At 71.9% G+C, this 115056-nt stretch carries 101 protein-coding genes, 1 tRNA gene and 1 pseudogene; 57 read left to right on the top strand and 46 right to left on the bottom strand.

The features are described 5' to 3' along the window. The first annotated feature begins 59 nt into the window (after positions 1–59). Complete coding sequence (locus ABT008_RS11645) at positions 60–662, top strand: TetR/AcrR family transcriptional regulator (RefSeq protein ID WP_350695776.1); 603 nt, start codon at positions 60–62, stop codon at positions 660–662. A 14-nt stretch (positions 663–676) separates the two neighbouring features. Here ABT008_RS11645 and ABT008_RS11640 read toward each other — a convergent pair whose 3' ends face one another. Both ABT008_RS11640 and ABT008_RS11635 read right to left on the bottom strand, forming a co-directional pair. Beyond that, the gene (locus ABT008_RS11640) at positions 677–2116 is read right to left on the bottom strand and encodes a GuaB1 family IMP dehydrogenase-related protein (protein ID WP_350695774.1); all 1440 of its coding nucleotides are present in this window, start codon (positions 2114–2116) and stop codon (positions 677–679) included. Positions 2117–2131: 15 nt separating this feature from the next. Beyond that, positions 2132–2728, bottom strand: a complete 597-nt coding sequence (locus ABT008_RS11635; protein WP_350695772.1) for a LysE/ArgO family amino acid transporter — start codon at positions 2726–2728, stop codon at positions 2132–2134. Between the two features lie 71 nt (positions 2729–2799). On the opposite strand from ABT008_RS11635, the gene ABT008_RS11630 reads away from it, so the two are divergent. Next, positions 2800–3696: a LysR family transcriptional regulator ArgP gene (locus tag ABT008_RS11630; protein WP_350695770.1), complete on the top strand. Its 897-nt coding sequence runs from the start codon at positions 2800–2802 to the stop codon at positions 3694–3696. 70 nt (positions 3697–3766) lie between these two features. Here ABT008_RS11630 and ABT008_RS11625 read toward each other — a convergent pair whose 3' ends face one another. Continuing rightward, positions 3767–5518, bottom strand: a complete 1752-nt coding sequence (locus tag ABT008_RS11625) for an acetyl/propionyl/methylcrotonyl-CoA carboxylase subunit alpha (protein WP_350695768.1) — start codon at positions 5516–5518, stop codon at positions 3767–3769. Positions 5519–5701: 183 nt separating this feature from the next. Between ABT008_RS11625 and ABT008_RS11620 the strand changes: the two genes are divergently transcribed. Then, entirely contained in the window at positions 5702–6661 is a 960-nt protein-coding gene (locus ABT008_RS11620) for an ATP-binding cassette domain-containing protein (RefSeq protein ID WP_350695766.1), read from the top strand. Between the two features lie 20 nt (positions 6662–6681). Continuing rightward, positions 6682–7437, top strand: coding sequence for an ABC transporter permease (locus tag ABT008_RS11615; protein ID WP_176092558.1), 756 nt, complete (start codon positions 6682–6684; stop codon positions 7435–7437). Between the two features lie 187 nt (positions 7438–7624). Here ABT008_RS11615 and ABT008_RS11610 read toward each other — a convergent pair whose 3' ends face one another. The 5 genes from ABT008_RS11610 to ABT008_RS11590 form a co-directional block, all read right to left on the bottom strand. Next, positions 7625–8278 carry an O-methyltransferase gene (locus ABT008_RS11610; RefSeq protein WP_350695764.1) on the bottom strand — a complete coding sequence of 218 codons (654 nt, stop codon included), beginning with the start codon at positions 8276–8278 and terminating at the stop codon, positions 7625–7627. Positions 8279–8287: 9 nt separating this feature from the next. After that, positions 8288–8944: a Maf family protein gene (locus ABT008_RS11605; RefSeq protein ID WP_350695763.1), complete on the bottom strand. Its 657-nt coding sequence runs from the start codon at positions 8942–8944 to the stop codon at positions 8288–8290. A 37-nt stretch (positions 8945–8981) separates the two neighbouring features. Then, the gene (gene mycP, locus ABT008_RS11600) at positions 8982–10139 is read right to left on the bottom strand and encodes a type VII secretion-associated serine protease mycosin (RefSeq protein WP_350695761.1); all 1158 of its coding nucleotides are present in this window, start codon (positions 10137–10139) and stop codon (positions 8982–8984) included. 1339 nt (positions 10140–11478) lie between these two features. Further along, on the bottom strand, positions 11479–11940 hold the full coding sequence (locus ABT008_RS11595) for a hypothetical protein (RefSeq protein ID WP_350695759.1): 462 nt from the start codon (positions 11938–11940) through the stop codon (positions 11479–11481). A gap of 101 nt (positions 11941–12041) precedes the next feature. After that, a complete protein-coding gene (locus ABT008_RS11590) occupies positions 12042–12254 on the bottom strand; it encodes an acyl-CoA carboxylase subunit epsilon (protein WP_350695758.1) in 213 nt (70 codons plus the stop codon). A gap of 93 nt (positions 12255–12347) precedes the next feature. Here ABT008_RS11590 and ABT008_RS11585 point away from each other — a divergent pair, with 93 nt between their 5' ends. Both ABT008_RS11585 and ABT008_RS11580 read left to right on the top strand, forming a co-directional pair. Continuing rightward, on the top strand, positions 12348–14729 hold the full coding sequence (locus ABT008_RS11585; RefSeq protein WP_350695756.1) for a serine/threonine-protein kinase: 2382 nt from the start codon (positions 12348–12350) through the stop codon (positions 14727–14729). Between the two features lie 181 nt (positions 14730–14910). Next, positions 14911–15147, top strand: a complete 237-nt coding sequence (locus tag ABT008_RS11580; RefSeq protein ID WP_350695755.1) for a hypothetical protein — start codon at positions 14911–14913, stop codon at positions 15145–15147. A 77-nt stretch (positions 15148–15224) separates the two neighbouring features. Here the strand turns inward: ABT008_RS11580 and ABT008_RS11575 are convergent, their stop codons facing one another. Together ABT008_RS11575 and ABT008_RS11570 are read right to left on the bottom strand one after the other, a co-directional pair. Then, the gene (locus ABT008_RS11575) at positions 15225–15980 is read right to left on the bottom strand and encodes a GH25 family lysozyme (RefSeq protein WP_350695754.1); all 756 of its coding nucleotides are present in this window, start codon (positions 15978–15980) and stop codon (positions 15225–15227) included. 97 nt (positions 15981–16077) lie between these two features. Then, complete coding sequence (locus tag ABT008_RS11570) at positions 16078–16629, bottom strand: Uma2 family endonuclease (RefSeq protein ID WP_350695752.1); 552 nt, start codon at positions 16627–16629, stop codon at positions 16078–16080. A 131-nt stretch (positions 16630–16760) separates the two neighbouring features. Between ABT008_RS11570 and ABT008_RS11565 the strand changes: the two genes are divergently transcribed. Next, on the top strand, positions 16761–17507 hold the full coding sequence (locus tag ABT008_RS11565) for a M50 family metallopeptidase (RefSeq protein WP_350695750.1): 747 nt from the start codon (positions 16761–16763) through the stop codon (positions 17505–17507). 75 nt (positions 17508–17582) lie between these two features. Here ABT008_RS11565 and ABT008_RS11560 read toward each other — a convergent pair whose 3' ends face one another. Next, positions 17583–19166 (bottom strand): acyl-CoA carboxylase subunit beta, encoded by a 1584-nt coding sequence (locus ABT008_RS11560; RefSeq protein WP_350695749.1) that lies wholly within the window; start codon positions 19164–19166, stop codon positions 17583–17585. A 74-nt stretch (positions 19167–19240) separates the two neighbouring features. Here ABT008_RS11560 and ABT008_RS11555 point away from each other — a divergent pair, with 74 nt between their 5' ends. Together ABT008_RS11555 and ABT008_RS11550 are read left to right on the top strand one after the other, a co-directional pair. Further along, positions 19241–20116 carry a biotin--[acetyl-CoA-carboxylase] ligase gene (locus tag ABT008_RS11555; RefSeq protein ID WP_350695748.1) on the top strand — a complete coding sequence of 292 codons (876 nt, stop codon included), beginning with the start codon at positions 19241–19243 and terminating at the stop codon, positions 20114–20116. Between the two features lie 117 nt (positions 20117–20233). After that, the gene (locus tag ABT008_RS11550; RefSeq protein WP_350695747.1) at positions 20234–20794 is read left to right on the top strand and encodes a PH domain-containing protein; all 561 of its coding nucleotides are present in this window, start codon (positions 20234–20236) and stop codon (positions 20792–20794) included. Between the two features lie 72 nt (positions 20795–20866). Here ABT008_RS11550 and ABT008_RS11545 read toward each other — a convergent pair whose 3' ends face one another. Together ABT008_RS11545 and ABT008_RS30470 are read right to left on the bottom strand one after the other, a co-directional pair. Next, entirely contained in the window at positions 20867–21580 is a 714-nt protein-coding gene (locus ABT008_RS11545) for a GtrA family protein (protein WP_350695746.1), read from the bottom strand. 99 nt (positions 21581–21679) lie between these two features. Continuing rightward, positions 21680–22497 (bottom strand): annotated as a pseudogene (locus tag ABT008_RS30470) (GtrA family protein). A 136-nt stretch (positions 22498–22633) separates the two neighbouring features. Between ABT008_RS30470 and ABT008_RS11535 the strand changes: the two are divergent. The 3 genes from ABT008_RS11535 to ABT008_RS11525 all read left to right on the top strand — a co-directional run bounded on the left by ABT008_RS11535 (position 22634) and on the right by ABT008_RS11525 (position 26251). Next, positions 22634–24484 carry a phosphoenolpyruvate carboxykinase (GTP) gene (locus tag ABT008_RS11535; RefSeq protein ID WP_350695744.1) on the top strand — a complete coding sequence of 617 codons (1851 nt, stop codon included), beginning with the start codon at positions 22634–22636 and terminating at the stop codon, positions 24482–24484. A 31-nt stretch (positions 24485–24515) separates the two neighbouring features. Further along, the gene (locus tag ABT008_RS11530; protein WP_350695743.1) at positions 24516–25376 is read left to right on the top strand and encodes a hypothetical protein; all 861 of its coding nucleotides are present in this window, start codon (positions 24516–24518) and stop codon (positions 25374–25376) included. Positions 25377–25480: 104 nt separating this feature from the next. Then, positions 25481–26251: an isoprenyl transferase gene (locus ABT008_RS11525; protein WP_350695741.1), complete on the top strand. Its 771-nt coding sequence runs from the start codon at positions 25481–25483 to the stop codon at positions 26249–26251. 20 nt (positions 26252–26271) lie between these two features. On the opposite strand, the gene otsB is transcribed toward ABT008_RS11525, so the two are convergent. The 3 genes from otsB to ABT008_RS11510 all read right to left on the bottom strand — a co-directional run bounded on the left by otsB (position 26272) and on the right by ABT008_RS11510 (position 28118). Then, positions 26272–27096, bottom strand: coding sequence for a trehalose-phosphatase (otsB, locus tag ABT008_RS11520; RefSeq protein WP_350695739.1), 825 nt, complete (start codon positions 27094–27096; stop codon positions 26272–26274). 68 nt (positions 27097–27164) lie between these two features. After that, entirely contained in the window at positions 27165–27518 is a 354-nt protein-coding gene (locus ABT008_RS11515; RefSeq protein WP_350695737.1) for a hypothetical protein, read from the bottom strand. A 159-nt stretch (positions 27519–27677) separates the two neighbouring features. Further along, positions 27678–28118, bottom strand: a complete 441-nt coding sequence (locus tag ABT008_RS11510; protein WP_131053570.1) for a helix-turn-helix domain-containing protein — start codon at positions 28116–28118, stop codon at positions 27678–27680. Positions 28119–28382: 264 nt separating this feature from the next. On the opposite strand from ABT008_RS11510, the gene ABT008_RS11505 reads away from it, so the two are divergent. The 5 genes from ABT008_RS11505 (at position 28383) to ABT008_RS11485 (ending at position 32575) form a co-directional block, all read left to right on the top strand. Further along, positions 28383–28727 (top strand): hypothetical protein, encoded by a 345-nt coding sequence (locus ABT008_RS11505; protein ID WP_350695735.1) that lies wholly within the window; start codon positions 28383–28385, stop codon positions 28725–28727. Positions 28728–28755: 28 nt separating this feature from the next. Beyond that, complete coding sequence (locus ABT008_RS11500; RefSeq protein WP_350695733.1) at positions 28756–29088, top strand: hypothetical protein; 333 nt, start codon at positions 28756–28758, stop codon at positions 29086–29088. A 330-nt stretch (positions 29089–29418) separates the two neighbouring features. Next, positions 29419–30834 (top strand): RNA 5'-3' helicase PhoH2, encoded by a 1416-nt coding sequence (phoH2, locus tag ABT008_RS11495; protein WP_350695731.1) that lies wholly within the window; start codon positions 29419–29421, stop codon positions 30832–30834. A 292-nt stretch (positions 30835–31126) separates the two neighbouring features. Beyond that, a complete protein-coding gene (locus ABT008_RS11490) occupies positions 31127–31807 on the top strand; it encodes an aggregation-promoting factor C-terminal-like domain-containing protein (protein ID WP_350695729.1) in 681 nt (226 codons plus the stop codon). Between the two features lie 114 nt (positions 31808–31921). Beyond that, positions 31922–32575, top strand: a complete 654-nt coding sequence (locus tag ABT008_RS11485; protein ID WP_350695727.1) for a rhomboid family intramembrane serine protease — start codon at positions 31922–31924, stop codon at positions 32573–32575. Here the strand turns inward: ABT008_RS11485 and ABT008_RS11480 are convergent. Together ABT008_RS11480 and glpX are read right to left on the bottom strand one after the other, a co-directional pair. Continuing rightward, positions 32505–33545, bottom strand: coding sequence for a DMT family transporter (locus ABT008_RS11480; protein WP_350696170.1), 1041 nt, complete (start codon positions 33543–33545; stop codon positions 32505–32507). The two genes, ABT008_RS11485 and ABT008_RS11480, sit on opposite strands and share 71 nt — an antisense overlap. A gap of 29 nt (positions 33546–33574) precedes the next feature. Then, entirely contained in the window at positions 33575–34606 is a 1032-nt protein-coding gene (gene glpX / locus ABT008_RS11475; RefSeq protein WP_350695725.1) for a class II fructose-bisphosphatase, read from the bottom strand. A gap of 147 nt (positions 34607–34753) precedes the next feature. Here glpX and ABT008_RS11470 point away from each other — a divergent pair, with 147 nt between their 5' ends. Both ABT008_RS11470 and ABT008_RS11465 read left to right on the top strand, forming a co-directional pair. Further along, entirely contained in the window at positions 34754–35419 is a 666-nt protein-coding gene (locus ABT008_RS11470; protein ID WP_350695724.1) for a DUF4245 domain-containing protein, read from the top strand. 95 nt (positions 35420–35514) lie between these two features. Continuing rightward, positions 35515–36351 carry a hypothetical protein gene (locus ABT008_RS11465; RefSeq protein ID WP_350695723.1) on the top strand — a complete coding sequence of 279 codons (837 nt, stop codon included), beginning with the start codon at positions 35515–35517 and terminating at the stop codon, positions 36349–36351. Between the two features lie 193 nt (positions 36352–36544). On the opposite strand, the gene ABT008_RS11460 is transcribed toward ABT008_RS11465, so the two are convergent. Together ABT008_RS11460 and xseA are read right to left on the bottom strand one after the other, a co-directional pair. Further along, the gene (locus ABT008_RS11460) at positions 36545–36766 is read right to left on the bottom strand and encodes an exodeoxyribonuclease VII small subunit (RefSeq protein ID WP_350695721.1); all 222 of its coding nucleotides are present in this window, start codon (positions 36764–36766) and stop codon (positions 36545–36547) included. Positions 36767–36797: 31 nt separating this feature from the next. After that, positions 36798–38051, bottom strand: a complete 1254-nt coding sequence (xseA, locus tag ABT008_RS11455; RefSeq protein ID WP_350695720.1) for an exodeoxyribonuclease VII large subunit — start codon at positions 38049–38051, stop codon at positions 36798–36800. Between the two features lie 120 nt (positions 38052–38171). Here xseA and ABT008_RS11450 point away from each other — a divergent pair, with 120 nt between their 5' ends. The 3 genes from ABT008_RS11450 to ABT008_RS11440 all read left to right on the top strand — a co-directional run bounded on the left by ABT008_RS11450 (position 38172) and on the right by ABT008_RS11440 (position 40763). Then, positions 38172–39161 carry a 4-hydroxy-3-methylbut-2-enyl diphosphate reductase gene (locus ABT008_RS11450; RefSeq protein ID WP_350695719.1) on the top strand — a complete coding sequence of 330 codons (990 nt, stop codon included), beginning with the start codon at positions 38172–38174 and terminating at the stop codon, positions 39159–39161. A gap of 53 nt (positions 39162–39214) precedes the next feature. Further along, complete coding sequence (locus ABT008_RS11445; RefSeq protein WP_350695717.1) at positions 39215–39667, top strand: hypothetical protein; 453 nt, start codon at positions 39215–39217, stop codon at positions 39665–39667. Between the two features lie 238 nt (positions 39668–39905). Next, the gene (locus ABT008_RS11440) at positions 39906–40763 is read left to right on the top strand and encodes a hypothetical protein (RefSeq protein ID WP_350695715.1); all 858 of its coding nucleotides are present in this window, start codon (positions 39906–39908) and stop codon (positions 40761–40763) included. Positions 40764–40968: 205 nt separating this feature from the next. Here ABT008_RS11440 and ABT008_RS11435 read toward each other — a convergent pair whose 3' ends face one another. Next, positions 40969–44235: a S8 family serine peptidase gene (locus ABT008_RS11435; protein ID WP_350695714.1), complete on the bottom strand. Its 3267-nt coding sequence runs from the start codon at positions 44233–44235 to the stop codon at positions 40969–40971. 161 nt (positions 44236–44396) lie between these two features. After that, positions 44397–45569 carry a DNA recombination protein RmuC gene (locus tag ABT008_RS11430; RefSeq protein ID WP_350695713.1) on the bottom strand — a complete coding sequence of 391 codons (1173 nt, stop codon included), beginning with the start codon at positions 45567–45569 and terminating at the stop codon, positions 44397–44399. A gap of 109 nt (positions 45570–45678) precedes the next feature. Here ABT008_RS11430 and ABT008_RS11425 point away from each other — a divergent pair, with 109 nt between their 5' ends. Next, a complete protein-coding gene (locus tag ABT008_RS11425) occupies positions 45679–46452 on the top strand; it encodes a hypothetical protein (protein WP_350695712.1) in 774 nt (257 codons plus the stop codon). A gap of 135 nt (positions 46453–46587) precedes the next feature. On the opposite strand, the gene ppc is transcribed toward ABT008_RS11425, so the two are convergent. Then, entirely contained in the window at positions 46588–49374 is a 2787-nt protein-coding gene (gene ppc, locus ABT008_RS11420) for a phosphoenolpyruvate carboxylase (protein WP_350695711.1), read from the bottom strand. Positions 49375–49625: 251 nt separating this feature from the next. On the opposite strand from ppc, the gene ABT008_RS11415 reads away from it, so the two are divergent. Then, positions 49626–50666, top strand: a complete 1041-nt coding sequence (locus tag ABT008_RS11415; protein WP_350695710.1) for a S66 family peptidase — start codon at positions 49626–49628, stop codon at positions 50664–50666. A gap of 45 nt (positions 50667–50711) precedes the next feature. On the opposite strand, the gene ABT008_RS11410 is transcribed toward ABT008_RS11415, so the two are convergent. Continuing rightward, positions 50712–51281, bottom strand: a complete 570-nt coding sequence (locus ABT008_RS11410) for a hypothetical protein (protein ID WP_350695708.1) — start codon at positions 51279–51281, stop codon at positions 50712–50714. Positions 51282–51413: 132 nt separating this feature from the next. Next, complete coding sequence (locus tag ABT008_RS11405) at positions 51414–52325, bottom strand: cyclase family protein (RefSeq protein WP_350695706.1); 912 nt, start codon at positions 52323–52325, stop codon at positions 51414–51416. A 200-nt stretch (positions 52326–52525) separates the two neighbouring features. Between ABT008_RS11405 and mfd the strand changes: the two genes are divergently transcribed. The 4 genes from mfd to ABT008_RS11385 all read left to right on the top strand — a co-directional run bounded on the left by mfd (position 52526) and on the right by ABT008_RS11385 (position 60006). Beyond that, positions 52526–56254, top strand: a complete 3729-nt coding sequence (gene mfd / locus ABT008_RS11400; RefSeq protein WP_350695704.1) for a transcription-repair coupling factor — start codon at positions 52526–52528, stop codon at positions 56252–56254. Positions 56255–56276: 22 nt separating this feature from the next. Then, positions 56277–57017: a hypothetical protein gene (locus ABT008_RS11395; RefSeq protein ID WP_350695703.1), complete on the top strand. Its 741-nt coding sequence runs from the start codon at positions 56277–56279 to the stop codon at positions 57015–57017. Between the two features lie 2 nt (positions 57018–57019). Next, a complete protein-coding gene (locus tag ABT008_RS11390; RefSeq protein WP_350695701.1) occupies positions 57020–58003 on the top strand; it encodes a nucleoside triphosphate pyrophosphohydrolase in 984 nt (327 codons plus the stop codon). 383 nt (positions 58004–58386) lie between these two features. Beyond that, the gene (locus ABT008_RS11385) at positions 58387–60006 is read left to right on the top strand and encodes a DUF885 domain-containing protein (protein WP_350695700.1); all 1620 of its coding nucleotides are present in this window, start codon (positions 58387–58389) and stop codon (positions 60004–60006) included. A 3-nt stretch (positions 60007–60009) separates the two neighbouring features. Here the strand turns inward: ABT008_RS11385 and ABT008_RS11380 are convergent, their stop codons facing one another. Further along, the gene (locus ABT008_RS11380; RefSeq protein WP_350695698.1) at positions 60010–60699 is read right to left on the bottom strand and encodes a hypothetical protein; all 690 of its coding nucleotides are present in this window, start codon (positions 60697–60699) and stop codon (positions 60010–60012) included. 221 nt (positions 60700–60920) lie between these two features. On the opposite strand from ABT008_RS11380, the gene eno reads away from it, so the two are divergent. The 14 genes from eno to ABT008_RS11310 all read left to right on the top strand — a co-directional run bounded on the left by eno (position 60921) and on the right by ABT008_RS11310 (position 73018). Continuing rightward, positions 60921–62204, top strand: coding sequence for a phosphopyruvate hydratase (gene eno, locus ABT008_RS11375; RefSeq protein ID WP_350695696.1), 1284 nt, complete (start codon positions 60921–60923; stop codon positions 62202–62204). 29 nt (positions 62205–62233) lie between these two features. Continuing rightward, complete coding sequence (locus tag ABT008_RS11370; protein ID WP_350695695.1) at positions 62234–62863, top strand: FtsB family cell division protein; 630 nt, start codon at positions 62234–62236, stop codon at positions 62861–62863. Positions 62864–62899: 36 nt separating this feature from the next. Then, positions 62900–63457 carry a DUF501 domain-containing protein gene (locus tag ABT008_RS11365; protein WP_350695693.1) on the top strand — a complete coding sequence of 186 codons (558 nt, stop codon included), beginning with the start codon at positions 62900–62902 and terminating at the stop codon, positions 63455–63457. Continuing rightward, positions 63454–63987 (top strand): amino-acid N-acetyltransferase, encoded by a 534-nt coding sequence (locus tag ABT008_RS11360; RefSeq protein WP_350695691.1) that lies wholly within the window; start codon positions 63454–63456, stop codon positions 63985–63987. The genes ABT008_RS11365 and ABT008_RS11360 overlap by 4 nt, the downstream gene beginning before the upstream one ends. A gap of 53 nt (positions 63988–64040) precedes the next feature. Continuing rightward, positions 64041–64979, top strand: coding sequence for a Ppx/GppA phosphatase family protein (locus ABT008_RS11355; RefSeq protein ID WP_350696168.1), 939 nt, complete (start codon positions 64041–64043; stop codon positions 64977–64979). Between the two features lie 104 nt (positions 64980–65083). Next, positions 65084–65584 carry an LppU/SCO3897 family protein gene (locus ABT008_RS11350; RefSeq protein WP_350695689.1) on the top strand — a complete coding sequence of 167 codons (501 nt, stop codon included), beginning with the start codon at positions 65084–65086 and terminating at the stop codon, positions 65582–65584. Between the two features lie 199 nt (positions 65585–65783). Then, a complete protein-coding gene (locus ABT008_RS11345) occupies positions 65784–66470 on the top strand; it encodes a dienelactone hydrolase family protein (RefSeq protein ID WP_350695688.1) in 687 nt (228 codons plus the stop codon). Then, the gene (locus tag ABT008_RS11340) at positions 66463–67203 is read left to right on the top strand and encodes a uracil-DNA glycosylase (RefSeq protein ID WP_502890402.1); all 741 of its coding nucleotides are present in this window, start codon (positions 66463–66465) and stop codon (positions 67201–67203) included. Before ABT008_RS11345 ends, ABT008_RS11340 begins: the two co-directional genes overlap by 8 nt. 78 nt (positions 67204–67281) lie before the next feature. Beyond that, positions 67282–68016: a DUF4129 domain-containing protein gene (locus ABT008_RS11335; protein WP_350695687.1), complete on the top strand. Its 735-nt coding sequence runs from the start codon at positions 67282–67284 to the stop codon at positions 68014–68016. Continuing rightward, positions 68013–68603 (top strand): hypothetical protein, encoded by a 591-nt coding sequence (locus ABT008_RS11330; RefSeq protein ID WP_350695686.1) that lies wholly within the window; start codon positions 68013–68015, stop codon positions 68601–68603. The genes ABT008_RS11335 and ABT008_RS11330 overlap by 4 nt, the downstream gene beginning before the upstream one ends. Beyond that, positions 68603–69610 carry an AAA family ATPase gene (locus tag ABT008_RS11325; protein WP_350695684.1) on the top strand — a complete coding sequence of 336 codons (1008 nt, stop codon included), beginning with the start codon at positions 68603–68605 and terminating at the stop codon, positions 69608–69610. The genes ABT008_RS11330 and ABT008_RS11325 overlap by 1 nt, the downstream gene beginning before the upstream one ends. Before the next feature lie 6 nt (positions 69611–69616). Further along, positions 69617–70987: a DUF58 domain-containing protein gene (locus ABT008_RS11320; RefSeq protein WP_350695683.1), complete on the top strand. Its 1371-nt coding sequence runs from the start codon at positions 69617–69619 to the stop codon at positions 70985–70987. Then, on the top strand, positions 70984–71538 hold the full coding sequence (locus ABT008_RS11315) for a hypothetical protein (protein ID WP_350695681.1): 555 nt from the start codon (positions 70984–70986) through the stop codon (positions 71536–71538). Before ABT008_RS11320 ends, ABT008_RS11315 begins: the two co-directional genes overlap by 4 nt. Positions 71539–71692: 154 nt before the next feature. Then, complete coding sequence (locus tag ABT008_RS11310) at positions 71693–73018, top strand: NAD(P)/FAD-dependent oxidoreductase (RefSeq protein WP_350695679.1); 1326 nt, start codon at positions 71693–71695, stop codon at positions 73016–73018. Between the two features lie 36 nt (positions 73019–73054). On the opposite strand, the gene ABT008_RS11305 is transcribed toward ABT008_RS11310, so the two are convergent. Beyond that, entirely contained in the window at positions 73055–74884 is a 1830-nt protein-coding gene (locus ABT008_RS11305; RefSeq protein ID WP_350695678.1) for a hypothetical protein, read from the bottom strand. Positions 74885–74985: 101 nt separating this feature from the next. On the opposite strand from ABT008_RS11305, the gene ABT008_RS11300 reads away from it, so the two are divergent. The 3 genes from ABT008_RS11300 to ABT008_RS11290 all read left to right on the top strand — a co-directional run bounded on the left by ABT008_RS11300 (position 74986) and on the right by ABT008_RS11290 (position 76478). Beyond that, positions 74986–75066: transfer RNA gene (locus tag ABT008_RS11300), tRNA-Leu, on the top strand. A 103-nt stretch (positions 75067–75169) separates the two neighbouring features. Beyond that, complete coding sequence (locus tag ABT008_RS11295) at positions 75170–76006, top strand: Bax inhibitor-1/YccA family protein (protein ID WP_350695676.1); 837 nt, start codon at positions 75170–75172, stop codon at positions 76004–76006. A 139-nt stretch (positions 76007–76145) separates the two neighbouring features. Beyond that, positions 76146–76478, top strand: coding sequence for a hypothetical protein (locus ABT008_RS11290; RefSeq protein ID WP_350695674.1), 333 nt, complete (start codon positions 76146–76148; stop codon positions 76476–76478). Here the strand turns inward: ABT008_RS11290 and ABT008_RS11285 are convergent, their stop codons facing one another. The 3 genes from ABT008_RS11285 to ABT008_RS11275 form a co-directional block, all read right to left on the bottom strand. Continuing rightward, positions 76479–77738, bottom strand: coding sequence for an acetyl-CoA C-acetyltransferase (locus ABT008_RS11285; protein ID WP_350695673.1), 1260 nt, complete (start codon positions 77736–77738; stop codon positions 76479–76481). Between the two features lie 88 nt (positions 77739–77826). Continuing rightward, on the bottom strand, positions 77827–78618 hold the full coding sequence (locus ABT008_RS11280; protein ID WP_350695671.1) for an SGNH/GDSL hydrolase family protein: 792 nt from the start codon (positions 78616–78618) through the stop codon (positions 77827–77829). Positions 78619–78679: 61 nt separating this feature from the next. Continuing rightward, positions 78680–79732, bottom strand: a complete 1053-nt coding sequence (locus ABT008_RS11275; RefSeq protein ID WP_350695670.1) for an SGNH/GDSL hydrolase family protein — start codon at positions 79730–79732, stop codon at positions 78680–78682. A 162-nt stretch (positions 79733–79894) separates the two neighbouring features. Between ABT008_RS11275 and ABT008_RS11270 the strand changes: the two genes are divergently transcribed. After that, positions 79895–80251 (top strand): YkvA family protein, encoded by a 357-nt coding sequence (locus tag ABT008_RS11270; RefSeq protein ID WP_350695669.1) that lies wholly within the window; start codon positions 79895–79897, stop codon positions 80249–80251. 81 nt (positions 80252–80332) lie between these two features. Then, positions 80333–81703, top strand: coding sequence for a cystathionine beta-synthase (locus ABT008_RS11265; protein ID WP_350695667.1), 1371 nt, complete (start codon positions 80333–80335; stop codon positions 81701–81703). A gap of 120 nt (positions 81704–81823) precedes the next feature. On the opposite strand, the gene ABT008_RS11260 is transcribed toward ABT008_RS11265, so the two are convergent. The 10 genes from ABT008_RS11260 to ABT008_RS11215 form a co-directional block, all read right to left on the bottom strand. After that, the gene (locus ABT008_RS11260; RefSeq protein WP_350695665.1) at positions 81824–82150 is read right to left on the bottom strand and encodes a DUF6506 family protein; all 327 of its coding nucleotides are present in this window, start codon (positions 82148–82150) and stop codon (positions 81824–81826) included. 97 nt (positions 82151–82247) lie between these two features. Further along, entirely contained in the window at positions 82248–83078 is an 831-nt protein-coding gene (locus tag ABT008_RS11255) for an isocitrate lyase/PEP mutase family protein (protein WP_350695664.1), read from the bottom strand. A gap of 219 nt (positions 83079–83297) precedes the next feature. Further along, positions 83298–83807, bottom strand: coding sequence for a GNAT family N-acetyltransferase (locus ABT008_RS11250; RefSeq protein ID WP_350695662.1), 510 nt, complete (start codon positions 83805–83807; stop codon positions 83298–83300). After that, on the bottom strand, positions 83804–84733 hold the full coding sequence (locus tag ABT008_RS11245) for a ribonuclease Z (protein ID WP_350695661.1): 930 nt from the start codon (positions 84731–84733) through the stop codon (positions 83804–83806). Before ABT008_RS11245 ends, ABT008_RS11250 begins: the two co-directional genes overlap by 4 nt. A 334-nt stretch (positions 84734–85067) precedes the next feature. Continuing rightward, the gene (locus ABT008_RS11240) at positions 85068–86258 is read right to left on the bottom strand and encodes an osmoprotectant NAGGN system M42 family peptidase (RefSeq protein WP_350695659.1); all 1191 of its coding nucleotides are present in this window, start codon (positions 86256–86258) and stop codon (positions 85068–85070) included. Then, complete coding sequence (ngg, locus tag ABT008_RS11235; protein WP_350695658.1) at positions 86255–88150, bottom strand: N-acetylglutaminylglutamine synthetase; 1896 nt, start codon at positions 88148–88150, stop codon at positions 86255–86257. The genes ABT008_RS11240 and ngg overlap by 4 nt, the downstream gene beginning before the upstream one ends. A 2-nt stretch (positions 88151–88152) precedes the next feature. Then, positions 88153–89937 carry an N-acetylglutaminylglutamine amidotransferase gene (locus ABT008_RS11230; RefSeq protein ID WP_350695656.1) on the bottom strand — a complete coding sequence of 595 codons (1785 nt, stop codon included), beginning with the start codon at positions 89935–89937 and terminating at the stop codon, positions 88153–88155. Between the two features lie 251 nt (positions 89938–90188). Beyond that, on the bottom strand, positions 90189–90851 hold the full coding sequence (gene msrA, locus ABT008_RS11225; RefSeq protein ID WP_350695655.1) for a peptide-methionine (S)-S-oxide reductase MsrA: 663 nt from the start codon (positions 90849–90851) through the stop codon (positions 90189–90191). 73 nt (positions 90852–90924) lie between these two features. Then, a complete protein-coding gene (locus ABT008_RS11220) occupies positions 90925–91347 on the bottom strand; it encodes an HIT family protein (protein WP_350695653.1) in 423 nt (140 codons plus the stop codon). 126 nt (positions 91348–91473) lie between these two features. Then, entirely contained in the window at positions 91474–91800 is a 327-nt protein-coding gene (locus ABT008_RS11215) for a hypothetical protein (RefSeq protein ID WP_350695652.1), read from the bottom strand. A gap of 98 nt (positions 91801–91898) precedes the next feature. Between ABT008_RS11215 and ABT008_RS11210 the strand changes: the two genes are divergently transcribed. The 3 genes from ABT008_RS11210 (at position 91899) to ilvA (ending at position 95853) form a co-directional block, all read left to right on the top strand. Beyond that, on the top strand, positions 91899–93041 hold the full coding sequence (locus ABT008_RS11210) for a cystathionine gamma-synthase (protein ID WP_350695650.1): 1143 nt from the start codon (positions 91899–91901) through the stop codon (positions 93039–93041). A gap of 16 nt (positions 93042–93057) precedes the next feature. Next, entirely contained in the window at positions 93058–94467 is a 1410-nt protein-coding gene (locus ABT008_RS11205; RefSeq protein WP_350695648.1) for an amidase, read from the top strand. A 165-nt stretch (positions 94468–94632) separates the two neighbouring features. After that, a complete protein-coding gene (ilvA, locus tag ABT008_RS11200) occupies positions 94633–95853 on the top strand; it encodes a threonine ammonia-lyase (RefSeq protein WP_350695647.1) in 1221 nt (406 codons plus the stop codon). 64 nt (positions 95854–95917) lie between these two features. Here the strand turns inward: ilvA and greA are convergent, their stop codons facing one another. Both greA and ABT008_RS11190 read right to left on the bottom strand, forming a co-directional pair. After that, positions 95918–96415: a transcription elongation factor GreA gene (greA, locus tag ABT008_RS11195; protein WP_350695645.1), complete on the bottom strand. Its 498-nt coding sequence runs from the start codon at positions 96413–96415 to the stop codon at positions 95918–95920. Positions 96416–96685: 270 nt separating this feature from the next. Then, positions 96686–97120, bottom strand: coding sequence for a DUF4307 domain-containing protein (locus ABT008_RS11190; RefSeq protein WP_350695644.1), 435 nt, complete (start codon positions 97118–97120; stop codon positions 96686–96688). 202 nt (positions 97121–97322) lie between these two features. Between ABT008_RS11190 and mca the strand changes: the two genes are divergently transcribed. The 3 genes from mca (at position 97323) to ABT008_RS11175 (ending at position 101272) form a co-directional block, all read left to right on the top strand. Continuing rightward, positions 97323–98207, top strand: a complete 885-nt coding sequence (gene mca, locus ABT008_RS11185; RefSeq protein ID WP_350695642.1) for a mycothiol conjugate amidase Mca — start codon at positions 97323–97325, stop codon at positions 98205–98207. Positions 98208–98255: 48 nt separating this feature from the next. Continuing rightward, the gene (locus ABT008_RS11180; RefSeq protein ID WP_350695640.1) at positions 98256–98552 is read left to right on the top strand and encodes a hypothetical protein; all 297 of its coding nucleotides are present in this window, start codon (positions 98256–98258) and stop codon (positions 98550–98552) included. Positions 98553–98731: 179 nt separating this feature from the next. After that, on the top strand, positions 98732–101272 hold the full coding sequence (locus tag ABT008_RS11175) for a putative bifunctional diguanylate cyclase/phosphodiesterase (RefSeq protein WP_502890400.1): 2541 nt from the start codon (positions 98732–98734) through the stop codon (positions 101270–101272). 140 nt (positions 101273–101412) lie between these two features. Here the strand turns inward: ABT008_RS11175 and ABT008_RS11170 are convergent, their stop codons facing one another. Continuing rightward, positions 101413–102090, bottom strand: coding sequence for a hypothetical protein (locus tag ABT008_RS11170; protein ID WP_350695638.1), 678 nt, complete (start codon positions 102088–102090; stop codon positions 101413–101415). 195 nt (positions 102091–102285) lie between these two features. Continuing rightward, a complete protein-coding gene (locus tag ABT008_RS11165; protein WP_350695636.1) occupies positions 102286–102720 on the bottom strand; it encodes a restriction system modified-DNA reader domain-containing protein in 435 nt (144 codons plus the stop codon). A gap of 153 nt (positions 102721–102873) precedes the next feature. On the opposite strand from ABT008_RS11165, the gene ABT008_RS11160 reads away from it, so the two are divergent. The 3 genes from ABT008_RS11160 (at position 102874) to purE (ending at position 106755) form a co-directional block, all read left to right on the top strand. Continuing rightward, on the top strand, positions 102874–104913 hold the full coding sequence (locus ABT008_RS11160) for a thioredoxin domain-containing protein (protein WP_350695634.1): 2040 nt from the start codon (positions 102874–102876) through the stop codon (positions 104911–104913). A gap of 53 nt (positions 104914–104966) precedes the next feature. Beyond that, entirely contained in the window at positions 104967–106148 is a 1182-nt protein-coding gene (locus ABT008_RS11155; protein WP_350695633.1) for a 5-(carboxyamino)imidazole ribonucleotide synthase, read from the top strand. A 118-nt stretch (positions 106149–106266) separates the two neighbouring features. Beyond that, complete coding sequence (gene purE, locus ABT008_RS11150) at positions 106267–106755, top strand: 5-(carboxyamino)imidazole ribonucleotide mutase (RefSeq protein WP_350695631.1); 489 nt, start codon at positions 106267–106269, stop codon at positions 106753–106755. 78 nt (positions 106756–106833) lie between these two features. On the opposite strand, the gene ABT008_RS11145 is transcribed toward purE, so the two are convergent. Both ABT008_RS11145 and ABT008_RS11140 read right to left on the bottom strand, forming a co-directional pair. Then, entirely contained in the window at positions 106834–112134 is a 5301-nt protein-coding gene (locus ABT008_RS11145; protein ID WP_350695630.1) for an SCO7613 C-terminal domain-containing membrane protein, read from the bottom strand. Positions 112135–112478: 344 nt separating this feature from the next. Beyond that, a complete protein-coding gene (locus tag ABT008_RS11140) occupies positions 112479–113906 on the bottom strand; it encodes a UDP-glucose dehydrogenase family protein (protein WP_350695628.1) in 1428 nt (475 codons plus the stop codon). Between the two features lie 252 nt (positions 113907–114158). On the opposite strand from ABT008_RS11140, the gene ABT008_RS11135 reads away from it, so the two are divergent. Further along, on the top strand, positions 114159–115056 hold an 898-nt coding region (locus ABT008_RS11135), incomplete at its 3' end, for an acyl-CoA dehydrogenase family protein (protein WP_350695627.1).

Here is a 115056-nt window from a genome sequence, read left to right as displayed (position 1 = left end):
TCGCCGACAAGATTGGCTCGTGATGGCGCATCTTGTCAATGGCAAGATAGGATCGAGTGATGACCGGCACCCGCGGCTACCACCACGGCGACCTGCCTCGCGCCCTACTCGCCGCAGCGGAGGAGGCGATCAGGGAGTCGGGCCCGGCGGCGCTGAGCCTGCGGGACCTGGCCCGACGTGCCGGCGTTTCGCACGCCGCCCCGGCCCACCACTTCGGCGACCGGGCCGGCCTCTTCACCGCGCTCGCCGTGCAGGGCTTCGACCTGCTCGCCGAGGCGCTGGAATCGACCGGCGGCGAACTGCTGGACCTCGGCGTGGCGTACGTCGACTTCGCCGTGCGGCACCGCGCCCACTTCGAGGTGATGTTCCACCCCGATCTCTACCGATCCGATGCCGCCGAGGTCCGGGCCGCCCGGGACCGTGCCGGTGCCGCCCTGCATGCCGGGGTGACGGCACTGCCCGCCGCCTCGACGGACGTCGGCGACGGGCGGGGCGGCGTGCACGGGCCGCTTGGTGACGCCCTGGCCGCATGGTCGATCGTGCATGGCTTCGCCACGCTCTGGCTGGCCGACGCGCTACCACCCGGTGTGGGTGACGACCCGCGAGAGGTTGCCCGGACGGTGATCGGGCGCCTCTTCGCCCCGGCGGCGGACCCCGGCTGACCGAACGCCGGCCGTCACCAGCTCGTCGGCAGGGGCATCCCCTCGGTGTAGCCGGCGGTGCTCTGCACGCCGATCAGCACCCGCTCGTGGAACTCGTCCAGGTTCCGTGCCCCGGCGTAGGTGAAGGCGCTGCGTACGCCGGAGATGATCTCGTCGATCAGGTCCTCCACCCCGGGCCGCGTCGGGTCCAGGTACATCCGGGCCGACGAGATGCCCTCCTCGAAGATCGCCTTCCGGGCCCGGTCGTAGGGGCTGTCCTCGGCGGTGCGGGCGCTGACCGCGCGCGCCGAGGCCATCCCGAAGCTCTCCTTGTATCGCCGGCCGTCCTCGTCGGTGTAGAGGTCACCGGGCGACTCGTAGGTGCCGGCGAACCAGGAGCCGACCATCACGTTCGACGCCCCGGCGGCCAGCGCCAGCGCCACGTCACGCGGATGCCGTACCCCGCCGTCGGCCCAGACGTGCCGGCCCAGCTCACGGGCGGCCGCCGCACAGTCCAGCACCGCCGAGAACTGCGGCCGACCCACGCCGGTCATCATCCGGGTGGTGCACATCGCGCCCGGTCCGACCCCGACCTTGACGATGTCCGCACCGGCCGCGACCAGGTCGCGTACGCCGTCGGCAGTGACCACGTTGCCGGCCGCCACCGGTACGCCCGGGTCCAGACTCCGGACGGTCCGCAACGCGCTGATCATCCGCTCCTGGTGGCCGTGCGCGGTGTCCACGACCAGGGTGTCCACCCCGGCCTCCAGCAGCGCGGACGCCTTGCCCGCCACGTCGCCGTTGATGCCCACCGCAGCCGCGATGCGCAACCGGCCCAGGGCGTCCACCGCGGGCCGGTAGAGCGTCGCCCGCAGCGCGCCCGGCCGGGTGAGTACCCCGACCAGCCGCCCCTCGCCGTCCACCACCGGCGCCAACCGCCGCCGCGCGGTGCTGAGCCGGTCGAAGCCGGTACGCGGATCCGCGTCCACCGGCACCGTGTGCAGGTCGGCCGACATCACGTCGCGCAACTGGGCGAACCGGTCCACGCCGACCGTGTCCGCCTCGGTCACCACCCCCATCGGGCGGCCCTCCTCGTCGACCACGATCACCGCGCCGTACGCCCGCTTGGGCAACAGGTGGATCGCGTCACCGACGGTGTCGGTCGGGCCGAGCGCGATGGCCGTGTCGTGCATCAGGTGCCGCTGCTTGACCCAGGCGACGACCTCGGCCACCACCTCGATCGGGATGTCCTGGGGGATCACCGCGATGCCGCCGCGCCGGGCCACCGTCTCGGCCATCCGCCGGCCGGCGACCGCCGTCATGTTCGCCACCACCAGCGGGATCGTGGTGCCCGTGCCGTCGCCGGTGGACAGGTCGACGTCCAGTCGCGAGCCCACCTCCGACCGGGCCGGGGCCATGAAGACGTCGTTGTAGGTCAGGTCGTACGCGCCAGGCGCGCCATTGAGGAACCGCACCCGGCCATCATTCCCTCAGCTCAGCAGCAGCGCGACCGCTACCACCACCATCACCAGCGCGATCACGCCGTCGAGCACCTGCCAGACCCGGGCCCGGGCGAGCATCGGCGCGAGCCGGTACGCCCCCGCGCCGAGCGCGCTGAACCAGACGACACTGGCCACCGCCGCGCCGAGACCGAACAGCCACCGGTGCGGCTGCTGCTGCGCGATGCCACCGAGCAGCAGCACGGTGTCCAGGTAGACGTGCGGGTTGAGATAGGTGAAGGCGAGGCAGGCCAGCAGCGTCGCGCCGAGCCGCGTCGGGGGCCGCTGGGCCGGCGTGAGCGCGCTCGGACGCCACGCGCGGCGGGCGGCCAGGGCCGCGTACCCGAGCAGGAAGGCCGCCCCGCCCCAGCGGATCGCGGTGAGTAGGTCGGGTCGGGCCGCCACCACCGACCCCACTCCGGCGATGCCGACGCCGATCAGCAGGGCGTCGGAGATCGCGCAGGTCAGGACGACCGGCACCACGTGTTCCCGGCGGAGGCCCTGGCGGAGCACGAAGGCGTTCTGCGCGCCGATGGCGACGATGAGGGCGATGGACAGGGAGAAACCGGCGACGACAGAGGTGAGCACGGTGCCGACGGTAGGAGCACGGGCGTGGATCAGTCCAGCTAAAGATTCTTCATCCGGTTAAGCTCAGCTTCATGAGCGGTCTGGACTCCACCCAGCTCCGTACGCTCGCCGCAGTGGTCGCCGAGGGCAGCTTCGAGGCGGCGGCGCGGCTGCTGCACGTCACCCCCTCGGCGGTCAGCCAGCGCATCAAGGCCCTGGAGGAGACCGTCGGGCAGGTGCTCGTCCGGCGGCACCGCCCCTGCGACGCCACCGAGGCCGGGCGACCGCTGCTGCGCCTGGCCGGGCAGCTCGCCCTGCTCGAACGCGAGGCGCTGGCCGACGCCCGAGGACCGCTCGGCGGCGACCGGGCCCGTACCCGGGTCGCCATCGTGGTCAACGCCGACTCGCTCGCCACCTGGTTCCCCGCCGCCCTGGCCCGGCTGCCCGACCAGCCGGAACTCTCCTTCGACATCCGGCAGGACGACCAGGACCACACCGCCGTCCTGCTCCGCGACGGGGTGGTGACCGCTGCGGTGACCGCCCAACGCGAGGCGGTCCAGGGCTGCCGGGTACGCCGTCTCGGCGCGATGCGCTACCGGGCGCTGGCCGCGCCGTCGCTGGCCCGACGCTGGTTCGCCGACGGTCTCACCAGGGCTGCGGCCGCCGCCGCACCCGTGGTGGTCTTCGACCGCAAGGACCGGATCCAACACCGTTTCCTGCGTACGGTGACCGGGCACGCGCTCGACCCACCGGTGCACTACGTGCCGTCGGTCCCGGCGTTCAACGAGTCGATCCGGCTCGGCCTGGGCTGGGGGCTGGTCGCGGAGCAGATCGCCGACGCCGACGTGGCCGCCGGGCGATGCGTGGACATCGCGCCCGGCCGGGTGCTGGACACCCCGCTCTATTGGCAGCACTGGCGACTCGACTCACCGGTGCTGACCGCGCTGACCGCCGCCGTCTGCGCCGTCGCCGCCGAATCCCTGCACTGAGATGTAAGGAGGGGACCCCTGCTATACACGAGGCGTTAGCAGGGGACCCCTCCTTACACGCGGCAGTGCCTCAGGCGATGGTGCAGACGGCGGCACCGGCGGTGATCACCGCGCCGACCTCGGCGGCGAGGCCGCTGACCGTGCCCGCCTTGTGGGCGTGCAACGGCTGCTCCATCTTCATCGCCTCCAGCACCACGACCAGGTCGCCCTCGGCCACGGTGTCGCCGTCGGCGACCGCGATCTTGACGATGGTGCCCTGCATCGGCGAGGTGAGCGCGTCACCGCCCGCCGCCGCGCCGGCCGTGGCCCCGCCACCCCGACGGGTGGGCTTCTTCGCGGCCGGTGCGGCGCTCGCCGTACCCGCGCCCAGCCCGGCGGGGAGGCTGACCTCCAGCCGCTTGCCGCCCACCTCGACCACGATCGTCTCGCGCTCGGCCGGAGCGGCCGGACCGTCGGCCACTGCGGCGAACGGCGGAACCGTGTTGTCGAACTCGGTCTCGATCCAGCGGGTGTGCACCGCGAACGGCTCGGCGGTGAACGCCGGGTCGCGGACCACCAGGCGGTGGAACGGCAGCGCGGTGGCCATTCCCTCGATCACCATCTCGTCCAGCGCACGCCGGGCCCGCTCCAGCGCCTCGGTGCGGGTCTCCCCGGTGATGATGACCTTGGCGAGCAGGCTGTCGAAGTTGCCGCCGATCACGTCGCCGGCCGAGATCCCGGTGTCCACCCGTACGCCGGGACCGGTCGGCAGACGCAGGGCGGTCACCGTGCCGGGGGCGGGCAGGAAGCCCCGACCCGGGTCCTCGCCGTTGATCCGGAACTCGATGGAGTGCCCGCGCGGCGTCGGGTCCTCGGTGAGCCGCAACTTCTCCCCGTCGGCGATGCGGAACTGCTCGCGGACCAGGTCGATGCCGGCGGTCTCCTCGGTCACCGGATGCTCCACCTGGAGCCGGGTGTTGACCTCCAGGAAGGAGATGGTGCCGTCGTTGCCGACCAGGTACTCCACCGTCCCGGCACCGTGGTAGCCGGCCTCCCGGCAGATCGCCTTCGCGCTCTGGTGGATCTGCGTCCGCTGCTCGGCGGTGAGGAAGGGCGCCGGTGCCTCCTCGACCAGCTTCTGGTGGCGGCGCTGCAACGAGCAGTCCCGCGTGCCGGCGACGATCACGTTGCCGTGCTGGTCGGCCAGGACCTGCGCCTCGACGTGGCGCGGCTGGTCGAGGTACCGCTCGACGAAGCACTCGCCCCGACCGAAGGCCGCGACCGCCTCGCGGGTGGCCGACTCGAACAGGTGCGGGATCTCCTCCATGGTGCGGGCCACCTTCAGGCCGCGCCCGCCGCCACCGAAGGCGGCCTTGATCGCCACCGGCAGGCCGTGGTCGACGGCGAAGGCCATCACCTCGTCCGGGCTGCCCACCGGGTCCGGGGTGCCGGGCACCAGGGGAGCGCCGGCCCGCTGGGCGATGTGCCGGGCGGTGACCTTGTCACCGAGGTCGCGGATCGCCTGCGGGGTGGGACCGATCCAGGTCAGGCCCGCGTCGATGACGGCCTGGGCGAAATCGGCGTTCTCGGAGAGGAAGCCGTACCCGGGGTGGACCGCGTCGACACCGGCACGAGCGGCGACGTCGATGAGTTTGTCGATACGGAGGTAAGTACTCGCAGCGGTGTCGCCGTCCAGGGCGTACGCTTCGTCGGCGAGCGTGGCGTGCAGGGCATCCCGGTCGGAGTCCGCGTACACCGCGACACTGCCCAGGCCGGCGTCCTGGCAGGCGCGGATGACCCGGACGGCGATCTCGCCCCGGTTGGCGATGAGTACCTTGCGCACCTTGGTGGCTCCTCCCGGCGGGTTACTGACCGGGAGTTTATAGCTCACCGTGGTGCCCCGAACGATCGCTCAGTGTGGGATGACGCACTGTCTGGCCAGGTCGTGGGCGGCGTGGTGTCGTACCCATGTGGTGGAGTGCCGTGACGATGGTGGCCGGAGTCCGGCCATGAGCGGGGAGTGGAAATGATCGAGACCAGAGGGTTGCGGAAGTCGTTCCGCAGCCGGGCCGGTCGGGAGACGAAGACGGTCGAGGCGGTACGCGGCGTCGACCTGGACGTCCCGGCTGGTGAGATCTTCGGGTTCCTCGGCCCGAACGGCGCCGGCAAGACCACCACGTTGCGGATGCTCGCGACGCTGATCGAACCGGACGGCGGCCAGGCCACCATCGCCGGTGCCGACCTGCTGAAGAACCCGGGCGAGGTCCGCCGCCGGATCGGCTACGTCGCCCAGGGCGGCAGCACCTGGGACGAGTCGACCGCGCGTGAGGAACTGGTGCTCCAGGCCCGGATGTACGGCATCGGCAAGGCCGAGGCCCAGCGTCGGGCGGTACGCGCGCTGGAGGCGTTCCAGCTCACCGAGTTCGCCGACCGCAAGTGCAAGACGTACTCGGGCGGCCAACGGCGGCGGGTCGAGATCGCGCTCGGCATCATCCACGAGCCGAAGATCGTCTTCCTGGACGAGCCCACCACCGGCCTCGACCCGCAGAGCCGGGCGCACATGTGGGACGAGATCCGGCGGTTGCGGGCCGACGGGATGACCGTCTTCATCACCACCCACTACCTCGACGAGGCCGACGCGCTCTGCGACCGCATCGCGATCATGGATCACGGCGAGGTGGTCGCCGAGGGTACGCCGACCGACCTCAAGCGGGAGATCTCCGGCGACATCGTGTTGGTCGGCCTCGACATCGTCGCCACCGGCGAGGCGGAGAAGCTGCTCGACGGCGAGGAGTACGTCAACCGGCTGGAGAGCCTGGAGGAGGGCGGCCTGCGCCTCTTCGTCGACGACGGCGCGACCGCCATCCCGCGGATCCTGCGCCGGGTCGACGGTGCCGGTCTCGACCTCAGGTCGATCGAGCTGCACCGCCCGAGCCTCGACGACGTCTTCCTCACCAAGACCGGCCGCTCGCTGCGCGAGTCCTGAACCGACCAGGAGAAAGTCCCATGAAGCTCGCCCGCGACACCTGGCTGATCTTCCAGCGGCAGTTCCACCTGCTGCTGCGCAACCCCGTGTGGGTCTTCGTCGGCGTCTTCCAGCCGGTGATGTATCTGCTGCTGTTCGCCCCGCTGCTCAAGCCCGCGCTGAACGCACCGACCCAGGCCGAGGCGTACAAGATCTTCGTACCCGGCCTGCTGGTGCTGCTGGCCATCTTCGGCGGCCTGTTCCAGGGCTTCGGCCTGATCGCCGAGCTGCGCGCCGGAGTGATCGAACGCTCCCGGGTCACCCCGGTCAGCCGGCTCGCCCTGCTGCTCGGTCGCTCGCTGCGCGACGTGGTGTCGCTGATGGTCCAGGCGGTCATCATCACCCTGCTGGCGCTCCTGTTCGACCTGCGGGTCTTCATCGGCGACCTGCTGCTGGCATACCTGATGCTCGCCCTGATCGCGCTGATGACCTCGGCGGTCAGCTACGGAGTCGCGCTCAAGGTGAAGAGCGAGGACGCGCTGGCCCCGCTGATGAACACCGTCGCCCAGCCGGTGCTGCTGCTCTCCGGCATCCTGCTCCCGCTCGCCTTCGCGCCCGGCTGGTTGCAGGGCGTCGCCAAGTGGAACCCCTTCTCCTGGGCGGTGGACGGCACCCGCGCCCTGTTCAACGGCGACATCGGCAACGACCGGGTCTGGCAGGGGCTGACCATCATCGCGATCCTCGCCGCCGCCGGCGTCTACTGGGCGGCCCGCCAGTTCGCCCGCAGCGTCCGCTAATGGTTCCGGCGACGGGCCCGTCGCCGGACCGGTGAAAGGAAGGGCCCCTTATTAACGCCTGCGGTAGAGCAGGGGCCCCTTGTTAACGCCCCGCACTCGGGGCCCGGCCGACGCCGCCGAGCACCGGGCGCCGGCACCGGTCTGAGCAGCCTTACGACAGAGGCGGCGACCGGTGCCGGCGAGGCGGTCAGTGCACGTGGGCGAGGGTCAGTCCGTCGGCGATCGGCAACATGACCGCATCCACCCGCACGTCGGCGAGGACGTCGTCGTTGAACGCCGCGATCGCCCGGTCGGCCTCGCTCTCCGGCGCCACCACCCGCCCGTGCCGCAGCACGTTGTCGACGGCGATCACGCCACCCGGCCGCATCCGGGGCACCAACTCGTCCCAGTACAGCGGATAGCTCGTCTTGTCGGCGTCGATGAAGGCGAAGTCCAGGTACCGCTCGTGCGGCAGCTCGCGCAGCGTCTCCCCGGCCGGGCCGATGCGTAGCTCGATCCGGTCGTCCACACCGGCCCGCACCCAGTACCGACGCGCGATGCCGGTGTACTCCTCGGAGATGTCGAAGCAGGTCAGCCGCCCGCCGTCGGCCAGACCCCGGGCGATCGCCAGCGAGGACAGCCCGGTGAACGTGCCCACCTCCACCGCATTGCGAACGCCGAGCAGCCGGGTCAGGAACGTCAGGAAGGCAGCCTGCTCCGGCGCCACCTGCATGGAGGCGTGCTCCGGCAGGACGGCGAGGGTCTCCTCGGCCAGGTCACGGACGATCTCGTCCGGCGGCGCGCCGTGCGCGACGAGGTACGCGTGCAACTCGTCGGTGAGCGGAATCGACTTGAGCGTCATGCCCGGACGCTAGCCGAGCGGCTCGATGCTCTGGTTGCCGGGCGCGACTTTTGTCCACAAATCAGTGATCCGCAGATCCAACTCGGCCAGCAGCCGTCGCAGCAACGGCATGGACAACCCGACGACCGTCCCCGGATCGCCCTCGATCCGCTCCACGAACGCCCCGCCCAACCCGTCGATCGTGAACGCGCCGGCCACCGCGAGCGGCTCGCCGGTGGCCACGTACGTGGCGATCTCCTGGTCGTTGATGTCGGCGAAGTGCACCACCGTCGAGGCCACCGCCTCGGCCCGACGCCCGCCCACGATGTCGATGAGACAGTGGCCGCTGTGCAGCACACCGCTGCGCCCCCGCATCCGCTCCCACCGCCGGGTCGCGTCGGCAGCATCGTCCGGCTTACCGAAGATCTCACCGTCGAACGCGAGCACCGAGTCGCAGCCCAGCACCAGCGTCCGCTGGCCGTCGCCGGGCCGCAGCCGGGTCAGCACCGCCTCCGCCTTGAGCCGGGCCAACTCCAGGCAGAGATGCTCCGCCCGATCGGTCACCACCACACTCTCGTCGACACCACTGACCAGCACGTCCGGCTCGATGCCGGCGGCCTGCAGGGTCTTACGGCGGGCAGGGCTGGCCGAAGCGAGCACGAGGCGGAGCGGAAGCGCATCAGACACGCGCACGACGGTACCGGCAACCGCCCGCCGAGACCGCTCAGCGGCTGATGCGTGGCGGCGGGTCGTCCGAACGTCGTCGCCGCCGGGCCCACCACACCCCACCGGCACCGGCCGCGATCAGCACCGCCAGCGTCACCAGACCCCGCACCGCCGCACCGTCCTCATCGGTCTCGGGACCTACGGCCCGCGTCGTGCTCGGCGACGGAGTGGCCGACCCGCCAGGCCCGAAACCCCTCGGCGGTACGTCTGCCGTCAGCGCCGCCACCAGATCGATCACGCCATAGCCGTACTGGTCGTCCCGCCCGGGAGGACCCTTGTCGATCGCGGTCGCCGTCAACCGGTGAGCCACCTCGTCCGCCGGCAGATGCGGATACTTGGCCCGAATCAACGCCGCCGCCCCCGCAACGATTGCAGCAGCGTTAGAAGTTCCGCTACTTCGTCGATAGTCGCTTTCTGGGTCAAGGCTGAAAATATCTATGGCCGGAGCCGCCAAGTCCAATTGTGGTCCAGTGACTGAAATCCTTGCATGCCCCCCATTTTGGTCTATGCCCCCAACGGCGATCACCGTCTCGGCGGCCGCAGGGTAAATGACTCCCGGGTCTGCCGGGTTGTTGCCTCCGGCCGCCACGACTATCACGTTGGCCGAATGTGCCGCCTCCAGTGCCTGCAGCAAGCGAGGGCTGGGTCCGCCTCCGCCGGAGATACTGACTACGGCTGCCCCCGCGGTGATTGCAAACTCAATGCCTTCTGCAAGTCGGTCAGCGCTACCTTCGTTGCTGGCATCCGAGGTCTTTATGGGAATCACTTGCGCCTTGGGGGCAATTCCTAACGCGCCTTTGGTTGCGTTCTGTCCGTGTGCAGCAATGAGGCCAGCCATTGCGGTGCCGTGACCATTTGGGTCGTCCTGGGCGCTGCTAGAGTCTCCGGGAAGTAGATTCTTGCCCTGCTTAAGGTTCAGTCGGATGTCCGGGTGTTGGCTAACTCCGGTGTCAAGAATTGCGACGGTGACGCCTTCGCCTTGACTAATGCGATGTGCCTCCTGTGCGCTTAGATAGCGCAGGTGCCACTGGTCGTTGCGGATGCGGCTTGCGTTGTCCGGAGGTGCGACCTCTGTGGCTGCCTGAATGGCTGTGCCCGGCAGAAGGATGGCCAAGATCGATCCGGCGGCGAGCGCTCGCGAGTGTCGCTTGCTCACCTCGGAAAGCCGATTGCTGGACCAGGGTCAATCGGTCCATCGTCCCTGGGTGGCAAGACGATAGGATCCACGCCCTCCTCCGTCTGCCAAGGATGGTCAGGATCCCACTTGCGGCCGTCCTCATCGCTTTGGGTGTTTCTTATTGGGCGGCCTGACGTGTTGCCGGAGACCATGCCTCCGGGAAAGCCCCCAGTGGGTGGCATGTAATGGGCTCGCGGGAAACCTCTCCCGGTTCCTGGTCGAGATCCGGCTCCGCCGGTAGGGGCGGTCCCTGCTGCGCCTCCGCCGATTACGCCGCCTATCGGATTGACTCGGCGCGGCTGGGTGCCACCAGGTGTCGACTGGCCGGGGCTCGCGCTGGGTAATCCACCGATCAAGCCATTCGGGTGCATAATGCGCGATCCGGCTGGCGGTGGCAGAGGGGAGGAGCTATTCGCGCTCGGCCGCCAAGAGTGCGAGGAGTGGTTAGGTTTAGGTCGACCATTCGGCCCGGAAGTGGGCGGAGCGGGAGGTGCCATTCCTGGCGAGGTGGGTTGGTTAGGCGCAAGTGGGTTTTGTATGACTGGATTGGTTGGTGGTGGAGTCACGACGGAGGCGTGTCCACTTAGCAGCGGTCCAGACGGCTGAGCTGCCGAGTTGGGTTGTGGCGCTGGTTTGGGTTGCTTGAAGCGCGCAGAAGGTGCTGGTAGCGGGGCTGGCACGATCGGTGGGATCGCTGGTGCTGCGGCGGAGCCGTAAGCCTCCGAATAGTCAGGGGCGCGATCCGTGTGCCGAAGTGGCGGGGGTTGGCGGAGCGTTACTTGGGCCTGTTGGAGTTCGCTGCTCAGGCCGTACATGATGCCGCGCGCCTTGACGTTCAACTGCTCCAGGTCGGCGTCGGTCACCGGCGGTTGACTGTTCCGGCTACCGGCGACTGCCTTGGGGTCGGCGGCGGTCTCTTCCCATCCGCGCTTCTGTCGGAGCTTGTCCGCGTACTCGTCGTGGATTTTCTTGAGCTCGGTGCGGGTGCTGGTGAGGGCCTGGGTGGCGGCGGCGAGTGCGCTCTGGTTGGCGCTGGCCGCGTCGTGCGTGCGTTGCACCTGCGCGATCAGGTCGTCCAGCTCGGCGAGGTACGCGCGGGCGGCCTCGTTGGTGTCGGGTGGCCAGGCCTGGGCGAGGCGTCTGCGGTACGTCCGGAGGCGGTTCAGGTGCTGGTCGGCCAGCTCGGAGATCTTGCGCCAGCCGGCGACGTGCCGCCAGTGGTTGTCGGGGTCGTGGTCCTGGAGGCAGGCCCACATGTCGGCCACGTTCATCAGGTACCAGTCGGTGAGGCCGCCGCTGCGGCCGACTCCCGGGTCTCTCACGGCAGCATCACCGGCCCGTGGTCGTCCGGTCCGGTCGGATTGTTCAGCGACGGTGAGGGTGTGGGCTGGGCGGGGACGTCTCCCGGCCGCCCGAGCGCCTGCTGCACGTCGGCGACGCGGGCTGCGGAGAATGCGTCGGTGTCGGCGTACCGGTCGGCTACCTGTCTGGCGGCGTGCGCCAGGTGGCCGGTGCTGTGGCCGAGGCCCCAGACGGCGTTCGTCGTGGCCTGCTGTGTCTCCCAGTGTGCCCGCATGAACTGCACCAGCTCGATGAAGGCGTCCGCCGGATTCGGCACCCGGGCGAGCATGTCGTCCGCGATGCGCGGCAGGTGCGGCGCGTAGTTGCCGTCCACCTCGGCACGGAGCATGTCGGCGAATTCCCGCATCTGGCGGATGTCCGCCTCGACGCCGCGGTGACCACGTGACCAGGACGCTTGTCGATCATCCTCAGGGATCATCGGCCCTCCAAACTGTAACGGCCCGGTTCCCCTCAGTGAGGCTAATCCTTGGACGCCTCCCCGGCAGCCCCGGTCACCGTCAGCAGCCGCGCCGATCCGTGTCAGCGGGGCAGACCGGAGGCGCGCCAGGCACCGCTGCCCGGCAGCAGTGCGGCACCCACCGGCCGGCCGCTGCGGGCCCAGGCCGAGACCGGGTCGGCAGCGGGCGCGGGCGCCGGGCGGGAGCGTACGACGATCGCGCCCACCAACGCGGCAAGTTCCTCGGCGGTCGGCGCGCCGCGGACGACCCGGAACAGCGGCTCCTCGACAGACATGGACCCCAGCGTACGCGCTTGTGAGCTCGACCTCCGGCACACAGTGGCGTGCCGACGGTGTGAGCGTCAGGGCTGCCGGGTACCGTCTCAGCGATGTCTGAGCCTTCCCCCCAACTCGTCGCCGACCGGTACCGGCTCCTCTCGCCGCTCGGTCAGGGCGGCATGGGTCGGGTATGGAAGGCGCGCGACGAGGTGCTGCACCGCGACGTGGCCATCAAGGAGTTGGTCCCGCCGCCGGGCCTGACCAACGACGAGCGCCGCGAGATGCGCGAACGCTCGCTGCGGGAGGCGCGCGCCATCGCCCGCCTCAACAACATCAACGTGGTACGCATCTTCGACGTGCTCCGCACCGACGGTGACCCGTGGATCGTGATGGAGTACGTCGCGTCCCGCTCGTTGCAGGACACCCTCGCCGAGGACGGGCCGGTGCCGGCGGCCCAGGCGGTGCAGATCGGGCTGGGCGTGCTCAACGCCCTGAAGGCGGCGCACAAGGCCGGCATCATGCACCGCGACGTCAAGCCCGGCAACGTGCTGCTCGGCACCGACGGTCGGGTGGTGCTGACCGACTTCGGCCTGGCCACGATCCCCGGCGACCCGAACGTCACGCGCACCGGCATGGTGCTGGGCTCACCGGCGTACATCTCGCCAGAGCGTGCCCGGGACGGCACCACCGGCCCGGAGGCGGACCTGTGGTCGCTGGGCGCCACGCTCTACGCCGCCGTGGAGGGCAAGTCCCCGTTCGCGCGCCCGTCAGCGATCAGCACGTTGGCCGCGCTCGCCACCGAACCGGTGCCGCCGGCCCGCAACGCCGGTCCGCTCAAGCAGGTGCTCGCCGGGCTGCTCCGTAAGGACCCCGAGGAGCGGATCACCGCCGAGTCGGCCGAGCGGATGCTGCGGCGGGCCAGCGGTAAGCGGAGTCGGGGCATCTCACTGCTCGACGGGGTACGCCGGCCGGGGCCGAACGGGCCGCGTGAACCGCGTCAGCCGCTGGTGCCCGCGCCTCGCCCGTCGGGGGAGCGGCCGACGCCGCCGGTCACCCCGCCCGTGCCCCGTACGCCACCGGCCGTGGGTCCGCTCGCGGCGGGCGCTGCCGCAGCCGGCGCGGCCACCTCCGGTCCGTCGGGCTCCGGTGCGACGGCCGGAAAGCCGCCGGTCTCCGACGCCGCGCCGACGGCGAAGGTCGCGGCCCCCACGGGCGCGGACGCCGACCCGACCACGAAGGTGGACGCCGACCCGACCGCGAAGGTCGATGCTGGTCAGGACGCCGACCCGACGACGAAGGTGGACGCGGCGTCGACCGCTGCCGGGGCCGCCGGTGCGGAGTCGGCGTCGCGTACGGACGCGGCGTCGTCCGCGTCGGACACCGGCCCGGCTGCCGGGTCCGACACGTCCGCCACGGACACCGCGACTGGCGACGACGACTCGACCGGCCAGGTCGACGAGGGCACCACCCCGGCCGGTACGCCGACGACGCCGGACGGCGCCGACGCGACCGTGCTGTCTGCCACGACCAGCGGGCCAGCCGCTGCCTCGGCCGACGTCACCAAGGTCGACGGTCCCGCTGTGGAGGCGACCGCGCAGGCCAGCGCCGGTGCGAGCGGGACGACTGACCGGTCCGACTCGGGCGAGCCGACCCGGCGGGTCGACCCACCGGCTCCCGCGAAGGCCGCCACCCCCGTCGCGCCCGCCTCGACCTCGCTGATGCCGTCGGCGCCGGTGAGCCCGGCGGCACCGGCTCGCGGTTCCGTCTTCAAGGCCGGCCAACTGCGATCCGAGCGCACCCGCCGTGCCGTGCTGGTCGGCGCACTGGTCGCGCTGCTGCTCGTCGGCCTGGTGGTGGCGGTTCCGCTGCTCACCAGCGGTGACGACGACGGGAACACCCCGCAGGACGCGGCGGGCACGTCCGAGTCGTCCGCGCCGACGACCTCGGAGCCGGCCGCGCCACCACCGACCTCTGCCGCACCGCCCAGCGCCTCCCCGTCGGCGTCCCCGTCGCCCACCCCGTCCGAGAGCGCTGCGGGCGGCCTGCCCGAGGGATGGACGTTGCGGAACGACCCGGTGGGCTTCAAGGTCGCGGTGCCGGAGGGCTGGCGGCGCAGTTCCGGCTCCACCTGGGTCAAGTACCGCGACCCGAACGGCGTCAGCGAGCTGACCATCGACCGCACCCCGTCGCCGCAGCGGGACGCGGCTGCCGCCTGGCGGGCCATCGAATCGGACCGGAAGAACGTCCGTGGCGTGCAGAACTACCGGTTGATCAACATCAGGACGATCGACTGCAAGTGGCGGACCTGCGCCGACTGGGACTGGAACCAGACCCGCAACGGGGTCGAACTGCGGGTGCGCAACCGGGGCTTCGTCACCGCCAGCAACCGGGGATTCGCCCTGCGCTGGGAGGTGCCGAACAGCGAGTGGGACGCACAGTTGCCGAACTTCGAGACGGCGTTCCGCGAGTTCGTGCCGGACCGCCAGGACTAAGAGCGACCGGCAACAGGACTGGCGGGGCTGCGGCGAGCCCTGGCACGTCGGCTGGCGGCGTTGTCGTCGTCGGCCAGGACCCGCCTCGCCTCCACCGCCCTATTGCCGGTCGCTCTGAAGCGAGGCATGACCTTCCGTCGTTCGGGGTACCTGATCTCGAAGGATGGAAGGGAGGCCCGAGATGGGTTACCGACCAAGAGATGCCCGGCCCCGACTGACACTGTGGACGATCGCGGTGGTGGGTGTCGGCGTACTGCTGCTCGCCACCTTCGGCATCGCGTTGCTGGCCACGTTGCTGAGCGTCATGACGCTCGCCGGGGCCGCGTACGTGGGATGGGCCGTCACCCGTCGAGGCACGGTGGCCCGGCACGGCGGTGTCGGCGTACCCGTGGCGCTCGCCGCGCGGCGGCGGGCCTGAACCGGCGGTAGTCGCGCGACGGCGGCGGGCCGACGTCCCGACACTCAGTGGACGTCGACCCGCCGTCGTCACGTGTCTCAGGCGGTGTTGTTGGCCAGGGCGATCAGGCGGTTACGGTCGCCGTTCCAGTAGTTGCGGTCGACCGCGCCGCTGATGCCGGCGACGCTGCCCGAATCGGTGTACTGCCAGAAGCTCCACACCGGGGCGCCGGCCGGCAGCGCGCCGACCGAGGAGGACCAGCGGGCGACCCAGACCGGATGGTTGGCCCACGGGCCGGTCCAACTGCCGGTGCACTGGTTCCAGAAGCTGGTGGTGGTGTAGATGACCGCGTAGCGGCCGGTGCGCGAGCGATAGGTGTTCAGGAAGTCCTGCACCCAGTTGCGCATGCCGGTGGTGCTCAGGCCGTAGCAGTAGCCGCCGCTGTACGGGTTCGCCTCCAGGTCCAACGCGGCCGGAAGCGTACGGCTGTCGGCCGACCACGCGCCGCCGTTGGAGGCCAGGTAGTTCGCCTGAACGGCGCCGGAGGAGATGTTCGGCCGGGCGAAGTGGTACGCGCCCCGGATCACCCCGGCGTTGTACGCGTTGACGTAGTTGGTGTTGAAGTTCGGGTCCTTGTAGCTCGTACCCTCGGTGGCCTTGATGAAGGCGAACTGGACGCCCGCGTTGCGGACGCTCGTCCAGTTGATGGTGCCCTGGTAGCGCGAGACGTCGATGCCGGGCACGGTGGCCGCCGAGGCGGGGGTCGCGGTGGCGACGAGCCCGGCCGCAGCGGTCGCGAGCACGGTGAGTGCGGCGGCGGTCAGCCGGCGCAGCGATGGTCTGGTCCGACCCATGGCGTCCTCCTGAGACGACTGTCGATAGACAGACATCTTTGAAGGTGAATGCCCGCCAAGGCAAGAGATACTAAGAAAACTTTCAATGCGGGACGAGTCAACGCAGGGTGGCCGGGTCGACCTGCCACCGGAAGGGCTCGGTGAGAGCGAGCGTCTCGCCCGCCTTGGCCACCCGCTCCTCGACGTAATGGCCGCCGTCGAGCCGGTGCAACCGCAGCGAATGCGTCTCGCCGTCCTGCTCGACCAACAGATACCACGGGATCCGCGCGATCGCGTAGAGCTGCATCTTGAGCACGCGGTCCGCAGCGGCGTTGCCGGGCGAGACGATCTCGCACACCAGCGTCACCTCGGCCGCCTCGATCACCGTGCCCTCGTCGTCGGTGTCCGCCACGACGATGTCCGGGATCGCGATCCGGTCCGGCCCGAGACGAAGGTTGACCGCTTCGAAGACGGTCAGGCCCGTCGGCTCGACCGCCGCGTCGATGCTGTTCGCCAACCGGCGCGACACGAGTTGGTGTCGCTTGCTCGGGGCAGGGCTCACGATCAGGCTCCCGTCGAGCAACTCGATCCGGTCGTGGGTGTCGCCCATGGCGAAGTAGTCGGCCTCCGTCCAGAGGCCGACATGGGGTTCCAGAGGGGCCGCGCTCACCGCCGTTCACCTCCTGGTCCGATCGCCACCCGGTCAGTCTCACACGATACGGGCGGGTGTCCCGGCACCGACGCCGAAGGAGACGGCCCGCCCTGGGGTCGACCCGGCCTGCGGGCGTAGGCTGCCGCCCCATGGTGTCGATCGAGGGCATGACCGCGTTCTGGGACCGTCTGCTCGGCGCGCAGCCCGACCCGCCCCCGCTGCTGGTGCTGCTGACCGGCCTGGTCGCGCTGGTGGTGGTCTCCACCCGGCTGCCCTGGCGGATCGCCCGCAACGCGATCACGATCGCGCACGAGGGCGGTCACGCGCTGGCCGCCGTGCTCACCGGACGCAAGCTGCACGGCATCCGGCTGCACTCGGACACCTCGGGCCTCACGCTCTCGGCCGGGCGTCCCACCGGACCGGGCATGGTGCTCACCCTGCTCGCCGGATACATCGCCCCGCCGCTGGTCGGCCTGGGCGGGGCGTGGCTGCTCGCCGGAAACCGGATCACGCTGCTGCTCTGGCTCGCGGTGGTCCTGCTGCTGGCGATGCTGATCATGATCCGCAACGTGTACGGGGCGCTGACGCTGGTGGTCACCTGTGGTGCGGTGCTGGCGATCTCCTGGTACGCCAGCCCGCAGGTGCAGGCCGCCTTCGCCTGGACCGGCGTGTGGTTCCTGCTGCTCGGCGGCGTACGCCCGGTGGTGGAGTTGCAGCGGCTGCGGACCCGGCGCGGGATGCCGGCCTCCGACGCCGACCAGTTGGCGGGCATCACGCCGCTGCCGCCGTTCTTCTGGGTGCTGATCTTCGGCATCGTCAACGTCGTCGTGCTGGTGGTGGGCGGCCGGATGCTGGCCGGTCCGCTGCTCACCGACGCCGGCATCGTCCCCTGGTGAGCTCTGCGGATGTTAGGAGGGGGTCCCCTGCTATGCACCAGGCGTTAGCAGGGGACCCCTCCTTGCACACAACCCCTACAGCGGGATGTTGCCGTGCTTCTTGGGCGGGAGCGTCTCGCGCTTGGTGCGCAGCACCCGCAGGGCGCGGACGATCTGGACCCGCGTCTCGTGCGGCGGGATCACCGCGTCGACGTACCCGCGCTCGGCCGCGACGTACGGATTGGCCAGGGTGTCCTCGTACTCGGCGATCTTCTCGGCCCGGACCGCGGCCGGGTCCTCGGCGGCGGCCAACTCCTGCCGGTAGAGGATGTTCACCGCGCCCTGGGCGCCCATCACCGCGATCTGCGCGGTCGGCCAGGCGAAGTTGAGGTCCGCCCCCAGGTGCTTGGAACCCATCACGTCGTACGCCCCGCCGTACGCCTTGCGGGTGATCACGGTGACCTTCGGCACGGTGGCCTCGGCGTACGCGTAGATGAGCTTGGCGCCTCGACGGATGATGCCGTCCCACTCCTGGCCGGTGCCGGGCAGGAACCCGGGTACGTCCACGAAGGTCAGCACCGGGATGTTGAAGGCGTCGCAGGTACGCACGAACCGGGCCGCCTTCTCGCTGGCCGCGATGTCCAACGTGCCGGCGAAGTGCATCGGCTGGTTGGCGACCACGCCCACCGGACGGCCCTCGACCCGACCGAAGCCGACCACCATGTTCTGCGCGTAGAGCGGCTGGACCTCCAGGAACTCCCCGTCGTCGAGGACGTGTTCGAGCACCCGGTGCATGTCGTACGGCTGGTTGGCCGAGTCCGGGACGAGCGTGTCCAGCTCCCGGTCGGCGTCGGTGACGGACAGCTCCGCCGGAGCGTCGAAGACCGGCGGCTCGTCCAGGTTGTTGGCGGGCAGGTGGGACAGGAGCGCCTTGACGTAGTCGACCGCGTCGGACTCGTCGGAGGCGAGGTAGTGCGCGTTGCCGCTGCGGGTGTTGTGGGTGCGTGCCCCGCCGAGGTCCTCCATGCCCACGTCCTCGCCGGTGACCGTCTTGATCACGTCCGGGCCGGTGATGAACATGTGCGAGGTCTGGTCGACCATCACGGTGAAGTCGGTGACCGCCGGGGAGTAGACCGCCCCACCGGCGCACGGGCCCATGATGAGCGAGATCTGCGGGATGACGCCGCTGGCGCGTACGTTGCGGAAGAAGATCTCGCCGTAGAGGCCGAGCGACGCCACACCCTCCTGGATGCGGGCTCCGCCGGAGTCGTTGATGCCGACGACCGGGCAGCCGATCTTCATGGCCAGGTCCATCACCTTGACGATCTTCTGCCCGAAGACCTCGCCGAGGGAGCCGCCGAAGACCGTGAAGTCCTGGGCGAAGACACAGATCTGCCGGCCGTCCACGGTGCCGTAGCCGGTGATCACGCCGTCGCCGTACGGGCGGGAGCGGTCCAGACCGAAGTTGGTGGACCGGTGCCGGGCGAACTCGTCCAGCTCGACGAAGGAGCCCTCGTCGAGCAGCATCTCGATCCGCTCCCGGGCGGTCTTCTTGCCCCGGGCGTGCTGCTTCTCGACCGCGCGGGCCGACCCGGCGTTCACCGCCTCGTCGACCCGTCGTGCCAGGTCCGCCAGCTTGCCCGCGGTGCTGTGGATGTTGGTCCCGGTCTCGGTAGTCACCCTGGGAATATAACGATGGTTCAGGTCGCCGCCGCTGTGCAGTTCGCCTCACCGGGGGCCCGTAGGCTGGCCGGATGCCGGATTCGCCGTACACCGACCTCGATCGTCCGCCACTGTCGGCGGCCCGGCTGCGCCGGGCGCTGGTCGCGCCGTACGGCCCGTGGACCCGTCTGGAACTGAAGGTCGAGACCGGTTCCACGAACGCCGACGTCGCCGAGGCGGCCCGGGAGGGGGAGCCGGAGGGTCTCGTCGTGGTAGCCGAGCGGCAGAGCGCCGGACGGGGGCGGCGCGGGCGCGCCTGGCAGTCACCGCCGCGCGCCGGCATCGCGACCAGCGTGCTGCTGCGGCCCGGCCAGGCCGTGCCGGACCGCGCCTGGTCGCCGGCGCCACCGGCCGGGTACGGCTGGCTGCCGCTGCTCGCCGGTGTCGCGCTGGTCGAGGCGGTGACCCTGTTGGCGGAACTCGACGCCACCCTCAAGTGGCCCAACGACCTGCTGCTCGGGGACGCCAAGTGCGCCGGGATCCTCGCCGAGGCGGTGCCCGGCCCCGGTCTCGATGATCCGCCCGCGATCGTGCTCGGCGTCGGGCTGAACGTCACGCTGCGCGCCGACGAGCTGCCGGAGCATCCGACCGGCCTGCCGGCCACCTCGCTGCAACTGGCCGGTGCGGCGGCCACCGACCGGGACCCGCTGCTGCGGGCCCTGCTCCGGTCGGTCGCCGACTGGTACGCCCGCTGGCGGGCCGCCGACGGGGACGCGGCCGCCTGCGGCCTGCGGGACGCGTACCTGGCGGTCTGCGGCACCGTGGGCCGCGAGGTGCGGGCCTTCCTGCCCGACGGCACGGAACTCACCGGCACCGCCACCGGGGTCGACCTCGACGGTCGGCTTCTGGTCACCACCGCCGCCGGGGAACGTGCCCTGGCCGCCGCCGACGTCCTCCACCTGCGCTGATTCCGGCGGAGCCGGATCGACGGCGGGGTACGCCGCCGAGGTCGGCCGCGTGGCGGATGTGAGGGGGTGGCACCGGGGGGTTACGGTCTGCGCGTCCGTTCCTGCGAGGAGGTTTCCGTGGCGTTCCCCGAGGACGTGCTCACCGAAGACGAGCACGTCGTGCTGCACCTGCATCCGCACTGGAAGACGATGGTCCGTCCGGTGGTGGTGCTGGTGCTCGCCATCGCCGCGGTGGCGGCCGGTGTGCTGTTCCTGCCCGCCGGTGGGGGCGGCTCGATCACGCTCGCCGTGATCGGTGGCCTGGCGCTGCTGGCCGTGCTGGTGCTGACCGTCTGGCCCTGGATCGCTTGGCGCACCACGCACTTCCTGTTCACCAACGAGCGGGTGGTGCTGCAGCACGGTGTCTTCTCCCGCGAGCGGCGGGACATTCCGCTCAGCCGGGTCAACGACCACTCGATGAACCAGCAGTTCGTCGGGCGGCTGCTCGGCTACGGCACGCTCACCATCGAGTCGGCCGGCGAACGCGGACAGTCCGTGCTTCCCGACGTGCCGAAGGTGGACCGGGTGCAGACGAAGCTCTACGAGCTGGTCGAGGCGTTCCACGACAAGCACTCGCTGGGCGACGGCGAACTGCGCGAGATCCTCGCCGAGCGGGACAACAAGGGCGGCGGCCTCTGAGGCCGGCTCACCCGCGCCTGGACATGGGAAACGCCCGTCGGCGAGTGCCGGCGGGCGTTGTCGTGGTCCGGGTCAGCGACGCCGGAACCGGCGTGGTGCGGGAGCCGGTTGGAGCTGGGCGGCCAGCTCGTCCTCCAACTCCCTGTCCAGCGCCGCCAGCTCGGCCTCCCGGGCCATCGGCGTCGGCCGGGGTTGCACCGCCAGAGGCGGTGCGGGTGGCGGAGTGGCCGGTGGTTCCTCCTCCTCCAGCTCCGTCATGGCCTCGGCGAGTTCGGCCACCGGGTCCATCTCGGCCATCGTGTCCCACTCGTCGCGCGGCAGCCCGGCCCACGTCTGGGTGGGCTCGACCGCCGGTGCGGGCTGGAAGACGAAGGTGCGGTACGACCAGAAGCGGAACAGCGTCGCCAGCACCACACCGACCGTCTTGGCGACGTTCAGCGCCAGCAGGCCGGTGACGCCCAGCCCGTACTTGGCGGCGGCCAGCACACCCAGCTCGATCAGCAGGCCCACGCCGTTGAAGAGGAAGAACAGGGCGTACTCGCGCTGCATGGCCGATTTTGGACGATCGCGATACGTCCAGTGTCGATTCATCAGGTATGACGTGATCGTGGCCACCAGGGTGGCCACGACCGTCGCCTTCAACTGTCCATCGACGAAGACGGTGAGTGCCAGCGCGTTGAACACGGCGTAATTGATGACCGTGTTGACGCCGCCGACCAGGCCGAATTTGAGCGCCTCGTGGATGAACTTCTGCCAGCGCTCAGGCAGCAGACGGACGAGAGGCATGGGCAACACCTTAGGGCAGTGGGCTGGGTACGGCGGGCTCGGACGGATCGACTGACCTTGACGGGCCAGCAGGCTCTGACGGGACCGGCGGGCGGCAGGTCACGCGTCCCGGTCCGGGTTCGCTTCCGCACCGGTCGGGGTTCCCGCTTCGACGAAGACGAACCGTCGGTACGACCAGAAACGGAACAGCGTCCCGAGCCCGGTGCCGACGACGAAGCTGGCGATGTTGTCGGCCAGCCGGGTCTGGAAGATCTCCGGCCAGATGCTGCCCAGCCCGTACCTGCTGATGGCCAGGCACCCCACCGCGATGCCCAGGCCCACCGCGTTGAAGAAGAAGAACAGCGCGTACTCGCGGGCCGGGTTGGAGCGCTTGCGGTGCCGCCAGGTCCAGAACCGGTTGCCCAGGAAGGCGAAGGTCGCCGCGACGACAGTGGCGATGGTCTTGGCGGTGACCTGCTCGACGTTCTGTGGGCCGATCAGGTAGTTGAACAGGGCGAAGTCCATGACGAAGGCGATGCCGCCCACGGTCGCGAACTTGCTCATCTCCCGTACGAGGTGACCGAACCGGTCGACCAGGGAGTGGACCAGACCCGTACGGGTCTGCGGGGAGCCGGGCTCCCCGGTCATTGTGGCGGCCACCGTGCGAGCGTACCGGTTGCCGGGGTCGCGATCGGGGAGCGACGGCCATCGGGGCCCACCGGGGTGACGGCGCAGACAGGCACGAACGGAGCGTAACCGGGCGGCTGCGATTCGGTGTTGTTTTCCTCTTCCGCTCACGAAGTCGAAAAGTGACCTGTGACTCTTTGGCGCGGCGCCGCTGACCTGAGGTCCGCCGCAGGATTTGCGTGAAACTGCGCGTGAAAGCGGGTAAAGGCTCGTGATGCCGCAGCGTGGCCGCACCTTGTGCAGTTCTTCACAACCAGTCCCACTGACTGGGGCTGTACATCGGTTTACGCTGAGCCCAATCCCATGTTTCCACGAAGGCGACGCATCGCGGCGCCGAGACTCGTGCACTCCATAGACCGGTCAGCGTCGACCACAAGGAGATGTGTCATGGTTGCTCCGGCCACCGTCAGGGGAATCGATCAGGCCCCGACGTCCCACCCCAAACTTCTCGCCTGGGTCCGTGAGGTCGCTGAACTGACCACCCCTGAGCAGGTCGTCTGGGTGGACGGCTCCGATCAGGAATGGCGTCGCCTCACCGACGAACTCGTCGATGCGGGCACGCTCATCCGGTTGAACCCCGAGAAGAAGCCCAACTCGTTCTACGCCCGCACCGACCCGACGGATGTCGCACGGGTCGAGGAGCGCACCTTCATCTGCTCCGTGGACGAAGCGGATGCCGGGCCCACCAACAACTGGATGGCCCCCGCCGAGATGAAGCGGACCATGACCCCGCTCTACCGCGGTTCGATGCGCGGACGGACGATGTACGTCATCCCGTTCGTCATGGGCCCGGTCGAGGCCGAGAAGCCCATGTTCGGTGTCGAGATCACCGACAGCCCGTACGTGGTCGCGTCCATGCGGATCATGACCCGGATGGGTGCCAAGATCCTGGAGGCGATGGGCGACGACGCGGACTTCGTCCGCGCGCTGCACTCGATCGGCGCGCCGCTCGCCCCGGGCCAGCAGGACGTCGCCTGGCCGTGCAACGAGACCAAGTACATCTCGCACTTCCCGGAGAGCCGGGAGATCTGGTCCTACGGCTCCGGGTACGGCGGCAACTCGCTGCTCGGCAAGAAGTGCTACTCGCTGCGGATCGCCAGCGTGATGGGGCGGGACGAGGGCTGGCTCGCCGAGCACATGCTGATCCTCAAGATCACTTCGCCGGAGGGGCGGGTCTACCACATCGCCGGCGCGTTCCCGTCCGCCTGCGGCAAGACCAACCTGGCCATGCTGGAGCCGACCATCCCGGGTTGGAAGGTCGAGACGATCGGCGACGACATCGCCTGGATGCGCTTCGGTCCGGACGGCCGGCTCTACGCGGTCAACCCGGAGTACGGGCTGTTCGGCGTCGCGCCCGGCACCGACTGGAAGACCAACGCCAACGCGATGCGGACGCTGGAGCAGGGCAACTCGGTCTTCACCAACGTCGCTCTGACCGACGACGGCGACATCTGGTGGGAGGGCCTCGGCGAGCCGCCGGCGCACCTGATCGACTGGAAGGGCAACGACTGGACGCCGGAGAGCGAGAACCTCTCCTCGCACGCGAACAGCCGGTTCTGCACCCCGATCACCCAGTGCCCGATCCTCGCCGACGACTACTTCGACCCGAACGGCGTCCCGATCGACGCGATCCTGTTCGGCGGCCGGCGGCGGGACACCGTCCCGCTGGTGACCGAGGCGCGGGACTGGGTGCACGGCGTCTACATGGGTGCCACGCTCTCCTCGGAGACCACCGCCGCCGCCTCCGGTGCGGTCGGCGTGGTGCGGCGTGACCCGATGGCGATGCTGCCGTTCATCGGCTACCACGCCGGTGACTACTTCCGGCACTGGATCGAGATGGGCAAGGGCGCCGACGGCGACGAGTCGAAGCTGCCCCGCGTCTACTACGTCAACTGGTTCCGCAAGGACCCGGAGGGCAACTTCCTCTGGCCCGGCTTCGGCGAGAACTCGCGCGTCCTCAAGTGGGTCATCGAGCGGATCGAGGGTCGCGCCGAGGCCGTGGAGACCCCGATCGGCATGGTCCCGACGCCGGACGCGCTCGACGTCGACGGCCTGGACATGACGCCGGAGGACGTCCGGATCGCGCTGAAGGTGGACCCGGCGGAGTGGCGCGACGAGCTGCCGCTGGTCACCGAGTGGTTCGAGAAGTTCGGTGACAAGCTGCCCGGTGTCCTCTGGGCCGAGTTGGACGCCCTACGCGCCCGACTCGACGCGGAGCAGCCGCAGCGCGGGGTGTGATCGACGCCGGATCCGGGCATCATCGGATCCCATGAGGACGGCCGCCGAGACCGAGGTCCGGCGGCCGTCCGCCGTCCGGGCGCTGACCGCACTGCTCGCCGTGACCGCAGCGGCCACCGTCGTGGTCGAGGTGCTCAACTGGTGGTACGCGCCGGAGCAGGGCTTCGGCCTGGCGGTGCGTACCGGTTGGGCGATGCTGCGCTCGTTCGGCTTCCTGCTGCTGATCGGCCACGTACGCCGGGGCCGGACGGTGGCCCGCCCGCTCGGCCTGATCCTGGCGATCACCACGGTCTTCGCGGTGGGACGGTTGATCGTGCCCCGGCAGGGCGTGCCACCGCTGCCCGGCCTGCTCGGCTTCGCCCTGCTCACCGTGCTCTGCGCCGCCGTGGTCTGGCTGCTGTACCGGTCCCCGGCGGTCGCCGGGCACCTGGTCCGGCATCGTTCCCGACTGGTGATCGACCGCTCCGGCATCTCCTGGCGCGAGACGCCGCCGCGCCGCCCCGAGGCGAACGCCTGGCTGCTGACCAGCCGGGTCGCCGCGTTCACCTACAGCCCGCTGATGCTGGTGCCCGCCCTGGTCGCCACCGCCGGGATCCTCGACGGCCAACTGTTGGCCGTGCCGGCGGTGCTGTTCTGGCTGGGCGCCGGCATCGCGACCAGCTATCTGGTGCTGTTCTGCACCGCCTTCCTGCTGCGCGGCAAACGCTGGGCGGGCACCCTGCTCGTGGTGGTCAGCGTCGCCGTACTCGCGGTCGACCTGCCGCTGTGCTGGTGGCTGCTCGGCGTCGATGGTCTGGTCCGGGACGGCGCCCCACTGGTCGCCGCCGCCGTCCTCGCCGTCTACGGCGTACGCCGGGCCGCCCGGGTTCCCGCCCCGGCGTCGGAGACCTGATCCCGCCGTGTCCGCCCGGTCCGCGCGATCCGCCGTGTCGACTGCGGCGTGGTGTCGGCCACCGGCACTCCGATCCGGGTGGGGGCTCGCTACCCTGCAAGGTGATGACTCTGCGGAAAATTCTCTACTCCGTCTACGAGCGGCGGCTGACCGCCAAGCTCGCGGGCCGTCAGGTGCCGCAGCATGTGGGCGTGATGTGCGACGGCAACCGTAGGTGGGCCCGGGAGATGGGGTTGGTGGACCCCAACGACGGGCACCGGATGGGCGCGGAGCGCATCAAGGAACTGCTGCGCTGGTGCGACGCCGCCGGTGTCGGACACGTGACGCTCTGGCTGCTCTCCACCGACAACCTGTCGCGGCCGGCGGAGCAGCTCGACCCGCTGCTCCAGATCATCGAGGACCTGACCACCGAGCTGGCCGAGCAGGGCAACCCGTGGCGGCTGCGGATGGTCGGCGCGCTGGACGTACTGCCCGCGCAGCACGCCGCCGCGCTCAAGGCCGCCGAGGAGCGCACCCGGGACCGCAGCGGCGGCGCCCAGGTCAACATCGCGGTCGGGTACGGCGGCCGGCGAGAGATCACCGACGCGGTGCGCTCGCTGCTGCTGGAGCACGCGGCGAACGGCGGCACGCTGGAGGACCTGGCCGGCTCGCTGGACGTCGACGACATCTCCGAGCACCTCTACACCCGAGGGCTGCCGGACCCGGATCTGATCATCCGGACCAGCGGCGAGCAGCGCATGTCGGGCTTCATGCTCTGGCAGTCGGCGCACTCGGAGTTCTATTTCTGCGAACTCAACTGGCCGGACTTCCGCCGCGTCGACTTCCTCCGCGCCCTGCGCTCGTACGCCACCCGCCAGCGCCGGTACGGCGTCTGACCGCCGTACCGGAGCACGCCTCAGGTGAGGTGGTGGGTGGCCTGGGTGAGGAAGTCGCCCAACGCGGCGGGGGAGTCGATGGTGAGGTCGGCGGCCTCGGCGACCTCGTCACCGGTCTCCGGGTTGGCCACCGCGACGCAGACGCCCAGGAAGTCGGGGTCGTCGGCGGCGCGGGCCCGCAGCGCGGCGAAGGCCTTGATGTCGGAGACGTCGTCGCCGAAATACCAGGCACCGCCGACGCCCTGCACCAGCTCGCCGATCACCATGCCCTTGTCCCGGTCGACCGGCGGTTTGATCTCCAGCACCATCCGCCCCACCTGCAACCGCAGGCCGAGGCGCTCGGCCTGGGCACGACCCCACTCCTCGACGGTGGCGGCCAACTGCGGGGCGGTACGCCAGTGCAGCGCCACGGAGAGCCGCTTGTACTCGACGAGGGCACCCGGCGGCAGCTCGGCCCGGGCCAGGTCGGCGAGTTCGGCCATGGTCGGCACCCAGGGCAGCGCGGCGGGCTCGGTGACGGTCTCGCCGCCCGAGTGGCTGTGCTCCAGGCCGTAGAGCCCATAGAGGTCGACGCCGGTCAGGCCGCCGAAGTGCTCGCGCAGGAACTCCACCGGACGTGCGGAGACGATCGCGATCCGCCGTACGACCGGGGCGAGAGTCTCGATCGCGGCAAGCACCTTCGGCGCGGGTTGCACCTGCGTGGGGTCGTCGGCCACTGGCGCGAGTGTGCCGTCGAAGTCGAAGAAGAGGATGGTCTCGGCTGCCCGGTCGGCGGTCGTCTGCCAGGCCTGGTCGGCGTTCAACGGGGTCTTCGGCGTCTGGTTGCCCAGATTCAACGGTGGCACGCGCGTCAGCGTACCCCGGGTTCGGCCGGTCATTCCTGGCGTGGATCCGGCGCGGTCGCCGGGCGGGGTCAGCGTTCGGCGGCTCCCCGTCCCCGACGTACGAAGGGCACGACGGCGGCTTCCTGGCCGTGGCTGAGCAGGTAGCCCTCCACGAATCCGGAGTTCCGGTCGCCGGTGTGGGCCTCGATCTCCCGGAGCCGCTCCACCAGGAACTCGGTGAGCGCGGTGAGCCGGTCGTCGAGCCGGTCGTGCAGCTCGGCGAGGACGGCCAGGACGATCGCGGTGGCCGCGGTGGCGAGTGCGAAGAGGTTCACGAGCAGGGGAAGCTGCCCGCCGTTCAGGGCCAGGGTGACCGCGTTCCCGGTGACGCACAGCGTCAACGAGACCGCCGCGACCACGACCGTCATCCATTTCAGGGTCATGACAGACCCCCTTCTGTCCCGCAGGGCTGGGTTCGGCCTTGTCCCGTCCCCCCGCCGACGACGAGCCCAAGCAGTACGAATACGGACGCTAGCGCGCCCGTTCCGACCCCGTAGCGAAACGAATGAGGCTGACCTGCCGTTCTTTCGCCATCTGAGGAACTAGCTGGCGGCGTCGCCTCGTTTTCGGACACCGGCCGGCAGGGTCGGGCGATATGCGAGATAACGAATGGTTTCTCTAATGTGGAACTTCTCCGCGTCGGAGACCTCCGGGTCGACCAGTCGGCGCAGGAGCGCCTCGACGTCGGGGTCCATCGGCGGTGGTGGCGGGGCGGACCGGCGCGATGCGGTGCGGTCCCAGCCGAGCGCCGCGAAGGCGGCGGCCGGGTCGAGCCCGAGCCCCTCGCAGAACGCCACCACCCGTTCCGCCTCCGGGTCGCTGGCCCAGTCGCCGCGGACCCAGCGGTTGATGGTCTGGCGCGAGACGCCGGTGCGCCGGGAGACCTCGGTGCCGCTCCACGCTCGGGTGGCCCGGGCCTCATCGATGGCGCGTCGGACGAAGGTGGCAAAGGCGATCTTCCGCGCGTTGGCCGTCTCGGTCACCTGGTGACCGTACGGCGAATGGGCTCGCAGAGAAGTCCCGGGCACGCCTTTGTCACGCTTGCGTGACGCCGATACTGACCTGGCAATTCGGGATGAAGCGCTGTTCCTGAGGGGTGTCACCTGGGCAGGATAGATGTCCGTGGGTGTGGAGGCAAACGAACGAAAAGCTGATACTGTCACGCTCATGGGACAACCTACGGTGTGTCACGTGAATGAGACGATAGGTGCTCAGCTGCGTCACGCGCTCGGTGCAAGGGGGGAGTGGTGACCGAACTCGCGACCCGTGCCCAGGCGTTCGGTCTGATCGCGGAGGGGGTCGCCGCCGGCCTGATCGCTCCGTGGCGGCTCTATCTCGCCCGGGGCTGTCGCTACCTGTCGCTGTCCGTCGGCGACCGGGCCGAGTGGAACGCCTGGCGTACCCACCTCGGCTGCCCGGAACTCAGCGTCCGGGTCTACGACGCCGGTGGGGAGATCCGCCGGTCCTCGGTGGCCGAGGTGGTGCTGGACGGCTGCCGGATCAGCGTCGAGCTGGTCGAGGAGATCGGTACCGACGATCTCGACCGGTTGCTGATCGCCGACCCCACCACGGTCGAACCGGAGGAGAAATGACGGGCGGGCGAGGGGCCGGAGCCGCCGGATGAGCCCGTTCCTCGCGATCTTCCTCGTCCTGGTGCTGGCCGCGACCAGCTACGCCGCCGGCCGCCTGCACGGGCAGCTCAGCTATCGGATCGGCTACCGCTTCGGCTACCGGCAGGGGTACTTCGACGGTGACCGGGGAGCGTGGAACCGGCGCCGTCGGGACGCGCAGGCGGCGATCGCCACCGCCCTCGCGGTCACCTCGCCCGCCAAGCGGGTGTCCGCCGGGGCGGTCCGACCCGGCACCACGTACACCGGATCGTCGTTCACGGAGCCGGCCGCCTCGGTCGTCGGGCGGCACCCGACCGGCACCCTGGTCCGGCGAAGCGGCTGAGAACCGGTCGACGGCCCGGTCCGGCGCGCCGCGCTCGGACCACGCCCGACCGGTGGCGGTGGTCCACCGGCCGGGATGCGCGCAGGGGGCATGCATCCCGGCCGGTCCGCCACCCGAGGTGTGCCCACGGCACCAGCAGTTAACGAAAGGCCACTAGCCGGGAGGGGTGCGGGCGGCTAGCGTCTAGGCATGGCGCGGGATTGTCCCGAGCCAGCCGGCCCGCCCGGCCTGCGACCTCGCACACGGGGCCCGCATCCGACCCCGTGTCAAGCCGGGCACCGGAGGAGGCGGACCGCGGGTGGCCGGGTGCCCATCCGCCGGAGCAGGCCTGTGACGACTCGCCGTACGACCGCCGGTGCCGACCAGAGCCCGGCCTCGACTGCCACGACTCGCCGCACCACCCGTAGCCGCCGGACTGCCGCGGCCGGGTCGGCGGACACCAGGGAGCCCCGACCAGCGGGCCAATCCTTCGTCCTGGACACCTCCGTACTGCTCAGCGACCCGGCGGCGTTCCACCGCTTCGCCGAGCACGAGGTGGTGTTGCCGCTGGTGGTGATCTCCGAGCTGGAGGGCAAACGACACCATCCCGAGCTGGGCTGGTTCGCCCGACAGTCGCTGCGCATGCTGGACGAGTTGCGGGTACGCCACGGCCGGTTGGACCGGCCGGTGCCCGCCAACGACGTCGGCGGCACGCTGCGGGTGGAGCTGAACCACACCGACGACGGGGTGTTGCCGCCCGGATTCCGCAACGAGTCCAACGACGCCCGGATCCTCTCCGTCGCGTTGAACCTCGCCGCCGAGGGGCGGGAGGTGACGCTGGTCAGCAAGGACATGCCGTTGCGGGTCAAGGCCGCCTCGGTCGGGCTGCGGGCCGACGAGTACCGGCACGGTCAGGCGAGCGACCCGACCTGGACCGGGATGGCGGAGCTGGACCTGGGCGAGGAGGACATCTCCCGGCTCTACGGCGGCGAGACCATCGACGTGGACGACGCGGCCGGCCTGCCCTGCCACACCGGTCTGGTGCTGCACTCCGCCCGGGGTTCGGCGCTCGCCCGGGTGCTGCCGGACAAGACCGTACGGCTGGTGCGCGGCGACCGTGAGGCGTTCGGGGTGCACGGGCGCTCGGCGGAGCAGCGGATCGCCCTCGACCTGTTGCTCGACGAGTCGATCGGCATCGTCTCGCTCGGTGGCCGGGCCGGCACCGGCAAGTCCGCCCTGGCGCTCTGCGCGGGGCTGGAGGCGGTGATGGAGCGCCGCCGGCACAAGAAGGTGGTCGTCTTCCGCCCGCTGTACGCCGTCGGCGGCCAGGAACTGGGCTACCTGCCCGGTTCGGAGTCGGAGAAGATGTCGCCCTGGGCGCAGGCGGTCTTCGACACGCTCGGCGCGGTGATCCACGAGAACGTCCTGGAGGAGGTCACCTCCCGGGGGCTGCTCGAGGTGCTGCCGCTGACCCACATCCGGGGACGGAGCCTGCACGACGCGTTCGTCATCGTGGACGAGGCGCAGTCGTTGGAGCGCGGTGTCCTGTTGACCGTGCTGTCCCGGATCGGCCAGGGCTCGCGGGTGGTGCTGACCCACGACGTCGCGCAGCGGGACAACCTGCGTGTCGGCCGTCACGACGGCGTCACCGCCGTCATCGAGGCACTCAAGGGCCATCACCTGTTCGCGCACGTCACGCTCAGCCGTTCGGAGCGATCTCCGATCGCCGCGATGGTGACCGACCTACTGGAGGATGTCCCCCAATGACGCCCGTTTAGGGCGTTTTAAGGCTGTTATTTCCCGTGACCCATGTCACAATCGAGGCTGGCGGTTTCCCATCAGCCTCACCGTGCGCGATGGTGTCCAGCGGGCGCCCACGCACCTGACGCATCGTTGGTGATCGTTCGTCACCCCACGAGGGGGTCGGCCGATTCGCCGGGAAGCGGACGGGGTGCGTCTTCGGCCACCGGCCTCACCGGTGGCGGGCGCTCGCGGCACGCCTCGGCCCGGAACGGCCGTGGTCATGCCGCGTCCCTGACCCCGACGAAGGGATCACCACGTGAGTCGGCCATGGAGCCGGTTCACCGCCCGCGCCACAGCCGTCGCGCTGCTGAGCATGGGCGTGGCCGGCGGTTTCTACCTCAGCGAGGACCGCCAGTCTCAGCGCCAGGGCCCAGGCGCGCAGGTGGCCGGGAGCGTCACCGAGATCGACGTCGAGTACCGGCAGGAGCCGCAGCAGGTCTCCCGTCAGGTGCGCGCCGCTCGGGAGCAGGCCACCGAGACCAGGAAGCGGGCCCGTGCCGCCGCCGAGAAGGCCCGCAAGGCCGAAGAGGCGGCGCGCAAGAAGGCCGAGGAGGAGCGGAAGGCCCGAGAAGAGGCCGCGGCGCGTGCCGCCGCCCGGCCGTACGACGGCCCGATCCCCGCCTCCTGCGCGGAGTACGGCGGCAACCGCAAGATCGGTTGCGCCATGATGATCGACGCAGGCTTCAAGATCGACCAGTTCCCCTGCCTCGACAAGCTGTGGAACAAGGAGAGCGGCTGGAACCACAAGGCCCGCAACCCCTCCTCCGGCGCCTACGGCATCCCGCAGGCGTACCCGGGCAACAAGATGGCCTCGGTTGGCGCCGACTGGCAGACCAACCCGGCCACCCAGATCACCTGGGGGCTCGGCTACATCAAGGGCCGGTACAGCAACCCCTGCGGCGCGTGGGCGAAGTCGCAGAGTTCGGGCTACTACTGAGTCCCACCTGAGCACGTCGACGGCGGCGGTACGCGGCACTCGCGTACCGCCGCCGTCGTCTCGGTGGTCGGCGAAAAGTGGCGGCTGTCCGCGATTGCTGATAGCTGTTGACAGGTGACCCTGCAGCCCGGAAGCGGCGACCCCCACCGGTTCGGCACCGAGGCCTTCTACGCCTCCATCGGCCGAGCCTTCGTCGCCATGTGCGCGGTGGTGCCGGTCCTCTTCCTGATCGAGGGCCTCGACCAGTGGCTGGGCGCCGGCTTCGACGCCGCCGCCGGCATCATCCCGCAGCGCATCGACGGGCTGGACGGCGTCTTCTTCTCACCGTTCCTGCACCACGGCTTCGACCACCTCTACAGCAACAGCATCCCGCTGATCCTGCTCGGCACCTTCGTGCTGGCCGCGGGTGCCCGGCGGTTCCTCTGGTCGACCCTGGTGATCGTGCTGGTCAGCGGATTGGGTGTGTGGTTCACCGGCTCGCCCAACACGATCGTGGTCGGCGCCAGCGGCGTCATCTTCGGCTACCTCGGCATCCTGCTGACCCGGGGCATCTTCGAGCGGAGCTGGTGGAACTTCGCCGTCTTCCTGCTGGTCGGTCTGCTCTACGGCGGCCAGTTGGTCGGCGTCCTGCCCACCGACGAGCGGATCTCCTGGCAGGGGCACCTGTTCGGGCTGCTCGGCGGCATCGTGGCCGCGATCATCTTCCGGCGCCGCCGGACCGACCTCGACGGGCCGTACCGCTCCGAGTCCCCGATGACGATGCCCTGACCTCGGTGTCCCCGCGCCGCCGGGCTCGGGCGGTGGCGCCGATCCGCCCACCGAGCGCGGCGATCACCACCGCGACCAGGGTGAGCGCCGCGCCGAGCACCGTGCTCGCGGTCGGGCGGGTGTCGGCGGACGGCAGCAGCACGTCCAGCAGCACCGCGCCGACGATCTGGCCGGCGACGGTGGCCAGGCCGAGCAGCAGCACGCCGGTGAAGCGGACCACCGCCGCAGCCACCGCGATGAAGGTCACCCCGATCGGCCCGCCCAGATAGAGCCACGGCTCGGCGGGCAGGCCACCGGCGGGTACGCCGCGCACGACGAGGCTGACCGCGAAGACGGCCGACAGGGCCGCCGTGCCGACGACGAAGTTGACCAGCGTGGCGGTGACCGTGCTCCCGGTCGCCTCGCGGACCCGTCCGTTCACCGCCTGCTGCCAGGCCACCCCGAAGCCGGCCAGCAGCGGCAGCAGGGCCAGACCGAGAGCGGCCGGCTCGGCCAGCCGGTCCCCGACGGCCAGCAGCACCGCCGCCACGGTGAGTACCGCACCGGCGAGCCGGGGGAGCGTCACCGGCTGCCGCCCGCTCGGACCGACCCCGGCCCGGTCCACGGCCAGGCTGCTGCCGGACTGGCCGGCCACCACCGCCACGGTGAACACGGCGACGCCGAGCGCCCCGACCGTGGCACCCTGGGTGAAGACGAGGAAGGCCCCGCAGACGCCGCCGAGGCACTGCCAGACCCGCAGCCTGCCGGTGCCGAGAGCGGCGCGCAGCGCGGACAGGCCCCGGCGTCCGTTCGCGGTGGCGAACCCGAGGACCACCAGCACCACCAGCCCCAGGCCGAACGAGACCAGCGCGGCGGCGATCCCGTCGTCGAGGCGTACGCCCAGCTCGCCGTTGATCCGCGACTGGACGGCGACGGCGACCCCGGCGACGGCACCCAGCGCCACCGCGCCGGCCCGCCGACCGGCCGACACCGTCGGCCCGGTCGCCGTCGCGCCCTGACTCAATCCTGCTCGTCCAGCGGGCGACCGTCGAAGTCCACCGCCGAGTAGAGCGCCAGCTTCTCCAACTTGTGGAACGAGTCGATCACCCGGATCGTGCCGCTCTTGGACCGCATCACGATCGACTGCGTGTACGCCCCACCCGAGCGGTAGCGCACACCGCGCAGCAGGTCACCGGAGGTGACACCGGTCGCCACGAAGAAGCAGTTGTCCCCGGTGACCAGGTCGTCGGTGGTGAGCACCCGGTCCAGGTCGTGCCCGGCGGCGAGCGCCTTCTCCCGCTCGGCGTCGTCGCGCGGCCAGAGCTTGGCCTGCATCATCCCGCCCATGCACTTGAGCGCGCAGGCGGCGGTGATCCCCTCCGGGGTGCCGCCGATGCCCATCAGCACGTCGACGTCGGACTCGCCCCGGGCGGCGGCGATGGCACCGGCGATGTCGCCGTCGGAGATGAACCGGATACCCGCCCCGATCCGCCGGATCTCCTCCACCAGCCCGTCGTGCCGGGACCGGTCGAGCACACAGACCGTCACCTCGTCCACCCCGGTGCCCTTGACCTTGGCGATGCGGCGCAGGTTGTCGGCGACCCCCGCGTTGATGTCCACCACGTCCGCGTACGCCGGGCCGACCGCGAGCTTCTCCATGTAGAACACGGCGCTCGGGTCGAACATCGCGCCCCGTTCGGCGACCGCCAGCACCGCGAGCGCGTTCGGCATGCCCTTGCTCATCAGCGTGGTGCCGTCGATCGGGTCGACCGCGACGTCCACCTCCGGACCGGTGCCGTCACCGACCTCCTCGCCGTTGAAGAGCATCGGGGCGTTGTCCTTCTCGCCCTCGCCGATCACCACGACACCCTTCATCGGGATCGAGTTGATCAGCTTGCGCATGGCGTCGACGGCGGCGCCGTCACCGCCCTCCTTGTCGCCCCGGCCGACCCAGCGGCCGGCGGCCATCGCCGCGGCCTCGGTCACCCGGACCAGGTCGAGGGCGATGTTGCGGTCGAGGTTCTGTGGGGTACGCGTCCTGGTGGTCGTCATGAACGGCTCCTCCTCGCGGCGGTGCGGGGTTGACCGGGCCGGTGCTACCGGCTTCGTTCCTGATCCTCACACGATGGCGGACGCGCGACCGGGGCGGGGCGGTGATGGGCCGGATACCGCCGGTCGGGCGGCTGCGAGAATGGCCGGGTGGAACCCGCACAGCCTGCCGACCGCGTACCCGCAGACCAGCCGTCGACGGCCGAGCAGCCGACCGTCGACCGGGCCGCCGGACCGGACGTACCCGAGGAGCGGCCGGAACCGGCGCGGACCGCCGGGGAACCACCGGCGGCGCAGGCCGCACCCGGCCGATCCGAGCGCCGGCCCCGGGACATGGCCATCTCACTGCTGGTGCTGCTGATCCCGATCGCCCTGCTGATCGCCTTCTCCCGGGGTTTCCTCGGTGGGGACGCGCCGAGCACGGTGAACCCGACCCCCGCCTTCGAGCAGGCGCGCTCGGCCGGCGCCTTCCCGGTCTCCGAGCCGACCGGGCTCTCCGACGGCTGGAAGACCGTGCGCGCGGCGTACCGGACCACGGAGGAGGGCGCGACCCTGCGGGTGGGCTATCTCACTCCCGAGGGGCGGGGTCTGCAACTCGTGCAGAGCAACGTGCCGCCGGAGCGGCTGCTGCCCACCGAGCTGACCGAGGAGGGACGGCCGCAGGGACAGGCCGATCTCGGCTCCGGCACCTGGCAGCGGTACACCGGGCGGGGCAACGAGCAGGCATTGGTGCTGCTGGAACCGGATCGGACCGTGGTCGTGGTCGGTGACGCCCGGGACAACGAACTGCGCGAGATGGCCACCGCCGTCGATTGAGTGGGCTTCGTGGTGATTGCGGGCGGCCTCGGCAGGGAACAGGAAAGGGGAGCCACCGGCGCGGGAAGCGTCGGGTGACCCGCTGGGAGACACCGATGACCATTCGCAGACTGAGCGCCGGTCTCATGGCCGCCGCCCTGCTCACGCCTGGAGTCGCCGCCTGCACGACCTCCGGCGACACCGCACCCGCCACCGGCGCCGCCACACCGTCCGCCACCGGCTCCGGCGCACCCGCCGCCGACTCCGAGGCCAAGCAGGCGCTGCTGGACTCGACCAAGGAGATCAGCAACGGCAACTTCCGGTTCACCATGTCCGGCGTCGGCTCGGTCGCCGAGGGCCAGGTGCACCAGCCGAGCCAGAGCGCCGAGATCCGGGTACGCCTCGGCGAGCCGACCGACGACCTGGCGATCAGCCTCGACCTGATCCACGCCAAGCCGGACAGCTGGGTCAAGGTGGACCTGAAGGGAAGCGCGGCGACCAGTGTGCCCGGCCTCGACCGGCTGAACCTCGGCAAGTTCCAGCACCTCGACCAGAACCGGATCCAGGGTGACCGCAACCTCGGCTTCGACTTCGACAAGGTCGACCCGGCCGGGAGCGCCGCGCTCACCCAGGCGGTCACCGAGGTGCAGCGCACCGGCGACGGCAACTTCTCCGGCACCATCGACGTCTCCAAGGCCGCCGAGGCCGGCTCGCTGGACCAGGGCGTGATCACCGCGCTCGGCCCCGAGGCCAACGCGGTGCCCTTCACCGCCACCACCGACGCGCAGGGCCGACTCACCGAACTGGTGCTGCGGATGCCGCCGACGGGGGCGGCCGCCGGCCAGGAGATCAAGATGACGTACAGCGACTACGGCAACGCGACCGCCGCGCAGAAGCCCCCGGCCGACCAGGTCGTCGAGGCGCCGCCGGAGTTGTACAACCTGTTCAGGTAAGCGACCCCTTTCGGGCCAGCGACGAGACGCGGCGGGAGCCTTTCGGCTCCCGCCGCGTCGTGTCCGGGGCGCAGCCGGGCGATGATCGTCCGGGCGTCGCCGTGTGGGGCTGCCCTGGTCGTCCGGGCGTTGCCGGGGCGGGCCCCGATCGTCCGGGCCCCGATCGTCCGGGCGTCGCCGTCGTACGCCGGCGTCAGCTCGTCGACTCCTGGCGGGCGGCGTCGATCCGGGCCCGTGCGCCGTCGAGTCGGCGCTGGCAGATCACCGCCAACGCCTCGCCGCGCTCCCACAGGGCCAGCGACTCCTCCAACGACGTCCCGCCGGCCTCCAGCCGCTCCACCACCGACGCCAGTTCGGCGCGAGCCTGTTCGTAGCTGAGCCGCTCGTCCGACCCGTCGGTCTTCTCGTCAGTCATCGCTTCCTTCTCCAGCAGAGGGGCCGACAGGTCAGGGGTTCACGGTGGCCGACAGTTCGCCGTCGGCGACGCGTACCCGCAGCGGGTCACCGGGCGCCACCTCTGCGGCGGCGCGCACCACGTGGCCGTCGGCGCGCTGCACGATGGCGTACCCCCGGTCGAGGGTGGCGGCCGGTGAGAGCGCGCGCAGCCGGGCCAGGGTGTGCCGCAGGTCGTCGTCGGCGGCGGCGATGCGGTGGTCCAGGCAGCGCGTGGCCCGTTGCCGCAGGGCGGCCAGGTCGCCGGCCCGCTGCTCCACCATCACCTGCGGGCGGGCCAGCGCCGGCCGGGAGCGCAGGGCCTCGATCCGGTGCGACTCGCGGTCGACCAGGTGGTGCACCGCGCGCCGTAGCCGGTGCCGGGCCTGGCCGATCAGGCGTACCTCCTCGGCCAGGTCGGGCACCACCCGCTTGGCCGCGTCGGTGGGGGTCGACGCGCGGACGTCGGCCACGTAGTCGACCAGCGGCGCGTCCGTCTCGTGGCCGATCGCGCTGACCACCGGCGTACGGCAGGCGAACACCGCCCGGCACAGGGCCTCGTCGGAGAAGGGCAGCAGGTCCTCGATGCCGCCACCGCCCCGGGCCAGGATGATCACGTCGATGCTCGGGTCGCCGTCCAGCGCCTTGAGCGCGTCGACGATCTGCGGCACGGCGCCGGCACCCTGGACGGCCACGTTCACCGTCCGGAACTCCACCGCCGGCCAGCGGCGACGGGCGTTGGTCAGCACGTCCCGCTCGGCGGCGCTGGCCCGGCCGGTGATCAGCCCGATCCGCTGCGGCAGGAACGGCGGGCGGCGCTTGCGGGCCCGGTCGAACAACCCCTCGGCGGCGAGCAGCTTCTTGAGCTTCTCCAGCCGCGCCAGCAGCTCACCGAGACCGACCTGCCGGATCTCGTCGGCCCGCAGGCTGAGCGTGCCCCGGGCGGCGTAGAACTCCGGCTTGGCGTGCAGCACGACGCGGGCGCCCTCGCGCAACTCCGGCGCGCCGGTGTCGAGCACGTCCCGGTTGGTGGTGACGGTCAGACTCAGGTCGGCCGACGGGTCACGCAGCGTGAGGAACACGGTGCTGGCACCGGGTCGCCGGCTGATCTGCGCCACCTGCCCGTCCACCCAGACCCAGCCCAGGCGCGCCACCCAGGCGCCGATCTTCTGGCTGACCACCCGCACCGGCCACGGCTCCTCCGCCGTGCTGGCCCCTGCGCCGGCAGCCGTTCCGCTTCCGGTCGCCGTCCCCCCACCCGTACTCACCCGACCACCCTAAGCCCACCCACCGACCGCTTCGCTGATCATGGCCGGGGCGGCGGCCGACGAGGTCGGCGGCGGGGCGCGCGCGGTGCCGGGTGCGCGGGCGGCACGTACGATGGGGGCGTGACTGAGGGCGAGAGGACTTCCGGGACCGGTAAGCGCGTGCTGCTCGCGAAGCCCCGTGGATACTGCGCGGGCGTCGACCGGGCGGTGCAGACCGTCGAGGAGGCGCTCAAGCTCTACGGTGCCCCCATCTACGTCCGCAAGGAGATCGTGCACAACAAGCACGTGGTGCGGACGCTGGAGGCGCAGGGCGCGATCTTCGTCGAGGAGAACGAGGAGGTTCCCGAGGGAGCCACCGTCATCTTCTCGGCACACGGCGTGGCCCCCGAGGTCTACGAGCAGGCGAAGGAGCGGTCGCTCAAGGCGATCGACGCGACCTGCCCGCTGGTGACCAAGGTGCACCAGGAGGCGAAGCGGTTCGCCGCCGAGGACTACGACATCCTGCTCATCGGTCACGAGGGCCACGAGGAGGTCATCGGCACCTCCGGCGAGGCCCCCGAGCACATCCAGTTGGTGGACGGCCCCGAGGACGCCGACCGGGTCACCGTGCGCGACCCGAGCAAGGTCGTCTGGCTGTCGCAGACCACGCTCTCGGTCGACGAGACCCTGGAGACCGTGGCCCGGCTCAAGAAGCGGCTACCGCTGCTCCAGTCCCCGCCCAGCGACGACATCTGCTACGCCACCAGCAACCGGCAGCACGTGGTCAAGGAGATCGCGGCCGAGTGCGACGTGGTGATCGTGGTCGGGTCCCGCAACTCCTCCAACTCCGTACGGCTGGTCGAGGTGGCCCTGGACGCCGGTGCCCGCGCCGGACACCTGGTCGACTTCGCCCACGAGATCGACGACGCCTGGCTGACCGACGCCCGGACGGTGGGCCTCACCTCCGGCGCGAGCGTCCCGGAGGAACTCGTGCAGCAGGTGCTCGCGCACCTCGCCGAGCGCGGCTTCGCCGACGTCGAGGAGGTGGTGACCGCCAACGAGCGCCTCACCTTCTCGCTGCCGCAGGAGCTCAAGCGCGACATGAAGGCCGCTGCGGCGGCCCAGAGCTGATCCGTCGGCACGCGCCGATGGAACGGCTGACCTTCCGGACACGTCAGACCGGCATGAGGACCCTTCGGATCGCCGTCACCGCGCTGATCGTCTGCACGGCGCTCGTCGCCTGCGGTGGTCAGGACGCCGGGAACGGCCCCACCGCCCCGACCCCGACGGGAGCGTCACCCGTGACCGAGTTGCCGACCCCGGATCCGACCGGCCCCGTGCCCCCGCCCTCCGACCCGGTGGACCCGACGGCTCCGGCCAGTCCGCCGCCGGCCGGCAAGACCCGGGGCGTGCCGACCCCGCCCCCGACCACGGGTGAGATGACGCTCACCGGCCGGGTCGAGGCCGGCGTCGAGCCCGGCTGCCTGCTGCTCGACGGCTACCTGCTGCTGGGCGGGCCACGTGACGTGCTCACCTCCGGTGCTGCGGTGACGGTGACCGGCCGACCTAATCCGGGTCTGATGACGACGTGCCAGCAGGGCACCCCCTTCCAGGTCGCCACCGCCAAACGCGCCTGACCCCACCCCACCCACCCTCACCGACCCCACGGCACCCGTCGCCACCCGGCAACGGGTGCCGTGTGGCGCGCGTCGATCTTGGACTTGTGGCGGCGGCAAAAGGTGCACATCGCCCCTAAGTGCTCGCCATGGCTCCATGATCGGCGAACGATTCTCGTTCGTCGTCCCGGGAGTGAGCGGCGGGGCGGTGACCGGGTGAGGGGCCACGGCGAAGATCGATTGCTGGCAGGATGCGCCGGTGCGTTTCCGATCGATACTCCTCGCCACAGCGGCTGTTCTCGTCGTACTCCACGTCCTCGGCCTGCTCACCGGAGTGCCGATCTTCCGGTACGCCGAACTGATGGCGCTGTCGGTGTTGGCGGCGTACGCGCTGCTGGCAGGGGTGCCGATCGCTCGCTGGGCCGTACCGCTGGCGCTCGTCGCGCCGATCGTCGACGCGTACCGCACGATGCCTGCCGTGTACGTCGGCGGGGCATGGCAGGTGCTCCGGCCGGGCCCATCGGGTTTCAACATCGGGTTCGATACCACCTTTCGTGCGACCTGGGCGGCGCTTGTCGTCGTCCTGGTGCTGACGGTGGTCGCACTGCGTCGGCGGGAACGCCCGAGAAGGCGGGTGATGGTCGGCGCTGCGCTGGCCGCCGTGGTGATGACCGGGTTTGCGGTCGTCCTCGTGGTGCAGGTTCATCTCGCCAGGCGGGACGCCGAGTCGCTCCGGCCCCGGGAGAGCCGGTCCGCCGTCCCGGAACTGCTCGCCGTCGCGTCGCCTCCGCTCGTGCTCGCGCTGGGTGCGATCGCACTGGCCGCGTTGCTGGTCGGGCGCGGGTATCGACTCGCCGCCGTCGGTGCCGCTCTGCTGGCACCGGCCGCCCTGCTGCACCTGGACGCGGCCCTGGGCATGGTGCCGTTGCCCTATCCGGGGAGCCGGGGGAGCGTCTTCACCGAGATCGGCACCACCACCTCCCTGCCGGCGCCCGTGCCGGCGCTGACAGCCGCCGTGGAGCTGACCGCATACCTCCTGCTCGTGGTCGGCCTGACCAGCGACCGCGTGCGGTCCTCCGAGCGGCACGGCCCGGCCGACCCGTCTCCCGCCGGGTGACACGACGGTGGACGTCGGGCCGATCATGGAGCTGTGGCACTGATGAAAGGCGCGTATCACTCCTAAACCCTCGCCAGAACTCCATGATCGGCGAGGTCCTCGTCGTGACGGAGCCCTCGCCGCCTCGGCGGTCGGTCGGGTAAGGCGGAAGCCCGCCTCCGGATGGACCGGAGACGGGCTTCCTGGTGGTGCGATGGTGGTGGTGTCAGTTCACCGCGCCGACGGAGACCGCACCGCGGCCGACGATCGCGCCTTCGGTGGTCACCACGGTCAGCTCACCGTAGAGCGCCCGACCCGCGGACGGGGCGGACTGGGCGGTCACCGAACCCGAGAGGCTGCCGGTGGCACCGTTGGCCAGGGTGAGCGTGCCACCCGAGGCCGTCAGGGTGCCGAGCGACGGGGACGAGAACGAGTCCCGGTAGTCGTACTCGGTGCTGCCACCGGCGCCGTCCACCGCGTACGCGTCCACGACGACCCGGTAGGTGCCCGCGACCGGGTTGGTCAGGGTCACCGCCTCCTCCGAGTCACCGTCGGCCTGCTGTCCGACCAGGGTGGTGCCCCGGTAGACGAACAGGTCCAGGTCGGCACTGGCGTTCGACGGGTTGCCGATGCGGGCGGTGAAGCTGGTGACGCCCGCCGGCACCTCGACGGTGAACTCCTGCTTGGCCAGCTCGGCGATGGTCGGCCGCTCGGTGTGCACGCTGGACAGCGGGCCACCCTGGCCGGTCACCGAGACCGGGCCGAAGGTGTTCTTCAGCGACCAGGTCACCGGGGTCGGGACACCGGCGGTGACCGCCGGCAGCTCGACCACGGCCGGCTCGACCGCGACGCCCTGCACCCGTGCCTGGAGCTGGTACGGGTTGTTCAGCGCCGGCGAGGTCCGCCGCGACTCCACCTCGATCTCCCAGACACCCGGCAGCGGGTTCTGGTAGTCACGCTCGAACGCGTTGCAGACGACCGTGCTGGCGAAGTTGGTGTAGCAGGCCAGGCTGGAGGTGCTCTCCACCGGGACGCCGTACGGGTTGAAGGCGATGAAGCGGGTCTGCGACCCGGTGGCGATGCCGGAGAGGTTCACCTGCAACGCCCCGGCACCCGGCGGCACCGTCACGAAGTACGACGTGGTGCTGTTGCGCTCCACGGTGCCCCGCGCCGAGTAGGCGAAGGCGGGCTTGCTGACGTCGTTCGAGGCCACCACGACGGCGGAGAACTCGAAGTCGATCGTGTTGGTGCGCGGGTCGTCGACCGTGACGATCGTGCCGTGCGCCCCGGCGGTCTTCGGCTTCGCGGTGACCGTGATGGTGACGGTCTTGTTCAGCGGCAGCGTGACGTTCTTCGGCGCCGAGAAGGTGCCGTTGTTGCCGCGCAGGCCGATGTTGTGCTTCACGTTGCCGGTCGGGCCGCTGGTCCGGGTCAGCTTGACCTGGTACGACTTCGACTGGTTGACCTTGTGCCCGCCGTTGGCGGCGTCACACCGGTTGTAGACGCCGGTGCCGCTGTTCGGCGTGGCGAGCTGGCCGGCGAGCACCGTGCAGACCGGAGCCTCGGCGGTGTAGTCGTTCGGCTCGCTGCTCTTGCGCAGCAGCTTCCAGGCGCCCGGCACGTCGAACATGCCGTAGCCCTGACCGAAGGTGGCGGTGTTCGCGATCGGCTTGGCCGAGCTGTAGATCGCCCGGCGCAGCGCGGCCGGGGTCACGCCCTGGTCGGTGGCCTTGGCAGCCGAGAGCAGCAGCGCGGCACCACCGGCGGCCTGCGGGGACGCCATCGACGTACCGTTCGACATGCCGTAACCCGACGGGAGCGGGTAGCCGGCCTCGGCGACCGGGTTGCCGGCCTGCCAGACCGGGGTGGTGGAGATGGCCGAGCCCGGAGCGGCGATGTTCGGCTTGGCGCCACCGTCCTCACGCGGGCCGCGCGAGGAGAAGTTGAACAGCGCGTTCTTCTGCTTGACCACCGAGCCGTAGTTGGCCAGCCAGGTGTCCTTGCTGATGCTGGCCGCGACGCTGACCACGTTGGTGGAGGCGGACGGGTCACCGATGGTGTTCACACCCGGGCCGGAGTTGCCGGCCGAGATGAACATCTGCACACCGTAGGTGGTGATCAGGTTGTTGTAGAGGACGGCGCGGGCGTTGTTGCCGTCGTTGAGCGCCGGCAGGCCGCCGATCGACATGTTGATGACGTCGACGCCCCGGTTGATCACCAGGTCGGCCATACCGGTGGTGAGCGCCGCATACGTGCAGCCGCCGCCCCAGGAGCAGGCACGCGAGGAGACGATCTTGGCACCGGGGGCGGCGCCGTTGAACGCCTTGTTGCCCAGCATGCCGTACGCGGCGGTGATGCCGGCGACGTGCGTGCCGTGCGAGCCCTCGATGATGCCGATGTTGACGTAGTCGACCAGGCCGGGGCCGCCGAGCGGGGTGGTGTCGACGTTCTTGCGGTACTCGACCACGAACGACATCCGCTCGGTGATCGGAGTCGCCGGGTTGTCGGTGCCGAAGTGGTTGACGTCGAACTTCTCCTTGTACGGCCGCATCAGGGCCTCGTCGGTGAAGTCGCCGTCCTGGTCGGTATCCACCCAGATGTTGTTGGTCACCGGGTCGAAGAGGATGCCGAACTGGTCGGTGGTGTCGCCGTCGCGGTTGACGTCACCGCCCGGCTCGCTGTTCGCGGTGATGTTCTCGCTGAACAGGTTGAACCGGTAGGTCCCTGCCGGCGCGGTCCAGGTGCGACCGGCGACGGTGAACGTCGGCCCGGTGACCTGCGTGATCATCGGCCGCCAGGTGGGGTCCTCGAACGGGTCGGTGGCGGTGACCCAGTCGACGATCTTGCGCTCGCCGGTGGTGGTCTTCTGCAGCGCCGGGTGGTCCAGGTCCACACCGGAGTCCATCACGCCGATGGTGACGCCGCGCCCGTCCCACTTGGGGTTCTGCTTGACGAACTTGGCCGCACCGATCTCGCCGGTCGGCATGTAGGGGTTGTCGGCGGGCGTCTTGGCGCCGGGGCCGCTGAGCGTGGTGCCCTGCTTCTCGGCCTTCTTGGCGCCCGGGACGACCTCTGGCTTCGGGTCGGGGAGCTGGATCTTCTCGTCCAGGTCGACCGCGGCGACGCCGGGCAGCGTGGCGGCCGTGACCGCCTTGCCGGTCGGCACCTTCGCCAGCACGTAGCCGATGGTGTCGTAGCGCTCGGTGACCGCAGCGCCGAGGTCCTTGAGGTCGTCCGCGACGTCCTTCGCCTTGCCCTTCTCGGTGGCGACGATCATCGTGACGGTGGGGGCCTTCTTGGCCTCTGCCTCGGAGAGCAGCTTGGCGTCGTGCTCGCCGAGCGCCTCGGCGGGGGTGGCCTGCGCGGCGTCGGGACCGGCAGGGGCGGCGCTCGCGGTGGCGGTACCGCCCACCACGGTCACGGCGCCCGCCGCCATGACCGAGGCGAAGAGCGCGGCGGAGGTACGCCGGCTCAGGATTCGGGGTTTACTCACGTTCTCTTTCCTCCAGAGAACAGGGCGCCCTCAGATGCAGGGCACGCGTGAGGCGAATCCTTCGTGGTGCCGACCATCGATGTCACTACCGGCAGGTACGTTGTGACCATCTCGTGATGCGCGAGACGCGCAATGTCACATCGAAGGTGGTAAGGGTCTGATTAGTCCGGCCGAATTCGACTATCCGTTGCGGAAACGCCATCGACCAGTTCCGGCGCCTGCGGTTGACGGGGCGCGATCTCGACCTGGTTCGGTACCGCCAGCTCGTGGTCGGAAACGCCCAGTTCGGCCAGCTTGCGCGCGCTGACCAGCACCCGCGCCTCAAGCGAACCCACCGCCCGGTTGTACGCGGTCACCGCGCCGCCCAGCGACGCGCCGAGCTTGCCGACGTGGTCGCCGAGCGTGGACAACCGTCCGTACAGCTCCCGGGCCAGCGTGTGGACCGCCAGGGCGTTGCGGGCGAGCTGCTCCTGCCGCCACGACCAGGCCACCGTACGCAGCAGCGCGACCAGGGTGGCCGGCGTGGCCAGCACGACGTTGCGGGTGAACGCGTGCTCCAGCAGCGTCGGATCGCGCTGCAACGCCACGTCCAGGAACGGGTCGGCCGGTACGAAGAGGACCACGAACTCCGGGGTGGACTCGAAGGCCGCCCAGTACGACTTGGCGGCCAACGCGTCCACGTGCCCCCGCAGGTGCTTGGCGTGCAGGTCGAGGTGGGTGTCCCGCCCCCGCTCGTCGCGCGCCTCCATCGCGGTCAGGTACGCGTCGAACGGCGCCTTCGCGTCCACCACCACGCTCCGGCCCCCGTGCAGCCGGACCACCAGGTCGGGGCGGACCGTCTGCTGGTCGGTGGCGGCGGTGACCTGCTCGGAGAAGTCGCAGTGTTCCAGCATCCCGGCGGCCTCCACGATCCGCCGCAACTGGTGCTCGCCCCACCGGCCGCGTACCTGGGGCGCGCGCAGTGCCGCCACCAACTGCTTGGTCTCGGTACGCAGCTCACCCGAGACCGTGCTCATCGAGCGCACCTGTTCGCGCAGCTCCGCGTACGCGTCGACGCGGTCCCGCTCCAACTCGGCCACCCGCTGCTCGTAGCGGCGCAACGTGTCGTGCAGCGGCGCCACCGCCCGGGCCACCGCCTCCTGGGACTGGGCCGTCGCCTCGTAGCTCAACGCCCGCATCGACTGCTCCAACCGGCCCTCGCCCTCACGGGTGGCGCGCAGGGTGGCGTCCAGCCGGGCGATCTCGGTCGCCGAGCGGGCCCGCGCGGCGAACCAGCCCACCGCACCCCCGGCACCGAGACACACGACGACGACCGCCAGAGTCGAGAGCTCCATCCTGACGAGCTTGCCAAAGATGAGCGCTTCGCGCCTCGACCGTTGCCGCGTGCCGCGTCCGACCTCGTCAGGAGGTGGGTCGCTGGCAGATGGTGGGTACGTTTGAGTGGTGGAACTTCTGCTGGTCGTACTCCTTTTCGCGGGTCTCGTCGGCGCGTTCGTCTGGTGGCGGCGGGAACGCGCCGCGCGCGACGCCCGGAGCCTCGCCGATGTCCAAGCCGACGCCCGACGCTGGTACGAACGCCTCGGTGGGCAGGTGATGACGCTCAGCGGCGACGATCCGGCGGTCCGTCAGGCGCTGGCCGACGCGGCCGAGCGGTACCACGCGGCCGGTTCGCAGTTGGAGCAGGCCCGGAGCATCACGCAGTACCGGCTGGCCCGGGAGACCGCGGTGGAGGGGCTGACCTATATCCGGGCGGCCCGGACGGCGCTCGGCATCGACCCCGGGCCACCCCTGCCGGCGCTGGCCGCCGCGAGTGGCGCCGGTGAGCTGACCGTGCCGCGCCAGGTGCAGGTGCAGGGCCAGACGTTCAAGGCCGGTCCGCAGCCGGGCCGGGACACGCCGTACTACTACCCGGGCGGGCGGATGCAGGGGCGGCCGGTGCCGGCCGGCTGGTACTCCACCCCCTGGTGGAAGACGGCGCTGGGTGCCGGGGTCGGCGTGCTCGGCGGCATGCTGATCGCCGACGCGCTCTTCTCGCCCTCGTTCGGCGACCCCGGCTACGACGCCGGTGCGGCAGCGGGCCTGGACGACCAGGGCGGCGACTTCGGCGGCGACGGCGGCGACCTCGGCGGCGGTGACTATGGCGGTGGCGACTTCGGCGGTGGCGACTTCGGCGGTGGTGATTTCGGTGGCGGTGATTTCGGCGGCGGCGACTTCTGACGTCGCGTTCTGACGTCGCGGCAGTGCCCGCAGATGTGTCGCGGCAGCGGCCGCAGATGTTAGGAAGGGTCCCCTCCTATACGCCAGGCGTTAGGAGGGGACCCTTCCTTGCATCTCGGCCCTGCCTCTCGGCGGTCAGCCGGTGTTGCGCATGCCGGCGGCGATGCCGTTGACGGTGGTGAGCAGCGCGCGCTCCAGAGCCGTACCGTCGCTCGGGGCCCGTCGGCCGCCCGGTGCGGTGGCCACCGCCCGACCGGCGGCACCGGAGTCGCGGTACTGCCGCAGCAGCGCCACCTGGAGGTGGTGCAACGGTTCCAGGTAGGTGTCGCGGACCGCCAGGGTGCGTTGCAGCACGGGGGAGTTCTCCAGCAGGTCCGGCGAGTCGGTGACCGCCAGCACCTCCCGCCGGGTCAACTCGTACTCCTCCTCGATCGTGGCGAAGATCGGGTGCAGCTTCTTCGGCACGAGGGTCTCCACGTACCGACGGGCGATGCCGAGGTCGGTCTTGGTCAGCATCATCTCCACGTTCGACAGGAACGTGCGGAAGAAGTGCCAGTTGCGGTTCATCTCGGACAGCACGTCGGCCAGCCCGGCCTCGCGGGCGGCGGCCAGGCCGGAGCCCACCCCGAACCAGCCGGGCACGATCTGCCGCGTCTGGGTCCAGCCGAACACCCACGGGATGGCCCGCAGCCCGCTGAGGCCGGCGCCGGTGTTCGGGCGCTTCGCCGGTCGGGAGCCGATGTTCAACGCGCCGAGCAGCTCGGTCGGGGTGGACGCCCAGAAGTACTCCGGCAGGTCCGGGTTCTCCACCAGTGACCGGTACGACCGGAACGCCGACTCGGACACCACGTCCATCGCCGCGTCCCAGCGCTCCAGCATCTCGGCCGGCTGCCGGGGCGCGGTGTGCAGCAGGGTCGCCTGGAGCACCGCGGCCACGGTCAGCTCCAGGTTCTCCCGGGCCAGCGCGGGCAGCGTGTACTTGTCGGAGATGACCTCACCCTGCTCGGTCACCTTGATCGCGCCGTCGAGCGTGCCGTACGGCTGCGCAAGGATCGCGTCGTGCGTCGGCCCGCCACCGCGCCCCACCGTGCCACCCCGGCCGTGGAACAGCCGCAGGTGCACCCCGTGCCGGGCGGCCACGTCCCGCAGCGCCCGCTGCGCCCGGTGGATGGACCACTGGCTGGTGGTGATGCCGGCCTCCTTGTTGGAGTCGGAGTAGCCCAGCATCACCTCCTGCACGTCGCCCCGAGCGGCCACCAGCGCCCGGTACGCGGGCAGCGACAGCAGCTCGTCGAGGAGTTCGCCGCCGGAGTTCAGCTCGGCCGGGGTCTCCAGCAGCGGCACGAACCCGATCCGCGCCCGTCCGCTGTGCACGTCCACCAGACCGGCCTCGCGGGCGAGGACCACCGCGGCGAGTACGTCGTCCACGCCGAGCGTCATCGAGATGATGTACGACTCGATCACCTCGGTGCCGAACCGGTCCTGCGCCTCGCGGATGGCGCCGAACACGTCGAACGTCTTGCGCGCCGAATCGGTCAACGGGGTGTCGGCGGCGGAGAGCGGCCGACGACCGGTCAACTCGTCGGCGAGCAGCTTGGTGCGCTCCAGCCGGGTCAGCGCCGGGTAGTCCTCGACCTCGCCGACCGCCCGGTAGAGCTGGATCAGCACCTCGTGGTGCTTCTCGGCGTGCTCCCGGATGTCCATGGTCGCCAGGTGCAGGCCGAACGCGGAGACGGTACGGATGGTCGAGGCGAGCCGGCCCACGGCGGTGAGCTGCCCGGAGTTACGGGCCAGCGAGGCGCGCAGCAGCTCCAGGTCGGCGATCAGCTCGGCGGAACCCCGGTAGTCGCGACCCGGCACGTGCGGCGTGCCCTGGCGCAACCGGGCCCGCGTGTTGGCCAGCTTGGCGCGGACGCAGCGGGCCTTGAGACGGTACGGCTCCTCGGCGTTGACCCGACGGAACCGGGGTGCCACCTCGGGCAGCGCGTCCAGGTCGGCGGCGAGGCTGGCGGAGAGGTCCAGCGACACGTTGCGCAGCCGACGGGAGACGGAGACCTCGTTGATCAGCTCCTCCATCGCCGCCTCGGTGGCGGTCAGGCCGTGCTCGTGCTGGATGGCCAGCACCTCACGGGTCACCGTCGGGGTGACGAAGGGGTTGCCGTCGCGGTCGCCGCCGATCCAGGTGCCGAAGGTCAGCGGGCGGGCGGTCGGCGAGGTCTCCACGCCGAGGGTGCGCAGTGTCTCGGCGAGGTCGTCGAGCACCTGTGGGGCCGCCTCGGCGTACAGGTCGCGCAGGTAGTAGATGGCGTTGCGGGCCTCGTCGGTCGGGTCCGGCCGGTCCAGCCGCAGCTCGTCGGTCTGCCACATCAGGTCCAGCAGCTCGGCCAGCCGACGGTTGGCGGGGCCCTCGTCACTGGCCCCGTAGAGGATCGCGTTGGCGGTCTCGGTGTCCAACTCGTCGGCGATGGCGCGCAGCTTGGACAGGATCGAGCGGCGGGCCGCCTCGGTCGGGTGAGCGGTGAAGACCGGGCGTACCGCCAGGCGGCGGGCCACCGAGGCGATCTCCTCGGCGGGTACCCCGCGCTCGGCGATCATCTTGGCCGCCTGGTCCAGCCAGCCGCCCTGCACGGCGCGGCGACGCCGCAGGTCCCGGGCCCGGTGCACCTGCTCGGTGATGTTGGCCAGGTGGAAGTAGGTGGAGAAGGCGCGCGCCAGTTTCGTGCCGGTGGTCACGTCGAGCCCGCCCAGCCGCCGGGCGGCGGCGGGGGCGTCGGTACGTACCTGGGCGCGGATCTCCTCGACGAGGTCGAGCAGGGGGCGGCCCTCCTGGCGGGCCAGGGTCTGCCCGAGCAGGGTGCCCAGCCGGCGGATGTCGGCGCGCAGGGCGGCGTCGGGGCCGTCGTGATCGTGCTGGTCGGTCACCGTGCGCTCCTTACGTGAGTACGAAGGACAGCGCTGTCCGACTTCCCCGATCGTATCCGCGCGCACCCGGTTGTAAGGAGGGGCCCCTTGTTATCGCCTTTTGTATAGGAGGGGTCCCCTCCTTTCATCCGGGGGGAGGAGTGAGGGGCGTCCGCGCTGGTGGCGGCCCATGCAGCGGGCAGATCCGCGGCTGGGCGTGCCCACCGGCGGTGATCAAGGCCACGCCGGACGCGGGGCGGTACCGTCGGCCCATGCCGTCGTTGCGCTACCCACCGAAGCCCCGACCGGGGGACCGGGTCGCGGTCGTCTCGCCCTCCGCCGGGCTGCCGGGCCTCTTCCCGCAGGTGTACGAGTTGGGCCTGCGCCGACTGCGCGAGGAGTACGGCCTGGAGCCGGTGGAGTACCCGACCACCCGCGTGATGGGTGCCGACCCGCGCGACCGGGCCCGCGACCTGACCGACGCCTTCGCCGACCCGACGATCACCGCCGTGCTGGCCACCATCGGCGGCGACGACCAGATCACCGTCACCCCGCACCTCGACGACGACGTGCTGCGCGCCAACCCGAAGCCCTACTTCGGCTACTCGGACAACACCAACCTCCTCAACCACCTGCACCGGTTGGGGATCGTGAGCTATCACGGCGGGTCGGTGCTGGTGCACCTCGGTCGGCCCGGCGCGCTGCACCCGATGACCGCCGACTCGCTGCGCGCGGCGTTGTTCGACTCCGACTGGTACGACCTGGCCCCGGCGCCGGAGTGGGGCGACGAGCCGGCCGACTGGAACGACCCGGACTGCCTGGCGGCGGCGCCGGTGATGTTCGCCGGTGCGGGCTGGCGCTGGCAGGGGCCGGCGACGGTGGTGACCGGCCGCACCTGGGGCGGCAACCTGGAGGTGCTGCAGTGGCTGCTCGCCGCCGACCGGGTCGCCCCGGTGGAGTCGCTGCGCGGGTCGGTCCTCCTGATCGAGACCTCGGAGGAGTTGCCGCCCGCCGTCGAGGTCTATCGCATGCTGCGCGGCCTCGGCGAGCGCGGCCTGCTCGCCGGCTTTCCCGCCGCGCTGGTCGGCCGCGCCAAGGCGTGGAACTTCGACCGCCGGCTCACCCCCGACGAGAAGGCCGGCTACGCCCGGGAGCAGCGGGCCGCGGTGACCCGGGCGTTTGCCGAGTACGCCCCCGACGCGGTGCTGGTCTTCGACGTCGATCTCGGCCACACCGACCCGCAGTTGATCGTCCCGTACGGCGGGGAGGTGCGGGTCGACGCGGTCGACCGCCGCATCTCGGTGCGCTACTGACGGTCCCTGCCCGGGGCGGCGGCCGAACCGCCACCCCGGGAGCGCTCAGGTGAGCTGGCAGCGACCGGCGCTGTAGTGGGCGACGGCCGCCAGGATCTCCGCCTCCGGCTTGTCGGCGAAGTTGAGGGTGGCGACCAGGCCGGAGCCGTACAGGACGTTCAACGGTGCGCTGTCGAACGCCGTGTAACCGCCGAGGTTCGGCATCGTCGCCGGGTTGTGCGGCTTGACCACCAGCATCTTCTCCAGGCTCCACCGGCGGCGGGAGATCTGCGCGACGGCCTCCCACGGCAGCCAGATCGCCTGACCACGGGTGGGCCGGCTGCGGATCCAGAGCCCCTCGTGGCTCAGCGCGAGCACCGGCCCGCCGGAGCCGATCAGCCAGAGCTGAAGGCCGACCAGCAGGGCGACCAGAAGGATCAGACAGCCCAGCAGCCCCGCCATGCCGAGTCCGCCGGCGCGGCGTCCCTCCGTCTCCATCGAGCCGAGGACGAGGAAGCCGAGGCAGCAGATGATCGGGCCGAGGGCGGCCAGCAGGACGCCGCCGATGACCAGACCACGCTTGACGAGGTTGGGGCGTACGACGAAGGGCTGGTCGTCGGGAATACGCTTGACCACGGGGGTCGGGTGCGGACCCGACGGCCAACCGCCGTAGGGCGGCTGACCGGGTTGTCCGCCGTGCGGCGGTTGGGCGGGGTGTCCGCCGTAGGGCGGTTGTCCGGGGGGCGGGTAGGTCACGGTTCTCCGGTCTCAGTCGATGCGGGCGTAGGCGCGGACGGGAAAGGTGCCCATGCCGGCTACCTTCGGCGGGGCGGCGGTGAATCGGAAGCCGTCGGGCGGGAGCTGGTCCAGCCCGGTCAGATGCTCCACGATCGGGACACCGGCGGCCAGCAGGGTGCTGTGCGCGGGACGCGTACCGCCCGCCACCGGGCTCATGTCGTCGATGTTGATCGAGTCGATGCCGACCAGGGCGACACCGGCGTCGACGAGCGCCTGAGCGCCGTCACCGGTCAGGTAGGGCGCCTCCGGTGCGGCGTACCGGTCGGTGCCGAAGTGCGCGTCCCAGCCGGTGTGGAGCAGGACGGCCTTCCCGGCGACGTCGTACGGCGCGAGCAGCAGGCGGTCCACCGCACGGGTGCCAGCGGGCAGGCGCACCACGAGCGCGGGCAGGTCGGCCAGGCGGTCCAGGCCGACGCCGGCCAGGTCGCTGCCGTCGGCGTACCGGTGTGCGGGGGTGTCCAGGTACGTCCCGGTGTTGGCGATCATGTCGATCCGCCCGACCTGGAACTCGGTGCCCGGTGCGTAGTTCCTCCGGGACTCCTCCCGGGTCAGCCACTCGGTGATCCGGGGCGCCGGCCAGCCGGGCAGCGTGGTCATCCCGTCGGTGAGGACGTGACTCAGCTCGACGAACCGGCGACCGGCGCTCGGAGTGGTGGCCGCGACGCCGCGACCGCCCTTGTGTGGCTCCTCGACGACCGTCGTGCCGGTGATCCGTACCTCGGCCACCATCAGCAGCCCGAGGTGCCGGACGAACAGCGCCGCCAGGTCCTCGTCGGTGATGCTCCGGCCGGGGATGTCCAGCCGGAAGCCCTCGGTGCGTAGACCGCCGCCGTTGGCGAAGGTGACGTCTGCGTCGAACTGTGCGCGAAACTCCCCGTTCATGCCGGGCAGCCGACCACAGCGCTCGGCGGCCGTCAAGATCCTGCTGGGGACGTCGACCGGACCGCCGGACCAGGAGGCCGAGAGCGCGGACGTCGTGGACGGCGGTGGATCGTCCGACCGGAGAGATAGTGTCGACCGGTGGAACCCCCCGTCCGGACGGACGCGGGGTGATCGTCGTGTCCTCACCCGCGGAAGTGATCATGACTGCGCTCACCGGACTGTTCGCCGCCGCCCTGGCCGACCCGGGGCTGGCCCGTGTGCGTGACCTGGCGCGCTCCGGTGCGGCCCAGGTCGACGGCCTCGACCTGACCGCGCCACCGGCGCTGCGCCCGTTCGCGGTCGCCGCCGTCGCCGCGGACGCCACCGACCAGGGGCGGGACGCCGCCGTCGGCGGTGCCGGGCGGCCGGTGCTGGCGGTCACCGCCACCAGCCGCGAGGCGGAGGACCTGGTGGCGGCGCTGGGTGGCCTGCTGCCCGCCGAGCAGGTGGCGATCTTCCCGAGCTGGGAGACGCTGCCGCACGAGCGGCTCTCGCCGCGCTCCGACACGGTCGGCCGACGGCTGGCGGTGCTGCGCCGGTTGGCCCATCCGGACTCGGCCGACGCCCACGGGCGCACCGGGCCGCTGCGGGTGGTCGTGGCGCCGGTCCGGTCGATGCTGCAACCGCAGCTCAAGGGGCTCGGCGATCTGGAGCCGGTGCGGCTGTCCGCCGGCGACGAGGCCGACCTGGAGCAGGTGGCGCGCCGCTTGACCGACATGGCGTACGCGCGGGTCGACCTGGTCACCAAGCGGGGCGAGTTCGCCGTACGCGGCGGCATCCTGGACGTCTTCCCGCCCACCGACGAGCACCCGTCCCGGGTCGAGTTCTGGGGCGACGAGGTGGAGGAGATCCGCACCTTCGCCGTGGCCGACCAGCGCACCATCGACCAGGTGCCACAACTCTGGGCACCGCCCTGCCGGGAACTGCTGCTCACCCCGGAGGTCCGGGAGCGGGCCGCCACGCTGGCCGGACAGCATCCGGAGCTGGCCGAGATCCTGGACAAGCTGGCCGGCGGCGTACCGGTGGAGGGCATGGAGTCCCTCGCCCCGGCGCTGATCGGCGACGACTCGATGGAGTTGCTGCTGGACTGCATGCCCGAGGGCACGTACGTCCTGCTCTGCGACCCGGAGCGGATCCGCACCCGGGCGCACGACCTGGTGCGTACCTCGGAGGAGTTCCTCCAGGCGAGCTGGGCCGCCGCGGCCGTCGGTGGCCAGGCCCCGATCGACCTCGGCGCGGCCGCCTTCCGCACCCTGGCCGACGTCCGCGCGACCGCCGCCACGCTGCGTCGGCCCTGGTGGACGCTGTCCCCGTTCGGGCTGGCGGACGACCTTCATTCGGTCCGGAGTGCCGGCTACCGGCGCGGAGGCCGAATTATGGTCGAGCCGGAGGCCGCCCCGGAGCGGCAGCCGTGGGAGGACGCGCCGGAGGCGGTCGACGTCACCCCCGACGACGCCATCGCGGTCAGCCTGAGCGCCCAGCCCGCGCCGCTCTATCACGGCGAGACCGACCGGGTGGTGGCCGACCTGACGCGCTGGGCCGGTGAGGGCTGGTCGGTCGCGCTGGTCTTCGAGGGGCACGGCCCCGCCCACCGGGCCGTCGAGGTGCTCCGCGACGGCGGCCTGGGTGCCCGGATGACCGAACGGGTCCCGGACGCGCCGGTGCCGGGCGAGGTGCTGGTCACCTGCGGCAGCCTCACCGGCGGCTTCGTCGACGAGGCGGCCCGGTTCGTGCTGCTCACCGGCAGTGACGTCACCGGTGGCCGGGGCGTCTCCACCCGGGACATGCGCAAGATGCCGAGCCGGCGGCGCAACACCATCGACCCGCTGGAACTGCGGGCCGGCGACCACGTGGTGCACGAGCAGCACGGCATCGGTCGGTACGTGGAGCTGGTGCAGCGGACGGTCAACGGCGCGTCCCGGGAGTATCTGGTCATCGAGTACGCCGCGAGCAAGCGCGGCCAGCCCGGCGACCGTCTCTTCGTCCCCACCGACCAGCTCGACCAGCTCAGCCGGTACGTCGGTGGCGAGCAGCCCACGCTGCACAAGATGGGCGGCTCGGACTGGCAGAAGTCCAAGGCCCGGGCCCGCAAGGCGGTCCGGGAGATCGCCGCCCAGCTCATCCAGCTCTATGCCGCCCGCAAGGCGTCCAAGGGGCACACCTTCGGTCCGGACACCCCGTGGCAGCGGGAACTGGAGGACGCCTTCCCCTGGCAGGAGACGCCCGACCAACTCGCCGCCATCGAGGAGGTCAAGCGGGACATGGAGCAGAGCGTCCCGATGGACCGGCTGATCTGCGGCGACGTCGGCTACGGCAAGACCGAGATCGCGGTACGCGCGGCGTTCAAGGCGGTCCAGGACGGCAAGCAGGTCGCGGTGCTGGTGCCGACCACGCTGCTGGTGCAGCAGCACTACAACACGTTCGCCGAGCGGATGAGCCAGTTCCCGATCACGATCCGGCAGCTCTCCCGCTTCCAGACGCCGAAGGAGGCCGAGCAGACCCTGGAGATGGTGGCCAACGGCACCGCCGACATCGTCATCGGCACCCACCGGCTGCTGGCGGCGGCCACCCGCTTCAAGTCCCTCGGGCTGGTCATCGTCGACGAGGAGCAGCGGTTCGGCGTCGAGCACAAGGAACACCTCAAGTCGATGCGGGCCGCCGTCGACGTGCTGAGCATGTCGGCGACCCCGATCCCGCGCACCCTGGAGATGGCGATCACCGGCATCCGGGAGATGTCCACCATCGCCACCCCGCCGGAGGAACGGCACCCGGTGCTCACCGCCGTCGGGGCGCAGGACGACCGGCAGGTGGCCGCCGCCATCCACCGCGAGCTGCTGCGCGACGGACAGGTCTTCTACCTGCACAACCGGGTCGAGTCGATCGAGCGGGCGGCCCGGCGGCTGCGTGAGCTGGTGCCCGAGGCGCGGGTCGCGGTGGCGCACGGCCAGATGGGCGAGGACGCCCTGGAGAAGGTCATGGTCGGCTTCTGGGAGAAGGAGTTCGACGTCCTGGTCTGCACCACGATCGTGGAGTCCGGCATCGACATCCCGAACGCCAACACGCTGATCGTGGAGCGGGCCGACCTGCTCGGCCTGGCCCAGTTGCACCAGATCCGGGGCCGGGTGGGCCGGGGCCGGGAGCGGGCGTACGCGTACTTCCTCTATCCGCCGGAGAAGCCGCTCACCGAGCACGCGCACGAGCGGCTGGCCACCATCGCCCAGCACACCGAGTTGGGCGCCGGCATGTACGTGGCGATGAAGGACCTGGAGATCCGGGGCGCCGGCAACCTGCTCGGCGGCGAGCAGTCCGGGCACATCGAGGGCGTCGGGTTCGACCTCTACGTCCGGATGGTCGGCGAGGCGGTGCAGGCGTTCAAGGGCGAACGTCCCGAGGAGGAGACGGACGTCAAGATCGACCTTCCGGTGGACGCTCACCTGCCGCACGACTACGTCGGCGTGGAGCGGCTGCGCCTGGAGATGTACCGCAAGCTCGCCGAGGCGCGCGACGAGGAACGGTTGCGCGAGGTGGCGGCTGAGATGACCGACCGCTACGGCGAGCCGCCCGCGCCGGTGCAGAACCTGATCGCGGTGGCGCGGTTCCGGCTGCTGGCCCGGCAGTACGGCCTCACCGACGTCAGCATGCAGGGCAAGCACCTGCGCTTCGGGCCGCTGCCGCTGCCCGACTCGAAGCAGATGCGGCTCAAGCGCTACCACCCGGACTCGGTCTACAAGGCCGCGCTCGACCAGGTCAGCGTGCCCCGGCCGACGACCCGTCGGATCGGTGGCGAGCCGCTGCGCGACCAGGCGCTGCTGGAGTGGTGCGCGCAGTTGCTCTCCGACGTCCTCGGTGCCCCCGCAGTGGCCGTGGGTGCTGGTGGCACCGGTGGGTAGGGGGCATGAGAGAGTGACGGGCATGCGTGCTCGCCGTCTTGTCGCCGTCGCCAGCGTGGCGGTCGGCCTCGTCGCCCTCTCCGGTTGCCGTTCCGAGCCCGGTGTCGCCGCGTACGTCGGTGACCACCGGATCACCGAGGACGCCGTCACCGAGGTCATCGACGACGCCCGGGCCAAGAACCCGGAGCCGACCGAGGCGGCCGAGCCGGTGCCCGGCCAGCAGGTTCGACTGCCCGGACGCAGCGAGGTGGTGAGCACCCTGGTGCTCGGCCAGGTCTGCGAGCGGATCTCCGCCGCCGAGGGCTACCGCCCCCAGGGGCAGGCCGAGGTCGCCCAGGTGGCCCAGCAGCTCGGCATCAGCCCCGAGGCCACGTACGCGCGGCAGGTCGCCGAGCTGTACACCTGCCTGTCCGGCATCCCGGTCGGCTCGCCGGTGGCACCGACCGAGCAGGAGCTGGCCGACCTGGTGGCGGCGGGCAAGCGCGCCGGTGCCGTACCCGCCGACGTGACCGTGGAGCAGGCCGCCCCGCAGCTCGACGGCGAACAGCTCCGCCAGGCCCTGGCCACCCGCGACGCCCTGGCCGGGGCGGTCGAGACGTACGACGTGACGGTCAACCCGCGCTACCGTCCGCTGGAGTTCCCGGTGCTCAGCTTCGCCGGTCAGGCGGTCGCGGTGGGTGTGCCGCTGGGTGAGCCGGGTTCCGACGCGGTCACCGACGTCTCCACCCCGAGGCCGGCGCAGACCGGCCCGGCTGACGGCTGACCGTGCCCCGGATCGTCCTGCTGGTGACCTCGCCCCGGTTGCCGGCCGGTCTGCTGACGGCGGCCGCCTGGGACGTCGTACGCGCCGCGCCGGTGCTCGCCGGTGCGGAGAGCGAGCTGACCAACGCCCTGCGGGTCGCCGGTGCCGAGGTGCGCGTGCTCGACGGGCCGGCGGTGCCCGCGCTGCTGGACACGGCGACGACGCACGAGACCGTGGTGTGGCTGGCCGGCCCGGCCGGCGACGAGTCGCTGGCCCGGGAGCTGGGGTTGCGGCTTGCCCGCGAACCGGGGCTGGCGGAGCTGGAGCTGATGTACGGCTCCTGGGATCCGCCGGGGGCCCGGCTGCTCGACGCGGTGGCGGTGCTGGACCGACTGCTCTCCCCGGGTGGTGATCCGTGGAAGCGGGCGCAGACCCACCGGAGTCTGGCCGGGTTCCTGCTGGAGGAGTGCTACGAGGCGTACGACGCGATCGGCGCCGGGGACACCGACGCGTTGCGCGAGGAGTTGGGTGACGTGCTGCTCCAGGTGGTGCTGCACGCCCGGCTGGCCGAGGAGCTGCCCGAGGGCGAGCGGTGGACCGTGGACGACGTGGCCGGTGGCCTGGTCGACAAGATGGTCCGGCGCAACCCGCACGTCTTCGCCGACGCCGAGGCGGGCAGCCTGGAGGAGATCACCGCGAGCTGGGAGCGGATCAAGCAGGCCGAGAAGTCTCGGGATTCGGTGCTCGACGGCATCGCGGTGAGCCAGCCAGCGCTGGCCCTGGCCGCCAAGATCCTGGAACGCGCCACCCGGGCCGGGCTCGGTGTGCCGCTCCCGTCGCCGGATGCCCAGCCGGACGCCGAGGCGGCCCTGGGCGCCGCCCTGCTGACCGCCGTGGCCGAGGCCCGCGACGCCGGCCTGGACCCGGAGACCGCCCTGCGCCGCGCCACCCTCGCCCACGCCGAGTCCATCCGCAAGGCCGAATCCACCCCCCGCCCTCCCACCTGACGCACCGCCCCAGGCGCACCGCCGCCTGACGCACCGCCCCCCCTGACGCACCGCCCCCCCTGACGCACTCCCCGGATCGTGGCACTGCAGCTGCTCCATGCCCGGCGTGTCGAACAGCTACGCTGCCACGCTGCTGCCAAGGGCCGAAGCCCCACCATCGCGCTGAGGTTGGGGCAGCCCAGAGGGCCGATCTACTTAGCCAGGTGCACAAACCCCTGTCAGTTGTCCGGCGTGGCTCCGTGATCAAGAGGTTTGCGTCGGAGAACCGTGTCGGCACGACGCAAACTCCTTGATCACCGGAGTGGGTGGACCGTTTGCGGGAGGCAGGGCGGGGCGGGTCCGCTCCAGGGGCGGGGGGTGGGTGGGGTGGTTAGGGTCGGGGGGTGGAGAAGTTCGGGGTGGTGGCGGAGCGGATCGTCGAGGCGTTGCTGGTCAGTCGGCCGGGGGTGGCCACCTCGGTCGGGGACCACCGGTACGACGACCGGTTGCCGGATCTCTCCGCCGACGCGGTGGCGGCCGACCGGGCGATGCTTGTGGACGCGGCCAGCGTGCTGTGCGAGATCGACCCGGATCCGGGCGACGTCGAGGAGCAGGTGGACCACGCACTGCTGGCGGCGGCGGTCGACCGGGAACTGTTCGAGCTGACCGAGATCCGGGCACACGAGTGGGATCCACTCGCGCACAATCCCGGCCCGCTGCTGCACGCCCTCGTCGCCCGGCCGTACGCGCCGGTCGAGGAGCGGTTGACCGCGCTCGCCGGTCGGCTCGCCGCCGTACCGGACGCGTTGGCGACCGCGCGGGCGACGCTGCGCGACATGCCCCGGATCCACGCCGAGACGGCGGTCGGGCAGTTCACCGGCACCGCCGCGCTGGTCCGGGACGAGGTGCCGGCGCTGCTCGCGCAGGCACCGGCGCTGGTCGACCGGGTCGAGCCGGCGGCCACCGCAGCGATCGCCGCGCTGGAGGAGTTCGTCGCCTGGCTGCGCACCGGGCTGGCCACCGAGGACGGGCCGGGGCGGGATCCCCGGTTGGGGCGGCGGCGCTGGGAGGCCCGCCTGTGGCACACCCTCGACACCGAGCTGGGCGCCGCCGAGATCCAACGCCGGGCCTGGGCCAACCTGGACCGGGTCGGCGAGGAGATCCGCGCGGCGGCGGTCGAGCTGGTCGGCGGTCCGGCCGACGACGAGACGGTACGCCGCGCGCTGGACCTGCTCGCCGCCGAGCACCCCGACGACCACACCATCGTCGACCTGGCCTCGATCACGATGGACGAGGCGAGCGACTTCGTGCGCGCGTACGACCTGGTGAGCGTGCCGGACGACCCCTGTGTGATCCAGGTGATGCCGCAGTTCGCGCGCGGCGTGGCGGTGGCCTACTGCGACGCGCCGGGCGCGCTGGAGACCGCCGACCTGCCCACGTTCTACTGCATTGCGCCGACTCCGGCGGACTGGCCGGCGCATCGCGTGGATTCGTTCTACCGCGAGTACAACGATCACATGATCAGGAACCTGACCGTGCACGAGGCGATGCCCGGTCACTTCCTCCAGCTCGCCCACGCCCGCCGCCACCGGGGCACCACCCGCGTCCGCGCGCTGACCCGGTCCGGTCCGTTCGTCGAGGGCTGGGCGGTCTACGCCGAGGAGCTGATGGCCGGGCACGGCTTCGGCGGGCTGCCGGTGCGGTTGCAGCAGCTCAAGATGCAGTTGCGGATGACCATCAACGCGTTGCTGGACCAGTTGGTGCACGCCGAGGAGGTGCCCGAGGCGGAGGCGATGGCGTTGCTGACCGGGCGGGGCTTCCAGGAGGAGGGCGAGGCGGCCGGCAAGTGGCGCCGCTCGCTGCTCACCTCGGCCCAGCTCTCCACCTACTTCGTCGGGTACGCGGAGGTCGCCGACATCGCCGCGGCCCGCCCGTCGGAGGTGGCGCTACGGGACTGGCACGACGAGATGCTGGCGCACAACTGCCCGCCGCCGCGCCACCTGCGGACCCTGCTCGGGATCTGAGCCTCAGGTGGCGGGTCGGCGGTCCACCACGCCCGCGCCCGGCGGCAGCTCGAACGCGGCGCCGTCGACCTGCTCCTGGTAGCGGCTCAACGCCAACTCGACCGGCACGCCGTCGATCTGGCCGGTGAAGCTGCCGAGCACGCCCTCCGCGGTCACGCAGGCGTTGAAGCTCTCGGCGGTCTGCCGCACGTCGACGCAGGTCGCGTGGTGCCCGGCGATGGTGTTCTCGCGCTGGGTGATGACCGCGCCGGGATCCAGTGCGGCACTGGTCAGCAGGCCCATCACCAGCGGCGGTGTGACCAGGCCCTCGCGTTCGGCGGCGGCGAAGACGACCACCGGCGGCTTGCTGTTCGCGGCGGGCGGCGCCTCGAGCGTGCAGACCGTCCGCCCGTCGTCGGCCTCGCAGCGGGTGGTCGCCTCGGCGGTGACGGTGAGCTTGCCGTCCGGCCACTCGTACGCCGACCGGGCCGGGTCCTGCGACTGGTTGATCGACGCGGTCCGTCCGCCGGAGAGTTGGTACTGCGCCGAGTAGGTCAACTCCAGCGCCCGGTCGATCCGGGCGGCGAGTTCGTTGACCACGTCGGCCCGTCCCATGGCCCGTCCGGCGTCGTCCAGAGCCTGACAGCCGGTGACGGTGAGCAACGCGATGACCGACACGGCGAGCGTACGGAGGGTGGTCGAGGCGGCGGGCATGGCGCCAAGCCTGATCGATCAGGTCCCGCTCGTGCAAACTCGTTGCCGGTTGACGCACGAGAATTCGGGAATGTCCGACCCGTCGGCGGTCACAGAGCGGGTCGTGGCCCGCCCGGTCGCGGTGCGGAGGAACGGGGACCGATACGCTGCGTTCAACACCTGCCTCAGCCGCACCGTCGCGGCCCATACCGCACGAGACGACACGAACGAGGAGCGACTCAGTGGCAACCATCGAGGTAATCGAGGCTCGGGAGATCCTGGACTCGCGGGGCAACCCGACGGTCGAGGTCGAGGTCGGGCTGGACGACGGCACGGTCTCCCGGGCGGCGGTGCCCTCCGGCGCCTCCACCGGCGCCTTCGAAGCGGTCGAGCTGCGCGACGGTGACAAGGGCCGCTACCTGGGCAAGGGAGTGGAGAAGGCGGTCGCCAACATCGAGGACCGCATCGTCGACCAGCTCATCGGGTACGACGCCAGCGAACAGCGGGTGATCGACCAGAAGATGCTGGACATCGACGGCTCCGACAACAAGGGCGAGCTGGGCGCCAACGCCATCCTCGGCGTCTCGCTGGCGGTGGCCAAGGCGGCGGCCGGCAGCGCCGGGCTGAGCCTCTTCCGTTACCTGGGCGGGCCGAACGCGCACCTGCTCCCGGTGCCGATGATGAACATCCTCAACGGCGGGGCGCACGCCGACAGCAACGTCGACATCCAGGAGTTCATGATCGCGCCGATCGGCGCGCCGAGCTTCCGGGAGGCGCTGCGCTCCGGTGCCGAGGTCTACCACGCGCTCAAGACCGTGCTGAAGAAGAAGGACCTGTCGACCGGGCTCGGCGACGAGGGCGGCTTCGCCCCGAACCTGCCCACCAACGCCGCCGCCCTCGACCTGATCGCCGAGGCGGTGGAGAAGGCCGGCTACACGCTCGGCACCGACATCGTCTTCGCCCTGGACGTCGCCGCCACCGAGTTCTTCTCCGACGGGCGCTACACCTTCGAGGGCGTCGCCAAGAGCGCGGAGGAGATGAGCGAGTACTACACCAAGCTCGCCGACGCGTACCCGATCGTGTCGATCGAGGACCCGCTGGCCGAGGACGACTGGGCCGGCTGGCAGACGCTGACCGCCGCGATCGGCGACCGGGTCCAGATCGTCGGTGACGACCTCTTCGTCACCAACCCGCAGCGCATCGCCCGGGGCATCACCGAGCGGGCGGCGAACGCGGTGCTGGTGAAGGTCAACCAGATCGGTTCGCTGACCGAGACCCTGGACGCGGTCGACCTGGCCCACCGGGCCGGCTTCAAGTGCATGATGAGCCACCGGTCCGGCGAGACCGAGGACACCACCATCGCCGACCTCGCGGTGGCCACCGGCTGCGGCCAGATCAAGACCGGTGCCCCGGCCCGCTCCGACCGGGTGGCCAAGTACAACCAGCTCCTGCGCATCGAGGAGGAGCTGGCCGACGCGGCGCGGTACGCCGGTGCGGGCGCCTTCCCGCGTTACCGTTCCGCCTGACGGGTGGTGAACCTCGGGGGAGGGGTGTGATGCAGCAGCGCCGCACGCCGGGTGGTCAACGTCCGGCCCGCCGGCCGGGCCGCACCGGTCGGCCCGGCACTGGCCGGGGCGCGGTCCGGGACGGCGGAGGGGTCCGCGCCGAGTCGCGTACCACCGCCGGCCGGGCGCCGTCGGCCGCCCGCGGTGCCGAGGGCGTACGCTCCGCCAAGCGGCCCGCCGCAGCCCGGCGCACCGCCGCCGGCGGCGTCACCCGGCTCTCCGCACCCCAATCCCGAGGTCTCACCGGCCGGGCCACCGTGCTGGTCGCGGTGCTGATCGCGCTCGCGCTCGCCTACACGTATCCGGTCCGGGTCTATCTCGACCAGCAGGCCGACATCGAGCGGATGGAGGCCTCGCAGGCCGCCCAGCGCAAGCTGATCGCCGACCTGACCGAGGAGGCCGAGAAGTGGCAGGACGACGCGTTCATCGAGGCCAAGGCGCGGGAGCGGTTCTTCATGACCCGGCCCGGTGAGAAGTTGGTGGTGCTGCTCGACGACCCGGCCGGCGCCGCCCGGGACGCCGGCACCGCCCAGCCCGGCACCCCGTCCACGCCGGACCGCTGGTACGACACGCTCTGGTCGAGCGTGCGCGCCGCCGACGCGACCCCGACCGTCGACTGAGCACCGACCACCCCCGCACGAACGAGAGATGGCACCGTGACTGTCGTACCACCGCAGGAGCCGGCGGCGGCCTCCGTACCCCCACCGAAGCGGGAGCCGGCCACGGAGGCCGACCTCGCCGCGGTGGCCGCGCAGCTCGGACGCCCGCCGCGCGGCACCCGGGCGGTGGCGCACCGCTGCCCGTGCGGCCTGCCCGACGTGGTGGAGACGACGCCCCGGCTGGCCGACGGCACCCCCTTCCCGACGCTCTACTACCTGACCTGCCCCCGCGCGACCGCGGCGTGCAGCCGGTTGGAGTCGGCCGGGTTGATGCGGGAGATGGCCGACCGGTTGGCCGCCGATCCGGAGTTGGCCGACCGCTACCGGGCCGCGCACGAGGACTACCTCGCCCGGCGGGACTCGATCGCCGAGGTCCCCGAGATCGCCGGCATCTCGGCCGGCGGGATGCCCGGCCGGGTGAAGTGCCTGCACGTCCACCTCGGTCACGCGCTCGGCGCGGGGCCCGGCGTGAACCCGTTCGGTGACGAGACGCTGGACCTGGTCGAGCCCTGGTGGGCGGCGGGCCGGTGCGTCGACGTGCCGGACGCCGAGTGAGCGGCGAGCCCGCTCCGGACGGGGCCGACGACATCCTGGTCCGGCCCGCCCGCACCGCCGACGTCCGCGCCATCCGTCGGCTGGTGGACACCTACACCGACGACCGGCGGCTGCTCAGCAAGGCCACCGTCACGCTCTACGAGCACGTGCAGGAGTTCCGGGTCGCCAGCCGGGTCGCGGACGGCGCGGTGGTGGGCTGCGGCGCGCTGCACGTGATGTGGGAGGACCTGGCCGAGATCCGGACGGTGGCGGTCGACCCGACCTGCCGGGGTCGACGGATCGGGCACCGGATCGTGGCCGAGCTGATCGAGGCGGCGCGGGACCTGGGCATCGCGCGGATCTTCGTGCTCACCTTCGAGACCCGGTTCTTCGGCTCGTTCGGCTTCACCGAGATCGACGGCGCTCCCGTGCCGCACCCCGTCTACGAGCAGTTGCTGCGCTCGTACGACGAGGGCGTCGCCGAGTTCCTCGACCTGGAGCGGGTCAAGCCGAACACGCTGGGCAACACCCGGATGCTGCTGCGCCTCTGAGGGCGGGTGCCCGGTCGGCACGCCACTGTAGGGTGACCGTCGTGACGACGCGTGTGGCCGCCATCGACTGTGGCACCAACTCGATCCGGTTGCTGGTCGCCGACCTGCCCGACCCGTCGGAGGGGCCCTCGGCGCCGCTGCGCGACGTGTCCCGGCGGATGGAGATCGTCCGGCTGGGTCAGGGCGTCGACGCCACCGGCCGGCTCGCCCCCGAGGCGATCGAGCGGACCCGGGTCGCACTGGTCGACTACGCCGCCGAGATCGAGAAGTCGGGTGTCGAGCGGGTGCGGATGTGCGCCACCTCGGCCAGCCGGGACGCGGAGAACGCCGCCGACTTCCGGGCCATGGTGCAGCAGACGCTGGGCGTGGCGCCCGAGGTGGTCAGCGGCGACGAGGAGGCCCGGCTCTCGTTCACCGGCGCGGTACGCGGACTGCCGTCCGACGCGCGGTCGCCGTACCTGGTGGTGGACATCGGCGGCGGCTCCACCGAGTTCGTGGTCGGTAGCCGGGACGGCGGCGTCGACGCGGCGATCTCGATGGACATCGGCTGCGTCCGGATGACCGAGCGGCACCTGCACGGGGACCCGCCCGGGCTGGACGAGATCGCCGCCGCGCAGGCCGACATCGCGGTGGCGGTCGACCGCGCGCTGACGGTGGTGCCGGGACGCGAGGCGGCCACGCTGGTCGGGCTCGCCGGGTCGGTCACCACCGTGGTCGCGATCGCCGAGGGCCTCACCGGGTACGACCCGACCCGCATCCACCATGCCCGGGTGTCGTACGACCGGGTGGCGCAGGTGACCGCCGAGCTGCTGGCGGCGAATCGGGAGCAGCGGTTGGCGATCCCGGTGATGCACCCGGGCCGGGCCGACGTCATCGGTGCGGGCGCGCTCGTTCTCCGGGTGATCATGGAACGGGCCGGGATGGACTCGGTGGTGGCCTCCGAGCACGACATCCTCGACGGCATCGCCTGGAGCCTCGCTCCGGTCGGCTGAGTGCCTTCTGGGAAATAGCTGAACGGTTGATGCCCACGGGGCGACGGACGACATCGGTGATCGCTTACGGTGTCGTCTGCTCATCCACCCTGGAAGGACAAACCGTGTCAGAGCAGGTCGCATCGGCTCCCGCGCCGAATGCTTCGCAGGACCCGTCGAGTGTGCCGGCACCGCCCTCCGGAGAGGCGGCGGGACAGTCGGCGCCGCCGACCGAACCGGCGCGTGAGTCCGGTGGCAAGAAGAAGCTGATCGGCATCGTCGGCGCGCTCGTCGTGTTCGCGGTCATCACCGGTCTGAAGTTCGGCCTCGCCAGCCTCTTCGACTCCGACAAGACCGCCGAGGCGAAGTCCGGTGACTGCATCGCCGAGCTCCCCGAGACGATCGGCGAGCAGGAGACCGAGGTCAGCGGTGCGAAGGTGGTCGCCTGCACCGACACCGACGCCGCGTACAACGTGGTCGGTCGGGTCGACGACCAGACCGAGGCCCAGGCCCGCACCGGTGAGGCGTGCGAGCCGTACTTCAAGGAGGGCGAAGACGGCTACGTCTTCTACAGCGTCAAGCCCGGCGCCACCGGCTACCTGCTCTGCCTGACGCGCAAGGCCTGACGGCAGGGCATGGTCCCGCACCGTCGACGGCGGCACCGGCCCGGTGCCGCCGTCGACGTGTCGAGCGGGGTGTGCGAACGGGAGGTGAACACCACTGCTTGCGCATCTTCCTAGCGATGGTCACCGCGTGGCAGGCTACCGACACGTACGACCACTGGGCGACCAGCCAACGATGACTGACCGCTAGGAGGATGGGCCGATGGGCGAGATGGTTACTTACCGTGGCGACGGAGGTACCGGCGAGGGGTATCTCGCGGTGCCCGCCAGTGGCACGGCCAGCCCTGCGGTCATCGTCATCCAGGACTGGTGGGGCCTGGTGCCGCAGATCCGGTCGGTGGTGGACCGCTTCGCCGAGGCGGGCTTCGTCGCGCTGGCGCCGGACTTCCGGCACGGCGAGCCGGCGGGCAAGCCGAGCGAGCCCCGACGACTGTTGAACGGTCCACAGATGGACGAGGCGGCCCGCGAGATCGCGGTGGCCGCCGACTACCTCGCCGGGCGTGCCGAGGTGACCGGAAAGGTCGGCTGCGCGGGCTTCTGCGCCGGGGCGAGCCTGGCGCTCTGGGCGGCCAGCCACTCCGAGCGGATCGTCGCCGCCGCCGCGTTCTACCCCCGGCTGCCCTGGGAGGGCATGCGTCCGGAGTGGACCGACTACGCCGGCAAGGACGCCCTCGTGCACTGCTCCGAGGCGGACGGCACCTCCACCGACCCCGGGGTCCAGACGGTCCGCCGGGCGATCGAGAACGCCGGTGGCACCTGCCAGTTGCACGACTACCCGGGCACCGCGCACGCCTTCTTCAACGAGGACCGGCCGGAGAAGTTCGACCTGCGCGCCGCCACCAGCGCCTGGGCCCGCACGCTCGAACTGTTCCGGGCCAAGCTTGGCTGAGTCGCGTACCCCGGCCGACGTGGTCGCCCGCGCCACGCGGGCGGCCGACCTGACCGACCTCGACGCGGCCGTCGCCGACTGCTTCGCCTGCCCCCGGCTGGTCACCTGGCGGGAGGAGGTGGCGCGGACCAGACGCGCCGCCTTCCGCGACCAGGAGTACTGGGGTCGGCCGGTACCCGGCTTCGGTGACCCCGAGGCCCGGATCGCAGTCCTCGGGCTGGCCCCGGCCGCACACGGCGGCAACCGCACCGGACGGATCTTCACCGGCGACCGCTCCGGCGACGTGCTCTTCGCCGCGCTGCACCGCGCGGGCCTGGCCAACCAGCCGACCAGCGTGGCCGCCGACGACGGGCTGGCCCTGCGACACACCCGGATCTTCGCGGCGGTGCGGTGCGCCCCGCCGGACAACAAGCCGAGCCCGGCCGAGCGGGACACCTGTGCGCCCTGGCTGCACCGGGAGGTCGACCTGATCCGACCGACGTTGCGGGTGGTGGTGGCGCTGGGCGCCTTCGCCTGGGCCGCGTGGTGGCCGGTGGCACGCCACGTGTACGGCGTCCGTCCGCCCAGCCCGCGACCGTCGTTCGGCCATGGGGCACACTGGTCCGGCACGGCCGTACCGGAACTGCTCGGTTGCTATCACGTCAGCCAGCAGAACACCTTCACCGGACGGCTGACACCAGGAATGCTTGACGATGTGTTCGCCCGGGCGAAACAACTGGCCGGGGTGGACTGACGCTGCGGGGTGGTGGAGATGGCGGACGCGACGCAGACGAGCCCGCCGTACGCCCTGGTGGAGCGAAGGTAGGTCGACGTGGACCTGCTGCGCAAGTGGTGGCCCGTCACGGCGGTGATCGGCCTGCTCGCCGTCGTCACGCTGGCCGCCGCGCACTCGTCGATCGGCGCGAGCCGGATCCCGCCGGCCGTGCAGGACGCTCCGTTCGTCCTGGAGTACCCGACCGACGACCCGCGTCCCTCGATCCCGGTCGAGCCGCGCGATGCCGCCGAGCAGACCCGGGCCGAGATCCCACCCTGGATCGGCACGGTGGCGCTGGCGCTGCTCGGGCTCGTCCTGCTCGTGGTCATCGGCTACCTCGCCTGGACGGTGATCCGGGGCATGACCCGCCGGGTCACCCGGCGGCTGCCCGCCCGTCCGGCCCGCCGCAGCGCCGCCGGCACCGCCCGCGAGGTGGTCGCCGCGGTCGACGCCGGCCTGGTCGACCTGGACGACCGGGACACCGACCCGAGAACCGCGGTGATCGCCTGTTGGGTCCGCCTCGAAGAGGCCGCCGCCGGTGTCGGGGTGCCCCGACTGGCCGGTGACACCCCCACCGACCTGGTCACCCGGCTGCTGCGCGGCGACTCCGCCAACGGCGTGCCGGCGATCGTCAGCGCCGACGTGCTGGCCGAGCTGGCGCAGGTCTACCGCGAGGCGCGGTACGCGACCCGCCCGGTAGAGGAGCGCACCCGCGACCAGGCCCGCGCCGCCCTGCAACGGTTGCGAGGCGAACTCACCGCCACCGTCGAGCACGACCAGGTGACGGCGTGAGTAAAACCAGTATCGACGACCTGCTCAGCTTCGAGGAGGAACGGCCGGTCCAGCAGGAACCGCCCCGGGGTGGGCGGCTGCGGAGCCTGCTCGGGTTCCTCGGCGTCACCGCCGCCGCGACCGTCGTCCTGATCGCCGGGCTGCGGGCGGTCGGGTTGCGGGTGTCCCTGGTGGTGCTGGTCGCCGGAGTGGTCACCGTGCTCGCGGTACGCCGCATCGTCGCCACGCTCGCCCCTCCGCCGCGCTCCGGACAGACCGTGGCGCGGCCGCAGCAGGACGGCGAGGAGGACGGGATGTACAACTGGGACGCCCGGGACGCGCTGCGCACCGCGATCAACGGGTGGGAGCTTCCATTGGAGTGGTCCAAGACCCAGCCGGAGCGCTTCTCCCAGGTGATCCTGCCCCGCCTCGCCGAGCTGGCCGACGAGCGGCTCCGGCTCAAGCACGGCGTGACCCGCGAGTCGGATCCCGGCCGGGCCCGGGCCCTGCTGGGCGAGCGACTGTCGACGTTCCTGGACACCCCGCCCCGCCGTACCCCTTCGCCGCGCGATCTCGCGGCGATCGTCGCCGAACTGGAGAAGATCTGATGAACGACGTCGGCCAGACGATGCCCCCCGCCGAGGTCGGCCGCCTCGCCCGGGCGGTGTTGGACGCGGTGGGCCAGGTCGTGGTCGGCAAGCGGGACTCGCTGGAGCTGGTCCTCGCCGGCATCCTCGCCGGTGGACACGTGCTCCTGGAGGACCTGCCCGGCCTGGGCAAGACGCTCACCGCGCGGTCGTTCGCCCAGGCGCTCGGGCTGGACTTCCGCCGGCTCCAGTTCACCCCGGATCTGCTGCCCGCCGACGTCACCGGCTCGTTCCTCTACGACCAGCGCAGCGGCGACTTCACCTTCCGGGCCGGCCCGGTCTTCACCAACCTGCTGCTGGCCGACGAGATCAACCGGACGCCGCCGAAGACCCAGTCCGCCCTGCTGGAGGCGATGCAGGAGAAGCAGGTCTCGGTCGAGGGGGTCACCTACCGCCTGGACGAGCCCTTCCACGTGCTCGCCACCGCCAACCCGATCGAGTACGAGGGCACCTATCCGCTGCCGGAGGCGCAGCTGGACCGTTTCCTGCTGCGGGTGTCGTTCGGGTACCCGGAGCACGAGGAGGAGTGGGAGGTGCTGCGTCGGCGGATGGCCCGCCGCCGCGAGGAGGCCGAGATCAAACCGGTCGTGGACGCCGCCACGCTGCGCGCCATGCAGGCGGCGCTGGAGGACGTGGTGGTGGAGGACTCGGTCGGCCGGTACATCGTGTCGTTGACCGCGGCCACCCGGGAACACCCGTCGGTGCTGGTCGGTGCCTCGCCGCGTGGCTCGCTGGCACTGCTGCTGCTGGCCCGGGTGCGGGCCGTGCTCTCCGGCCGGGACTACGTGGTGCCGGAGGACGTCAAGGACGTCGCGGCACCGGCGTTGGCGCACCGGATCACGCTGCGGCCGGAGATGTGGCTCCGCCGGGTCGACCCATCCTTCGTCGTCGGCGAGGTCCTCGACGGCACTCCCGCGCCGGCCAGTGGCGCGCTGCCCAGTTACGCCGCCGGTGGACCGGGACACTGACCCGTCGTGACCGCTCCGGACCGACCGGCCCCGCCGAGCTGGACGCCGACTGCGGCGCTCGGCCGCGCGGTGCTGCTCACCGGCCTGCTGCTGGCCGCCGCAGTGCTGTTGGGCCGGGTCGACCTGGTCGTGCTGGCCGTCCCGTTCGCGCTCGGCACCGCGTACGCGCTGCGCCGCCGACCGACCGAGCTGCCCCAGGTGTGGATCAGTGCCGACGAGGCGCACCTGGTGGAGGGCGGTGAGGTGAGCGGCACGGTCAGCGTCGGCAACCCGGGCACCGTGCCGTACGACGTGGCGGTGCTGCGTACCCGGGTCTCGCCGTGGCTGCGGGTGACCCGGGCGGCCCTCGCCGGTGGCGACGCGCCCGCCGGCCGGCGGTCCTCTCCGACCGACCGGCCGTTCGTCACCTCGGTCGCCCCGGACACCGCAGTCGACCTGGAGCTCTCCGGCACCGCGTTGCGGTGGGGACGGCACCGGATCGGCCCGGCCGGTGCCCGGGTCGCCGCCGCGCAGGGCCTGCTGACCTCCCGTGCGGTCTACGCCGAGCCGATCAGGTCCAAGGTGTACCCGAAGACCGAGCCGTTCGACGCGGTCGAGGCGATGCCCCGGGCCGCCGGCCTGGTCGGCGCGCACCATTCGCGTCGGCCCGGCGAGGGCGGCGAGCTGGCCGGTGTCCGCGTGTTCGCCCCCGGCGACCGGCTGCGCCGCATCGACTGGCGGGTGTCGCTGCGGGCCCGGCAACTGCACGTGGCGTCCACCCTCTCCGACCGGGACGCCGAGGTGGTCGTGCTGCTCGACGTGCTCGCCGAGGCGGGCCGCTCCGGCGGGATCGCCGGCACCGCCTCGGTGCTGGACACCACGGTCCGGGCCGCCGCCGCCATCGCCGAGCACTACCTGCACCGGGGCGACCGGGTGTCGTTGCTGGAGTACGGCCCGAGCGCCCGACGCCTGCGCCCGGCCACCGGGCGTCGCCAGTATCTGACCGTCCTGGAGTGGCTGCTGGACGTGAAGGCGCAGTCCTCCCCGCACGAGCCCTACGACCAGGTGTTCGGGCCGCAGGTGCTCTCCGCCGACGCGCTGGTGGTGGTCCTCACGCCGCTGCTGGAGGAGCGGTCGGCGCAGATGCTGGCCCGGCTGGCCCGCTCGGGGCGGTTCGTGGTCGCGGTGGACACCCTGCCGGCCGACCTGACCCCGCCGACCGACCGGGGCTGGGCCGAGGTGGCGTACCGGCTGTGGCGGCTGGACCGGGAGACGATGATGGCCCAGCTCCGCGAACACGGGGTGCCGGTGGTGCCCTGGGCCGGTGCGGGCAGCCTCGACCAGGTGCTGCGGGACGTGGCCCGGCTGGCCACCGCACCCCGGGTGGGTGGCCGGTGATCGCACGGCTCAAGGCGGTACGCACGGCGGCCGGCCGGATCACCCTGGCCCCGATCCTGGTGCGCTTCGGCGTCTTCCTCGTCACGTTCGCCGGGTTGCTGCTGTCGTACCCCGTCCAGATGCTCCAGGGGCAGACGCTCGGCGCGCTGGCCGTGGTCGCGGTGGCGCCCGCAGTGTCACCGCACCGGTTCTGGCCGAGCTTCGCCGCGCTGGTCACGGTCGCCGGCTGGGTGCTCGCCACCGACCTGCACGAGCGGCCGATCGCGCTGTGGCGGCTGCTGGTCGTGGCGGCGCTGCTCTATCTCGCGCACACGCTGACCGCACTGGCGGCACTGCTGCCGTACGACGCGGCGGTGGACCCGGATCTGATCGTGCGTTGGCTCACACGGGCGGGCGCAGTGGTGCTCGCCACGTCGGTCCTCGGGGTACTGCTGGTCGAGTTGGCCCGGGTCGGCAGCGACGGCACCGGACGGATGCCGGTCACGATCGCCGGTCTGCTGGTGGTCGTCGGGTTGACCGCGATGCTGGCCTGGCTGCTGCGACGCAGGTGAACGGCGGTTCGGACGGGATCGCCGGGGCCTGCGGTGCCGCTGTGATTCGTCCGGTTTCGTCCCTGCGGTAGCGCGGGTCACACTGAGGTTGTGCTCGGTCACAGAAGGGTGCCGCGAGCGGGGTTACCGGCGCTGGCACGGGAAAGATGTAAGCGTGAATCCGAAGCGGATCCTTGTGGTGGGTGCCGGGCACGTCGGGCTCTACGCGGCCCTGCGCCTGTCGAAGAAGCTCAGCTCCCGTGAGGCCGAGGTCATCGTCGTCGACCCGCAGCCGCACATGACCTACCAGCCGTTCCTCCCCGAGGCGTCGGGAGGGAACATCTCTCCGCGACACTCCGTGGTGCCGCTGCGTCGCGAGTTGCGGAAGTGCACGGTGGTGGCCGGTGCGGTGACCCGCATCGAGCACGACCGCAAGACCGCCACCGTGCAGCCGATCATCGGCCCGCCACGGGAGATCGCGTACGACCACGTCGTGGTCGCACCGGGTTCGGTCTCCCGGACCCTGCCCATCCCCGGCCTGCACGAGCACGGCATCGGGTTCAAGACCATCGGCGAGGCCATCTATCTGCGCAACCACGTGTTGGAGCAGTTGGACGTGGCGGCCGCGACGACCGACCCGGAGGTCCGGCGCCGCGCCCTCACCTTCGTCTTCGTCGGCGGCGGGTACGCCGGCATCGAGGCGCTCGCCGAGATGGAGGACATGGCCCGGCACGCGCTGAAGTACTACCCCGAGCTGACGGCGTCGGACATGCGGTGGGTGCTGGTCGAGGCCACCCAACGGGTCCTTCCCGAGGTCGACCGGGACATGGGTGCCTACACCGTGCAGCAGTTGCTGAAGCGGGACATGGACATCCGGCTGGACACCCGCCTGGAGTCCTGCGTCGACGGGGTGGTGAAGCTCTCCGACGGGGACAGCTTCAGCTCGGACACCATCGTCTGGACGGCGGGCGTGAAGCCGGCGCCGATGCTGGACGCCACCGACTTCCCCCGCGACGAGCGGCGTCGGGTCACCTGCCGGCCCACCCTCCAGGTGGTCGACGGTGACCGGGTGGTCGAGGGCGCCTGGAGCGCCGGGGACTGCGCCGCCGTACCGGACCTGACCAAGCCGCCGGGCAACTTCTGCTCGCCGAGCGCCCAGCACGCGGTACGCCAGGCCCAGCGGATGGCCGACAACATCGCCGCCGTGGTCCGGGGCGGGCAGCCGGTCGACTACAAGCACAAGCACGCCGGCAGCGTGGCCAGCCTCGGCCTGCACAAGGGCGTGGCCCAGGTCTACGGCGTCAAGATGACCGGCTGGCCGGCCTGGTTCATGCACCGGACGTACCACATGAGCCGTATCCCCTCGTTCAACCGCAAGGTCCGGGTGGTGGTCGACTGGACGTTGGCGTTCTTCCTCAAGCGTGAGGTGGTCGCCCTCGGTCAGTTGCACGACCCGCGCGAGGAGTTCGCCGAGGCGTCCTACCCGGGCTCCAAGGCGTAGTGGTCCGAGCCCGCGCGGCCCACCGGCCGCGCGGGCTCAGACCCGCCAGATCCAGGCGTCGGCCACCCGGGTCGACGGCCCGTAGAGCGCCTCCAGGGTCAGCCGCAGGCTGTCCGCGTGCGCGGTGGCGACCGCCAGCACCACGCAGGAGGCACCCCAGTGCCGTACGTCCTCGGCGGCCCGGCGGCGCTGGTTCTCGCCGACCACCGGGCGTAGGCCGCTCCGGCTCACCTCGGCGAGCAGTGCGGCCGTGGGCCGTGGGGCCACCCCCATCGCGGCGCTGCCGCCCCGGCCGTGCGGGCCGATGAAGAAGCCCTCCGGCATGCCGAACGCGGCGTCGGTCGCCGTCGACCATCGCATCGGCCATGGGTCCTTCGGCGTCGCCACCGGCACCGGCACCAACACCCCGCCCGGTTCGACGCAGGTCCGCCAGTGCCCGGCGGTGACGAACTCGGGCACCGGCGTGCGCGCGGCGGTGGGCAGCGGCGTCGGGACCAGTGGCAGGAGCACCACACCGGCCGTCACCAGCGCCATCCGCCGGGCGCGCCGCCCCGCGCGCAGCGCCCGGTCCAGCGCGACCACCAGGATCGTCGCCGCCAGCGGCGGCACCGCCAGGGCGAAACGCATCGGCAGCGCACCGTCCACCACCGGCAGCCCGGCCAGCAACGCGTACGGCCCGGGCAGGCCGGTGCTCTCGCCCGCGTGGATCACCTCCGGGCCGAGCGAGAGCGTACCCATCACCAGGATGCCGGCGAGGCAGGCCAACACCAGCGGGCGACGCCGCTGCCAGAGCGCACACCCGGCGGTGACCACCAGCAGGGGCCAGCCCAGGAAGGTGTTGTACTCCGCCGGCCCGGTGGTCAGCTCGGCCGAGCGTTCGTCACCGAGCAGGGTCAGCGGCGAGACCGCCCACCAGCTCCGCAGGTCCGCCGAGAAGTAGTGCGGGCTGAACATGCCGTCGGCGACGCCGAGCGGCCCGGCGAACTGGAGCCACAGCGGGCGGGCGAGCACCAGCAGGGCCAGGCCGGTGGCGAGCGCCATCCCGCCGACGAAGGCGGGCAGCGCGCGGCGGGTCAGGTCCCGGTCCGCGGCGGCCACGGTCGCCGCCATCACCAGCAGGGTGACGGTGGCGAGGAAGAGCACCTCCTCGCCGACGAACACCTGGACGCAGACCACGACGGCGAGCGCCACGGCGGAGGTCACCAGCCGCCGCCGGTCCGGCCCGGCGCGCCCGGTGCCGTCGGCGGCCCGGAGCAGGCGCACCACCAGCCAGACCACGACCGGCAGCAGCCACTGGGCGGTCATGTGCAGGTGGCTGTTGGTCTGGGAGACCATCCCGGGGCCGAAGCCGCACAGCGCGCCGCCCAGGACGGCCGCCAGGCGGTGGACGCGCAGCACTCGGGCGAACAGCAGGTACCAGGCGGTCGCGGTGGCGGCCAGGTTGCCGGCGGCGAGCAGGGCGAAGGTGACCGGCGCGCCGAACGCGAGGGTGACCGGTGCGAACAGCAGGCCGAGGGCGATGACCGAGGTGTTCGCCATCAGGTTCACCCCGTCCGGGGCGTTGAGCCGGTCGGTGTGCAGCCCGAAGTCGCCCAGCAGGGCCCGCGCGTCCACGGTCAGGAACCACTCGTAGAGGACCTGGTCCTCGGGGTTGAGGGCGAGCACCCGGCCCGTCGGGTCGGGCCAGAGCCCGTGCGTCAGCCAGCCCGCCAGCACCACGAACACCAGCCCCACCAGCAGGTCGGCCGGGTGCCGCGTGACGGCCGCCACCAGCCGGGCCCGGAGTGGCAGGCGTACCCGATCGGTGGTGCGGATCGCCCGCTCGGACACGCCGTTTTCGCGTGCGGTGGGTGCGGCGCTGCTCACGGCCTCGACCCTAGTGCGGGTGCTCCGCGCGGGACGCCGCAGCGAGCGGGAACCCGCTACCGTGGCACTGCACCACGCGTGTCTTCGCGTCGGGGTCACCCGCCCGGGTGGTGGAACGGCAGACACGGCCGCCTTAAAAGCGGCTGCCGCAAGGCGTGCGGGTTCGACCCCCGCCCCGGGCACTCTCAGGGTTCCCTCAGCATTCCGATCGACATGGCGCTGCTCCGGCCGTTTACTCTTGTAGCGCGCGTTGACGTGCCACGACCCCCTTAGGGAGGCCAGAGAGTGAAGACTTCGAACCCGGTGCTCGCCCGGCTCGGTCAGGCGGCCGAGCGGGAGCGTGCCGCCGGGTACGCCCCGACCGGGCCGTACGGACAGCCCGGATACCCCCAGCAGCAGTACCCGCCGCAGGCCGGTTACCCCGGTGCGCCGGGTTACCCGTCCGCGCCGCCGGCGGTCACCCCCATGTCGATCGACGACGTGGTGGTCAAGACCGTCATGCTCCTGGCCATCGTCGGTGTGACCGGCGCGGCGGCCTGGGTGATGGTGCCCGACGCGCTGCTCGGCGTCGCCTGGATCGGTGCCGCCGTCGTGGGCCTCGTGCTCGGCATGATCATCTCGTTCTCCAAGATGGCGAACCCGGCTCTGGTCGTCGCGTACGCGGTGGTCCAGGGTGTGCTCGTCGGCGCGGTGAGCAAGTTCTTCGAGTCGCTGTACGACGGCATCGTGATCCAGGCGGTGACCGCCACCTTCGGTGTCTTCTTCGTGATGACCATGCTCTACCGGGCGAAGGTCATCCGGGCGACGCCGAAGTTCGTCAAGGGCATGGTCGCCGTGATGGCGGGTCTCTTCGCCGTCATGCTGATCAACCTGGTGCTGGCGATGTTCGGTGTGAACACCGGTCTGCGTGACGGCAGCCCGCTGGCCATCGGGTTCAGCATCGTCTGCATCGTGGTCGCCTCGCTGAGCTTCATCCTCAGCTTCAAGGAGGTCGAGGACGGCGTCCGGATGGGCCTGCCGCAGCGCTACTCCTGGGTCGCCGCCTTCGGCATCCTGGTCAGCCTGATCTGGCTCTACATCGAGATGCTGCGCCTGCTGAGCTACTTCCAAGGCGACGACTGACCATCGCCGCCCAGCGACCGACCGGCGCCCGCCCCACCCGGGGCGGGCGCCGTCGTTCGAAGCCACCCCCGTCGCCCGGGCCGCAGCCGTCGACGGCGGCCATGATCGCCGGCTCCGGGCCGGTGCGTACAGTGCGGGGATGGGCGATTCGCAGGGGCGGGACGAGGTGGGGCGAGGCGTGGAACTGCTGGTGCGGCAGGTGGGGCACTGGCAGCACCCCCGCTGGGCGGCCCCCGCCTCCCGAGGCAACGTGTCCCGGGCGGACCTGGTGCACCGGTTGGTGCAGGAGATCGCCAACCTGGCCGCCGACGCGGAGGGGCAGCCGCGGCGCAGCGTGCCCCGGCTCGACAACGATCTCGTCCTGCCCGACCAGCTCCGGGTGGTCGCCGCCGACCTGCTGGCCGCCGGCCCGCCCGAGGAGACGCTGGCGCGGGCCGCGACCGAGGTGGCCGCGACCCGCACCGCGCTCTAGTCAGTTCAGGCGTTCGAGGACCATCGCCATGCCCTGCCCGCCGCCGACGCACATGGTCTCCAGGCCGATGGTCTTGTCGTGCCACTGCAACGCGTTCAGCAGCGTGCCGGTGATCCGGGCACCGGTCATCCCGAAGGGGTGGCCGACCGCGATCGCGCCGCCGGCCACGTTCAGCTTCTCCTCGGGGATGCCGAGCTGCCGGTACGACGGGATCACCTGAGCCGCGAACGCCTCGTTGATCTCCACCAGGTCGACGTCGTCGATGGTCATGCCGGCCCGCGCCAGCGCCTGCCGGCTGGCCTCGACCGGACCGAGCCCCATGATCTCCGGCGAGAGCGCGGTGACGCCGGTCGAGACGATCCGGGCCAACGGGGTCACCCCCAACTCCTCGGCCCGCTGGGCGCTCATCACGACCACGGCGGCGGCCCCGTCGTTGAGCGGGCAGCAGTTGCCTGCGGTGATCCGCCCGTCCGGCCGGAACACCGGCTTGAGCGCGGAGACCGCCTCCAGCGTCACCCCGGCACGCGGGCCGTCGTCGGCGGAGACCACGGTGCCGTCCGGCGTGGTGACCGGGGTGATCTCGCGGGCCCAGAAGCCGTCGGCGATCGCCTTCTCCGCCAGGTTCTGGCTGCGGACGCCGAAGGCGTCCATGTCGGCGCGGCTGACGTCGTGCACCTGGGCCAGGTTCTCGGCGGTCTGCCCCATGGCCAGGTAGACGTCGGGCAGCGCGCCCTCCTCACGGGGGTCGGTCCAGACCGGGGTGCCGGCCTCCGTACGGCTCTTGGAGCGGTCCCGCGCCTCGGCGAACCGGGGGTTCTCCCAGCGTCCCAGCAGGGCCTGTGCCTCCGGGGGCAGGACGTCGGAGTTGCCCCGGGCGTAGCGGGAGACGGTCTCGACACCGGCGGAGACGAAGACGTCGCCCTCACCGGCGCGGATCGCGTGCATCGCCATCCGGGTGGTCTGCAGGGACGAGGCGCAGTAGCGGGTGGTCGTGGCGCCGGGTAGGCCGTCGAGGCCCATCAGCACGGCCACCACCCGGGCCATGTTGAAGCCCTGCTCGCCGCCGGGCAGACCGCACCCCAGATAGAGGTCGTCGATCTCGCGTGGGTCGAGTTGGGGGATCTTGTCCAGGGCGGCCTGCACGATGGTGGCGGCGAGGTCGTCCGGCCGGACATCACGGAGGGAACCCTTGTGGGCCCGGCCGATGGGGGAGCGGGCGGTGGCGACGATCACGGCGTCGCGGGACGACTCAATCGGCATGGGCACACGCTAACTCGGCGGTAACTTGCAGCGGAAGTTTTCCGCAGTCGGGAAATGTCACCCCGCCGGGGCTGCCGATCGACCCAGGTCAGCGGCGAGGCGTCACCGCCGCTGCGGCGACCACGGCCGGCAGCAGTGCGTGCGCCCAGACCCGGTAGCCGTCCGCCGAGGGGTGGTAGCCGTCGTGGCAGAACGTGCCCGCGTCGGCCCGGAACACCGGACCGGTCTCGGTGGCCAGGTCGACGACCGTGCCACCGGCGTCCAGGACCGCGCCGGTCTGCGCCCGCGCCACCCAGCGCCCCACCAGGCCGACGACCTGACGCAGGGGAGGGGCGATCGCGCGTACCGCGCCCAGGTCCGGGCAGGTGCCGACGACGACCTCCACGCCCGCCTGGCGCAGCCGGTGCACGGCCGCCCCGAGGTAGGCGGCGGCGTCGGCCGGGCGGCGCATGCTGGTCACGTCGTTCGCGCCGACCAGGATGACCGCGACGTCCGGCCGCTCGCCGAGCAGCGCTCGGGCCACCTGGGTGGCCAGGTCGGTCGAACGGGAACCGGAGACGCCGACGCTGGACAGGTGCACCTGCCGCCCGGCGGGCCCCTCGGCGAGCAACTCGGCCAGTTGACCGCCGATGGTGTCGCCCAGCCGGTCGACTCCGACGCCGAGCGCCGAGGAGTCGCCGAGCAGCACCAGCCGCAGCACCGGCGCGTCGCTGCGGCCGACCGTGGCCCGCAACGCGAGCCCCAGCTCCGGCTGGGCGTACCGGCGGTTGCGCGCCGCCACGGCCTGTCCGGCCAGGACGGCGGCACCACCGAGCGTGCTGGCGAGCAGGGAGACGGCGGCGGTGCGGGCGACCCGGGCACCGGGAGAGAGCCCGGTCATCGTGTCGCTCCCAGGCGCGTACCGGCACACCGTGGCCCGTGCTGCGGCCTGATCCGCTCGATCATCTGAGTCCCTCCACTGCGGGTGAGTCGATCGCGGAGGCCGGCTGTGGCGTCGCGCCGCCCCCGAAGAAGCCCCGGCGGCGAAGCTGTGCCCACCGGCCGGCCGGCCCGCTATCCCTACCGCGGACCTGCGTGCCGCTGACCTCCGTCCCCGGGTGCTGGGCCGCTTTCTGAGCGGCCTTCGGCAATGACCGTACGCCTTCCGGGCGCGCGCGCGAAGGCCCGCGTTCGGCGCCCTGCGAGAGCGCGGAGACCACCGTGGGCAACAGGGCCGCGGCGGCGGCCGCGTAACCCTCGGCGGACGGGTGGAACCGGTCCCAGGCGAACATCCGCCCCGGCTCGGCGTCGAACCGGGGACCGAGCAGGTCACCGAGGGAGACCGTCCAGCCGCCCGCCGACACGACCGCGACGGTCTGGGCGGCGGCGAGCTGCCGGCTCCACCGCCGGGCCAGCCACCGCAGCGGCGGCTGGATCGGCCGGATCGCCCCCAGGTCGGGACAGGTGCCGACGACCACCTCGGCCCCGGCCGCCCGTAGTGCGCGGACCCCCTCGGCGAGATGGCGGATGGCCAGGGCGGGCGGCGTCCGGTTGGTCACGTCGTTGGCGCCGATGAGGATCACCGCGACGTCGGGATTGCACTCCAGGGCCGCCTCGACCTGGAAGCGCAGGCCCGCCGAGATGGCGCCGACCACGGCGAAGCGGTGCAGCCGGACCGGCCGTCGCAGCCGCCGGGACAGGCCGGTCGCCAGCAGCGCACCGGGCGTCTCGCGGCGGCGGTGCACGCCGTAGCCGGCGGCCGAGGAGTCGCCGAGCACGACCACGGTGATCGGCGTACCCGGGAACTTCGCACCGTAGACCCCGTCGCAGCGCGGAGGTGGCGCCTCGGCCATCGGGATGGTCCGCCGGGCCTGCCGGGCCTGGCCGAACAACACTCCGGTGGTGGCCACCGCGGCGGCCACCGAGGCGCCGGTGCCGATGGCCGCGAGCCGGGCCACCCGCCGCGCGCGCTGCCAGCGCGGACGCTCCGAGACGACGGAATCAACCACCCCCATGAGGCGACACTAGCGCGCGGGTACGACGGCTCGCTGTCGTCGAGGACTCTGCACGGATGCCTGGAAAACGACCGATCTGGGTACTTGGCGCTGCGGTGTCGTGTGACGGATCGTGGAGGTTGCGCCGGGCCGTCACGCTGCACGGTGGAGAGGAGCACGACGATGGCTAAGACGTTGAAACGGGGTGCGGCGTTCGTCGCCCTGGCCCGGGCGCTGACGGCCGGTGCCCGGGGCGGTCCGTCGATCGGCGCGCGGATCGGGGCGCTGCCCAGGATGATCTCGGCCACCGCCCGCGGCCAGTACGACGGCGGCCTGCGGCTGGCCATGATGACGGCGGCCACGGCCTACATCGTCTCGCCGATCGACGCCGTACCGGAGATGTTCCTGACGGTGTTCGGGCTGATCGACGACGCGGTCATGGTGACCTGGTTGGCCGGCGCGGTGCTGGCCGAGACCGAGCGTTTCCTGGAGTGGGAGGCGCGGGGCGGCTCCGTGATCCCGGGGCACGTGGTGCCCTGACCCGACGTACCCTGGGCGCGGGAATCACGCGATCACCCGCCCGGCCTCCGGCGCCGGCGCCGGAGGAAAGGGCACAACGAGGTGCAGTACTACGACAACGTCGTCGAGATGATCGGCAACACCCCGCTGGTGCGTCTGCGTACCGTCGCCGAGGGCATCCAGGCGACCGTGCTGGCGAAGGTGGAGTACCTCAACCCCGGCGGCTCGGTCAAGGACCGGATCGCGGTGCGGATGGTCGAGGACGCCGAGGCCGCCGGCATCCTCCGGCCCGGTGGCACCATCGTCGAGCCGACCAGCGGCAACACCGGTGTCGGGCTGGCCCTGGTGGCGCAGCTCAAGGGCTACCGGTGCGTGTTCGTCTGCCCCGACAAGGTCAGCCAGGACAAGCAGGACGTGCTGCGGGCGTACGGCGCCGAGGTGGTCGTCTGCCCGACCGCCGTCGCGCCCGAGGACCCCCGCTCGTACTACAACGTCTCCGACCGGCTGGCCCGGGAGATCCCCGGCGCCTGGAAGCCCAACCAGTACGCCAACCCGGCCAACCCCCGCTCGCACTACGAGACCACCGGGCCGGAGCTGTGGAAGCAGACCGAGGGCCGGATCACGCACTTCGTCGCGGGCGTCGGCACCGGCGGCACCATCTCCGGCATCGGGCGCTACCTGAAGGAGGCGTCCGGCGGCAAGGTCAAGGTCATCGGCGCGGACCCGGAGGGCTCGGTCTACTCCGGCGGCACCGGCCGGCCGTACCTGGTCGAGGGGGTCGGTGAGGACTTCTGGCCGGAGACCTACGACCGGGACGTGGCCGACGAGATCATCGAGGTGTCGGACAAGCAGTCCTTCGAGATGACCCGGCGGCTGGCCCGCGAGGAGGGGCTGCTGGTCGGCGGCTCCTGCGGGATGGCGGCGGTGGCGGCACTGGAGGTGGCCCGCGCCGCCGGGCCGGACGACGTGGTCGTGGTGCTGCTGCCGGACGGTGGCCGGGGCTACCTGTCCAAGATCTTCAACGACGCCTGGATGGCCCGCTACGGCTTCCTGGACAACTCCGGCTCCGAGCCGACCGTGGCGCAGGCGCTGGCCGCCAAGCCCGGTCAGCTTCCCGAGCTGGTCCACGTGCACCCCACCGAGACGGTCCGCGACGCGGTCGACTACATGCGCGAGTACGGCGTCTCGCAGCTCCCGGTGCTCAAGGCCGAGCCGCCGGTGGTGACCGGCGAGGTGGCCGGCTCGATCGCCGAGAAGGACCTGCTGGACGCGCTCTTCACCGGCCAGGCCCAACTGCACGACACGATCGAGCGGCACATGGGGCCGGCGCTGCCGATGATCGGTGGTGGCCAGCCGGTCAGCGAGGCGGTGAACCTGCTGGAGAAGTCCGACGCCGCGCTGGTGCTGATCGACGGCAAGCCCAAGGGCGTCCTCACCCGCCAGGACCTGCTCGCCCACCTCGGTGCCCGCTGAGGCACAGAAGAGGGCCCGATCAGCGATTGGGCGGCCAGCCAACGATCATCACGCTGCCTGGCCGCCCACCCGCTGGACATCGGGACGACAGTCGACGGCTTCGGCTCGCGGGTGCGGCGGTCAGCCGGCCTGGGGCTGGTCGGCCTCGAACAGGTCGCCGTACCGCGCCGCGCCGCGCACCGAGTCCACCGCGAAGGTGACGTGGCCGACGGGCACCCGCCCGCCGACGGCCTCGGCCACCCGTGCCGCCGCCGGCAGCGCGAAACCGCCGCAGAGTTCGATCAGCGCGACCCCCTCGGCCACCAGGTCCGCCGCCACGGCAGGGGCCATCGACGGGTCCGGCACGGGCACGAGGTAGGTGCGCTGGCCGTCGCGGTCGAGCACGACCCGGTCGTCGGCGGGGTCGCTCCCCGGATGCTCGTAGATGTATGCCCAGGCAACCGTCATGAGACGATTCCTCCTCGTCGATCAGGGGACGTCGAACGAGTTCTGACCATAGAAGTTGATCTGGACTTGAGGTCAAGCCGACGACGCAACCGATCGACTAGGCGAACAGCGCGTCGATCTCGGGGTAGCTGACCGACTGGTCCAGCGTGCGGTAGGTGCCCGACTCCAGCAGTTCCCGGGCCGCCTGCTTGGCCAACCCGTAGGCCGCCTGGGCGATCCCCGTGCCGACGCTGACCCGCCGCACGCCCGCCTCGGCCAGTTCGGCCACGGTGGGTCCACCCGGGCCGCCCATCGCGTTCACCGGCAGGGAGGTCGAGGCAGCCAGCGACGCCAGCGCGTCCAGGTCCAGCAACCCGGGCACGAACAGGCCGTCGGCACCGGCCTTCGCATACTGGTCGGCCCGCGCCCGCACGTCCGCCAGGCGCCCGTCCGGAGCCCCGACCTGCCGCAGATACACGTCCGTGCGAATGTTGAGGAAGAAGTCCGGCAGGCCGACCTCCTCGGCGGCGTCCCGCGCGGCCTCGATCCGCCGCGCCTGCACCGACGCCGGGAACAGCGTCCCGTCGGAGGCCCGGGCGTCCTCAAGGTTGATCCCGACAGCGCCGGCCGCCACCACGGCTCGTACCGTGGCGGCCACGTCCTCGGGCTCGGGTCCGTACCCACCCTCGACGTCGGCGGTCACCGGGACGCGGACGGTGGCAGCGATGCGGCGCACCGCGTCGGCCATCTCCGCTCGGGTGAGGCCCTCACCGTCGGTATGCCCCAGCGACCAGGCGACACCACCGCTCGTCGTCGCGATGACGGCCGCGCCGGCCTCCGCCACCAACGCTGCGCTGGCGGCGTCCCACACGTTCGGCACCACCAGGACCGGGGCGTCGTGCAGTGCCCGCAGGGTCCGTGCCTTCTCGACCAGCAACGGGTCTGTCATACCGATCCTCTTCTCACGTCGAACTCGGCTGCCTGCTCGGGCCGCGCCTCGCCGGGGACGGCCGCGTGGCAGCGCAGGTCAGAGTCTGCCGACCTGCGGGGCGTGGGGCTGGCGGTTTCTGGACCTGTACGTCGAGACGGCCTGCGACCTGCGGGTACCGGATTGTGTTGGTCGGGCAGCGGCCGATCCGCGAGGTCGACTGCCGGCACGGACTGTTCCCTACAGGTCGCGGGCGTAGCGGAGCTGGGGGGTGGTGACGGGGCCGACGACCTCGTCCCGCTCGACGCCGGTCGGCTGCCAGTCGCCGCGCTCGTAGAAGCGGCGGGCGTGGGTGTTGTCCCGCATCACCCAGAGCATCGCGCGTTGCCAGCCGCGCGCCCGCATGTCGTCCAGCGCGTCGACCATCAACGCGCGGCCGATGCCCCGGCCGCGTTCGGCCGGGTCCAGGTGGATGGCGTGCAGCAGCCCGACCGCCGCTTCGCCCTCGTCGTCCGGGCCGAGATAGCTGAAGCCGGCCAGCCGGCCGTCCCGCTCGGCCACCGTCATCCGGTGGTCGGCCCGCTCGTACGGCCACCGGGCCGCCCAGTACGCACCCAGGGCCTCCGGCGTCGGGTCGGCCAACGCCTCCGGCGGCAGGAACGACGAGTACGCGGCGACCCGCGAACGCTGGTGGAGCCGGCCCACCGCCATCAGGTCGTCGACGGTTGCGGCACGCAGCGTGACAGTCACTCAGCCGAGGGTACCCGGCGGGGCGGCACCTGAACCGTGGTCAGATCCTCCGCGATCACCAGATCCCCGTCGAAGTGCCGGCGCGCCTCCTCGGCGAAGCGGAGCGGGTCGGCGTAGCGCTGGGAGAAGTGGGTCAGCACGAGCCGGCGTACCCCCGACTCGGCCGCCACCCGCGCGGCCTGGCCGGCGGTGAGGTGCCCGACCTCGGCGGCGAGTGCCGCCTCCGACTCCAGGAACGTCGACTCGATCACCAGCAGGTCGGCCTGGTCGGCCAGCGCGTACACGCCGTCGCAGAGGCCGGTGTCCATCACGAAGGCGAACCGCTGCCCGGGGCGGGGCACGCTCACCTCCTCCCGGGTGACGCGACGCCCGTCCCGGTCGAGGTGGCCGACGCGCTGCAACTCGCCGACCGCCGGCCCGTCGACGCCGTACGCGGCCAGCTTCTCCGGGAGCATCCGGCAGCCGTCCGGCTCCACCAGCCGATACCCGTACGTGTCGACGGGGTGCCGCAGTCGGCGGGCCTCCAGCGTGCCGCAGTGCAGCGCGATGCGCTGCCCGTCCGCCTCGATCGGGGTGACGGCCAGCTCGGCGGTCTCGTGGAAGGAGCTGGCGTGCCGCAGGCGGGCGAAGTACTCGGCGCCCTCGGCGGGGAAGTGCACCGCCACCGGCCGTGAGACCCGGTCCAGGGAGAGGCGCTGGATGGTGCCGGGCAGGCCGAGGCAGTGGTCGCCGTGGAAGTGGGTGACGCAGATCCGGGTCAGGTCGGTGGCGGTGACCGTGGTGTGCAGCAGTTGCCGCTGGCTGCCCTCGCCTGGGTCGAAGAGGATCACCTCGTCGTCCCAGCGGAGCACGTACCCGTTGTGGTTGCGGGCCCGGGTCGGTGCCTGACTGGCCGTCCCCAGCACCACCAGCTCGCGCATCGACACGGCGACCTCCTGGGCTGACCCGGACAAAGGGCGACCCCCGGGGTGTCCGCGCTGGCGCGGGCCGACTGGACTGAGTCGGCACCCCGGGGGTCGGGTGGCTTGTCGTGGATTCGCCGCACCGCTGCCACACGGTCTCGACGCTTGTTACTGCCCGCCTGCGAACAGACGGTCACTGTCGAGGACAGCGGCTAGCGGACAGCCACCTCACGAGTCCGATTGCTATACAAGTCTGGACCACCTCCTTTCACGTGTACCGCCACGTTATCCAGCGGCGGCCGCACCGGCAACGGATTTCGATCACATCCGTCGGGGCGGGCCGTGCCGGGCGTCCCGGTCAGTCCTGGGAGATGCCGATCGGGCCCTTGCGGGGGCCGTCCGCGCTGGCCGGCTGCACCGCCAGCGAGGGGAAGTCGGCCAGGTCACCCTCCGGTTCGGCGTCCCACTCGGGGAACACCAGGTCGCTCTGGAGATAGAGGCAGAGCAACTGGGCCAGATGGTGCAGCCCGTCCAGGTGGGTGCGCTCGTGCCCGTGGGTGGCGTCGACGCCGAAGCCGAGCAAAGCCACCCGCGCGTGGGCGCCTGCCTCGACCGCCGCCGCCACGTCCGAGCGGTAGTAGTCGAAGACGTCGCGGACCAGGTCGACGTCGTGTTCACGGGCGATCGCCGCGAGGTTCCGGGTCAGGTGGTAGTCGAACGGCCCCACCCCGTCGCCCATCGCCAGGGTGGCGGCGTTCTCCCGGGACTGCTGCCCGGGGGCGACCACGGCCGCGTCCACCGAGACGATCTCGGCCACGTCCGGGTCGAGCCCGTGCGACGCGCCGTGGCCGATCTCCTCGGTCACGGTGACCAGCAGGTGCGCGGTGACGGCGGGCTTCACCCCCGCGTCGACCATCGCCTTCATCGCCGCCAGCACCGCCGCCACGCCGGCCTTGTCGTCCAGGTGCCGCGACTTGACGTAGCCGCTGGGCGTGACCGTCGGGTTGGGCAGGAACGCCACGAAGTCCCCCGCGTCTATGCCGAGCGCCCGCAGCCCGGCGATGTCCTCCACCGGCTCGTCGATGCGTACCTCGACCTGATCCCAGCCGATGCCCTGCTCGTCCACCGCCTCGTTGTAGCGGTGCCCGCTGGCCTTGAGCGGCAGCACCTGACCGGTGACCACCCGGTCCAGGTCGTCGGTGAAGACCCGGACGTGCGCGCCCTCCGCGAATCGGGCGCTGTGCGTACCGATCGGGTTCAGCTCCAGCCGACCGTTCTCCTTGAGCCGCTTGACCATCCCGCCGATGGTGTCGGTGTGTACCACGATCGCCCGGTCCGCCCCGGTCTCCCGGGGGCCGGGCAGGCAGGCGCTGAGCGCGCCCCGGCGAGTCAGCGTCGACGGGATGCCGAGCGCCGACAGGCGCTCGCCGACGTACTGCTGCACGTGGTCGGTGCGCCCCGACGGGCTCGGGATGTCCAACAGCTCGACCATCACCTGACGCAGATAGTCGAGGTCGATGGGGAGCGGAGTGGTCTTGCGTACGGTCATGCCCCAGATGGTGCCGCACCGGCCGGGGTCCACAGCCGTTGCGGTGCCCGAGTCCCGGGGAAAAGCAGGTCCACGAAGCGTTCGGCGGTCGGCTGGGGCTCGTGGTTGGCCAGCCCCGGCCGCTCGTTGGCCTCGATGAAGACGTGTTCCGGCCGGTCCGGGGCGGGTACCAGCAGGTCGAGCCCGGTGACCGGGATGTCCAGCGCCCGACTGGCCGCCACGCACGCCTCCGCGATCATCGGGTGCAGCTCCCCGGTGACGTCGTGGATGGTGCCCCCGGTGTGCAGGTTCGCGGTCCGGCGCACGGCCAGCACCAGACCCTCGGGCAGGACGTCGGTGAGCGCGTACCCGGCCTCGGCGACCACGTCCCGGGTCATCTCGTCGAGCGGGATGCGGGACTCACCACCCGTGGCGGCGGCCCGACGCCGGCTCTGCCGCGCGATCAGCTCGGTGATGTCGTGCACGCCGTCGCCGGTGATCGAGGCGGGTCGGCGTACGGCGGCGGCCACCACCTCGTGGTCGATCATCACGACGCGCAGGTCCTCACCGGTGCACAGCTCCTCCAGCAGCACCTCGGGACAGAACCGGGCGGCCAGTTCGACGGCGGCGGCCAGCGTCTCGTCGGTGCGTACGCCGACGGTGATGCCGTTGCCCTGTTCGCCACGGGCCGGCTTGACCACCAGGTGGCCCACCTCCGACAGGAACTCGGCGTCGGCGGCGTCACCGGTGGCGGTCCGCCCACGCGGCACCGACAGGCCGGCCTCGGTCAGGATGCGACGGGTGACCCGCTTGTCGTCGCAGCGGCTCATGGCCACCGCCGAGGTCAGCTCGGAGAGCGACTCCCGGGTGAGGATGGTCCGGCCGCCGCTGGTCAGCCGCAGCTCGCCCCAGGCCGCGTCGGTCACCTCCACCCGGATGCCCCGGCGCATCGCCTCGTCGGCGACGATCTTCGCGTACGGGTTGAGCTCGTCGTAACCGGCCGGCATGGCCGGCAGGAACAGCCGCTCGTTGATCGGGTTCTTCCGCTTCACGCAGAGCGTGGCGGTGCGATAGAAGCCGAGCCGCTCATAGAGCCGGATCGCCCCGGCGTTCTCGGCGAGCACGGAGAGGTCGACGTACGCGCGCCCCCGGGCCACCAGCCGGGTGGCCAGCTCGGTGATCAGCGCCTGGCCGGTGCCGGGCGGCGCCTGGTTGAAGTCGACCGTGAGGCACCAGAGGCTGGCCCCGTTGTCCGGGTCGTCGAAGACCGCCACGTGGTCGACGCCGGTGATGGTGCCGACGATCTCGCCGGTCGCCGCCTCCGCCACCAGGTGCAGGAAACGGTCCGTGGCGGCGTTGTCGACCAGGATGTCCACCGGGGCGGTGACCATGCCGTTGGCCGCGTAGATCCGGTTGACCGCGTCCGCGTCGGCGGCGTCGCGCAGCCGGCGGATGCGTACCCCGGGCAGCTCGCCACGCCCGTTCACGGCGGCCGGGGTGTCGGCGTTACCGGCCTCCTCGCTCGTCCCGTCGGCCCGACGCGGACCCGACCGGGCCCCGCCCAGCGGCAGCCGGAAGGTCAGCGACGGGTCGATGAACAGCTCGTCGGGCAGCCGGGACACCAGCACGTGCGGGTCCCGCAGATAGATGCAGATGTCCCGGGCTCCGGCCGCCTCGGAGCGCAGCACGTCGGCGACGGCGGCCTGGTCGGCGAAGGTCTGGCCGAAGACCAGCCGTCCCCACCCGCAGTCGAGGATGACGCCCTCGTCACCGCCGGAACGGTCGTCGTCGGTGGCGTCGCCGCCGGTGTTCGCGGCGATCGGATCACCGCCCGGCCCGACCCGCTCGTACCGTCGTCCCGCGCCTCGACCTCGGTCGGTCCGGGCCACCCCGGTCGCCAGGGTGTCGGTCACGGTCAGTCGATTCCGTGGCTCTGGAGCCACATTTCCAGGAGTCCGAGTTGCCACAGCTTGTTTCCGTTCAACGGGGTCAGTTCGGCGTTGGGCGCGTCGAGCAGGGCGTTGACGTAATCGGTGCGGAACAGGTCGCGGCGGCGGGCCTCGGGCGCGGAGAGCGCGTCCCGTACCCGGTCGAGGAGCTTGCCCTCCAGGTGGGTGAGGCCCGGGACCGGGAAGTAGCCCTTCGGCCGGTCGATGACCTCGTGTGGCAGCACCCGGCGGCCGATCTCCTTGAGCACCCCCTTGCCGCCCTGAGCCAACTTCAGCTCCGGCGGGCAGGCGGCGGCCAGTTCGACGAACTCGTGATCCAGGAAGGGCACCCGGGCCTCCAGCCCGTGCGCCATGGTCATGTTGTCGACCCGCTTGACCGGGTCGTCGGTGAGCATGATCTGCGTGTCGAGGCGCAGTCCGGCGTCGACGGCGGTCTGCGCGCCGGCCCGTGCCAGGTGTGCGGCGACGAACTCCCGCGCCGGGTCGGCGTCGGTGAGCCACTCCCGGTTGAGCACCCGGGCCAGGCCGCTCGCGTCGCGGTCGAAGAAGGCCCGGGCGTACGTGTCGAGAGCCTGCTCGCGACCGACCTCCGCCAGCGGCGGGTACCAGTGGTAGCCGCCCAGGATCTCGTCGGCGCCCTGGCCGGACTGGACCACCTTGACGTGCCGGGAGACCTCCTGGCTGAGCAGGTAGAACGCGACGCAGTCGTGGCTGACCATCGGCTCGCTCATGGCCGCGACGGCGGCCTCCAGCGGCGGCACCAGGTCCTGGGCGGCGATCCGGAGCTGGTGGTGGTCGGTGTCGAAGGTCTTGGCGACCACGTCGGAGTAGCGGAACTCGTCGCCCTCCCGGCCGCCGACCGCGTCGAAGCCGATCGAGAAGGTGGAGAGACCGCGCTGCCCCTCACCGGCGAGCAGGGCGACCACCAGGCTGGAGTCCAGGCCGCCGGAGAGCAGTACGCCCACCGGCACGTCGGCGACCATGCGGCGCCGTACGGCGGTGGTCAGCGACTCCAGCAGCGCGTCCTGCCAGTCCTTCTCCGACCAGCCGGAGTGCTCGTCCCGGCGCAGGAAGGACGGGTCCCAGTAGACGCGCTCGTGGGTGGCGCCGTCGGGCTCGTAGACCCGGACGGTGGCCGGGGGCAGCTTGGTGACGCCGCGCAGGATGGTGCGCGGCGGCGGCACGATGCTGTGGAAGCTGAGGTAGTGGGCGAGCGCCACCGGGTCGATGGTGGTGTCCACGCCGCCACCCGCCACCAGGGCGGGCAGGGTGCTGGCGAAGCGCACCACGCCGGGCGACTCGGCGAGGTAGAGCGGCTTGATGCCGAGCCGGTCCCGGGCCAGCACCAGGCGGCCGGTGTCCCGTTCGGTGATCGCCACGGCGAACATGCCGATCAGGTGGTCGACGAAGTCGAGCCCCCACTCGGCGTACGCCTTGATGACGACCTCGCTGTCGCCGCTGGAGAAGAAGTGGTGGCCCTTGGCCGCCAGTTCGGCGCGCAGCTCGCGGTAGTTGTAGATGCAGCCGTTGAACACGCCGGTCAGGCCGGCGGCCGAGTCGACGATCGGTTGGCCGCTGGCGGCCGACAAGTCGATGATCTTCAGACGGCGATGGCCGAGGGCGACCGGTCCCTGGGCCCACACCCCACCACCGTCAGGCCCCCGGTCGCACATCGTGGCGGCCATTCGCTCCACCGTCCCGACGTCGGCACGCGACGCGTCCCGTCGGAACTCCCCAGCCAGTCCGCACATGCGAGCCAATGCTGCCAGAGGTTGTTGCGATTCGCCTGTTGAGACCATGACGGTCGTGTAACAGCATTGCTAGAATCCGCGCCCGCACGATCAGCCGGACGACATCTGCCGGCGAGAGCGGGCAGAAGATGCCCGACTGCGGAGATCTGTCCGACTTGCCCCGCCTGTCGGCCTGTGACGAGCGCCGCAATTTGGATCATCGCGCCCGGTGCGTACCGGCCCGCCCATCGGGCGAGCCGGTCGCAAGAGGGTCAGCCGGTGGTGCGTGCCACGCCGACCGGGCAACTCAGCCCGTTCGGGCCGTGGTTGCAGTAGCCGTTCGGGTTCTTGGTCGGTGCCAGATACTGCTGGTGATAGTCCTCGGCAAGGAAATAGTCGCCGAGGCGGCTGATCTCCGTGGTGATCTCGCCCTTGCCCGCGCGGGCCACGATCGGCGCGAACGCCTCCCGGGACGCCTCGGCGGTGGCGAACTGCTCGTCGGTGGTGGTGTAGATCGTCGAGCGGTACTGCGTACCGACGTCGTTGCCCTGGCGCATGCCCTGGGTCGGGTCGTGGTTCTCCCAGAAGACCTTGAGCAGGTCCTCGTAGCTGATCGTCGCGGGGTCGTAGACGACCTGGACCACCTCGGCGTGCCCCGTCCCGCCGGAGCAGACCTCCTCGTAGGTCGGATTCGGGGTGTAGCCACCCGCGTATCCGACGGAGGTGGTGTAGACGCCCGGGAGGGTCCAGAACAGCCGCTCGGCACCCCAGAAACACCCCATGCCGAACACGGCGACCTGGGAGCCCTCGGGGAACGGCCCCTTGAGCGGGGTGCCCAGGACCTCGTGCCGGTCGGCGACCGGCATCGCGATCGGGCGGCCGGGCAGGGCCCGGTCAGGGGAGATCATCTCGGCCTTCATGCTGCGGAGGAACACGGTGGAACTCCTTTCGTACCTTCCCCGCGTGCAACACCGGCGGACCCCACTTCCTTACCCGCCCCGCGCTCGCTCAGGCGCTGTCCGCCAGGGCGTGCCGCACGCGCTCGGCGTACGCGGTCGCCTCGGCGTCGTCGGCGTAGCGGGTACGCGGCCAGAAGAAGCCCCGCAGGCCGTCGCCCTTGGTCCGGGGCACCACGTGGGTGTGCAGGTGCGGCACCGACTGGGACACCTTGTTGTTCATCGCCACGAACGTGCCGCCCGCGCCCAGACCGCTCTCCACCGCGACGCTGAGCCGCCGGACCAGCCCGAAATAGCCGGCGAGTGACTCCGGCGGCAGGTCGGCGAGGGTGACCAGGTGGGTACGCGGCACCACGAGCACGTGCCCCTTGAACACCGGACGGGTGTCCAGGAACGCCACACCCTCGTCGGTGTCGACCACCCGGAACGCCGGCACCTCGCCCGCCACGATCCCGCAGAACACACATCCCGCCATCGGCTCAGGTTATGGCCGGGTCAGCTCGTGCGCTGACAGAGCGTAGCCACCAGCGAGAACCAAGCCGAGATCGTTGCCGGCGTCGAAGCCGACGCGCAACAACCGTCGATGCAGTTCGTCCATTGGTCAGGTGGCCAACTCTGGGAGCTGCCGCTCCCAGAGGGCAACCAGGCGTCGGGAAGTCAACCGCCGGATCCGGGGCCAGTCGGCACGCAGCAGGGCGGCGTTGACGTAGCGCACGATGTCCTCACGCTGGCCGCAGTCCAACAACGTGCGATACAGCGTCAGACGCTGCCGTGCGTCGCTCACGTCGAACTCGGTCAGACCGGACCATGCCAGCCGCACCGGCAGGGCGACGCGACCGTTGGCCGGCCCGGCCAGCAGCGACAGCGAGGGCGGGACGCGCTCGGCCGCGCCGATCAGGCGGGATGGCAGGGTCTTGGTCGAGTTCACCCGCCCAGTATCGCCCACAGGTCCGACATCGTGGGCCGGGCGAATCGGTGAGTCGGCTCCCATACGCTGGGACGCGGGGGAGGACTAACGTCTGCGTCATGACCCACGGCTTCGAGACGCTCGCGATCCACGCCGGCCAGGACCCGGAGGCCCGCACCGGCGCGGTGATCCCACCGATATACCAGACCAGCACCTACGCCCAGGACGCCGTCGGTGCGCCCCGGCTCGGATACGAGTACAGCCGTTCCGGCAACCCCACCCGGGACTCGCTCCAGGAGTGCCTGGCCGCGCTGGAGGGCGGGCCGGTCGGTCTCGCCTTCGCCAGCGGGCTGGCCGCCGAGGACACGCTGCTGCGGACCGTCTGCGGTCCCGGCGACCACGTGGTGATCCCGGACGACGCGTACGGCGGCACGTACCGGCTGTTCGCCAAGGTGGCCCAGCGGTGGGGGCTGACGTACACCCCGGCGAAGGTCTCCGACCCGGACGCGGTGCGGGCCGCGATCCAGCCCGGCACCACCAAGGTGGTCTGGCTGGAGACGCCGACGAACCCGCTGCTCGGCATCGCCGACATCGCGACCCTGGCCGCCGTCGCCCACGACGCCGGGGCGCTGCTGGTGGTGGACAACACGTTCGCCTCGCCGTACCTGCAACAGCCGATCGCCCTCGGCGCGGACGTGGTCGTGCACTCCACCACCAAGTACGTCGGCGGTCACTCCGACGTGGTCGGCGGGGCGCTGGTGGCGGCCGACGCCGGGCTCGGCGAGGAACTGCGCTACCACCAGAACGCCATGGGCGCGGTGAACGGCCCGTTCGACGCCTGGCTGACGCTGCGCGGCATCAAGACCCTCGGGGTACGCATGGACCGGCACTGCGACAACGCCGAACGGATCGTCGGCTACCTGGACGGGCACGCCAAGGTGGCCGAGGTCCTCTATCCGGGCCTGCCGTCGCACCCCGGTCACGAGGTGGCCGCCAAGCAGATGCGCCGGTTCGGCGGCATGATCTCGTTCCGGGCGGCCGGGGGTGAGGAGCACGCCGTCGAGATCTGCAACCGGGCCCGACTCTTCGTGCTCGCGGAGTCCCTCGGCGGGGTGGAATCCCTGATCGAACACCCGGGTCGGATGACACACGCCAGCGCTGCCGGCTCGCCGCTTGAAGTTCCCTCCGATCTCGTGCGACTGTCTGTCGGCATCGAGACGGTCGAAGACCTGCTCGCCGATCTGGAGCAGGCGTTGGGCTGACCGCTGGCTGGGGAGGGTGGCCGTGCAGGACATCATGCCGACCTGGGTCGGGGCGACCGCCAAACAGATCGCCCGGGGCGTACGGCGGGGCGACGTCTCCGCCACCCAGGTCCTGGCCGACCATCTCGACCACGTCGCGAAGGCCGACGTCGACCTCGCCGCGTTCCGGACGGTACGCGGCGGGGAGGCGGTCACCGAGGCGGAGAAGGTCGACGAGCAGGAGGACCTGGGCAACCTGCCGCTGGCCGGTGTGCCGGTGGCGGTCAAGGAGAACACCCCGGTGGCCGGGGTGCCCACCTGGAACGGTTCGGCCGCAGTGCGTACCCCGGTGGCCGAGGCCGACCACGAGGTGGTCCGCCGGCTGCGCGGCGCGGGCGCGGTGATCCTCGGCGTCACCCGGATGCCCGAGCTGGGCCTCTGGGGGGTGACCGACGACGGCACCGCGGTCACCCGCAACCCCTGGGACCTGGGGCGTACCCCGGGCGGCTCGTCGGGCGGCGCGGCGGCGGCGGTCGCCGCCGGGCTGGTGCCGATCGCCCACGGCAACGACGGTCTCGGCTCGATCCGCATACCGGCGGCCTGCTGCGGTCTGGTCGGCCTGAAGCCCGGCCGGGGCGTGGTGCCCTGCCAGCTCGGCGCGGAGGACTGGTTCGGGCTGACCGAGCACGGCATGCTCGCCACCACGGTCGCCGACGCGGCGGTGGGTTTCCAGGTGCTCGCCGGCCGGGCCCAGGAGAAGCTGGTCCCGCCGCAGCGGCTGCGGGTCGGGGTGTCGCTGCGCTCCCCGGTGCGCGGGGTCTCGCCGGACGCACCGAACCGCGACGCGGTCGCCGCCGCCGGTCGGCTGCTCGCCGCCGCCGGGCACGACGCCGTCCCGGCCGACCCGGTCTATCCGACCGCCCTCGGTTTGCAGGGCATCGCCACCTGGTTCGCCGCCGCCGCCGCTGACGTGCGGGCCGCCGGCATCGACCGGCGGGACCTGCAACCCCGTAGCCGCCGGCACGTCACGTTCGGCGAGTGGGCCTGGCGGCGCGGGTACGTCCGGGAGGCCGACCGGTCGGCCTGGCGTGAGCGGTCCATCGGCTTCTTCGCCGACCACTCGGTCGACCTGCTGCTCACCCCGGCGCTGGCCAGCGCGCCGCCGCCGGCCACGAGCTGGTCGTCCCGGTCCTGGCGGGCCAACATGCTGGTCAACATCAGGTACGCCCCGTACGCGGCACCGTGGAACATCGCCGGGCTGCCCGCACTGGTGGTGCCGGTGGGTCGCCGTCCGGACGGCCTGCCGCTGGCCGTGCAACTGGTCGGGCCGCCCGGGTCGGAACTGCTGCTGCTCGGCGTCGCCGGCCAGTTCGAGATGGCGGCCCCGTGGCCCCGGCACGCACCCGGCTACCCGCGCGTCGGAACGGGGTCACCGGCAAGCGCGTGACCGTGCGTACCGCCGCGGGTGGCTCGGCCGACGAGGGCGGCTCGGTCGACGTGGCCGGCGCGGCCGGTGGACGCCGGCCGCCGCCGTACCGGACGTGCCCTGGTCGGCGTCCGCGCCGGTCCGGGCCGTGAGGGACCCCGGTGGGGCGGGTGGCACGATCGGGGCATGACGGAACTGGTCAGCCTGGACGACGTGCGGGCGGCGCGGGAACTGCTCGCCGAGGTCACCCGCACCACCCCGCTGGAACCCTGCCGTCCGCTGAGCGCGGCGCTCGGCGGGCCGGTCTGGCTCAAGTGCGAGAACTTCCAGCGCGCGGGGTCGTACAAGGTGCGCGGCGCGTACGTGCGGATCTCCCGTCTGTCCGCGCCGGAGCGGGAGCGGGGGGTGGTGGCGGCCAGCGCCGGCAACCACGCGCAGGGGGTGGCCCTCGCCGCCGGGCTGGTCGGCGCGCACGCCACGGTCTTCATGCCGGTGAACGCGCCGCTGCCGAAGGTGGCGGCCACCAAGGGGTACGGCGCCCAGGTGGAGCTGGTCGGCGCCACGGTGGACGAATCCCTGGTGGCGGCGCAGACGTACGCGGAGCGCACCGGCGCGGTGCTGATCCACCCGTTCGACCACCGGGACGTGATCGCCGGCCAGGGCACGGTCGCGTTGGAGATCCTGGAGCAGTGCCCCGAGGTCAGGACGATCGTCACCGGGGTGGGCGGCGGCGGGCTGGTCTCCGGGATGGCGGTGGCCGCCAAGGCGCTGCGCCCCGACGTCCGGGTGATCGGGGTCCAGGCGGCGGGCGCGGCGGCCTTTCCGCCCTCACTGGTGGCCGGTGAGCCGGTACGCCTGCCCGACTTCTCCACCATCGCCGACGGCATCGCGGTCGGTCGACCCGGTGACGTCACCTTCACCCACGTCCGCAAGCTCGTCGACGAGATCGTCACGGTCACCGAGGAGGACATCTCCCGGGCGCTGCTGATGCTGTTGGAGCGCGGCAAGCAGGTGGTGGAGCCGGCCGGCGCGGTGGGGGTGGCCGCGTTGCTGGCCGGGGCGGTCGAGGTGGAGCCGCCGGTGGTGGCGGTCCTCTCCGGCGGCAACATCGATCCGCTGCTGATGCTGCGGGTCATCGAGCACGGCCTGGCGGCGGCCGGGCGCTATCTCCGGGTGACCGTCCGCTGCTCGGACCGGCCCGGGCAGCTCGCCTCGCTGCTGCGGCAGATCGCCGAGCACCGGGCCAACGTGGTGGACGTGGAGCACCAGCGGGCCAATCCGCACCTGCGCCTCGGTGAGGTCGAGGTGGCGCTGTCGGTGGAGACCCGGGGCGTGGAGCACTCGGACACGCTGATCAGTGCGTTGCGGGCCAGCGGCTACCAGGTCTCGATCGCACCAGAGGCGTGACACCGCCCGGTGTCACGCCTCTGGGTTGCTGCGACGGCCGACCCTTGCCGGGGCGGCGGGTGGCTCAGCCGGAGAAGGGCTCGAAGCTGACCACGGTCACCTTGATGTCCGCGCCGCTGGGCGCGGTGTAGGTGCAGGCCTGGCCCGCCTTGCCGCCCAGGATCGCCTGGCCGAGGGCCGACTCGGGGCTGTAGACGGTGAGATCGGTGGTCGAGGCGATCTCCCGCGAACCGAGCAGGAAGGTCTCTGTGTCGTCGGCGTCGTCGTCGAAGTAGATCGTCACGACCATCCCGGGTGCCACGGCGTCGACGGTCGGCGCCTCGCCGACCTGGGCCGTGCGGAGCAGCTCCTTCAAGTAGAGGATGCGCCCCTCGGCCTTGCCCTGCTCCTCACGGGCGGCGTGATAGCCGCCGTTCTCGCGCAGGTCGCCTTCCTCGCGCCGCGCGTTGATCTCGGCGGCGATGACCGGCCGGTTGGCGATCAACTCATCGAGCTCGGCCTTCAGGCGGTCGTAGGCGTCCTGGGACAGCCAGGTGGCGGGCGCCTCGTTGCCATTGGACACAGGCGGTCCTCCTCGGTTGTGCGGGCTGGCTGACAGGTGAACCTCCAAGTTACCAGTGCCGTACGACAAGGAGTGTCGGTGATCACGCTGGTGCGCTGGGCGGCCCCGGGCCGCGCGGCGACTCGACCGTCGCCTCCCCGCCGCAGGCCGGGTGGGTCCGGCCCGTCGTCGCGACGGGTTCAGGCCACCGTCACGGGTGGGTCCGGCCCGTCGTCGCGCGGGCGTTCGGCCTGCCGTCCCGGCGGGTGCGACCGGCCGTTCCGGATGGGTTCAGACCGCCGGTCGGCAGCGGACGACCTCGCCGATGAAGGGGCGGGCGCTGGTGGCGAGCGTGTGCCGGACGGTGACGCTGCGCTGCCCGTCGGCGGCGGTCACCGGGATCTCCTCCCGGGCCACCTCCGCCCCGGCGTGGTCCCGGGCCCGCAGCGCGCAGACCGCCGAGCCGCCCGCCGGCAGGTTCACCCGGAAGTTGACCACCACCTGCTGGTCGGTGATCTCGCCGTAGGTGATCACCTGGGCGTCGTAGGCCGGGTCGCCGTACTGCCGGTAGAGCCGGAACGAGACGGCGGTGAGCGCCACCAGCACGGCGATCACCAGCAGCGTGGTCAGCAGGCGCCGACGTCGACCCGGCGTGCGGCGGCGACCGTACCGGCCGGGCGGGAACACCGGCGCGGTCGATGCAGGTGTGGCGTGCGTCTCGGTCACCGGCGGGTATCTCCTGGCGTCGTTGTCGGGCCCATCGGCAAGAATGGCAGAGCGCCGTCGTTCCTGTCCGATCGGGCATTGCTGGTCCTGGGGTCAAATATGACAGGCCGGTACGGGCCGGGACCGCGACGGGGGAGGATTCCGGCAGGTCAGCGGTGTGGCCCGTGGCCCGCCGGTGGGGCAGAGACGAGGAGCGCCGACCGTGGCAGAACAACTCCGGCTCATGGCCGTGCACGCGCACCCAGACGACGAGTCGAGCAAGGGCGCCGCGACCATGGCCAAATACGTCGCCGAGGGGGTGGACGTGCTCGTCGTCACGTGCACCGGCGGCGAGCGGGGCAGTGTGCTCAACCCCAAGCTGGACCGGCCCGAGGTGTGGGCCAACATCGCCGACATCCGCCGGGCGGAGATGGACGCGGCCCGCGCCATCCTCGGCATCGAGCAGGCCTGGCTGGGCTTCGTCGACTCGGGCCTGCCCGAGGGCGACCCGCTGCCGCCGCTGCCGGAGGGCTGCTTCGCACTCCAGGACGTCGAGGTGGCCGCCGGTCCGCTGGTCCGCCTGATGCGGCAGTTCCGCCCGCACGTGGTCACCACGTACGACGAGGAGGGCGGCTACCCGCACCCGGACCACATCATGTGCCACAAGATCAGCGTGGCGGCCTTCGAGGCGGCCGGTGACCCGGAGCGCTACCCCGAGCTGGGTGAGCCGTGGCAGCCGCTCAAGCTCTACTACGACATCGGCTTCTCCAAGGGCAAGATCCTCGCCCTGCACGAGGCGGTCCTGGCCACCGGCGCCGCCGAGTCGCCGTACGCGGAGTGGATCACCCGCTGGGAGGACCGGCCGGACAAGGGGCCCCGGATCACCACTCGGGTCGAGTGCGCCGAACACTTCCCGGTCCGGGACGACGCGTTGCGGGCCCACGCCACCCAGGTCGACCCGGACGGCTTCTGGTTCCAGGTGCCGATGGAGCTGCAACAGCGCGCCTGGCCGACGGAGGACTTCCAGCTCGTACGCTCGCTGGTCGACTCGCCGCTGCCCGAGTCGGACCTGTTCGCGGGCATCCGGGAGACGGCCCATGCCCGCTGATCCGGCGGCGGGCTACCCTGGTCGGACATCGCACTCCGGAGGAATCCCATGTTGACCGCTGCTCAGGTGCTCGCCCAGAACAATTTCGGGGACACCCGCACGGGGGGCCTGGCCGGTCCGATGGGCCTGTTCCTCATCCTCGTCCTGGGCACCGCCACCGTGCTGCTGATCCGCAACATGAACTCCCGGCTGCGCCGCCTGCCCGACCACTTCCCCGGTCAGGAGCCCGCCCCCGCCGAGTCGGGCACCGCGCAGCGAACGGTCGGTGATCCGACAGATGAGAACGTGATGCTGGATTCATCCGGTGACGCTCCCAACCGGCGTCAGCAGGGTCGCGACGGCTGATCGGGGCATGATTCACGCTGAACCGGATGGTCGCCCCCTGTTGCGACCTTCCGGTTTGGCTTAGCCTTCCGCCGGGAGGACCAGACGTCCTCATGCCGTGCGCGGGAGGGGGCGCCGATGACCATCGCAGTCGTTTCGGCCCTCCGCGCGCCCTGTTACCGCCCGGCGGGAGTGGGTCGGTGACCTCCGGCAGGGCCGGTCATCCGCTCGACCGGCCGGAGGGCCGTCGCACCCCGATCGGGGTGCACCTGCTGACGGCCGCCGTCGTCCTCACCGCCGTGGTGGCCGCCGTGGTGGGGCTCAGCGTGCCGGTCGGGCTGCCGGCCGACGACCCGTTCGGGCCGTACGGCGGGCTGACCCGCTTCGGCATCGCGATCGCACTCTTCGCACTGTCGCAGTTGGCCCGGCTGCGGTTCCGGGCCGCCGCCGGGGTGGTCTCCATCACCTGGGCCGAGGCCGCGCTGATCGTCTGCCTCTATCTGGTGCCGCCCGGATGGCTGCCGGGCGCGGCCCTGATCGGCATGATGCTGGCCTGGACCATCCTGTCCGTGGTGGACGAGGGCAGGTCCACCTGGGACGTGGTGCGCATCGCCGCGTCCCAGACCGCCGCCGTCGCCCTCGCGGTGTCGGTCACCACCTCGCTTGGTGAACCCCTGCTGGCCACTCCGACCCCGGCGCTCGCGCTCGCCGTCGCCGCCGGTGCCCTCACGTACCTGCTGGCCGGTGCCTGGCTCGGCGGGGTCATGCTGGCGCTGCGACACGACATGCCGATCGGGCGACCGCTGCTGGGCGCGTTGCGGGGCAAGCTGCTGATGTTCGTCGGCAACGTGGTGGCCGCCCTGCTCGTGGTGGCACTGATCGAGTTCGATCCACGGTGGCTGGTGCTGCTGCCCGCGCCGCTGTGGCTGCTCCACCAGACCTACCGGCAGCGGCTGCGCGACGAGCGCGAACGGCGTACCTGGCGGTCGTTCGCGGAGGCGACGGCGGCGCTCAACCAGCTCGACGAGCGTGGTGTGGCGACCGCCGGGGTGACCGGCGCGCTCACCGTGTTCGAGGCGGAGCTCGTGGACGTGGAGGTGGTCCGGGGCGACGGTCGCTGGCGCCGCTACCGGGGCGATCCCAGCGGTCAGGTGGTCGACCGGGAGATCGCGCCACCCGGCGACGACGAGCCTTCCCCGGACGAACTGCTCCGGGACCTGTCGGTCGGCGAGAACCGGGTCGGCCGACTACGGGTCCGGCTGCCCCGCACGGCGCCGCCCACCGACCGGGAACGGCACGCGCTGGTCGCCTTCGCCGAGGCGCTCTCCGCCGCCCTGCACGACGCGGCCACCCACCGTGAGCTGCGGGTGGTCACCGCGCGTTCCTCGTACGAGGCGGTGCACGACCCGCTGACCGGGCTGGCCAACCGGACGGCCATGCTCGGCCAGGGCGACCAGGCGCTGCGGAAACTCGGGCACGACCACCCGGTGGCCCTGCTGCTGCTCGACATCGACCAGTTCAAGGAGGTCAACGACACGCTCGGGCACGCCGCCGGTGACCAGCTCCTGCGGTTGACCGCCAACCGGCTGGGGGCTCTGACCCGCGGAGGCGACCTGCTCGCCCGGCTCGGCGGCGACGAGTTCGCGCTGCTGCTGACCTCGGTCCCGGTGCTCGGCGACCGTACCGCCCCGATGGCGTACGCGCTGCGCCAGGCCCGCGAGATCACCGAGCGGCTGGCCGCGCCGACCGAGGTGGCCGGGGTACGGATGTCCGTCGAGGTGTCCGTCGGCGTGGTGGTGGCGTCGGCCGGCACCGCCGACCTGACCGAGCTGATGCGCCGGGCCGACATCGCGATGTACCAGGCCAAGTCCGGTGGCGGCAGCGTGGCGGCGTACGACGGCTCCCGGGACGCGGCCAGCACCGACCAGCTGGCGCTGCTCGCCGAGCTGCGGGAGGCGTTGCTGACCGACGATCAGCTCGTGCTGGTGTTGCAGCCGGCCGTGGACCTGGCCACCGGCGCGCCGACCGGGGTGGAGGCGCTGATCCGCTGGCGACATCCGCGCCGGGGCTGGCTGGGGCCGGCCGACTTCATCCGGCCGGTGGAGAACAGCGAGCAGTTGGGCAGCTTCACCCGCTACGTGCTGGACAAGGCGCTCGGGGTGGCGGCCGGCTGGGCCCGGGAGGGCCTGGACATCCCGATCTCGGTCAACCTCTCCGCCCGCAGCCTGCTCGACCACCGCCTGCCGGCGGAGATCGCCGACGCGTTGCGCCGGCACCAGGTCCCGGCCGACCGGCTGGTCCTGGAGATCACCGAGACCGTGGTGATGAGCGAGCTGGAGGTCATCGACCAGGTGCTCAGCGCGCTCCGGTCGATGGGCGTGCAACTGGCCGTGGACGACTTCGGCACCGGCTTCTCCTCACTGGCCTTCCTCACCCGGATCCCGGTCGACGAGTTGAAGGTGGACCGGTCGTTCGTACTCCGGATGGCGGACTCGCCGGAGGCGGCGGCGATCGTCCGCAGCACCGTCGGGCTGGCCCACGAGCTGGGGCTGCGGGTGGTGGCCGAGGGCGTGGAGACCGCCGCCCAGCGGTCGGCGCTGGCCGAGCTGGGCTGCACCGCCGCCCAGGGCTACCACTTCTTCAAGCCGATGCCCGCCGACAAGATCGGTGCCGTGCTCGGCTCCCTGTCCCGCCAGAGTCCCAGCAACGTCCTGCCGCTGCGCGCCGACGGCGCCTCCTGACCGCGACCCGCCTGTCCGCCTCCTGGACGGGACGGACGGGCGGCAGTAGTGCGTCAGCCGGCATATGGCAGCGAAGCGCGCCGCATCAAGGCTGCCACCCGTCCGTGGCGACCCGCTGGTAATCCGCTACGCCGCGTCAGTCATTGTGGGTTGCCGGCCAAGGGCGGCCGGGCCGTGAGAACGGTGATGACCCGGCTGCCCTGCTCGACCCAGCGTCGACTCGTGGGACAGATCCAGTCGGCGACTTGCAGCGAAGTTTGGTACAGGCTGACCAGGGGCCGATTGAACATCGGTTCGTGGTGGGCCATCCGGTTTCGTGCCTCGTGTAGCGAGCCGACCGCATCGAAGACCGCTGCACGCCGCTGACGAGGAAAGGCCTTGTGAAGGCAGGGATGCCACAGCCCACGGTCGTACCGACGAGCGAGAAGAAATCGCCAAAAACCAAGGTTCAGTTCTGCGACGACGCGTCCAGGCGTTTCGGGCCGTCCGTTACGTACGGCACGAGCCCTCGCCTTGGCGATGTCTCCGATCGCCTCGGCGGACAGGAAACCGTTCGGTAGCGCTGAAGATCGGGGATTGAGATACCAGCATCGCTCGCCGAAGGTTCGGGCAGACCAGGCTTCGAGTTCGCAGTGTATGGCGTTTCGTAACAGCACTTCGACGTGGCCCAAGGTTGCCGAGAGCGCTGCCGTGACCTCGACGTTCCACTGATACAGCGCGAGTGCTGCCCGCAGATCGCCGCCGCATGCCAGCTTGTACGGACCAAGGCGCTCAGGTGAGAGGCGCTGTTCGAGTGCCGCCAGCTCTTCCGGTTGCATGCCCCGTCTCCCGCTCCTGGTCAAATTGCGCTATCGTTGAGCACGAAGACCCCGGTCCGCCTCTGCCTGCGAGGGCATGCCGCCGGGGTTTTGTATGCGCTAAGTCCCGATCAGATGGGCTGCGGGCTGTTCTAAGGAATGATCACCGGAGCCTACGCTGCCAATCGTAGGGCCCGACGATTGGCAGCGCAAGTCCTAGCTGTGCTCGATCTTGCTCCGGAGTTCATAGAGCGACTTGCCGCTCGGCACGTGGACGTAGGTCCAGCCGTTGATCGTCGTGCCGGTCTGCTCCGCAAGTGCTCGTGACGGAGTTGAGAACGACCTTCCGTCCGCAAGCTTTAGCCAGCCTCGCGGCGTAACGGTTGCCTCGTGAACCATGCGTCGTCTCGGTTGCTCGTGCCGCAGAACGTCTCCGGGGGTGAGGACGCCGGCGTTGATCAAAGGCAACAGGGCTCCTGGCCGTTGCGGCAAGCGCCTTGTGGTTGGTGCGGCTCTTTCCTGCGGTTCCTCCGAGTCTTCCCTGAGAAGCAGGCGGCGCAGCACATCGTTCGGTGTGTCGACCAGTGGCTCGCAGTGCTGCTGCAGGAAGGCGAACACTTCGTCATCGACCTCGATGGTGCGTCTTGCCATTAGGGTCCCCAGTCTCCCGATCGTCGCAGCTCCGCTAGCTTACCTGACGATTTGAAGATTGAGCTGTGCCCGCCGCAGCGCTGACCGACTACGGCGGGCCGAGGAGGAAGCCACGCCAGCAGCGTGAAGCCTCGGCGTGAGAGGGTGGGAGTCGTGAATCGGCTCTCTGGCAGCACTTCCCCGTACCTCCTCCAGCACGCGGACAACCCGGTCGACTGGTGGCCCTGGTGCGAGGAGGCGTTCGCCGAGGCCAAGCGCCGTGACGTGCCGGTGCTCATCTCGGTCGGTTACTCCGCGTGTCACTGGTGTCACGTCATGGCGCACGAGTCGTTCGAGGACGCGGGCGTCGGCAAGTTGCTCAACGAGGGCTTCGTGTCGATCAAGGTGGACCGCGAGGAGCGGCCTGACGTCGACGCCGTCTACATGACCGCCACCCAGGCGATGACCGGCCAGGGCGGCTGGCCGATGACGGTCTTCGCCACCCCGGACGGCACCCCGTTCTTCTGCGGGACGTACTTCCCCCGGGCGAACTTCGTCCGGCTGCTGGAGTCGATCGGCACCGCCTGGCGGGACCAGCGCGACGCCGTACTGCGTCAGGGCGCCGCGGTGGTGGAGGCGATCGGCGGCGCCCAGGCCGTCGGCGGGCCCACCGCCCCGCTCACCGCCGACCTGCTCGACGCCGCCGCCGACCAACTGGCCGACGAGTACGACGAGACCCACGGCGGCTTCGGCGGTGCCCCCAAGTTCCCGCCGCACATGAACCTGCTCTTCCTGCTGCGGCACCACCAGCGCACCGGCTCGGCGCGGAGCCTGGAGATCGTCCGGCACACCTGCGAGGCGATGGCCCGGGGCGGCATCCACGACCAGCTCGCCGGTGGCTTCGCCCGGTACGCGGTGGACGAGCACTGGACCGTGCCGCACTTCGAGAAGATGCTCTACGACAACGCCCTGCTGCTTCGGGTCTACACGCAGCTCTGGCGGCTCACCGGCGACGCGCTGGCGCTGCGGGTGGCCCGGGACGTCGCCCGGTTCCTCGCCGACGAGCTGCACCGTCCCGGCCAGGGCTTCGCCTCGGCGCTGGACGCGGACACCGAGGGCGTCGAAGGGCTCACGTACGCCTGGACGCCGGCCCAACTGGTCGAGGCGCTCGGCGAGGAGGACGGCCGCTGGGCCGCCGACCTCTTCACGGTCGTCGAATCCGGCACCTTCGAGCACGGCAAGAGCGTGCTGCGGCTGGCCCGGGACGTCGACGACGCCGCCCCGGAGGTCCGCGCCCGCTGGCAGGACGTGGTCCGACGGCTGCTGGCCGTCCGTGACACCCGCCCGCAGCCGGCCCGCGACGACAAGGTGGTGGCCGCCTGGAACGGGCTGGCCGTCACCGCGCTCGCCGAGTTCGTCCGGCTGGTCGAGACCGCCGGCCGGATCGGCACCGAGGGCGAGGCGAACCTGCTCGACGGGGTCGTCATCGTCGCCGACGGCGCGATGCGCAACACCGCCGAGCACCTGGCCCGGGTGCACGTGGTGGACGGGCGGCTGCGCCGCGCCTCCCGGGACGGCCGGGTCGGTGAGCCGGCCGGTGTGCTGGAGGACTACGGCTGCGTGGCCGAGGCGTTCTGCGCCATGCACCAGGTCACCGGCGAGGGGCGGTGGCTGGAGCTGGCCGGCCAGTTGCTGGACGCCGCCCTGACGCACTTCGCCGCACCCGACGGGGCGTTCTACGACACCGCCGACGACGCGGAGCGCCTGGTGGCCCGGCCCGCCGACCCGACCGACAACGCCACCCCCTCCGGCCGCTCCGCCATCGCCGCCGCCCTGGTCAGCTACGCGGCGCTGACCGGGGAGAACCGGTACCGGGAGGCGGCCGAGGCGGCGTTGGCCACCGTCGCGCCGATCGTCGGGCGGCACGCCCGGTTCACCGGGTACGCGGCCACCGTGGGCGAGGCGCTGCTCGCCGGCCCGGTCGAGATCGCGGTGGTCACCGGGGACCCGGCGAACGATCCGCTGGTCGCGGCGGCGTACCGGCACGCCCCACCCGGTGCGGTGATCGTCGCCGGGCAGCCCGACCAGCCGGGGGTGCCGCTGCTGGCCGGTCGGCCGCTGCTCGACGGGCGGCCCGCCGCGTACGTCTGCCGGGGTTTCGTCTGCCAACGGCCGGTGAGCGGCGTGGACGACCTGGTGGCGCAACTGCGCTGACACCGGTGTCCGCTGGCCGGCACCCCGATCGGCCCGGATAGGCTGACGCCGCTATGGATTCCCGTACCGGTCTGCCTGTTGTCGGCATGGTGGGTGGCGGCCAGTTGGCCCGGATGACCCACCAGGCCGCGATCGCCCTCGGCCAGTCGCTGCGCGTGCTCGCCCTCACCCCGGACGACGGCGCGGCGCTGGTCGCCGCCGACGTCCAGTACGGCGACCACACCGACCTGGCCGCGCTGCGCACGTTCGCCAAGAGCTGCGACGTGGTCACCTTCGACCACGAGCACGTGCCCACCGAGCACATCCGCACCCTCACCGCCGAGGGGGTGAAGCTGTTCCCGCCCGCCGACGCACTCGTGCACGCCCAGGACAAGCAGGTCATGCGGGAGCGGCTCGGCGGGCTCGGCGCGCCCAACCCGGCCTGGCGACCCATCACCGCCCCGGCCGACGTGGTGGCCTTCGGCGACGAGGTGGGCTGGCCGGTGATGCTCAAGGCGGCCCGCGGCGGGTACGACGGCCGGGGCGTGTGGCCGGTGGCCGACGCCGCCGTCGCCGACGACCTGGTGCGGACCCTGCTCGACGGCGGGACGAAGCTCATCGTCGAGGAGCGGGTGGCGTTGCGCCGGGAGTTGGCGGTGCAGGTGGCCCGCTCACCGTTCGGGCAGGTCGCGGTCTATCCGGTGGTGGAGACGGTGCAGCGGGACGGCATCTGTGTCGAGGTGCTGGCACCCGCGCCCGACCTCGCCGAGGAGTTGGCGGTCTCGGCCCAGCAGCTCGCCATCGACCTGGCCACCGCGCTCGGCGTGGTGGGCCTGCTCGCGGTGGAGCTGTTCGAGGTGGCCGATCCGGCGGCCCCGAGCGGCAGCCGGATCGTGGTCAACGAGCTGGCGATGCGCCCGCACAACTCCGGGCACTGGACCATCGAGGGCGCCCGGACGTCGCAGTTCGAGCAGCACCTGCGGGCCGTGCTCGACTACCCGATGGGCGACACCGGGCTGACCGCGCCGGTGGTCGTGATGGCGAACGTGCTCGGTGGCGAGCCCGGCGGAATGTCCATCGACGAGCGGCTGCACCACCTCTTCGCCGCCGTACCGACCGCCCGGGTGCACCTGTACGGCAAGCAGGTCCGTCCCGGTCGCAAGATCGGGCACGTCACGGTGCTCGGCGACGACCTGGACGAGGTACGCGCCCGGGCCGCACGAGCCGCCCGCTGGCTCCGCGACGGCGCGGAGTGACCGTACGCGTCGTCCGCGCGACGCCGCGAAGTGACCGTACGGGCCGTCCGTCACCGGCTCCGCGATGCTGCGGAGTGACCGTGCGGGCCCCGCAGGTGTGAACGAGAGGGAGAACAGCGTGAGCACCGTCGGTGTGATCATGGGTAGCGACTCGGACTGGCCGACCATGAAGGCGGCTGCCGACGTGCTCGCCGAGTTCGAGGTGCCGTACGAGGTCGAGGTGGTCTCGGCCCACCGGACTCCGGTGAAGATGATCGACTACGGTCGAGCCGCCGCTGGGCGGGGCATGAAGGTGATCATCGCGGGTGCCGGTGGTGCTGCCCACCTGCCCGGCATGATCGCCTCGGTCACGCCGTTGCCGGTGATCGGCGTGCCGGTGCCGTTGAAGCACCTCGACGGCCTGGACTCGCTGCTGTCCATCGTGCAGATGCCGGCGGGGGTGCCGGTGGCCACGGTGTCGATCGGTAACGCGCGCAACGCCGGGCTGCTCGCCGTACGCATCCTGGGCATCGGTGAGCCGGCGCTCGTCGATCGGATGTCGGCGTACCAGGCGGATCTGGAGCAGCTCGTCGCCGAGAAGGACGCGGCTCTGCGCGCTTCGCTGTAGGAGCGCTGTGTTAGGAGGGGTCCCCTGCTATGCACGAGGCGTTAGCAGGGGACCCCTCCTTACATCCACCCGGCCCGGTTACCGCATGCCGCGCAGCGCCGTCTGGAGGCGTTCCTGGGCGCGGCGGCGGCGTTCGTTGCTGGCGCCGAGCACGAGCAGCAGGAGACCGACCGGAATCAGCACCAGCCACGGCCCGAGGCTGAACAGGGCGTGTACGGCGGCGATGGCGGTGACCACCGCGCCGACGATCACCGGCGCCTGCTGACGGGTCATGGAGCCGAAGACCAGCACCGCCACCGCACCGAGCAGCAACAGCACCTGCCGCAGCGTGCTGGAGTCGGTGGCCAGCACGATCGCCAGGGTGGGTACGAAGGCCGCGACCAGCGCCGGCCCGTACGCGACCCAACTGCTCAGGTCGGCCCGCTGCCGCAACTCCAGCACCCCGACCAGCAGCGCCAACGCCGCGAACGGCAGCGTGTACGCCTCGGGCAGCGCCACGTCGGCGACCCACATCAGGATCCACCAGGCGGTGATCTCGCAGATCACCACGCCCCAGAACAGGATGCGGCGTTCCATCGGCCGTCGACCGGGCCGGGTGGCGGCGAGCCCGAGGACCGCACCCCAGGCGGCCAGCAGGGCGGCGATGTGCCGGGGCGAGTCGAAGGCCAGTGCCAGCGCGATCAGTGCGGCGGCGTACCCGCTCCACTCCACCGTCGCCGCCTCGCGCCGTGCCTCGGGGCGACGGAACCGGGGCAGGATGGCGGCGAAGACCTGGAGGGCCGCACCGACCGCGAGTACGCCGAACGCCGACCAGACCGGGGCGAGACCTGCCACCAGCCCGGCGGTGAGCACCAGGAGCTGCGCCTTGAGCGAGGCGAACAGCCAACCGAGGATGCGCGCCCGGGAGGTGGTGCCGTACAGGGCGGCGACCACCCCGACGGCGACCCCACCGGCGAGGGTGAACAGGGTCAGCTCCCGGGTGGCGAGGCTGCCGGCGAGTCCCGCCCCACCGGCGGCCAGCCCGATCACGAAGACCAGGACCCGGGCCAGCCGGATCGACCGGGCCCGCTCCTCGATCGGGGGCGGCGGGGTCAGTGCCAGCCCCAGCATCGAGATGGCGAACACCGCCAACGCCGAGAGGGTGCTCGCCGGCCAGCCGCTGCCGAGCGCGACCGGGGCGATCAGCAGGGTCACCGCGGCGCCGGGCAGCACCACCGGCACCGCCCGGGTACGCCGACCGCCGCTGAACCCGGTGGCGGCCAGGGCTGCGGTCACGGTCAGCAGCAGCGCGGTGAGCACATGGGTGGGGTTCACCGCGGCCGGCGGAGGGTTCAGCAGCTCCGGTGGGGGCCCCTGCCAGATCCGGCTGAGCGTGCGGTGCGGGTCGACCAGCGCGGCCAGCAGCGCCGGGGCGATCGAGACCAGTGCCAGGATGACCGGCAGGGTGGCGGCGGCCAGCGCCCCGGCGGCGGGGCTGACCCGCCACCGACGCCGTCCGCCGTCGTCGGGCAGCCGGCGCAGGGCGCCGTCCAGCAGGACCGTCCACCGACGCACCGGCTGCGCCGCGCCGACCGGTGGTTCGGTGGCCCCCCGTACCAGTTCGGCGAGCACCCCGAGCAGGGCTGCGGCGGCGGCGTACACGCCGATCGGCAGGTGCACGGGCACGGCGGCCAGCGCGGTCACGCTCGCCCCGCCGACCACCCCGGCGCTCGCCCAGGGCAGGTACTGCGGGACCTGGCGGCGGACGGCGGCGATGGCGGCCAGCCCGAGACTGGACGCGGCCAGGCCGGCGGTCAGCACCACCTGGGTCGGGTGCCCGAACTCGACGGCCAGGGCGGCGGTGGCGCCGGGCAGCGCCAGCAGCGCGGCACCGGTGCCGGCTCCGCCGATCTGCGCCAGGTGCGGCGGCATTCCCTCGACGTGGATGTCGTCGACCAGCGGCTCCGCCATCGACCGGGCGAGCGCCGCCACCACCGCACCGATCAGCACCACGCTGGCCAGAGCCAGCGCGGTCGTCCACGGCCGGACCAGACCGGCGCCGGTGGCGTGCAGCGCCACCACCCCGGCGGCGGTGATCCGGGACAGCCCGGCCCGGGGGTCGACGGCGGCGACCGCGGCCATGCCGAGGACGGCGGCGACCATCGCACCGATCACCACCGGTGACCACCAGCTCAGGTTGAACGCGGCGGCGGCGCCGATGGTGGCGAGCACCACTGCCGCGTTGGCGACGTCGTAGCGCCAGGGCGACGGCAGCAGGATGCCGGCGGCCAGCGCGAGCAGCAGCAGTGCGATCGGTCCCTGCCACGTCGTACCGCCGGTCGGTGCGGCGGGCCAGCCGGTGAGGTCGCCGTTCCAGATCGGGCCGGGGGTGGCCAGCACGCCCACGCCACCGCGCAGCGCCATCCACCCGGCCAGCAGCCCGATCAGCACCCCGCCGACGGCGAGGCCGAGCACCGGTCCGCGCCGCCACTGCTCGGGCATGGCCCGCGCGGCCACCGAGACCACCAGGACCAGCGCGGCGGCGACCGCGAGTTGTCCGCCCGGTGCCAGCACCGTGCCGATCCGCAGCAGGGTGGCGACCAGCGCCGCGGTGACCGCTGCGGCGGCCAGGTCGGAGCCGTCCATCGTGGCGTCGGCGCGACGGCCGCTGTCGATCGACGGGGCCAGGAAGAGCAGCACGGCGGAGACCAGCAGCAGCGCGCCCACCCAGGCGTCGGCCACGGTGGCGCCCGGTGCGCCGAAACCGGCGGCGGCGACCACCAGCGCGCCGAGGCCGGTACCCACCGACAACGGCGTCGGAATGTGGCGCTGGGACACCTGCACGATGGCCGCGTAGCCGAGGGTGACGCAGACGGCGAGGAAGCTGGCCGCCAGCACCGGGACGGTCACCTCCCGCAGCGCTGCGGGAGTGAGTATCGGGTCGGTGGGCAGGGTCGCCGCGACGAAGGCGGCGACCGCTCCGGGCAGGGCGAAGGCCGCGCCTCCGGCAGCCCAGGCGGAGACGGTGTCGGCCGTCGCCGGGGCGAGCCGGATCCGGGGCGCGGCGGCGATCAGGATGCCGGCCAGCACGAGGGCGAGCAGCACGGCGGCGGTCGACGCCGGGCGGGCCAGGGCCGCGCCGGCACCGGCCAGACCGACGCCGGTGGCGGCGATCGCGTGCGCCAGGGCGGCCCGGGGGGTACGGGCGGAGAGGCCGACCGCCCCGATCCCGATCGCGGTCACCACCATCGGCCAGGGCGCCAACGCCCAGGACAGCCCGAAGGAGGCGGGTACGGCGAGCGCGGTCAACGCGGCACCGGTCACCGCGAACTCGCGGCGGATCTCCGGCGGCAGGGCCAGCACGGCGGCCACGGTCAGCAGGAAGGCGCTGGTGGCGAGCTGCCAGGCGGCCGGTCCCACCGATGCGGCGAGTTCGGCCGGGTACCGGTCCAGGTCCGCCGCCCAGGCCGGCAGGGCGGCCTGGATGGGGGCGAGCCCGGCCCGCAGGGCGCTGCCGGCGACCAGCACCCCGGTGACCGTCAACGCGATCGCGGAGGCGAGTTGCGGGCCACGGCGGGCGGACTCCGGCACCGCCCGGACGGCCAGGCCGGTAACCGTGATGACGGCCGCGATCAGCAGCAGGGCGCGGCCGGGCAGGGCCACCGAGGCGATCCGGCCGAGCGCGCCGATGACGGCCAACGTGAGCACGCCCGCACCGATGTCGGGCAGCGGCGGCCGTCGAAGCACCAGCGTCCCGGCCAGGCAGACGGCGGCGGCCAGCAGCAGCACCAGACCGGCCACGGTGGCGCCCGGCACGGTGGTGGCCTGCACCAGGGCGGTCACCGCGTACGCGATGGCGACCGCGACCGCGACGCCGTGCAGGACCCAGGTCAGCTCCCGCAGCCCGGGTACCGGCCGGGTAGGCGTGGCGGTACGCCCGGCGTTGATCGGGTTGAGCAGCTCACCGGCCTCTTCCGGCGCTCCTTCGGGCCGTCCCTCGGCCTGCCGCTGGCGGGGCGGGGGCGTTCGGCCGGGTGGGCTCGGCTCGTCGGCGGGCAGCTGCTCCACGGTGACCGGGGAGCGGGCCAACCAGAGGTCGAGCAGGGCCACCACGGTCAGCACCAGCGCCCAGCCGACTGGTCCGCTGATCCGGTCGTACGCGAGCAGCGGCACCACCGGCTGGGCGGCCAGGACGGTCGCGAAGCGGGGTGCGCGCAGTCGCGTCCAGCCGGCGTACCCGACCGAGACGGCGGCGGTGACCGCGAAGATCACTCCGGCGAAGACCGCGCCGGAGGCACCCCCGGCGCCGATCGCGTCGACGGCCCAGAGTGCGTACCCGGCCAGCGGCACCAACAGCAGGCCCACCGCCGCGATGGTCTCGGCGGTGGAGGTCAGTCCACGCCGGACCAGCACCGGCGGGGCGAGCAGCATGAGCACGGTGGCGAGCAGCAGGATGCCGAGCCGGGACAACGCGTCCATCGAGCTGGTCGCGACCACCGCGAAGACCACCGCGGCCACCCCGAGCAGCAGTGCGCCGAGCCCGAGCGGGATGTTCTGCACCTCGCGCGAGGAGGCTTCCGGCGGGTGCTCCGGGTCGTCGGCGTCCAGCCAGACCGGCGCGTCCGGAGGCGGCTCGCCGGCCCCGAAGGCGGCACCCTGCCGGGGCACCCGTGGCGGGGCGTCACCACCGGCCGGGCCGTACGTCGCCCGGCTGCTGCCGTCCATGGGCGGCCGACGCCTGCCGTCGACGGGTTGCTTGCGGGCCGTCGAGGTGCCGCCGTCACCGGCCGGCGTCCGCGTCGACCGGGTGGCACCGTCACCGGACGGCGCGCGCGTCGTCCCGGGGGAGTCGTCGGCGATGCGCGTCGGACCGGTGACACCGTCTCCGGTGGGCCTGTGCGTCGAGCCGGTGACACCGTCATCGGTGGGGACGCGCGTGGACCCGGTGGCGTCGTCGCCGGCAGGCATGCGGGCCGTCGAGGTGGCACCGTCGCCCGGTGGCGTACGCGTCGCTTCGGTGGCGTCGTCGGTGGGCTGCCGCCGTGGCGGCGGGGTGGTGCGGTCGGTCGTCGCGGCCGTGGTGGTGGTGCCGTCGCCCGGGGCGGTGCGCGGCGGGCGGCGGCGCAACACGCGGCGTGACCGGCCGGACTGCTTGAGACGTTCGTCACCCGAGTTGCCGGCGTGCGCGAGGATGTCCCGCTGGAAGATCGCGGCCTGCATCTTGGACGCGAGTTGCCGTTGCTCACTGGCGATGGCGGCCTCACGGGCCTTCATCTCCGCGATGGACCGCTCGATGTCCGCCAGGTGCTCGGCCCATTGTGGCTGGTGGGCACCGCAGCGCGGGCAGCGGACGGCCGGCTTGATCTCCTGGCCGCACGAGGAGCACTGAAAGTTCGCCACGACACCCCTCCACCCGCAGTGTGGATTCCCACTGTCGCAGCATGCCCAATGCAGCCCAGGAATTCGACCGTTGTCGGCGGGTCACACACCCAAGATCGACCAGCCCCGAGCCGAACCCCCCGACCCGAACCCACCGGACGGAGCCACACCCGGCCCGCCGAGCCACCCGGCCCGCCGAGCGAAGCGAAGGCCCCGATCTCACCCCGCGCCGGGGATGGACCGACTCACGCAGACTGCGGGAAGTCAGGTTTTCCGGGGGAGCCCACCCGCGCAGGGATCAAGCCTGACCGCCCGGAGCGGGTGGGCTCCCCCGGAAAACCCCACCCCAACAACCGAAAACAAGATCAGGGCCGCCCCATCCCCCGATACTCCCACCCCGCCTGCGTCCACAGTGCCGAGTCGAGGCAGTTACGCGCATCCACCACGCGCCGCCCGGTGACCAGTTCGCCGAGCGCGCTCGGGTCGGCGTTGCGGAAGTCCGCCCACTCGGTGAGGACGCAGACCAGGTCGACACCGGTCACCGCCGCGTTGATGTCCGGCTCGTAGGTCAGCTCCGGCACCGCCCGGCGGGCGTTCTCCATGCCCTGCGGGTCGAAGACGTGCACCTCGGCACCGGCCTTGTGCAGCAGCGCGGCGACGGCGAGCGCGGGCGCGTCGCGTACGTCGTCGGTGTTGGGTTTGAAGGTCGCCCCGAGGACGGCGATCCGGGTGCCGGATAGGTCCGGGCCGGCCGGACCGGACCGGCGGCCGAGCAGGTCGGCGGCGAGCTGGAGTACCCGGGTCCGTCGACGCAGGTTGATCAGGTCGACCTCGTGCAGGAAGCGCAGCGCCTCACCCGCGCCCAGCTCCTGGGCCCGGGCCTGGAAGGCGCGGATGTCCTTCGGCAGGCAGGCGCCGCCGAAGCCGAGCCCGGACTGGAGGAAGCGGTTGCCGATGCGGGGGTCGTACCCGATGGCCTTGGCGAGCTGGGTGACGTCGCCGCCGGCCGCCTCGCAGACCTCGGCCATCGCGTTGATGAAGGAGATCTTGGTGGCCAGGAAGGCGTTCGCGGCGACCTTGACCAGCTCGGCGGTGGCGAAGTCGGTGACCACCAGGGGCACCTCGCGGTCCTCGGTGGCGGCCAGGTCGAAGACGCCCTTGTGCGCGGCGTAGAGCATGCCGTTGGCCCAGTCGCTCTTGACGCCGACCACGATCCGGTTCGGCCGGAGTACGTCGTCGACGGCGAAGCCCTCCTGGAGGAACTCGGGGCTCCAGGCCACCTCGACGCCTAGGTCGATGGAGGCGTGCTTGCCCACGAGCTGTTCCACCCACTCGGCGGTGCCGACCGGGACGGTGGACTTGCCCACGATCAGCGCCTTGCGGGTCAGGTGCTGGGCCAGGCCGGTGACCGACGCCTCGACGTACGACAGGTCGGCGCCCATGCCGTCGGCGCGCTGCGGGGTGCCGACGCAGATGAAGTGCACGTCGCCGAAGTCGGCGGTCTCGGCGATGTCGGTGCTGAACCGCAGCCGCCCGGCGGCCAGGTTGCGCCGGAGCAGCTCGTCCAGGCCGGGCTCGTGGATCGGCACCTCACCCGCGTTGAGCTTGGCGATCTTGTCGGCGTCGACGTCGAATCCGAGCACCTCGTAGCCGAGCTCGGCGTAACAGATGGCGTAGGTCGCGCCGAGATAGCCAGTGCCCAGGAAGGTCACCCGAGGTCGGGAGGCACCCGAGGGGGGTGTCACCGAGGCGATGGCGGGCATCGGCTGGGTGTTCGGGTACGGGATGGTCACGCCTGTCTCTCCGCTCGCACTGGCGGCGCGTGGTCGCGTCGCGGTCCGCTGCGGCACCTGGCGGGGCACCGGAGGGGGGTCGTTCTGCTGTCTGTGCTCCATCATCGCCGAGCGGCGTCGATGCGCCGTTCCGGCTTAGCCTACGCGCCGGTAACATTTCTCGGACGGTGGTGACTATCCTTCAGTCTGCGCGATGGCCGTCCAGGTGACGCTACAGACTGCGCATAGTAGCGCTGAAGGGGAGGGGCCGGCATGCCCGCAGAGCAGTCGTTCGATGTGTATCGGTTGCCCGAGGAGCACCAGGCGATCCGGGAAGCCGTCCGTGAGGTCTGTACGGCGAAGGTGGCGCCACAGGCCGCCGAGGCCGACGAGACCGGTGAGTTCCCCACGGCGTCCTACGACGCGTTGCGGGCCGCCGACTTCCACGCCCCGCACATTCCCGAGGAGTACGGCGGGGCGGGTGCCGACGCGCTGGCCACCGCGATCGTGATCGAGGAGGTCGCCCGGGCCTGTGCCTCGTCCTCCCTGATCCCGGCGGTGAACAAGCTCGGCACCATGCCGCTGCTGCTGGCCGGTTCCGACGATCTCAAGCGCCGCTACCTGACCCCGGTCGCCGCCGGCGAGGCGATGTTCTCGTACTGCCTCTCCGAGCCGGAGGCCGGCAGCGACGCGGCGTCGATGACCACCCGGGCGGTGCGCGACGGCGACACCTGGGTCCTCAACGGCGTGAAGCGGTGGATCACCAACGCCGGGGTGTCCGAGTTCTACACCGTCTTCGCCGTCACCGACCCGACCGCGCGTTCCCGGGGCATCTCCGCCTTCGTGGTCGAGAAGTCCGATCCGGGCGTCAGCTTCGGTGCGCCGGAGAAGAAGCTGGGCATCAAGGGGTCGCCGACCCGCGAGGTGTACCTGGACAGCGTGCGAATCCCGGCCGACCGCATGATCGGCGCCGAGGGTACCGGTTTCGGCACCGCGATGAAGACGCTGGACCACACTCGGGTCACCATCGCCGCGCAGGCGCTCGGCATCGCGCAGGGTGCGCTCGACTACGCCAGGGGGTACGTCGCCGAGCGCAAGCAGTTCGGCAAGGCGATCGCCGAGTTCCAGGGTGTGCAGTTCATGCTCGCCGACATGGGCATGAAGCTGGAGG

The organism is Micromonospora sp. NPDC002389 (assembly GCF_040296095.1).
Taxonomy (GTDB): Bacteria; Actinomycetota; Actinomycetes; order Mycobacteriales; family Micromonosporaceae; genus Micromonospora.
Note: the sequence above shows the minus strand (reverse complement) of the source record. Positions and strands in the feature narration are given on the sequence as shown.

Excerpts from the sequence above, each read along its gene's own strand:
- ABT008_RS11645 (WP_350695776.1), top strand. The coding sequence starts at position 60 with ATGACCGGCACCCGCGGCTACCACCACGGCGACCTGCCTCGCGCCCTA.
- ABT008_RS11630 (WP_350695770.1), top strand. The coding sequence starts at position 2,800 with ATGAGCGGTCTGGACTCCACCCAGCTCCGTACGCTCGCCGCAGTGGTC.
- ABT008_RS11620 (WP_350695766.1), top strand. The coding sequence starts at position 5,702 with ATGATCGAGACCAGAGGGTTGCGGAAGTCGTTCCGCAGCCGGGCCGGT.
- ABT008_RS11615 (WP_176092558.1), top strand. The coding sequence starts at position 6,682 with ATGAAGCTCGCCCGCGACACCTGGCTGATCTTCCAGCGGCAGTTCCAC.
- ABT008_RS11610 (WP_350695764.1), bottom strand. The coding sequence starts at position 8,278 with ATGACGCTCAAGTCGATTCCGCTCACCGACGAGTTGCACGCGTACCTC.
- ABT008_RS11595 (WP_350695759.1), bottom strand. The coding sequence starts at position 11,940 with ATGATCCCTGAGGATGATCGACAAGCGTCCTGGTCACGTGGTCACCGC.
- ABT008_RS11590 (WP_350695758.1), bottom strand. The coding sequence starts at position 12,254 with ATGTCTGTCGAGGAGCCGCTGTTCCGGGTCGTCCGCGGCGCGCCGACC.
- ABT008_RS11585 (WP_350695756.1), top strand. The coding sequence starts at position 12,348 with ATGTCTGAGCCTTCCCCCCAACTCGTCGCCGACCGGTACCGGCTCCTC.
- ABT008_RS11580 (WP_350695755.1), top strand. The coding sequence starts at position 14,911 with ATGGGTTACCGACCAAGAGATGCCCGGCCCCGACTGACACTGTGGACG.
- ABT008_RS11575 (WP_350695754.1), bottom strand. The coding sequence starts at position 15,980 with ATGGGTCGGACCAGACCATCGCTGCGCCGGCTGACCGCCGCCGCACTC.
- ABT008_RS11565 (WP_350695750.1), top strand. The coding sequence starts at position 16,761 with ATGGTGTCGATCGAGGGCATGACCGCGTTCTGGGACCGTCTGCTCGGC.
- ABT008_RS11555 (WP_350695748.1), top strand. The coding sequence starts at position 19,241 with ATGCCGGATTCGCCGTACACCGACCTCGATCGTCCGCCACTGTCGGCG.
- ABT008_RS11545 (WP_350695746.1), bottom strand. The coding sequence starts at position 21,580 with ATGCCTCTCGTCCGTCTGCTGCCTGAGCGCTGGCAGAAGTTCATCCAC.
- ABT008_RS11535 (WP_350695744.1), top strand. The coding sequence starts at position 22,634 with ATGGTTGCTCCGGCCACCGTCAGGGGAATCGATCAGGCCCCGACGTCC.
- ABT008_RS11530 (WP_350695743.1), top strand. The coding sequence starts at position 24,516 with ATGAGGACGGCCGCCGAGACCGAGGTCCGGCGGCCGTCCGCCGTCCGG.
- ABT008_RS11525 (WP_350695741.1), top strand. The coding sequence starts at position 25,481 with ATGACTCTGCGGAAAATTCTCTACTCCGTCTACGAGCGGCGGCTGACC.
- ABT008_RS11515 (WP_350695737.1), bottom strand. The coding sequence starts at position 27,518 with ATGACCCTGAAATGGATGACGGTCGTGGTCGCGGCGGTCTCGTTGACG.
- ABT008_RS11500 (WP_350695733.1), top strand. The coding sequence starts at position 28,756 with ATGAGCCCGTTCCTCGCGATCTTCCTCGTCCTGGTGCTGGCCGCGACC.
- glpX (WP_350695725.1), bottom strand. The coding sequence starts at position 34,606 with ATGACGACCACCAGGACGCGTACCCCACAGAACCTCGACCGCAACATC.
- ABT008_RS11465 (WP_350695723.1), top strand. The coding sequence starts at position 35,515 with ATGACCATTCGCAGACTGAGCGCCGGTCTCATGGCCGCCGCCCTGCTC.
- ABT008_RS11460 (WP_350695721.1), bottom strand. The coding sequence starts at position 36,766 with ATGACTGACGAGAAGACCGACGGGTCGGACGAGCGGCTCAGCTACGAA.
- ABT008_RS11445 (WP_350695717.1), top strand. The coding sequence starts at position 39,215 with ATGAGGACCCTTCGGATCGCCGTCACCGCGCTGATCGTCTGCACGGCG.
- ABT008_RS11430 (WP_350695713.1), bottom strand. The coding sequence starts at position 45,569 with ATGGAGCTCTCGACTCTGGCGGTCGTCGTCGTGTGTCTCGGTGCCGGG.
- ABT008_RS11415 (WP_350695710.1), top strand. The coding sequence starts at position 49,626 with ATGCCGTCGTTGCGCTACCCACCGAAGCCCCGACCGGGGGACCGGGTC.
- ABT008_RS11405 (WP_350695706.1), bottom strand. The coding sequence starts at position 52,325 with ATGAACGGGGAGTTTCGCGCACAGTTCGACGCAGACGTCACCTTCGCC.
- mfd (WP_350695704.1), top strand. The coding sequence starts at position 52,526 with ATGACTGCGCTCACCGGACTGTTCGCCGCCGCCCTGGCCGACCCGGGG.
- ABT008_RS11395 (WP_350695703.1), top strand. The coding sequence starts at position 56,277 with ATGCGTGCTCGCCGTCTTGTCGCCGTCGCCAGCGTGGCGGTCGGCCTC.
- ABT008_RS11380 (WP_350695698.1), bottom strand. The coding sequence starts at position 60,699 with ATGCCCGCCGCCTCGACCACCCTCCGTACGCTCGCCGTGTCGGTCATC.
- ABT008_RS11370 (WP_350695695.1), top strand. The coding sequence starts at position 62,234 with ATGCAGCAGCGCCGCACGCCGGGTGGTCAACGTCCGGCCCGCCGGCCG.
- ABT008_RS11345 (WP_350695688.1), top strand. The coding sequence starts at position 65,784 with ATGGGCGAGATGGTTACTTACCGTGGCGACGGAGGTACCGGCGAGGGG.
- ABT008_RS11325 (WP_350695684.1), top strand. The coding sequence starts at position 68,603 with ATGAACGACGTCGGCCAGACGATGCCCCCCGCCGAGGTCGGCCGCCTC.
- ABT008_RS11290 (WP_350695674.1), top strand. The coding sequence starts at position 76,146 with ATGGGCGATTCGCAGGGGCGGGACGAGGTGGGGCGAGGCGTGGAACTG.
- ABT008_RS11285 (WP_350695673.1), bottom strand. The coding sequence starts at position 77,738 with ATGCCGATTGAGTCGTCCCGCGACGCCGTGATCGTCGCCACCGCCCGC.
- ABT008_RS11280 (WP_350695671.1), bottom strand. The coding sequence starts at position 78,618 with ATGACCGGGCTCTCTCCCGGTGCCCGGGTCGCCCGCACCGCCGCCGTC.
- ABT008_RS11275 (WP_350695670.1), bottom strand. The coding sequence starts at position 79,732 with ATGGGGGTGGTTGATTCCGTCGTCTCGGAGCGTCCGCGCTGGCAGCGC.
- ABT008_RS11270 (WP_350695669.1), top strand. The coding sequence starts at position 79,895 with ATGGCTAAGACGTTGAAACGGGGTGCGGCGTTCGTCGCCCTGGCCCGG.
- ABT008_RS11260 (WP_350695665.1), bottom strand. The coding sequence starts at position 82,150 with ATGACGGTTGCCTGGGCATACATCTACGAGCATCCGGGGAGCGACCCC.
- ABT008_RS11255 (WP_350695664.1), bottom strand. The coding sequence starts at position 83,078 with ATGACAGACCCGTTGCTGGTCGAGAAGGCACGGACCCTGCGGGCACTG.
- ABT008_RS11240 (WP_350695659.1), bottom strand. The coding sequence starts at position 86,258 with ATGACCGTACGCAAGACCACTCCGCTCCCCATCGACCTCGACTATCTG.
- ABT008_RS11230 (WP_350695656.1), bottom strand. The coding sequence starts at position 89,937 with ATGTGCGGACTGGCTGGGGAGTTCCGACGGGACGCGTCGCGTGCCGAC.
- ABT008_RS11220 (WP_350695653.1), bottom strand. The coding sequence starts at position 91,347 with ATGGCGGGATGTGTGTTCTGCGGGATCGTGGCGGGCGAGGTGCCGGCG.
- ABT008_RS11210 (WP_350695650.1), top strand. The coding sequence starts at position 91,899 with ATGACCCACGGCTTCGAGACGCTCGCGATCCACGCCGGCCAGGACCCG.
- ilvA (WP_350695647.1), top strand. The coding sequence starts at position 94,633 with ATGACGGAACTGGTCAGCCTGGACGACGTGCGGGCGGCGCGGGAACTG.
- ABT008_RS11180 (WP_350695640.1), top strand. The coding sequence starts at position 98,256 with ATGTTGACCGCTGCTCAGGTGCTCGCCCAGAACAATTTCGGGGACACC.
- ABT008_RS11170 (WP_350695638.1), bottom strand. The coding sequence starts at position 102,090 with ATGCAACCGGAAGAGCTGGCGGCACTCGAACAGCGCCTCTCACCTGAG.
- ABT008_RS11165 (WP_350695636.1), bottom strand. The coding sequence starts at position 102,720 with ATGGCAAGACGCACCATCGAGGTCGATGACGAAGTGTTCGCCTTCCTG.
- ABT008_RS11155 (WP_350695633.1), top strand. The coding sequence starts at position 104,967 with ATGGATTCCCGTACCGGTCTGCCTGTTGTCGGCATGGTGGGTGGCGGC.